The sequence below is a fragment of the Burkholderia sp. BCC0397 genome (assembly GCF_902832865.1).
Lineage (GTDB): Bacteria > Pseudomonadota > Gammaproteobacteria > Burkholderiales > Burkholderiaceae > Burkholderia.
This window is the reverse complement of record NZ_CADFDL010000002.1, coordinates 1-115,343: the sequence shown is the minus strand read 5'-3', so window position 1 is coordinate 115,343 and position 115,343 is coordinate 1. Positions and strand designations below refer to the sequence as shown.

82 protein-coding genes and 2 pseudogenes (1 of these 84 running past the window's edge) are annotated in these 115,343 nt (G+C 67.1%); 44 read left to right on the top strand and 40 right to left on the bottom strand.

Going from position 1 to position 115,343, the window contains the following annotated elements; translation table 11 throughout:
- Positions 1-7,237, top strand: the 3' portion of a protein-coding gene (locus tag HWX03_RS05615) for an autotransporter-associated beta strand repeat-containing protein (RefSeq protein WP_175870607.1). 5,480 nt of this gene lie to the left of the window's left edge; the window shows 7,237 of its 12,717 coding nt (coding positions 5,481-12,717); its start codon lies beyond the left edge, outside the window; it ends in the stop codon at positions 7,235-7,237.
- Between the two features lie 82 nt (positions 7,238-7,319).
- On the opposite strand, the gene HWX03_RS05610 is transcribed toward HWX03_RS05615, so the two are convergent.
- Positions 7,320-8,333, bottom strand: coding sequence for a LacI family DNA-binding transcriptional regulator (locus tag HWX03_RS05610; RefSeq protein ID WP_175870606.1), 1,014 nt, complete (start codon positions 8,331-8,333; stop codon positions 7,320-7,322).
- Positions 8,334-8,568: 235 nt separating this feature from the next.
- Between HWX03_RS05610 and ugpC the strand changes: the two genes are divergently transcribed.
- From ugpC to HWX03_RS05580, 6 genes are all read left to right on the top strand, one after another.
- Positions 8,569-9,723 carry a sn-glycerol-3-phosphate ABC transporter ATP-binding protein UgpC gene (gene ugpC / locus HWX03_RS05605; protein WP_175870605.1) on the top strand — a complete coding sequence of 385 codons (1,155 nt, stop codon included), beginning with the start codon at positions 8,569-8,571 and terminating at the stop codon, positions 9,721-9,723.
- Positions 9,724-9,786: 63 nt separating this feature from the next.
- Complete coding sequence (locus tag HWX03_RS05600) at positions 9,787-11,025, top strand: extracellular solute-binding protein (RefSeq protein WP_175870604.1); 1,239 nt, start codon at positions 9,787-9,789, stop codon at positions 11,023-11,025.
- Positions 11,026-11,104: 79 nt separating this feature from the next.
- Positions 11,105-12,022 carry a sugar ABC transporter permease gene (locus HWX03_RS05595; protein WP_175870603.1) on the top strand — a complete coding sequence of 306 codons (918 nt, stop codon included), beginning with the start codon at positions 11,105-11,107 and terminating at the stop codon, positions 12,020-12,022.
- A gap of 11 nt (positions 12,023-12,033) precedes the next feature.
- Entirely contained in the window at positions 12,034-12,885 is an 852-nt protein-coding gene (locus tag HWX03_RS05590) for a carbohydrate ABC transporter permease (RefSeq protein WP_175870602.1), read from the top strand.
- A 36-nt stretch (positions 12,886-12,921) separates the two neighbouring features.
- Entirely contained in the window at positions 12,922-14,892 is a 1,971-nt protein-coding gene (locus HWX03_RS05585; RefSeq protein ID WP_175870601.1) for a beta-galactosidase, read from the top strand.
- Positions 14,893-14,896: 4 nt separating this feature from the next.
- Entirely contained in the window at positions 14,897-16,195 is a 1,299-nt protein-coding gene (locus tag HWX03_RS05580) for a sugar efflux transporter (protein WP_175870600.1), read from the top strand.
- A 43-nt stretch (positions 16,196-16,238) separates the two neighbouring features.
- Here HWX03_RS05580 and HWX03_RS05575 read toward each other — a convergent pair whose 3' ends face one another.
- The 3 genes from HWX03_RS05575 to HWX03_RS05565 all read right to left on the bottom strand — a co-directional run bounded on the left by HWX03_RS05575 (position 16,239) and on the right by HWX03_RS05565 (position 18,926).
- On the bottom strand, positions 16,239-17,399 hold the full coding sequence (locus HWX03_RS05575; RefSeq protein ID WP_175870599.1) for an arabinogalactan endo-1,4-beta-galactosidase: 1,161 nt from the start codon (positions 17,397-17,399) through the stop codon (positions 16,239-16,241).
- 275 nt (positions 17,400-17,674) lie between these two features.
- Positions 17,675-18,040 carry a hypothetical protein gene (locus HWX03_RS05570; RefSeq protein ID WP_175870532.1) on the bottom strand — a complete coding sequence of 122 codons (366 nt, stop codon included), beginning with the start codon at positions 18,038-18,040 and terminating at the stop codon, positions 17,675-17,677.
- Complete coding sequence (locus HWX03_RS05565; RefSeq protein WP_175821048.1) at positions 18,015-18,926, bottom strand: DUF72 domain-containing protein; 912 nt, start codon at positions 18,924-18,926, stop codon at positions 18,015-18,017. Before HWX03_RS05565 ends, HWX03_RS05570 begins: the two co-directional genes overlap by 26 nt.
- 287 nt (positions 18,927-19,213) lie before the next feature.
- Between HWX03_RS05565 and HWX03_RS05560 the strand changes: the two genes are divergently transcribed.
- A complete protein-coding gene (locus HWX03_RS05560) occupies positions 19,214-21,388 on the top strand; it encodes a TonB-dependent siderophore receptor (protein WP_175870598.1) in 2,175 nt (724 codons plus the stop codon).
- Between the two features lie 7 nt (positions 21,389-21,395).
- Here the strand turns inward: HWX03_RS05560 and HWX03_RS05555 are convergent, their stop codons facing one another.
- Positions 21,396-22,211: a response regulator gene (locus HWX03_RS05555; protein ID WP_175870597.1), complete on the bottom strand. Its 816-nt coding sequence runs from the start codon at positions 22,209-22,211 to the stop codon at positions 21,396-21,398.
- Between the two features lie 1,131 nt (positions 22,212-23,342).
- Between HWX03_RS05555 and HWX03_RS05550 the strand changes: the two genes are divergently transcribed.
- Positions 23,343-26,936, top strand: coding sequence for a YadA-like family protein (locus HWX03_RS05550; protein ID WP_175870596.1), 3,594 nt, complete (start codon positions 23,343-23,345; stop codon positions 26,934-26,936).
- 402 nt (positions 26,937-27,338) lie between these two features.
- The gene (locus tag HWX03_RS05545) at positions 27,339-27,746 is read left to right on the top strand and encodes a VOC family protein (protein ID WP_174429041.1); all 408 of its coding nucleotides are present in this window, start codon (positions 27,339-27,341) and stop codon (positions 27,744-27,746) included.
- Positions 27,747-27,777: 31 nt separating this feature from the next.
- On the opposite strand, the gene HWX03_RS05540 is transcribed toward HWX03_RS05545, so the two are convergent.
- The 3 genes from HWX03_RS05540 to HWX03_RS05530 all read right to left on the bottom strand — a co-directional run bounded on the left by HWX03_RS05540 (position 27,778) and on the right by HWX03_RS05530 (position 30,490).
- Positions 27,778-28,317, bottom strand: a complete 540-nt coding sequence (locus HWX03_RS05540) for a toxin (RefSeq protein WP_175870595.1) — start codon at positions 28,315-28,317, stop codon at positions 27,778-27,780.
- Positions 28,318-28,467: 150 nt separating this feature from the next.
- A complete protein-coding gene (locus HWX03_RS05535; protein WP_175870594.1) occupies positions 28,468-29,559 on the bottom strand; it encodes a hypothetical protein in 1,092 nt (363 codons plus the stop codon).
- Positions 29,560-30,103: 544 nt separating this feature from the next.
- Positions 30,104-30,490: a MerR family transcriptional regulator gene (locus HWX03_RS05530; protein WP_175821052.1), complete on the bottom strand. Its 387-nt coding sequence runs from the start codon at positions 30,488-30,490 to the stop codon at positions 30,104-30,106.
- An 86-nt stretch (positions 30,491-30,576) separates the two neighbouring features.
- On the opposite strand from HWX03_RS05530, the gene HWX03_RS05525 reads away from it, so the two are divergent.
- Complete coding sequence (locus HWX03_RS05525; RefSeq protein ID WP_175870593.1) at positions 30,577-31,485, top strand: alpha/beta hydrolase; 909 nt, start codon at positions 30,577-30,579, stop codon at positions 31,483-31,485.
- Positions 31,486-31,512: 27 nt separating this feature from the next.
- On the opposite strand, the gene HWX03_RS05520 is transcribed toward HWX03_RS05525, so the two are convergent.
- Genes HWX03_RS05520 through HWX03_RS05510 form a run of 3 tightly spaced genes read right to left on the bottom strand, consistent with a single transcriptional unit; the run spans position 31,513 to position 34,180 of the window.
- Positions 31,513-32,322 (bottom strand): ABC transporter ATP-binding protein, encoded by an 810-nt coding sequence (locus HWX03_RS05520; protein WP_175870592.1) that lies wholly within the window; start codon positions 32,320-32,322, stop codon positions 31,513-31,515.
- A complete protein-coding gene (locus tag HWX03_RS05515) occupies positions 32,319-33,176 on the bottom strand; it encodes an ABC transporter permease (protein WP_175870591.1) in 858 nt (285 codons plus the stop codon). Before HWX03_RS05515 ends, HWX03_RS05520 begins: the two co-directional genes overlap by 4 nt.
- 11 nt (positions 33,177-33,187) lie before the next feature.
- Positions 33,188-34,180, bottom strand: a complete 993-nt coding sequence (locus HWX03_RS05510) for an aliphatic sulfonate ABC transporter substrate-binding protein (protein WP_175870590.1) — start codon at positions 34,178-34,180, stop codon at positions 33,188-33,190.
- Positions 34,181-34,513: 333 nt separating this feature from the next.
- Here HWX03_RS05510 and HWX03_RS05505 point away from each other — a divergent pair, with 333 nt between their 5' ends.
- Positions 34,514-35,941 carry an MFS transporter gene (locus HWX03_RS05505; RefSeq protein WP_175870589.1) on the top strand — a complete coding sequence of 476 codons (1,428 nt, stop codon included), beginning with the start codon at positions 34,514-34,516 and terminating at the stop codon, positions 35,939-35,941.
- Between the two features lie 129 nt (positions 35,942-36,070).
- Here HWX03_RS05505 and HWX03_RS05500 read toward each other — a convergent pair whose 3' ends face one another.
- Together HWX03_RS05500 and HWX03_RS05495 are read right to left on the bottom strand one after the other, a co-directional pair.
- Positions 36,071-37,471, bottom strand: a complete 1,401-nt coding sequence (locus HWX03_RS05500; RefSeq protein WP_175870588.1) for an LLM class flavin-dependent oxidoreductase — start codon at positions 37,469-37,471, stop codon at positions 36,071-36,073.
- On the bottom strand, positions 37,468-38,727 hold the full coding sequence (locus HWX03_RS05495; RefSeq protein ID WP_175870587.1) for an acyl-CoA dehydrogenase family protein: 1,260 nt from the start codon (positions 38,725-38,727) through the stop codon (positions 37,468-37,470). The genes HWX03_RS05500 and HWX03_RS05495 overlap by 4 nt, the downstream gene beginning before the upstream one ends.
- A gap of 303 nt (positions 38,728-39,030) precedes the next feature.
- On the opposite strand from HWX03_RS05495, the gene HWX03_RS05490 reads away from it, so the two are divergent.
- Positions 39,031-40,269, top strand: a complete 1,239-nt coding sequence (locus HWX03_RS05490; RefSeq protein WP_175870586.1) for an SfnB family sulfur acquisition oxidoreductase — start codon at positions 39,031-39,033, stop codon at positions 40,267-40,269.
- Between the two features lie 116 nt (positions 40,270-40,385).
- On the opposite strand, the gene HWX03_RS05485 is transcribed toward HWX03_RS05490, so the two are convergent.
- Together HWX03_RS05485 and HWX03_RS05480 are read right to left on the bottom strand one after the other, a co-directional pair.
- A complete protein-coding gene (locus HWX03_RS05485) occupies positions 40,386-41,018 on the bottom strand; it encodes an NADPH-dependent F420 reductase (RefSeq protein WP_279612212.1) in 633 nt (210 codons plus the stop codon).
- Between the two features lie 63 nt (positions 41,019-41,081).
- Positions 41,082-41,831 (bottom strand): SDR family oxidoreductase, encoded by a 750-nt coding sequence (locus tag HWX03_RS05480; protein WP_175871126.1) that lies wholly within the window; start codon positions 41,829-41,831, stop codon positions 41,082-41,084.
- Positions 41,832-41,994: 163 nt separating this feature from the next.
- Between HWX03_RS05480 and HWX03_RS05475 the strand changes: the two genes are divergently transcribed.
- Positions 41,995-42,888: a LysR family transcriptional regulator gene (locus HWX03_RS05475; RefSeq protein ID WP_175870584.1), complete on the top strand. Its 894-nt coding sequence runs from the start codon at positions 41,995-41,997 to the stop codon at positions 42,886-42,888.
- 218 nt (positions 42,889-43,106) lie between these two features.
- Here HWX03_RS05475 and HWX03_RS05470 read toward each other — a convergent pair whose 3' ends face one another.
- Both HWX03_RS05470 and HWX03_RS05465 read right to left on the bottom strand, forming a co-directional pair.
- Positions 43,107-44,195 (bottom strand): aldose epimerase family protein, encoded by a 1,089-nt coding sequence (locus HWX03_RS05470; protein ID WP_175870583.1) that lies wholly within the window; start codon positions 44,193-44,195, stop codon positions 43,107-43,109.
- 27 nt (positions 44,196-44,222) lie between these two features.
- Entirely contained in the window at positions 44,223-45,416 is a 1,194-nt protein-coding gene (locus tag HWX03_RS05465) for a DNA-binding transcriptional regulator (protein ID WP_175870582.1), read from the bottom strand.
- A 261-nt stretch (positions 45,417-45,677) separates the two neighbouring features.
- Here HWX03_RS05465 and xylA point away from each other — a divergent pair, with 261 nt between their 5' ends.
- The 12 genes from xylA (at position 45,678) to HWX03_RS05405 (ending at position 62,544) form a co-directional block, all read left to right on the top strand.
- The gene (gene xylA, locus HWX03_RS05460) at positions 45,678-47,000 is read left to right on the top strand and encodes a xylose isomerase (RefSeq protein ID WP_175870581.1); all 1,323 of its coding nucleotides are present in this window, start codon (positions 45,678-45,680) and stop codon (positions 46,998-47,000) included.
- Between the two features lie 4 nt (positions 47,001-47,004).
- A complete protein-coding gene (xylB, locus tag HWX03_RS05455) occupies positions 47,005-48,483 on the top strand; it encodes a xylulokinase (protein ID WP_175870580.1) in 1,479 nt (492 codons plus the stop codon).
- Between the two features lie 88 nt (positions 48,484-48,571).
- Complete coding sequence (xylF, locus tag HWX03_RS05450; RefSeq protein WP_175870579.1) at positions 48,572-49,600, top strand: D-xylose ABC transporter substrate-binding protein; 1,029 nt, start codon at positions 48,572-48,574, stop codon at positions 49,598-49,600.
- A gap of 65 nt (positions 49,601-49,665) precedes the next feature.
- On the top strand, positions 49,666-51,225 hold the full coding sequence (gene xylG, locus HWX03_RS05445; RefSeq protein WP_175870578.1) for a D-xylose ABC transporter ATP-binding protein: 1,560 nt from the start codon (positions 49,666-49,668) through the stop codon (positions 51,223-51,225).
- Positions 51,222-52,433, top strand: coding sequence for a sugar ABC transporter permease (locus HWX03_RS05440; protein ID WP_175870577.1), 1,212 nt, complete (start codon positions 51,222-51,224; stop codon positions 52,431-52,433). Before xylG ends, HWX03_RS05440 begins: the two co-directional genes overlap by 4 nt.
- 625 nt (positions 52,434-53,058) lie before the next feature.
- Positions 53,059-55,197 (top strand): LamG-like jellyroll fold domain-containing protein, encoded by a 2,139-nt coding sequence (locus HWX03_RS05435; RefSeq protein WP_175871125.1) that lies wholly within the window; start codon positions 53,059-53,061, stop codon positions 55,195-55,197.
- A gap of 387 nt (positions 55,198-55,584) precedes the next feature.
- A complete protein-coding gene (locus HWX03_RS05430) occupies positions 55,585-57,075 on the top strand; it encodes a HAMP domain-containing sensor histidine kinase (RefSeq protein WP_175870576.1) in 1,491 nt (496 codons plus the stop codon).
- Positions 57,057-58,430, top strand: coding sequence for a sigma-54 dependent transcriptional regulator (locus HWX03_RS05425; RefSeq protein ID WP_175870575.1), 1,374 nt, complete (start codon positions 57,057-57,059; stop codon positions 58,428-58,430). The genes HWX03_RS05430 and HWX03_RS05425 overlap by 19 nt, the downstream gene beginning before the upstream one ends.
- 372 nt (positions 58,431-58,802) lie before the next feature.
- The gene (locus HWX03_RS05420) at positions 58,803-59,375 is read left to right on the top strand and encodes a hypothetical protein (RefSeq protein ID WP_244132582.1); all 573 of its coding nucleotides are present in this window, start codon (positions 58,803-58,805) and stop codon (positions 59,373-59,375) included.
- Between the two features lie 42 nt (positions 59,376-59,417).
- Positions 59,418-59,966 carry a hypothetical protein gene (locus HWX03_RS05415; protein ID WP_175870573.1) on the top strand — a complete coding sequence of 183 codons (549 nt, stop codon included), beginning with the start codon at positions 59,418-59,420 and terminating at the stop codon, positions 59,964-59,966.
- Positions 59,967-59,987: 21 nt separating this feature from the next.
- On the top strand, positions 59,988-61,253 hold the full coding sequence (locus HWX03_RS05410; protein ID WP_175870572.1) for an MFS transporter: 1,266 nt from the start codon (positions 59,988-59,990) through the stop codon (positions 61,251-61,253).
- Between the two features lie 37 nt (positions 61,254-61,290).
- Positions 61,291-62,544 carry an arsenic transporter gene (locus HWX03_RS05405; protein ID WP_175870571.1) on the top strand — a complete coding sequence of 418 codons (1,254 nt, stop codon included), beginning with the start codon at positions 61,291-61,293 and terminating at the stop codon, positions 62,542-62,544.
- Positions 62,545-62,575: 31 nt separating this feature from the next.
- Here HWX03_RS05405 and HWX03_RS05400 read toward each other — a convergent pair whose 3' ends face one another.
- The 3 genes from HWX03_RS05400 to HWX03_RS05390 all read right to left on the bottom strand — a co-directional run bounded on the left by HWX03_RS05400 (position 62,576) and on the right by HWX03_RS05390 (position 68,941).
- Entirely contained in the window at positions 62,576-64,681 is a 2,106-nt protein-coding gene (locus HWX03_RS05400; RefSeq protein WP_175870570.1) for a TonB-dependent receptor, read from the bottom strand.
- Between the two features lie 525 nt (positions 64,682-65,206).
- The gene (locus HWX03_RS05395) at positions 65,207-67,165 is read right to left on the bottom strand and encodes a phosphatase PAP2 family protein (RefSeq protein WP_175870569.1); all 1,959 of its coding nucleotides are present in this window, start codon (positions 67,163-67,165) and stop codon (positions 65,207-65,209) included.
- A 189-nt stretch (positions 67,166-67,354) separates the two neighbouring features.
- Positions 67,355-68,941, bottom strand: a complete 1,587-nt coding sequence (locus HWX03_RS05390) for a methyl-accepting chemotaxis protein (protein WP_175870568.1) — start codon at positions 68,939-68,941, stop codon at positions 67,355-67,357.
- Positions 68,942-69,286: 345 nt separating this feature from the next.
- On the opposite strand from HWX03_RS05390, the gene HWX03_RS05385 reads away from it, so the two are divergent.
- Positions 69,287-71,104 carry a methyl-accepting chemotaxis protein gene (locus HWX03_RS05385; protein ID WP_175870567.1) on the top strand — a complete coding sequence of 606 codons (1,818 nt, stop codon included), beginning with the start codon at positions 69,287-69,289 and terminating at the stop codon, positions 71,102-71,104.
- A 197-nt stretch (positions 71,105-71,301) separates the two neighbouring features.
- Here HWX03_RS05385 and HWX03_RS05380 read toward each other — a convergent pair whose 3' ends face one another.
- From HWX03_RS05380 to HWX03_RS05370, 3 genes are all read right to left on the bottom strand, one after another.
- A complete protein-coding gene (locus tag HWX03_RS05380) occupies positions 71,302-72,480 on the bottom strand; it encodes a fumarylacetoacetate hydrolase family protein (protein WP_175870566.1) in 1,179 nt (392 codons plus the stop codon).
- Between the two features lie 32 nt (positions 72,481-72,512).
- A complete protein-coding gene (locus tag HWX03_RS05375) occupies positions 72,513-74,294 on the bottom strand; it encodes an IlvD/Edd family dehydratase (protein WP_175870565.1) in 1,782 nt (593 codons plus the stop codon).
- Between the two features lie 187 nt (positions 74,295-74,481).
- Complete coding sequence (locus tag HWX03_RS05370) at positions 74,482-75,519, bottom strand: LacI family DNA-binding transcriptional regulator (protein ID WP_175870564.1); 1,038 nt, start codon at positions 75,517-75,519, stop codon at positions 74,482-74,484.
- 297 nt (positions 75,520-75,816) lie between these two features.
- On the opposite strand from HWX03_RS05370, the gene HWX03_RS05365 reads away from it, so the two are divergent.
- From HWX03_RS05365 to HWX03_RS05355, 3 genes are all read left to right on the top strand, one after another.
- Entirely contained in the window at positions 75,817-77,163 is a 1,347-nt protein-coding gene (locus tag HWX03_RS05365; protein WP_175870563.1) for an MFS transporter, read from the top strand.
- Positions 77,164-77,669: 506 nt separating this feature from the next.
- Entirely contained in the window at positions 77,670-78,281 is a 612-nt protein-coding gene (locus tag HWX03_RS05360; RefSeq protein ID WP_175870562.1) for an ATP phosphoribosyltransferase regulatory subunit, read from the top strand.
- A gap of 238 nt (positions 78,282-78,519) precedes the next feature.
- On the top strand, positions 78,520-78,948 hold the full coding sequence (locus HWX03_RS05355; protein WP_175870561.1) for a hypothetical protein: 429 nt from the start codon (positions 78,520-78,522) through the stop codon (positions 78,946-78,948).
- Between the two features lie 181 nt (positions 78,949-79,129).
- Here the strand turns inward: HWX03_RS05355 and HWX03_RS05350 are convergent, their stop codons facing one another.
- On the bottom strand, positions 79,130-79,705 hold the full coding sequence (locus tag HWX03_RS05350; protein WP_175870560.1) for a DUF308 domain-containing protein: 576 nt from the start codon (positions 79,703-79,705) through the stop codon (positions 79,130-79,132).
- Positions 79,706-79,990: 285 nt separating this feature from the next.
- On the opposite strand from HWX03_RS05350, the gene HWX03_RS05345 reads away from it, so the two are divergent.
- Positions 79,991-81,466 (top strand): HD domain-containing phosphohydrolase, encoded by a 1,476-nt coding sequence (locus HWX03_RS05345; RefSeq protein ID WP_175870559.1) that lies wholly within the window; start codon positions 79,991-79,993, stop codon positions 81,464-81,466.
- Between the two features lie 196 nt (positions 81,467-81,662).
- Here the strand turns inward: HWX03_RS05345 and HWX03_RS05340 are convergent, their stop codons facing one another.
- From HWX03_RS05340 to HWX03_RS05305, 8 genes are all read right to left on the bottom strand, one after another.
- Positions 81,663-81,971 carry an EthD family reductase gene (locus HWX03_RS05340; RefSeq protein WP_175870558.1) on the bottom strand — a complete coding sequence of 103 codons (309 nt, stop codon included), beginning with the start codon at positions 81,969-81,971 and terminating at the stop codon, positions 81,663-81,665.
- A gap of 61 nt (positions 81,972-82,032) precedes the next feature.
- Complete coding sequence (locus HWX03_RS05335; RefSeq protein ID WP_175870557.1) at positions 82,033-83,514, bottom strand: MFS transporter; 1,482 nt, start codon at positions 83,512-83,514, stop codon at positions 82,033-82,035.
- A gap of 50 nt (positions 83,515-83,564) precedes the next feature.
- On the bottom strand, positions 83,565-84,161 hold the full coding sequence (locus HWX03_RS05330; protein ID WP_175821135.1) for a TetR family transcriptional regulator: 597 nt from the start codon (positions 84,159-84,161) through the stop codon (positions 83,565-83,567).
- Between the two features lie 132 nt (positions 84,162-84,293).
- Entirely contained in the window at positions 84,294-85,766 is a 1,473-nt protein-coding gene (locus HWX03_RS05325) for an NAD-dependent succinate-semialdehyde dehydrogenase (protein ID WP_175870556.1), read from the bottom strand.
- 106 nt (positions 85,767-85,872) lie between these two features.
- A complete protein-coding gene (locus HWX03_RS05320; RefSeq protein ID WP_006749694.1) occupies positions 85,873-86,364 on the bottom strand; it encodes a winged helix-turn-helix transcriptional regulator in 492 nt (163 codons plus the stop codon).
- Positions 86,365-86,448: 84 nt separating this feature from the next.
- Complete coding sequence (locus tag HWX03_RS05315) at positions 86,449-87,849, bottom strand: aspartate aminotransferase family protein (RefSeq protein WP_175870555.1); 1,401 nt, start codon at positions 87,847-87,849, stop codon at positions 86,449-86,451.
- Between the two features lie 163 nt (positions 87,850-88,012).
- Positions 88,013-88,939: a glyoxylate/hydroxypyruvate reductase A gene (locus HWX03_RS05310; RefSeq protein WP_175870554.1), complete on the bottom strand. Its 927-nt coding sequence runs from the start codon at positions 88,937-88,939 to the stop codon at positions 88,013-88,015.
- Between the two features lie 13 nt (positions 88,940-88,952).
- Positions 88,953-89,813 (bottom strand): GNAT family N-acetyltransferase, encoded by an 861-nt coding sequence (locus HWX03_RS05305; RefSeq protein ID WP_175870553.1) that lies wholly within the window; start codon positions 89,811-89,813, stop codon positions 88,953-88,955.
- 473 nt (positions 89,814-90,286) lie between these two features.
- Here HWX03_RS05305 and HWX03_RS05300 point away from each other — a divergent pair, with 473 nt between their 5' ends.
- Positions 90,287-90,955 carry a haloacid dehalogenase type II gene (locus HWX03_RS05300; protein WP_175870552.1) on the top strand — a complete coding sequence of 223 codons (669 nt, stop codon included), beginning with the start codon at positions 90,287-90,289 and terminating at the stop codon, positions 90,953-90,955.
- 184 nt (positions 90,956-91,139) lie between these two features.
- Positions 91,140-92,678, top strand: coding sequence for a methyl-accepting chemotaxis protein (locus tag HWX03_RS05295; protein ID WP_175870551.1), 1,539 nt, complete (start codon positions 91,140-91,142; stop codon positions 92,676-92,678).
- 56 nt (positions 92,679-92,734) lie between these two features.
- On the opposite strand, the pseudogene HWX03_RS05290 reads toward HWX03_RS05295, so the two are convergent.
- Positions 92,735-92,869, bottom strand: a pseudogene (locus tag HWX03_RS05290) (AraC family transcriptional regulator); the annotation flags it as partial.
- 607 nt (positions 92,870-93,476) lie between these two features.
- Here HWX03_RS05290 and HWX03_RS05285 point away from each other — a divergent pair.
- From HWX03_RS05285 to HWX03_RS05235, 11 genes are all read left to right on the top strand, one after another.
- A complete protein-coding gene (locus tag HWX03_RS05285) occupies positions 93,477-95,060 on the top strand; it encodes an ABC transporter substrate-binding protein (protein WP_175870550.1) in 1,584 nt (527 codons plus the stop codon).
- A 79-nt stretch (positions 95,061-95,139) separates the two neighbouring features.
- Positions 95,140-96,093: an ABC transporter permease gene (locus HWX03_RS05280; RefSeq protein ID WP_175870549.1), complete on the top strand. Its 954-nt coding sequence runs from the start codon at positions 95,140-95,142 to the stop codon at positions 96,091-96,093.
- Positions 96,094-96,123: 30 nt separating this feature from the next.
- Positions 96,124-97,080 (top strand): ABC transporter permease, encoded by a 957-nt coding sequence (locus tag HWX03_RS05275; RefSeq protein ID WP_175821152.1) that lies wholly within the window; start codon positions 96,124-96,126, stop codon positions 97,078-97,080.
- Positions 97,080-98,948 carry an ABC transporter ATP-binding protein gene (locus HWX03_RS05270; protein WP_175870548.1) on the top strand — a complete coding sequence of 623 codons (1,869 nt, stop codon included), beginning with the start codon at positions 97,080-97,082 and terminating at the stop codon, positions 98,946-98,948. Before HWX03_RS05275 ends, HWX03_RS05270 begins: the two co-directional genes overlap by 1 nt.
- A gap of 139 nt (positions 98,949-99,087) precedes the next feature.
- Complete coding sequence (locus HWX03_RS05265; protein ID WP_175870547.1) at positions 99,088-100,422, top strand: FAD-binding oxidoreductase; 1,335 nt, start codon at positions 99,088-99,090, stop codon at positions 100,420-100,422.
- Positions 100,423-100,445: 23 nt separating this feature from the next.
- Entirely contained in the window at positions 100,446-100,877 is a 432-nt protein-coding gene (locus HWX03_RS05260; RefSeq protein ID WP_069250084.1) for an AraC family transcriptional regulator, read from the top strand.
- Positions 100,878-100,996: 119 nt separating this feature from the next.
- Positions 100,997-101,731, top strand: a complete 735-nt coding sequence (locus HWX03_RS05255; protein ID WP_175870546.1) for a cupin domain-containing protein — start codon at positions 100,997-100,999, stop codon at positions 101,729-101,731.
- Positions 101,732-101,733: 2 nt separating this feature from the next.
- The gene (locus HWX03_RS05250; RefSeq protein WP_175870545.1) at positions 101,734-103,059 is read left to right on the top strand and encodes an FAD-binding oxidoreductase; all 1,326 of its coding nucleotides are present in this window, start codon (positions 101,734-101,736) and stop codon (positions 103,057-103,059) included.
- 81 nt (positions 103,060-103,140) lie between these two features.
- Positions 103,141-104,610, top strand: coding sequence for an aldehyde dehydrogenase family protein (locus HWX03_RS05245; protein WP_175870544.1), 1,470 nt, complete (start codon positions 103,141-103,143; stop codon positions 104,608-104,610).
- A gap of 68 nt (positions 104,611-104,678) precedes the next feature.
- Positions 104,679-105,866 carry a M20 aminoacylase family protein gene (locus HWX03_RS05240; RefSeq protein WP_175870543.1) on the top strand — a complete coding sequence of 396 codons (1,188 nt, stop codon included), beginning with the start codon at positions 104,679-104,681 and terminating at the stop codon, positions 105,864-105,866.
- A gap of 195 nt (positions 105,867-106,061) precedes the next feature.
- Positions 106,062-106,964 (top strand): GNAT family N-acetyltransferase, encoded by a 903-nt coding sequence (locus HWX03_RS05235; protein WP_175870542.1) that lies wholly within the window; start codon positions 106,062-106,064, stop codon positions 106,962-106,964.
- Between the two features lie 28 nt (positions 106,965-106,992).
- On the opposite strand, the pseudogene HWX03_RS05230 reads toward HWX03_RS05235, so the two are convergent.
- The 7 genes and pseudogenes from HWX03_RS05230 to HWX03_RS05200 all read right to left on the bottom strand — a co-directional run.
- Positions 106,993-107,292, bottom strand: a pseudogene (locus HWX03_RS05230) (cupin domain-containing protein); the annotation flags it as partial.
- Positions 107,291-108,655 (bottom strand): CocE/NonD family hydrolase, encoded by a 1,365-nt coding sequence (locus HWX03_RS05225; protein WP_279612220.1) that lies wholly within the window; start codon positions 108,653-108,655, stop codon positions 107,291-107,293. The pseudogene HWX03_RS05230 and the gene HWX03_RS05225, both read right to left, overlap by 2 nt.
- A 53-nt stretch (positions 108,656-108,708) precedes the next feature.
- Entirely contained in the window at positions 108,709-110,160 is a 1,452-nt protein-coding gene (locus tag HWX03_RS05220; protein WP_175870540.1) for a TolC family protein, read from the bottom strand.
- On the bottom strand, positions 110,150-111,568 hold the full coding sequence (locus HWX03_RS05215) for an HlyD family type I secretion periplasmic adaptor subunit (RefSeq protein WP_175870539.1): 1,419 nt from the start codon (positions 111,566-111,568) through the stop codon (positions 110,150-110,152). The genes HWX03_RS05220 and HWX03_RS05215 overlap by 11 nt, the downstream gene beginning before the upstream one ends.
- A gap of 5 nt (positions 111,569-111,573) precedes the next feature.
- On the bottom strand, positions 111,574-113,712 hold the full coding sequence (locus tag HWX03_RS05210; protein WP_175870538.1) for a type I secretion system permease/ATPase: 2,139 nt from the start codon (positions 113,710-113,712) through the stop codon (positions 111,574-111,576).
- Positions 113,713-114,163: 451 nt separating this feature from the next.
- Positions 114,164-114,979 (bottom strand): sulfotransferase, encoded by an 816-nt coding sequence (locus HWX03_RS05205; RefSeq protein WP_175870537.1) that lies wholly within the window; start codon positions 114,977-114,979, stop codon positions 114,164-114,166.
- An 88-nt stretch (positions 114,980-115,067) separates the two neighbouring features.
- Positions 115,068-115,343 (bottom strand): matrixin family metalloprotease (locus HWX03_RS05200; RefSeq protein ID WP_175870536.1); only part of this gene is annotated, 276 nt, incomplete at its 5' end.

Genomic DNA, 115,343 nt, shown 5'->3' with positions numbered 1-115,343 from the left:
GAACGGCGCGAACGATCTCGGCCTGAGCGGCACGATTTCCGGCAGCGGCGGGCTTGCGCAGACCGGCGCGGGCACCACGACGCTCACCGGCACGAACACCTATGGCGGCGGCACCACGTTGAGCGGCGGCGGGCTCGTCGCCGGCAACGGCAGCGCACTGGGTTCCGGCGCGCTGAACGTGACGGGCGCGGGCGGCTCGCTCGGCACGAGCGTCGGCGGCACGACGCTCGGCAATGCGGTGAATCTCGGCGCCGGGGCAACGCTGACGGTTGGGGGTGCGAACGATCTCGGGCTGGGCGGCGGGATCTCGGGCAGCGGCGGCCTGTCGGTCAGCGGCCCGTCGACGACGACGCTCACCGGGACGAACACCTACACCGGCAATACGACGATCGGCGGCGGCAGCACGCTGGCGGTCGGTGCCGGCGGCAGCCTGTCGGCGGGCAGCGCGCTCGATCTGGCCGGCGCGGGCGCGACGCTCGACATCGGCGGCGCGACGACGCCGCAGACGAGCGGGATGCTGTCCGGCGTAGCCGGCACGAACGTGAACCTCGGAGGCAACACGCTGACGCTGGCCGGCGCCGGCAACGGCAGCTATGCGGGCACGATCGGCGGCACCGGCGGGTTGACGATGGCCGGCACGGGGACGGAAACGCTGACCGGCACCAATACGTACACGGGGGCGACGACGATCAACAGCGGCACGCTGGCGATCGGCGCGGGCGGCAGCCTCGCCGCGAGCAGCCCGGTGAATCTCGCCGGCGCGGGCGCGACCTTCGACGTCAGCGGCGCGACCACGCCGCAGACGACGGGCACGCTGTCGGGCGTGGCCGGTTCGACGGTGAACCTGGGCGGCAACAACCTGACGCTCGGCGGCTCGGGCAGCGGCACGTATGACGGCACGATCGCCGGCGCGGGCGGCAGCCTCACGCTGTCGGGCACCGGTACCGAAACGCTGACCGGCAGCAACACCTACACGGGCGGCACGAGCCTCACCGGCGGTGGCACGTTGATCGCTGGCAGCGGCTCGGCGCTCGGCACGGGCGCGCTGAACACGAGCGGCGCAGGCGGCACGCTCGGCACGAGCGTGGCCGGCACGACGCTGACCAACGCGATCAACCTGGGTTCGGGCTCGACGCTGACGGTTGGCGGTGCGAACAACCTGGGCCTCGGCGGCGCGATCTCGGGCAGCGGCAACCTCGCGGTGAATGGCCCGTCGACGACGACGCTCACCGGCGCCGGCACGTACACCGGCAACACGACGATCGGCAACGGCAGCACGCTGGCGGTCGGCGCGGGCGGCAGCCTGTCGTCGGGCAGCGCGGTCGATCTGGCCGGCGCGGGCTCGACGCTGGACGTGAGCGCGGCCACGACGCCGCAGACGACCGGCACGCTGTCGGGCGCAGCGGGTTCGGCGGTGAACCTCGGCGGCAATACGCTGACGCTCGGCGGGTCGGGCAGCGGCACGTTCGGTGGTACGGTCGGTGGCACGGGCGGGTTGACGCTGTCGGGCACCGGCACGGAAACGTTGACCGGGACCAACACGTACACCGGCGCGACGACGATCAACAGCGGCACGCTGGCGATCGGCGCGGGCGGGAGCCTCGCCGCGAGCAGCCCGGTGAATCTCGCCGGTGCCGGCGCAACCTTCGACGTCAGCGGCGCGACCACGCCGCAGACGACGGGCACGCTGTCGGGCGTCGCTGGTTCGACGGTGAACCTCGGCGGCAACAACCTGACGCTCGGCGGCACGGGCAACGGCACGTACGGCGGCACGATCGCGGGCGCGGGCGGCAGCCTCACGTTGTCGGGCACCGGCACCGAAACGCTGACCGGCAGCAACACGTACTCGGGCGGCACGACGCTGAGCGGCGGCGGCACGCTGATCGCGGGCAGCGGTTCGGCGCTCGGCACGGGTGCGCTGAACACGAGCGGTGCGGGCGGCACGCTGGCCGCGGGCACGCCCGGCACGACGCTCACCAACGCGGTGAACCTCGGCAGCGGTTCGACGCTGACGGTCGGGGGCACGAACGATCTCGGCCTCGGCGGCGCGATCAGCGGCAGCGGCAACCTCGCGGTGAATGGTCCGTCGACGACGACGCTGTCGGGCGCGAACACCTACACCGGCGGCACGACGATCGGCGGCGGCAGCACGCTGGCGGTCGGCGCGGGCGGCAGCCTGTCGTTGGGCAGTGCGATCGACCTGTCCGGCACCGGCGCCACGCTCGACCTGAGCGCGGCCACTTCCGCGCAGACGACCGGCGCGCTGTCCGGCGGCACGGGCACGAACGTCAACCTGGGCGGCAATACGCTCACGCTCGGCGGCGCAGGCAGCGGCACGTACGGCGGCGTGATCGGCGGCACGGGCGGGTTGACGCTGTCGGGCACCGGCACCGAAACGCTGACGGGCACCAACACGTACACCGGCGCGACGACGATCAACAGCGGCACGCTCGCGATCGGCGGCAACGGCAGCCTGTCGTCGAGCAGCCCGGTCAGCCTGACGGCGTCCGGCGCGACGCTCGACCTGAGCGGCGCCGCCTCGCCGCAATCGACGGGCGCGATTTCTGGCGTGGCCGGCTCGACGGTGAACCTGGGCAACAACAACCTGACGCTTGGCGGGTCGGCCAGCGGCACCTACGCGGGCAATATCGCCGGCACCGGTGGCGTGACGATGTCGGGCACCGGCACGGAAACGCTGACGGGCGCGAACACGTACACCGGTGCGACGACGATCAACAGCGGCACGCTGGCGATCGGCGCGGGCGGCAGCCTGTCGGGGACGACGCCGGTGAGCCTGACGGGTGCGGGCGCAACCTTCGACTTGAGCGGCGCGACCACGCCGCAGACTACGGGCACGCTGTCGGGTGTCGCCGGTTCGACGGTGACTCTCGGCGGCAACAGCCTGACGCTGGGTGGTTCGGGCAGTGGCACGTATGACGGCACGATCGCGGGCGCGGGCGGCAGCCTCACGCTGGCCGGGACGGGCACCGAAACGCTGACCGGGACCAACACGTACACGGGCGGCACGAGCCTGACCGGTGGCGGCACGCTGATCGCGGGCAACGGTTCGGCACTGGGCACGGGTACGCTGAACACGAGCGGCGCGGGCGGCACGCTCGGCACCAGCGTGGCCGGCACGACGCTCGGCAACGCGGTGAACCTCGGTGCGGGTTCGACGCTGACGGTTGGCGGTGCGAACAATCTGGGCCTCGGCGGTCCGATCTCGGGCGGCGGCAATCTGGCCGTGAGTGGTCCGTCGACGACGACGCTCACCGGCGCGAGCTCGTACACCGGCAACACGACGATCGGCAACGGCAGCACGCTGGCGGTCGGCGCGGGCGGCAGCCTGTCGGGCGGCAGCGCGATGGATCTGGCCGGCGCGGGAGCCACGCTCGATCTGAGCGCGGCCACGACGCCGCAGTCGACGGGAGCATTGGCGGGCGTAACGGGTTCGACGGTGAACCTCGGCGGCAATGCGCTGACGCTCGGCGGCTCGGGCAGCGGCACGTTCGGCGGCACGATCGCCGGCACGGGCGGCAGCCTGACGCTGGCCGGCACGGGCACCGAAACGCTGACCGGCACGAACACGTACACGGGCGGCACGACGTTGAGCGGTGGCGGCACGCTGCTCGCCGGCAACGGTTCGGCGCTCGGCACGGGCGCGTTGAACACCAGCGGCGCGGGCGGTTCGCTCGGCACCAGCACGGCCGGCACGACGCTGACCAACGCGATCAACCTGGGTTCGGGCTCGACGCTGACGGTTGGCGGCGCGAACAACCTGGGCCTCGGCGGCGCGATCTCGGGCAGCGGCAATCTGGCGGTGAACGGCCCGTCGACGACGACCCTCAGCGGCACCAGCTCGTACACCGGCAACACGACGATCGGCAACGGCAGCACGCTGGCGGTCGGCGCGGGCGGCAACCAGTCGTCGGGCAGCGCGGTCGATCTGGCGGGCAGCGGTGCGACGCTCGACCTGAGTGCTGCGACGACACCGCAGACGACGGGCGCACTGTCCGGCGTATCGGGTTCGGCGGTGAACCTCGGCGGCAACACGCTGACGCTCGGCGGCTCGGGCAACGGCACGTTCGGCGGTACGGTCGGCGGCACGGGCGGGTTGACGCTGTCGGGCACCGGCACGGAAACGTTGACCGGGACCAACACGTACACCGGCGCGACGACGATCAACAGCGGCACGCTGGCGATCGGCGCGGGCGGCAGCCTGTCCGGCAGCAGCCCGCTCAGCCTGACGGGTGCGGGCGCAACGTTCGACGTCAGCGGTGCGACGACGCCGCAAACGACGACCGCGCTGTCGGGCGTCGCGGGTTCGACGGTGAACCTCGGCGGCAATGCACTGACGCTCGGCGGCGCGGGCAGCGGCACGTTCGGCGGCACGATCGCCGGTACGGGCGGCAGCCTCACGCTGGCCGGCACGGGCACCGAAACGCTGACCGGCGCGAACACCTACACGGGCGGCACGAACCTGACGGGCGGCGGCACGCTGGTCGCGGGCAGCAACACGGCGCTCGGCACCGGCGCGCTGAACACCGGCGGCGCAGGCGGCACGCTGGCCGCAGGCACGCCGGGTACGACGCTGACCAACGCGGTGAACCTCGGCAGCGGTTCGACGCTGACGGTGGGCGGCGCCAACAGCCTCGGCCTGAGCGGCCCGATCTCGGGTAGCGGCACGCTCGCGCTCAGCGGCCCCGCGACGACGACGCTTGCCGGCGCCAACATGTACACCGGCGGCACCAGCGTCACGGGCGGCGGCACGCTGGTCGCCGGCACGCCGACCGCACTCGGCAGCGGCACGCTGAGCGTCGGCGGCAACGGCGGCACGCTCGGAACCAGCGTTCCCGGCACGACGCTCGGCAACGCCGTGAATCTCGGCACGGGTTCGACGCTGACGGTGGGCGGCGCCAACAACCTCGGCCTGAGCGGCCCGATTTCGGGCGGCGGCAACCTGGCGGTGAGCGGCCCGTCGACGACGACCCTCAGCGGCGCGAACGCGTACACGGGCAGCACGACGATCGGCAACGGCAGCACGCTGGCGGTCGGCGGCACCGGGAGCCTGTCGGCGGGCAGCGCACTGACGCTGGCCGGCAACGGCGCGACGCTCGACGTCAGCGGCACGACGACGCCGCAGACGGCCAGCGCGCTGTCGGGCGCGGCGGGTTCGACCGTGAATCTCGGCGGCAACACGCTGACCGTGGCCGGCCCGACGGGCGGTTCGTTCGGCGGCACGATCGCGGGCACCGGCGGCTTCGCGGTGCAGGGTGGCGGCACGCAGACGCTGACCGGCGCGAACACGTACACCGGCGGCACGACGGTCGGCAGCGGCAGCACGCTCGCGCTCTCCGGCGCGGGCAGCCTCGCGCCGACGAGCCCGATGATCCTCGCGGGCAGCGGCGCGACGCTGAACCTGGCGGCTGCGGCCGCGCCGCAGTCGATCGGCACGCTGTCGGGCACGACGGGCTCGAACGTGAATCTCGGCAACACGCCGCTGACGGTCAACACCGCCGGCACCAGCACCTTCGCCGGCACGCTGTCCGGCACCGGTCCGCTGACGCTCGCGGGCACCGGCGCGCAGGTGCTGAGCGGCACGAACACACTGTCCGGGCCGACGACCGTGACCGGCGGCACGCTCGCCGTGACCGGTTCGCTGGCCAGCTCGCCGGTGACCGTCGGCAGCGGCGCGACCGTCACCGGGACGGGCACGATCGGCGGCCTGGTCGTGTCGGGCGGCGGCACCGCATCGGTCCTCCAGCTCGGGCAGCCGCTGAAGGTCGCGGGCAACGCGACCTTCCAGCCGGGCTCGACGCTGCAGGTCGGCGCGACGCCGCAACAGAGCGGCGGCCTCGACGTGACCGGCTCCGCCACGCTCAACGGTGGGTCGGTACAGGTCGTCGCGGCGACCGGGCAATACCAGCCGGGCAAGCTCTACACCATCGTGAATGCCGGCGCGGGTGTGCAAGGGCAGTTCAGCGCGGTGAACTCGACGTATGCGTTCCTCACGCCGACGCTCACGTACGACCCGGCACGGGTGCTGATGTCGCTGGCGCCGAACGGCACGCCGTTCTCGTCGGTCGCGACGACGCCCGACGGGCAAGCGGTGGCGGGCGCGGTCGGCACGCTCGGCGCCGGCAATCCGCTGTTCGATACGGTGCTGACGTCGGATGCGCCGACCGCGAACCGTGCGTTCACGCAACTGGCCGGCGACCTGTATCCGAGCACGCGCAGCGTGCTGCTGTCGGATAGCCGCTACGTGCGCGACGCGGTGCTCGATCGCGCGCGGCTCGGTTCGCAGCCGGGCGGGGCGCTGTGCGGCTGCGAGGCGCCGGTGTCGGCGGACGACCACGCGGCGGCGCTCGACCGGCGCATGGCCGCGGAGAACGGCTGCACGCCGGCCAAATCGTTCAAGCCCGCGGTGTGGGGCCGGCTGTACGGTTCGCATAGCCGGTTCGACGGCGACGGTGTCGCGTCGATCGATCGCAACCTGTACGGCTTCATCGTCGGTACGGATGCGGAAGTCAGCAGCCACTGGCGCGTCGGTATCGCGGGCGGTGCGTCGCGCAGCCAGCTCAATACCGACCAGAACGAGTCGGCGAGGGTCAACGGCGAGACGATCGCGCTGTACGCCAGCGGCCGATACGACGCGTGGAACGTGCGCGGTGGCGTGTCGCAGTCGTGGTACCGCGTGCATAGCGAGCGCAATCCGTCGTTCGGTGGCTTCGCCGATCACGACACCGCGAGCTACGACGCGAACGCGACGCAGGTGTTCACTGAAATCGGCTATTCGATGGCCGTCCGCAACATCGCGCTCGAGCCGTTCGTCGGGCTCGCGTACGCGAGCCTGCATACCGACGGCTTCAAGGAGAACGGCGGCGCCGCTGCCCTGCAGGGCGATTCCGACACGACGGGCCTCGGCTTCTCCACGCTCGGCGTGCGGGCCTCGACCGACGTCGCGGTCACGACGAAGGGCAAGGTCACGGCGTTCGGCACGGTCGGCTGGCGGCATGCGTTCGGCAATACGCAGCCGGCGTCGAGGCTGTCGTTCGCGAGCGGCGGTTCGCCGTTCAGCGTGGTCGGTGTGCCGGTCGCGCGTGACGCCGCGGTGCTCGAGGTCGGTGTCGATGCGGCCGTGACGAAGAACCTGTCGCTCGGGTTGTCGTATAGCGGCCAGCTCGGCGGCCACATCAGCGATCACGCGCTGTACGGCAATCTGTTGTGGAAGTTCTGAGCAGGCAGCGGCCGTTCGCGATGCAACGCGGATTCGTGAACGGCCGGCCGGTGCCTGCAGTTGAAACGGCGCGCGGCGCGCGTCAGTCGCGCGCCGTCCCGGTCGACTCACGCACGACGAGTTCCGGCGCTCCGATCGTATGCACGGCCGCGGCCGGCTCGATCCCGTCGATCATGTCGAGCGTCAGCGCGATCGCCCGCGCGGCGATCTGCGCGGTCGGGAACCGCACCGTGGTCAGCGCGGGACGGAACTGGTGGGCGAGCTGGATATCGGTCATGCCGACCACCGACAGATCGGCCGGCACGCGCAGGCCGAGATCGGCGGCGGCCTGCATCGCGCCGATCGCCATCAGGTCGTTGGTCGCGAACAGTGCGGTGAGGCCCGGCTGCTCCCGCAGCAGCGCGGCGGCCGCTTCGTAGCCGCCTTCGATCGAGTCGTGCGCCGACACGGTCGTCAGCGCGTCCGCCGGATGGCCGCGCGCCGCGAGTTCGTCGGCGAAACCGCGCAGCCGCACCGACTGCGGGCCGCCCGAACCCTTGCCGACCAGCGCGCCGAACGCGCGATGCCGCAGCCCGGACAGATGCGCGGCCGCCAGCGCGCCCGCCGCCGCGAAATCGACGGTCACGCACGGCAGCGTGCGCGACGCATGCACGTGCTCCCACATGCACAGCACGATCGATGCGCCGTGGCGCGCGATGTCGGCGAGTTCCGCTTCGGCGAGATCGGTGTTCATCACGATCGCACCGGCCGCGAGCGTGCCCGCGATCCGCTCGAGGTAGTTGCGCGTGATCGCCGGATCGTCGTCGGTATTGGACACGAGCAGGTAATGGCCGCGCTTGCGCGCCTCGCGTTCGGCGGCCAGCACGAACTCCGGATAGAACGGGTTCGTGATGTTCGACAGCATCAGCGCGAGCGTCGACGTGCGGCCTTCGGCCAGCGCGCGCGCAGTGAGGTTCGGCCGATAGCCGAGTTCGCGGATCGCGGCCATCACACGCTCGACGGTCGCTGGCTTCACCTTCTGCGGATTGCGCAGCACGTTCGAGACGGTCGCCGCCGTGACGTTCGCGCGCTGCGCGACTTGCGCGAGTGTCACCATCCGCGGGCTCCGGCCGGCCGGGCAGCGTGGTGCAGGGAAAGTGAAGCGGGGGAGTGTCTGCTCATATTCTGGGAGAGCGTCCCACAAGTTGCACAGGGACAGCCGATACGCTAATTTCTCGACACATCAGAGGAAGGAGACGACATGGTACGGCGAACCGGGCGAATCGCGCCACCGAAATTTAAGCGTTTAAATTTTCCGATCCGATGCGTGTGACCGGCGAGAGGAGAGCGCGATGACCGCCATTTCATTGAAGGATGTCTCGAAGCGCTACGGCGACCATGCGCCGGTGCTGCGCGACGTGAATCTCGAGATCGCGTCGCACGAATTCTGCGTGTTTCTCGGTCCGTCGGGCTGCGGCAAATCCACGCTGTTGCGGATGATCGCGGGGCTCGAGGACGTGACCGAAGGCGAGTTGCGGATCGACGGCGCGCGGATGAACGACACGCCGCCCGCTGAGCGCGGCGTCGCGATGGTGTTCCAGAGCTATGCGCTGTTTCCGCACATGACCGTGTTCGACAACATCGGTTTCGGGCTGCGGATCGCCGGCACGCCGAAGGACGAGATCCGCCGCCGCGTGACCGAGGCCGCGCGCGTGCTGCAGCTCGAAGCGCTGCTCGATCGCAAGCCGAAGGCGTTGTCGGGCGGGCAGCGGCAGCGCGTCGCGATCGGCCGCGCGATCGTGCGCGAGCCGCGCGTGTTTCTGTTCGACGAGCCGCTGTCGAATCTCGACGCGACGCTGCGCGGCCAGACGCGCGTCGAAATCGCGCGGCTGCACGCGCGTTTCACGCAATCGAGTTCGGTCTACGTCACGCATGACCAGATCGAGGCGATGACGCTGGCCGACCGGATCGTGCTGCTGCACGCGGGCGACGACGTCGCGCGCTTCGGCAGCATCGCGCAGACCGGTGCGCCGCTCGAGCTGTATCACCGGCCGGCCAACCGCTTCGTCGCGGGCTTCATCGGCTCGCCGCGGATGAACTTCCTGCCGGCCGTCGTCGACGCGGGCGATGCGCACGGCTGCCGGCTGACGCTGGAAGGCACGGGCGAAACGCTGACGCTGCGCGATCGCCCGTTGCCGCGCCACGTCGGCCGCGGCGCGCGCGTGACGCTCGGGATTCGTCCCGAGCACCTGACGGTCGCGGCGTCCGGCGATGCCGGGTTGCCCGTGATCGTGCGCGACGTCGCGCTCGTCGAGCAGCTCGGCGAAGCCGCGTACGTGCATCTCGACCAGCCCGGCGGCGTGCCGCTGCTCGCGAAACTGCCGGGGCAGGCCGCGTTGCGGCGCGGCGAGCGTCACACGTTCCGCGTGCCGCCGTCGAGTTGCCACCTGTTCGACGAAGCCGGCATTGCGTTGCCGGCCATCCACGCCGAAGCGGCGTTCGCGTAACGGCGCAATGCCGACCCGCCGCATGCGACGCGGCACTCAACACACCAATACCAGGAGACAACGATGAGATTTCGTGCGAGCCGACTGCTGCTTGCCCTGACGACTGCCGCGGCGTGCGCCGCGGGCACGGCCGACGCGGGCACGCTGAAAGTGAACGTCGCCGCGCGCGGCAATCAGCGCGCGACGTGGCAGGCAGCGTTCGACCAGTTCCACAAGGCGAATCCGGATATCGACCTGAAGGTCAGCTACGTCGGCGAGGAGGCGTACAAGGTTCAGATGTCCGGCTGGCTCGCGACCGATCCGCCCGACGTACTGAGCTGGAACAACGGCGAACGGCTCGCGTATTTCGCGAAGCGCGGGCTGATCGAGGACCTGACCGCGGACTGGCAGAAGAACGGCTGGAACGACACGTATGCGTCCGTCAAGCAGTCGTCGACCTACGGCGGCAAGCTCTACAGTTTGCCGCTCGGCTATGACGCGTACGGGCTGTTCTACCGCAAGGATCTGTTCGAGAAGGCCGGCATTCACGGCGAGCCGGCCGACTGGCAGCAGTTTCTCGACGCGTGCCGCAAGCTGAAGGCGGCCGGCATCGCGCCGATCGCGGTGGCCGCGCGCGATGCGTGGACGCTCGCGGCGTGGTTCGACTACCTCGACCTGCGAATCAACGGATACGCGTTTCACCAGAAGCTGATGGCCGGCGACGTCGCCTATACCGATCCGCGCGTGCGTGCGGTGTATGCGGCATGGAAAAAACTGATCGACGACAAGTATTTCATCGACAACGCGCTGTCCTACGACGTCGATTCGCTGAGCCCGCTGATCGTCAACGGCCAGGCCGCGATGACGCTGATGGGCACCTGGTATTCAGCAGGACTGCTGAGCGCGACGCGCAACCCGATCAGCTTCTTCCGCTTCCCGGTGATCGACGCGTCGGTGCCGCTGGCCGAGGACGGCCCGGTCAACGTGCTGATCGTCCCCGCGAAGGCGCACAACAAGGCCGATGCGCGACGCTTCCTCGCGTTCATGGGGCAACCGGCGGTCAGCGGCGAGTTCGCGAAGGGGATGGGGCAACTGCCGTCGAACAACAAGGCGCCGGAGCCGCAGGACCCGATCTCGAAGATCGGCTTCCGTACGCTCGCGACGACGCCGGGCGGGATCGCGCAGTTCTACGACCGCGACATGACGAAGGAAATGGCCGACGAGGGGATGAAGGCGATGCAGCAGTTCCTGTCCGATCCGACGCAGCTCGATGCGATCCTGCAACGCCTCGAGCAGACGCGCAAGCGCATCTACCGGAAGTAGCGCGCCGTGCGGCCGGGTCGTCTCTGCCGGTCCGGTGCTTCGTCGTCACCGTCACGTTCGCTTCATCGAAGGTCATCTCATGTCAACCAGCCTGTCCGAAAGCGCCATGCGCCGCGATGCCGGCCCGCAGCGGCATGCGCGCGCGTCGCTCGCGCGGCGGCGCAACCGCGCGGCCCTGTGGTTCGTGCTGCCGGGTTTCGCGCTCTTCGCCGTGTTCGTGCTGTACCCGATCGTCAGCAGCATCTGGCTGAGCTTTCATCACTGGGACGGCATGACGCCGATGACGTTCGCCGGGCTCGACAACTATCGCGAGCTGCTGCAGTCCGACACGTTCTACGTCGCGCTGAAGAACAACGTGCTGTGGCTCGTGCTGTTCCTCGCCGCGCCGCCGCTCGGCCTCGCGCTCGCGCTGTACCTGAACCAGAACGTGTTCGGGATCCGGCTCGTGAAGTCGCTGTTCTTCGCGCCGTTCGTGCTGCCGGGCGTCGTGGTCGGTCTCGTGTTCTCGTGGTTCTACGACCCGACGTTCGGGCTGCTGAAGCTGATCGTCGGGCACGGGATTCCGGTGCTCGGCGATCCGCGCTATGCGACCTACGGCGTGATCGCCGCCGCGCTGTGGCCGCAGATTCCGTTCTGCATGATCCTGTACCTGACCGGGCTCACCGGCATCAACGGCGAGATCGTCGAAGCGGCGCGGATGGAAGGCGCGCGTGGCTTCACGCTGCTGTGGCACGTGATCCTGCCGCAACTGCGGCCCGCGACGTTCATGGCGGTCGTGCTGACCGTGATCGGCGCGCTGCGCAGCTTCGACCTGATCTCGGTGATGACGGGCGGCGGCCCGTTCGACAGCTCGACCGTGCTCGCGTATTTCATGGTTGACCAGGCGATCAAGTATTACCGAGAAGGCTATTCGGCCGCGATCGCGGTCGTGCTGTTCGCGATCATGCTCGTCTATATCGTGTGGCAACTGCGCAAGCTGGTGCGCGTCGAATCGTAAGGATCGCCAACATGTATCCGATGCCCGTGTCCCGCTGGGGACGTCCCGCCCGTCTGCTGTACCGGTTGTCGCTGCCGTGCGCGCTTGCGCTGTGGCTCGTGCCGCTGCTCGCGGTACTCGTCACGTCGATCCGCTCGACCGACGAGATCATGGCCGGTCGTTACTGGGACTGGCCGAAGCAGTTCGCGCTGCTCGACAACTACGGCGCGGCGCTCACGCAGACGCCGATGCTCCATTACTTCGCGAACAGCCTCCTGATCACGGTGCCGTCGGTAGCCGCGTCGATCCTGCTCGCATCGCTCGCCGGGCACGCGCTCGCCAACTACCGGTTTCGCGGCAATCTCGTGCTGCTCGGGCTGTTCGTCGCCGGCAACTTCGTGCCGATCCAGATCCTGATGATCCCGGTGCGGCAGATCATGCTCGGCGTCGGCCTGTACAACACCGTGTGGGCGCTCGTGCTGTTCCACACCGCGTTCCAGACCGGCTTCTGCACGCTGTTCCTGCGCAACTTCATCCGCGAGCTGCCGTTCGAGCTGATCGAGGCCGCGCGCGTCGAAGGCGCGTCCGAGTGGGCGATCTACTGGCGCGTCGTGCTGCCGCTCGTGCGGCCCGCGCTCGCGGCGCTCGCGATCCTCGTGTTCACGTTCGTGTGGAACGACTACTTCTGGGCACTGTGCCTCACGCAAGGCGACGACGCGGCGCCGATCACCGTCGGCGTCGCCGCGCTGAAAGGGCAGTGGACGACCGCCTGGAACATCGTGTCGGCCGGCTCGGTACTGGCCGCACTGCCGTCGGTGCTGATGTTCTTCGCGATGCAGAAGCACTTCGTCGCTGGGCTCACGTTCGGCGCGACCAAGGGCTGATCCGTCTCATCCTCTTTCTTCTGCAAGGAATCCACGATGCACCTCGGCGTTTGCTATTACCCCGAACACTGGCCGCGCGAACAATGGGATCGCGATGCACGGCGCATGGCCGAACTGGGCCTGACCCGCGTGCGGATCGCCGAATTCGCGTGGAGCCGGATGGAGCCGGAACCCGGCCGCTACGACTGGGCGTGGCTCGACGAAGCGATCGATACGCTCACGCGCCGGCAGTTGAAGATCGTGCTTGGCACGCCGACCGCCGCGCCGCCGAAGTGGCTCGTCGATCGTCATCCGGAGATCCTGCCGGTGGGCGCGGACGGCGCGGTGTGGCAGTTCGGCTCGCGTCGCCATTACGACATCGCGAGCCCCGTGTATCGCGAGCACTGCGTCCGCATCGCCGACGCGATGGCGCGGCGCTACGGCGCGCATCCGGCGGTGATCGCGTGGCAGACCGACAACGAACTCGGCTGCCACAACACGCTGCCGAGCTATACGCGTGCGGCGCTAGAAGGTTTCCGCACGTGGCTCGCCGCGCGTTATGGCGACGTCGGCGCGCTGAACCGCGCGTGGGGCAACGTGTTCTGGAGCATGGAGTATCGCGGCTTCGACGAGATCGAACTGCCGCGCCATACGCCGACAGACGCGAATCCCGCGCACCTGCTCGACTTCCGGCGCTATCAGTCGGACGAGGTCGCGCGGTTCCATGCCGCGCAGGTCGACGCGATCCGTCCGCACGCGCCGGGCCGCGACGTGCTGCACAACTTCATGGGGTTTTTCGCCGAGTTCGATCACTATGCGTTCGCACGCGGCGGCCTCGATGTCGCCGCGTGGGACAGCTATCCGGTGCCGCGTACCGAAGTGCTGCCGCTCGATGAAGCGGACAAGCGGCGCTGGGCCCGCACCGGGCATCCGGACGTGTCGGCGTTCTCGCACGACCTGTATCGCGGCGTCGGCAACGGCCGGATGTGGGTGATGGAGCAACAGGCGGGGCCCGTCAACTGGGGGCCGTACAACCCGGTGCCGCACGCGGGCGCGGTGCGGCTGTGGACGTGGGAAGCGTTCGCGCACGGCGCGGAGCTCGTGTCGTATTTCCGCTGGCGGCAGTATCCGCATGCGCAGGAGCAACTGCATTCGGGGCTCAACGCACCGGACGACCGGCTGTCGCCCGGCGGTCATGAAGTGGCGCGCGTCGCACGCGAGATCGCCGCGCTGGATCCGGCGCTCGCCGTCGGCGAGCGTGAGACGGCCCGCGTCGCGCTGCTGTTCGACTACGCGGCGGACTGGATGATCCGGATCCAGCCGCACGGCGCCGATTTCGACTATCAGCAGCACGCGTTCGACTGGTATCGCGCGCTGCGTGAGCTGGGCCTCGACGTCGATATCGTCGCGGCCGATGCCGACGTGTCGCGTTATGCGTTCGTCGTCGCGCCGACGCTGCCGGTCGTGCCGGATCGCGTCGTCGAGCAGGCCGCGAGCGGCAACGCACACTGGCTGTTCGGGCCGCGCACGGGTTCGCGCACCGCGGAATTCGCGATCGCGCCGGGCCTCGCACCGGGCAAGCTGCGCGACGTGCTGCCGATGCGGATCGGCCAGGTCGAATCGCTGCGGCCGTCGCTCGCGCCGTGCGTCGCGTTCGACGGTGTCGACGGCCATGCGCTGAAATGGCGCGATCACGTCGATATGGACGCGGCACCGGGCGTCGACGTGCTCGCCGCGTGCGACGACGGCGTGCCCGCACTCGTGCGGCGCGGTCGCGTGACGATGGCGACGGCCTGTTTCGATCGGACGCTGTTGCGCGCGATCATTGCCCGTTGCGCACGCGATGCCGGCCTTCCGGTGCGCGAACTGCCGGACGGTGTGCGGTTGCGTCGACGCGGACGCGTAACGTTCGCGCTCAACTACAGTGACACGCCGTGCATGCTGCCCGCGCCGGGTGGTGCGCGCTTCGTGCTCGGCAGCCGCGACCTCGGCGCGGTCGACGTTGCCGCCTGGGTCGAGCCGGACTGACGCGATGCAGTCGTTGCGGTCGCTGCAATTGCATTTCGCGCGCCTTGCGGGGATCGCGTACTTCGTGCCGCTGTCCGCGGCGGCGCTGCTGCTCGGCGTCGCGATGTCGTTTACCGCGCCGTACCTGTCGCTGTTCGGCGTGGAGGCGGCGGGGATGTCGCCGCTGCTCGCCGGCGTGTTCATGACGCTGATCGCGGCGAGCGGGGTCGTCGCGAGCACGTGGGCCGGACGCTGGTCCGATCGACGCGACCGGCACCGGCCGCTGCTCGTCGTGTCGCTCGCGGCGGCCGCACTGGGCTTCGCGCTGCTATGCGTGTTGCGGTCGCACGGGCCGGTGATCGCCGCCGGCACGATCCTGCTCGGCGCAGGCGCCGTGTCGCTGTCGCAGATCTTCTCGTTCGCGCGCGCGGTGCTGCCCGTCGCCGACGATGCGCAGCGCGAACTCGCGTCGGCGGCACTGCGCACGATGCTGTCGATCGCGTGGGTGTTCGGTCCCGCGCTCGGGGCGCTGATTCTCGCGCAGACGGGGTTTACCGGGCTCTTTCTTGCGGCGTCGGTGGGCTTCGTCGCGTGTGCGGCGATTATCGCGCGGATTCCGGAGCCGGTGCGGCAGCCCGCGGCGGCGCATGTGCGCGCAGTCGAGCGCGCCGCGGCGGCGCCGGACGATGCGACGGCTGCCGTCGTCGCGTCGCGCGCGAGCGTGCTGCGGACCCTCGTCGCGCTCACACTGATGGGGCTCGCGGCGAATGCGACGATGATCGTGCTGCCGCTCTACATCGTGCGCGGACTCGGCGGCACGCCGGCGAACGTATCGGCAGCGCTCGGCCTGGCCGCATTGCTCGAGATCCCGATGATGCTGTGGCTCGGCATCCGGTCGACGCGGCTGGACAAGGCGTGCTGGCTGACCGCGTGCGCGGCCGTGCATGCCGCGTATTTCATCGGGCTCGCGGCGGTGTCACGGGTCGATGCGATCCTGCCGCTGCAGTTGTTGAGCGCATGCGTGGTCGCGATCACGTCGTGCCTCGGGATGACGCGCGTGTGCGATTTGATGCCCTCGCGCCCCGGCACCGCGACCGCGATGTTCTTCAGCACTGCGCGCGTCGGCTCGATCGCGTCGGGCGTGCTGTCGGGCGCGTGCGTCGACCTGTTCGGCTATCGCGCGACGTTCGCGGGCTGCTGCGGGCTCGTGCTTGTCGCGTTCGCGCTGCTCGCCCGGGATGCGCGCGGCGAACGGGGCGGAGCCGGTGGTACGAGCAGCACGGCGGCGGCGCCTGCACGCCGCCGCTTCGACGCACCGCACTGACGCGCGATGCGCCGGTGCGGTGATGCCGTCACGCCGTGCCGCGTCAGCGCTGGCGGTATGCGTCGAGCGACGACAGCGCGTGGCCGTGGAAGTCGAACAGCGTGTTGTTGTCCCACTGATCGCCCGCGCCGACCTTCCAGCCGACGCCCGGCGTCGGAATCCACTCCGGCTCCCACCAGAACACGCCCTTGCCGCGATTACCCGGCACACCCTTCACGATATCGACGACCGCCGTGAGGAATTGCGCCTGCCCGGCCGGCGACGGCGGGAACGCGGTCGAGCCCGTGTTCGTCATCGCGTTCGGCTCCGAGTCGCCGTCGCTGGTGGTCCACGGATACGCGGTTTCGACGACGATCAGTTCCTTGTCGTAGCGCACCGCGAGGTCGTTCGCGTTGTTGCGCAGGTCGTCGAGCGCGCCTTGCCACTGCGGGTAGTACGACAGGCCGATCACGTCGAACGCGACACCGCGTTGCGTCGCGCTGTCGAACCACCAGCGGCTTTTCGCGTTATCGCCGCCGCTGTCGATGTGCAGCATCACCTTGATGCGCGGGTCGACGGCCTTCACCGCATCGTGGCCCGCCTTCAGCAACTGCGCGAGGTTGTCCCACTGATCGTAGCGGCCGAGCGGCCACAGCATGCCGCCCGTGATCTCGTTGCCGATCTGCACCCACTCGGGCCGCACGCCGGCGCGCTGCAGCTGGCGCAGCACGTCGGTCGTATAGGCCGACAGCAGCGCGCACGTCTCGGCGAGATTCTTGCCGGCCCACGCGTGCGGCGGGTATTGCTTGCCGGGGTCGGCCCACCAGTCGCTGTAGTGGAAATCGATCAGGATGCGCATCCCGAGGGCCGCGGCGCGCCTGGCGAGCGCGACGACATGGGCCGCGTCGTTGTAGCCGGCCGCGGCGCTCTGGTTCGCGGGGAAGAAATCCGGATTGCCCGGATCGTTCCAGACCTTGATGCGGATCGAGTCGACGCCGTGCGCGTGCAGGATCTTCAGGCAGTCGCGCGGGTGCCCGCGGTCGAAGTACTGCGCGCCGTGCGCCTCGAGCTCCGGTAGCGTCGACACGTCGGCGCCCATCGCGAGCGGGGCGCTGCCCGCGGCGCGCGTGACGGCTTGCGCGAAGGCCGGCAGCGGGCCGGCCAGGTCGACGCATGCAAGCGCCGCGGTTGAAACGCTCCAGCGCAACATCGATCGTCTGTTCATCGTCATCCTCCAGGTGAGGGATCCCGTCGGGCGCGGGATCGCCGGCTTCAAAAGTTTAAGCGCTTAAATTTCAGGCCCCGATATGAGGCCGAATCGAGCGTAGCGCAACCGTTGCCGCCTACGCAAAGGACGCATGCGTTGCCTACTATCTGGTAAGGCGTGGCGCCCGCATTCCAGGCGCCACGCCGTGCGCGCGAAACGGCGATTTGACGTACGTCAGGAATCCGGACGATGCCGCCCGACCGTGCAGGGCAGGCGCCCGCGCGGGCGTCGCGCTACGACCGGTCGCGATTCCGGGCGCGCGTCGCGCCGGTGATGACCGCGATGCCGAACAGGATGACGGCCACGATCTCGATGATGTGCTGCGAGACGTGCAGCGTCATCAAACCCCAGGCGACGCCGCCGATGAAAATGATCCATCCGACCAGGTAGATAAGCAGGGTCATCGCTTTTCTCCTTGCAGTGTTGGCCCATGGCGCCGTTGCCGGTCGTGAAAAATTTACCGGGCACGCGGTGCGCGCGATGGGGCGGCACGATCCGGCAGCACCGGAGCATATTGTGCGCCTGGCCTCGCGGTTTCCGGCGGCATTTTCGGCATGCAGCTTGCTTGCCGCTTCATTCGGATGCCGTGTCGTGCGCATGCAGCCCGAGCCGCGCCATCAGCCGCCCGGCGTCGAACGGCGCTTGCGTTTTGGTGTCGTTGTCGAAATAGCAGTACACGTCGCGCGTCGCCGCGCGCGGCGGTTGCAGCGCCGGTGCGGCGAGATGCGCATCGTCGGGCTGCGCACCCCGGCTCCACGCTTCGATCCTGTGCGCCCATCGATCGAGCGCCGCATCGGCGTATTCGCCCGAATACTTCGTTTCGGTGCCGTGCAGCCGCATGTAGACGAACCGCGCGCTCAGATCCTCGAACTGCGGCCACGCCTCGGTCGAATCCGACACGACGAGCGCGACCTTGTGGCGGCGCAGCAGCTTCACGAACGCCGGATCCACGAAGCTGTCGTGCCGCACTTCCACCGCATGACGCAAGGGCCGCTTGCGGTCGATCTCCAGATACGGCGTCGGGACCCGCGCATCGTGCCGGTGGGCGAGTGCGAGCGCCGCTTCCGTATCGTGCGGCAGCAGGCTCAGGAAGTGTTCCATGTGTGCCGGGTCGAAACGCAGCGACGGCGGGAATTGCCACAGCAGCGGCCCGAGCTTGTCCTTCAGCGCGAACAGCCCCTGGGCGAAAAAATTCGCGCACGCGATCGTGGCCGTATCGCCGCGAAAACGCAGTATGTGCGTCAGGTAGCGTGAACCTTTCACGCTGAACACGAACCCGGGCGGTGTTTCGGCATACCAGCGCCGCCAGCTGTCCGGCGCTTGCAGGCTGTAGTGCGTGCCGTTGATTTCGATCGTCTGCATGTGGCCCGATGCATACCGCAGCTCGCTGGCCTGCTTCAGGTCGGCCGGGTAGAAGGTCCCCCGCCAGCCCGGGTAGCGCCAGCCTGAAATGCCGATGTGAATCCTGCCGGATGTGCGTGTCACGTCGATGCCCGGCTGCGCCGGGTTCCTGATGCGGTTCGGGCGACGCGCAATATGCGTGCCGCCGCCGTTGCCGCCGTCGCCGAATTGATTTTTTAAAGACCGCGCCACGTTCGGCCGGTATGATCGCTGCGCTCGCGAATGGCGCAACCGGTCGGTGCGTACCGACGATTCCCGCGTCACCGCCTTCGCCGGCATGGCAATCACGACACCACCGGACGGACCCCGGCGACACGCGGTCCGTCGATCCGGCCGAACGGGCCAACCCAGCACGACGGAGTATCGAGACGATGTGGACGGAGACAGGAACGGGGCGGCGCGCGACGGCGATCGCGGCCGGCGGCGCGTTGTGCGTGGCCGCCGCGGGCGGTGCGCACGCGCAGGCATCGGCGCCGGGTGCGGCGGCGGCCGTGCTGCCGGCCATCGACGTGCGAGGGCCGGCCGATGCTTCGGCCGCCGGGCTCGTCGGGCGGCGCACCGCCACCGGCACCAAGACCGACACGCCGATCGACGAGATTCCGCAAACGATCAACCTCGTGACCGCGCAACAGATCGAGATGACCGGCGCGGCCGACCTGAACCAGGCGTTGCGCTACGTGCCGGGTTTCGCGACGTTCGGCGCCGACAGCCGCACCGACTGGTATGCGGCGCTGCGCGGCTTCACGCCGACGCTATACGTCGACGGCCTGCCGGCGCCGGACACGGCCGTGATCGCGAACTGGCGCGTCGATCCGTACACGATCGACTCGATCGCGGTGCTGCGCGGGCCGACGTCGGTGCTGTACGGCGCGGGCGAGCCGGGCGCGATCGTCGATGCGCACACGAAGCTGGCCGACGGCGAGCGCGTGCGCGAAGCCGGCGTGCAGATCGGCAACGATGCGCGCAAGCAAGCGATGCTCGACGTCGGCGACAGGCTCGATCCGGATGGCAAGACTGCGTACCGCTTCGTCGGCGTCGCGCGCGACGGCAATGCGGTGACCGGCCCGAACGGCAACCGACGCGTCGCGCTCGCGCCGTCGTTCCGGTGGCGGCCGAACGCCGACACGTCGCTGACGTTTTCCGCGACGTTCCTGCAGGACAGCGGCGACATCTCGTCGAACTTCCTGCCCGCGTTGGGCACGGTGCTGCCGAACCCGAACGGCCGCCTGTCGCAGGACCTCTACATGGGCGACCCGTCGTTCAACGACTACCGCAAGAAGCAATGGTCGCTCGGCTACGCGCTGGAGCATCACGTGAACGCGATCTGGGCACTGCATCAGGACGTGCGCTGGTCGCACCTGTCGCTCGACGACGCGACGGTGTTCGGCAACGGCCTCGCGCCCCGCAGCACGACGAACATGATGCGTTTCGCGGGGCTGTTCCAGCTCAACTACAGCCGGCTCGACATCGACAATCGCGCGCAGGCGCGCTTCGGCACGGGGCCGCTCGAACACACGCTGCTGGTCGGCCTGCAGTTCGACCGGCAGACGACGACCAACAGCGTACGGCTCGCGCTCGCCCCGTCGCTCGACCTGTACCACCCCGTCTATCGGCCCGTGACGGCCGCGATCTTCTCCGGCCCGACGTCGCTCGGCCACGTCGACCAGTACACCGCGATGAACGGGGTCGGCGTGTATGCGCAGGACCAGATCCGCTGGCAGCGCTGGACACTGACGCTCGGCGGCCGCGAGGATGTCGTGAATGCGCGGTTCGACGACCGGGCGGCCGGCACGCACGCGCAGCAGGACGTCAGCGCGTTCTCCGGGCGCGTCGGGCTCACTTATCGCGGCGACGCCGGGTTGTCGCCGTACGTCAGCTATTCGACGTCGTTCGATCCGGTCATCGGCGTGCGGATGTTCGGCGGCGGCTTGCCGAAACCGACCCGCGGCGCGCAGACGGAGGCCGGGCTGCGCTGGGAGCCGCCCGGCCGAAACCTGATGCTGAACGCGGCCGTGTACCAGATCGACCAGACCAACGTCGTGACGCCGACGCCGGTGAATCTCGATCCGACCGGCACGACGTCGGTGCAGACCGGCAAGGTGCGCTCGCGCGGCATCGAGCTGAGCGCGGTCGGCAAGGTGACGCGCGAGCTGTCGATCGTCGCGTCGTATGCGTATCAGGACGTCAAGAACGTGCAGGCGAACGATGCTTCGCTGAACCACTGGCCGGTGTCCGTGCCGCTGCCGCGACAGATGGCGTCGCTGTGGGCCGACTGGACCTGGCATACGGGCACGCTGGCGGGCCTTGGCGTCGGCGGCGGCGTGCGCTACCAGAGCGCATCGGCCGGCGCGCCGGACAATTCGCTGACGGTGCCGAGCGCGACGCTTTACGACCTCGCGCTCCATTACGACCTGCCGCGCTGGCGTTTCGCGGTGAACGTCGCGAACCTGTTCGACCGGCGCTACGTGAGCGGCTGCCAGTCGTACGCCGTGTGCGTGTTCGGCAACGAGCGGACCGTGCTGGCCAGCGCGAAATACAACTGGTAGGCGCGACCTACGCGCGGCGTTGCGGCTCCCGGGTGGCGGCACGCGCGCCCGCATGGCCCTGGCGTCGCCATTCGGTCGGCGTGATGCCGAAACGCTCGCGGAAGGCGGTCGCGAAATTGGCCGGCGTGGAAAAGCCGATTTCCTTCGCGATGCTGGCGATGCTGAGCGACGTGGAATCCAGCAGATCCTGCGCGATCCGCAGCCGCTCGTAGCGCAGATACTCGAACACCGTCTGGCCGAGATTGTCGCGAAACGCGCGCGACAGGCGCTTTTCGTGCGTGCCGACCGCACGCGCCAGTTCCTCCACCGTCGGCGGATCGTTCAGCGTGCGCGACAGGTGGCGGATGGCCGCGCGCACGATGATGTCGTCGTCGTTGCCGCCCGCGAACGGGTTTTCCGCCGGTTCCGTCCCGGCCGCCCGTTCGCGTTTCGCTCGCGAGAGCTGCACGCGAATCCGTGCAATCACCTCTGCCGGCTCGAACGGCTTCACCACATAGTCGACGCCGCCGATCTCGAGCCCCTCGAGCCGTTCGTGCAATGCGCCGGCCACGGTCAGGAAGATGATCGGGATCGCGCACGTCAGCGGATCGGCGGCCAGCAGGCGGCACGCGGTGAAGCCGTCCATGCGCGGCATGCGCACGTCCATCAGGATCAGGTCGGGCATCAGCGCCTGCGCGCGCTGGCACGCTTGCGCGCCGTCGCATGCGATGCTGATCCGGCATCCCGTGCTGCGCAGGATGTCGATCAGCAATCGGAGCTGGTCGGGTTGATCGTCGACGATCAGGATATGCGCGTCGCTCAATGCGGAGATCGATGAAGACATCGTGCACCTGTTGTGAAAAGGCGGTTGGCTGCGTTTCCGCGGGTGGCCTGCCCGGTGCATTGGAAACGTCGGAAGCCGCTCTGTGGCGATGCCTCCATCGCATCGCACGCCCGCATCGATTCCGGGCAGGGCAGAACCGCGCGGCCGGTAACCGCTCCGCGTATCGCACGGCGTGCGTCGTTTTGATCGCCGAGCCGGTAAAGACGCGAGGGATTGCCGTGCTCGCGCGGGGAATGATCGCGACTGCCGGAATCGATGCGAGCGGAATTGTAGGAGCATATTGGGAATCCGGCCAGCCATGACGGCTCCATTTGCGCCATTCCATCTTCGTGATTATCGTAAATGGCGGTTTGCGACAGGAACGTGAGACGTTGAGGTGCGTCAATAATCATGGTTTACGCGTATATCCGGTGAGAAACCGCGCAGCCGGCTCGCTTCCGGATTGTCTTTTTAAGAAAAAATATTATTTGAATCCGCTTTGGCAAAGTATTTATCCGCTCGGTAAAAGATCTTGAATAATGGCGCTGGCGCGAAATCGTTTGCGGAGTGAATGTATTTTGTGTAAGTCATTGAATATTTGGAATTTTACAATCTATAAAGAATGCCGGCTTTAATAATTCAGGCTCGTGTCTCATAATTCGTCCGAACTTTGAGTAACGGGTGGAGCAGGGCAGCAGAAGTACCGCCAGCGGTGACGGACGTTGCCTGACCCGGGGCCGGCGCATCAATTGATGACCGTCCAGGCACGTGCTCGCTGCACGGAGTGAAACCCCGCTTGCCGGGGATGAAATAAAAGAAGCGGGATGGGTCGCGGTCGGCGCGGCGACAAATCGGGGATGGTCATGACGACGGGTTGAATCCTCGGATTCAGTCGGGGAAAAGCTCGTCCATAAGAATCAATACGTATTCCTAATGCAGTTGTCGAATTAGCGGAGCAGGACGTCAGGTCGACGGCACGCCCCGGGCTTTCGATCGCCCGGTCGAAACGGATACGCGATGCGTGTCGTCTCGACATGGCCGGCCCGGCAGCGGAATCCGCTTCCAAAACGAAGTCGCAATCGAAGTCGAAGCTGTCAATAAAAGTAAGTAGTCCGTATTCAAACCAGACGCTACACAACGGAGCAGAAGACCATGAAGAGGAAGCAGATTTCGGCGCTCGCCGCCGCGATGTTCACGGGTGCGGGTGTGTTGATCGCCGGCGCCGCGCACGCGGATAATTTCGTCGACCGCGGCAACCCGGACAACGCGCTGAACGGCCAGTGCATCGACGGCACCAACCCGCTGTGCGTGGCCACGAAGAGCGGCAGCTTCGTCGCCGTCAGTACCACGAACGTGACGCAGGGCACCAATGCGAAGGCCGGCGCGAGCGGCATCGCGATCGGCGACCAGTCGAATGCGAGCAGCAAGGGCGGCAGCAGCAGCGGCGGCGCGATCGCGATCGGCGTCGGCTCGCAGGCGCTGGCGAACTCGTCCACCGCGATCGGCACGGTGGCGGTCGCGCAGGGCAATACGGCGCTGGCGATCGGCCGCCAGTCGGCGGCGGTCGGCGATTTCTCGATGGCGCTCGGCAACGTCGCGGATGCGCACGGCACCAGCTCGATCGCGCTCGGCCACTCGGCGCTCGCCAGCGGCGACCGCTCGGTCGCGATCGGCGGCGCGAACCCGACGTCGAGCGACGGCGTATCGGCCGGCGCGTCGTACGACGCGGCCACGCAGACGCGTGCGGCCGGCACGCAGTCGGTGGCGATCGGCGCGGGCGCGCAGACGAGCGACAACAACCAGGTGGCGATCGGCTCGGGCAGCGTCGGCGCGAACAACGGCGGCACGCCGGTGTTCGGCGGCACGGCCGCGCCGGTCGGCGGCGCGGTGTCGTTCGGCGCGCTCGGCAGCGAACGCCAGCTCAAGAATGTCGCGGCCGGCGCGGCCGATACCGACGCCGTCAACGTCCAGCAGTTGAAGAACGTGAACAGTACGCTGAGCACGGGCATCGGCAATGTGGACGCACGCGTGACGTCGGTCGGCAATGCGCTGTCGACCTCGATCTCGAACGTCGACCAGCGCGTGACCAGCGTCGGCAACAGCCTCAGCACGAGCATCGTCACGGCGACGCAGAATGTCGTCAAATACACCGACGATTCGCATGCGGCGATCGCGCTCGACGGCGCCACCGGCACGACGATCGGCGGCGTGGCTGCCGGCGTCGCCGATACCGATGCGGTCAACGTCGGCCAGTTGAAGGGCAGCATCGCGCCGCTGCAGACGTCCGTTTCGACGGCGGCTTCGAACATCACGAACCTGCAGAACAGCGTGACCGGCATCAGCGGCTCGCTGAGCACCGCGGCATCGAACATCGTCAACCTGCAGGCGGCCGATACGCGCAACGTGAAGTACGACGGCGCGAGCGGCTTCGACTCGGTGACGTTTGCCGGCCCCAGCGGCACGACGCTGCACAACGTCGCGGACGGCAAGGACCTGCACGATGCGGTGAACGTCGGCCAATTGAACGGCGGCCTCGCGTCGCTCAGCACGAGCGTGACGAACAACCTCAGCACGACGCTCGGCAACCTGAGCACGTCGATCACCAGCCAGATCGGCAATGCGACGAAGAACGCGGTGCAGTACGACGACGATGCGCACGGCGGCGTCACGCTCGGCGGCACGGGGGCAACGACGCCGGTCGGCCTGCACAACGTCGCGGACGGCGTGGCGGCAGGCGACGCCGTCAACGTCGGCCAGCTCGGCAAGGCGACCGACTCGCTGAACCAGTCGATCACGACCGTCGGCAATCAGGTGACGGCGAATACCGGCAACATCGCGGCGCTCCAGCAGGACGCGCTGCAATGGAACCCGGGCCTCGGCGCCTACGATGCGAGCCACGGCGGCCACGGGCCGCAGCTCATCAGCAACGTCGCGGCCGGCAAGAGCGGCACGGACGCGGTCAACGTCGATCAACTGAACGCGGCGATTCACGACGGGACGAGCCAGCTCGATGCGCTCGCCGTCAAATACGACGATGCGAGCAAGCGGCAAGTGTCGCTCGGCGCGGGCAACGGCGGCAGCCCGGTGCGCGTGACCAACGTCGCGGAAGGCAACGTGGCGGCCGGCAGCACCGATGCGGTGAACGGCGCGCAACTGCGTCGCGCGACCGACGGCGCCGCGGCCGCGCTCGGCGGCGGCGCGACCGCGAACCCGGACGGCTCGATCGGCGCTCCGAACTACAAGATCGGCGGTAGCGCGTTCAACAACGTCGGCGACGCATTGACGAACCTCGACGGCCGCGTCGGCAGCAACACGACGACGCTCGAGAATCACGAAACGCGCATCGGCAATGCCGAAACGAATATCGCGGGCAACACGGCGGCGATTGCCGGGCTGCAACAGGATGCGCTGCAATTCGACCCGACGCTCGGCGCGTTCAACGCCGCGCGCGGCGGTGCGCCGACGAAGCTGACGAACGTGGCCGACGGCACCCTCGCCGCGGGCAGCACGGACGCGGTGAACGGCGGCCAGTTGTCGGGCGTGAAGACCGCGCTCGAACAGCAGATCACGAACGTGTCGAACCAGGCCGGCGAAGCCGTGAAGAACGTCGTCAAGTACGACGTCGACCCGAGCGGCAACCGGCTGAATTCGGTGTCGCTCGTCGGCGGCGATGCCACGTCGGCGGTCGTGCTGAAGAACGTCGCGGCGGGCACCCGCGATACCGACGCGGTGAACGTGAAGCAGTTGAAGGACGTGCAGTCGAACCTGAACCAGCTCGGCGCGCTCGCGGTGCAGTACGACGATAGTTCCAAGAGCACGATCACGCTCGGCGGCGCGGGCGGCACGCGCATCACCAACGTGCAGGCGGGCACGCTCGGCGCGACCAGCACCGACGCGGTGAACGGCTCGCAGCTCTACGCGACCAACCAGCAGGTATCGAAGAACACCACCGACATCTCGAACCTGCAAGGGAGCGTGACCAACATCGCGAACGGCAAGGCCGGCCTCGTTCAGCAGCAGGACCCGAACGGCGCGATCACGGTCGGCAAGGACTCGGGCGGCGCGAGTGTGAACTTCTCGGGCACGGCGGGCGACCGCGTGCTGACCGGCGTCGCGGCGGGCGTGAGCGACAACGATGCGGTCAACGTGGGCCAGTTCAATACCGCGCTGAAGAACGTGGCGGCCAACGACAAGATTCGTGCGGTCGCGACCGATGCGAACACCACGTGGATCGCGCGTGCCGATGCGGGTGCGATCGGCTCGACGGCGACGGCAACCGGCAAGAATGCGGTGGCGGTCGGCCAGGGCTCCGTCGCCGATCGCGACAACTCGTTCTCGGTCGGTGCGAAGGGCAGCGAGCGGCAGATCACGAACGTCGCGGCCGGCACGGCGCCGACCGACGCGGTGAACGTGCAGCAGCTGAACGACAACCTCGCGACGGCGTCGACGCAGGCGAAGGGTTATACCGACCAGCGCATCGGGCAGGTGTACAACTCGTTCAACGACCTGAAGAAGGACATGTACGGCGGCGTCGCGTCGGCGATGGCGGTGGCCGGCTTGCCTCAGCCGACCGGCGCGGGGCGCTCGATGGTGTCGGCGGCGACGTCGAACTATCACGGCCAGCAGGGCTTCGCGGCAGGCTACTCGTACGTGACGGAGAGCAACCGCTGGGTCGTCAAGGCATCGGTGACGGGCAACACGCGGTCGGACTTCGGCGCGGTGGTCGGCGCGGGTTATCAGTTCTGATGCAGGTCGCGTAGCGTCGAGCGATGCGGGGTGCCGGGCAAGGGAGGCAAAGCCCGGCATTCGCTGTAGATCGGTGGCCCGGGGTTCGTTTGCGAATCCTGGGCCGTCGTCGTTTGACGCACACCGATCGGATCGGCTTGCCGCTTCGGCTCGCCGCTTCGGCTTGCCGCTTCGGCTCGCCGCTTCGGTCGCGCCGCATCGGCCGCACGGCTCCAAATGCGAACAGCGCGATCCGCGACGATCGTCGTGCGTCGCTCGAACGACCGCCTCACGCGGGCCTGGCGAGTCGCCGGCCAGTGCGTCCAATGCGAATTGTGGAATGCGAGCCCCCGCTCGTATTCTGAAGTCCTCGGGCGGCACGGCATGGGGCCTCCGCCCATCACCGCATGTGAGAGCGCGACAATGACCGAAACGACACCCACGATGAAGCTCAACCACCTGAGCTTTCCCTCCGCCGACACACTGGCGACCGCCCGATTCTTCGAGCGATACCTCGGCTTCACGATCGCGGGAAGCTGGGACAAATCCTGGATCCTCAAACGCCCGGGCTTCGACGTCGTGATCGAGCACGTCGGCGACGGCGTGCCCGCGTGGCCGGCCAATTTCCACGTCGGCTTCGAACTGCCGAGCCTCGATGCCGTGCACGCGCTGTTCGCGCGCTTCAAGGAAGAGGGCGTTGCGATGGAGACGGACGTCTTCAACAACGGGCGCGGCTCGCGCTTTTTTTGCCGCGCGCCGGGCGGCGTGATGTTCGAACTGAACACGCGCGCGGACGCCGCGCCGGAATATCAGGGCACCTTCGACGATTGACGCGATTGACGCGAGCTGACCCGTATCGCGCTCAGTCGCAACGGCCGGCGCGGGCGAGCGTCTCGATGACCGCGCGGGTACGCGACGGCTCGGTGATCTCCATCCATTGCAGATGCGCGTATTTCGGGTCGTTGCGCAGGCCGGCGAACTTGACGCGGTTTCTCGTGAACGTCGTGTACGACCACAGCAGCACCGAGTCTCGCGAGCAGAACGCCATCCGCAGCGACTCCCGGTTGCCGTGAAAGAGCTCGGTGCGCATGAGCCCGCGGCCGATCGTGCGCCGGAGCACGCGGGAAAACACCGTCCATCGCCCGAAGTTGAGCCGGACGACGTGCGTGGCTCTCGACCACAGCACGTCGCGCACCGCGCTGTAGTTCCCGTCGGCGACCCATCGGTCGCCGGCCGTCGCGGCCAGTACCGCACGCTCGAACTGCGCGGGCGGCACGGCGGTCCAGCCCGGGCCCCAGTAGAGCCGATCGAGTTCGATATACGGGCAGGCCGCGGCGGCGGCCAGTGCGCTGGAGAAGGTGGATTTCCCCGATCCGCTGGTTCCGACGACGATGACGCGCATGGGTGTGACCACGGGTAAAGGTGAAGGCGCGTATTGTGCCCGATGCGCGTGGATGGGGCTGCATCGCCGACCGATTCCTCCCGGTCGGCAAACCGGCCCGGGCCGGCCGTCGAAGATTCAACGAGCCAGCCCAAGACCGGATACCGTTGCTTAGCGGAGCGACACCACCATGCTCTGCGTGTTGCCGACGCGAACGTAATCGAAGCGGAGGTGTTTGTCGTTCGATTGCGGTACGCCGTCGATGGCAACGACCTGCTTGTTCAGCATTGCGGATTTCTCGAATGCACTGCCGGCGCCGTAGAGCGTGAACTTGCCCGTGCTCTTGGACTGAGGGCCCGACTGAAAATTGAACAGGCCCTCCGGGTACTTCCTGTCGCTCAGGAAATCGAAAGGTTTTCCGCCGGAATACGTATCGAATTCCACACTGGCATGGTCGGCGATAGAGAAAATGGCGGTCGATGCGCTGTCGTAGAACTCGACGGAGTCGGCGGCGAACGTCGCATGGGCGTTGTCCTGGGCCGCGGCCCGCACGCTCTTGCGCAACGTGATCTGCTTGCTCTTCATCACGCTTTTCGCGCTGTTTCCGAACGCGAAACGCGATTCGACGATCGCCATCTTGCCGCCCGTCGCTTCCATGTTCAGAGAATGGTTGTCGTCCGGGGTCTCGGGCAGGCCCGTCGGCAAAACGGAATATTCGCTGAACGTTAGCACGACCTCGTCGGCCCTGATCTTCACCGACGATCTCCCCTGGACGCGCAGCCTCTTGGTGCTGGTATACAGCGCGCAGTCGATCTGATAGCGGCCGGTGCCGGCCAGCTTCAGATCGAGAAGGAGATCGATGTACATGCCGAGCAACGGCGGAACCAGACCGCCGGCATTCACCGTATCGAAATGGCTGGCTTCGAACGACGCGTCGGCGATCGTGAAGTTGACGAACGGGTGACTGATGAACTTGTGCGGATACGGTCCCATCGTGAGATCGACACCTTTCGGATTGCCGGACGCGCCGCGCATGACGAGTGCGCCGCTGCGGAGATCGATTTCGACCGGCTCGATCGCATTGTCGAAAGTTCCGCCCCACACCGATGATTGCTTCGAAAGCAGCGTCAACCTGCCCGCGGGACGGACCATCGAGAAGGATTTGCCGGCTTGCTTGTCGAAGGAGGGGGCGCTTATTTCATTCGGCCCGGAAATATCGTAGATCTGATTTTCATCGGGTTTCCAGGTGAAGATTTCCGGCATGATTATCTCCTGATTGATTCGAGTGGAAGGCGTTGGCGCGTCGAATTTGCCACGGGGGAAATCCAAACCAGGATCCGCGGCTGAAGATCGATCGACTCTATTCGATACACCTGAAATCAGCGTGCATATGAATGAGCGAAATCAATATAGAAGAGATGATTTGAGACGGCGATTACACTCGATTACACGGATTGTCGCGGTAGTGTGCGGATCGGCTGTTCGCCCGCGCCACGAACGGCGAGATCGACCTGCTCGCGTGGTTCAGCGCGAACGGCAATCCGCAGAACGCGACCATCCAGTTCTCCAAACTCGCAGGCGCCGACGCTGGCGCGCTATGGAGAATTGCGGAACAGCGGCGCGCAGCCCACTTACGTCAATCTCCCGGGAACCACCAAATCCAGTTCCACCCCGCCGAATATCACGGTGGTCACCGCGCTGATCGGTAACGCGGTTGCCTCGCCTGTCGTGCATCCGTGAGCAGTTTCGACGGGGAGGCGGCACCCACAGCGAGAAGAGGAGATGCCTTGCCGGCGAACGCCCTCCCTCAATCGAGCGGCGGCACCGCGCCATCCCGCAACATCTTGACGAGCCGCGCGCGCCGTTTTTCGAGATCGGCGATCTGACGGTCGATCGCTTCGAGGCGTTCGCGCTGGACGTCGGTGATCTGATCGCACGAACGCGCGCCCTCGATCAGCAGCATGCAGTCCGGAAAGCCGCGAATGTCGTCGAGAGTGAAACCGGTCGCGATCATGCGCTGAATCTGTTTGACCTGCGTCACCGCGTTGTCGGGGAACAGGCGATAGCCGTTGGCCGCGCGCACCGATGCGAGCAGGCCGTGCTCGTCGTAGTGCCGGATCGAGCGCACGCTCGCGCCGGTGAGCTGCGCGAGTTTGCCGATGGTCAGCAGTGGCTGTGGAGGCGGGTTTTTCACGAAAGGCAGGTTAGCACGATTCGCTTGACCCTCGCATCAGTGTGAGGGTTGAGACTGTGCGTCCGGTCATTTTTACAGGAAAAGTCATGATTACCCGAGTACTGATCCGCTGGCTGATTGCCGTGATCTGGTGGGCGACGCCGTTCGCATTGGTGCACCACGCGGCGGCCGCGCCGCTGAGCTATACCGTGACGTCGACGGACGGCGTGAAGCTGGCCGTTCAGGAAAGCGGCGACCCCGACGGCGCTCCGGTCATCCTGATTCACGGCCTGCTCGGCAGCCGCCTGAACTGGGACGCGCAGGTCCGGAGCCCCGAACTGCGCGGATTCCGGCTCATCACGTACGACCTGCGCGGCCACGGGCTGTCGGACAAGCCGCTCGGCGCGCAGTCGTATCGCGACGGAACCCGCTGGGGCGACGATCTCGCCGCCGTCATCGAAGGCGCGCATGCGCGCCAACCCGTCGTGGTCGGCTGGTCGCTCGGCGGCGTGGTGATCTCGAACTACCTCGCCAAATACGGCGATCGCGCGATCGCGGGCGCGGTGTACGTCGACGGCGTGGTCGAGCTCGCGCCGGGGCAGATCGTCGATCATCCCGACGTGTACCGGGACATGAATGCGGCGGATCTGAAAACGCATCTCGACGGCGAGCGCACGTTCGTCGGTCTGTGTTTCAACCGTCGGCCGGATGCCGTCACGTTCGAGCGCTTGCTCGCGAACGCCGCGATGGCGTCGTGGGACATGCAGAAGGCCATCCAGACGATGTCGGTATTCGCCGCCGCGGGCCTCGGCCACGCGCGCGTGCCGCTGCTCTTCGTCTACGGCGGCCGCGACGCGCTGGTCGATACGCACGCGACGCTGGCCCGCGCGGCCGAGCTGAATCCCCGCATTGCCAGCAAGGTGTACGCGGAGTCCGGGCACGCGCCGTTCATCGAGGAAGCCGAGCGGTTCAATCGCGATCTGGCCGCGTTCGTCCGGTCGGCGTCCTCGCAATGAAGCCGTGTGCCGTGCAGGCCGGCGATGTCAGGCTGGCGTGACCGGGATGCCGGCCGTGTCGGACGCCGCGTGATCGTGAAAGCGCTGGAACGCATCGAGCAGCCGCGCGCGCTGCGCGGCCAGCGACGGATCGCGCCGATCGCGCGGCCGTGCGACGTCGACCTGGATTTCGTCGTCGACGCGGCCCGGGTTCGGCGCGAGCATCAGCACGCGATCGCCGAGATACAGCGCCTCGTCGAGATCGTGCGTGACGACGATCGCGGCCATCCGGTGCCGGTGGACGACATCGAGCAGCAGCGTCTGCAAGCGCATCCGGGTGATCGCGTCGACCGCGCTGAACGGCTCGTCGAGCAGCAGCAGATCCGGCTCGCCGAACAGCCCGCGCGCGATCGCGGCGCGCTGCGCCATCCCGCCCGACAACGTGGCCGGCAGTTGCCGCGCGACGCCGGCCAGGCCGACTTCGTCGAGCAAGCGCGCGACACTCGGGTCGCGTCCGCCCCGCGCGCCGGATGCGAAGCCGACGTTGTCCGCGATCGACAGCCACGGCAGCAGCCGCGGCTCCTGGAAGATCATGCCGACGCGCGCGGACGGCCCGGCCAGCGCGCTGCCGTCGAGCGTCACGCTGCCGCGGAAGTCCGGGTCGAGGCCGGCGACGATCCGCAGCAGCGTGCTCTTGCCGCATCCGCTCGGGCCGACCACGCAGACGATCTCGCCGCGCGCGACCTGCAACGCGATGTCGGCCAGGATCGTGCGATCGCCATACAGCTTGCGGGCGATCCGCAGGTCGAGCAGCGGCGTGGCGATGCCGGCCGGGCGGACGGAAGGCGCGGCGCTCATTGCCCGCCCTCGCGCGACGCGCCGTCGAACGCATCGCGCCAGCCGAGCCAGCGCGACTCGATGCGGCGCATCGCGCCGTCGGTCAGCTTGCCGAGCAACGCGAGCAGCAGGATCGCGCCGAACACGAGATCGGGGCGCCCGGTTTCGCGGCCGTCGCTCAACAGGAAGCCGAGGCCGCGCGTGGCCGCGATCAGCTCCGCGGCGACCATGAACATCCACGCGAGACTGAGGCCGGTCCGCAGGCCGGTGACGATCTGCGGCAGCGCGGCCGGCAGCAGGATCCGGCGGAACAGTGCGAGCGGGCCGAGCCGGTACACCGCGCCGAGCTCGACGAGCTTGCGGTCGACGTCGCGAATGCCGGCGACCACCGCGAGGTGAACCGGAAAGAACGCGCCGATCGCGATCAGCGTGATCTTCGGCGCTTCGTCGATGCCGAGCCACAGCAGCAGCACCGGCACCCACGCGAGCGACGGAATCGCACGCAACGCCTGGAACGTCGGTTCGAACAGCGCGTCGATCCGGCGGCTCAGGCCCATCGCCGCGCCGACGACGAGCGCGAGCCCGGCACCCGCCGCGAACCCGGCCGTGACGCGCAGCGCGCTCGCGCCGACATGACGGGCGACTCGCGTGACGCCCATCCGCGCCAGCGTATCGAGAATCTCGCTCGGCGCCGGCACGAGATGATCCGGCAGCCAGCCGCGCCGCACTACGACCTCCAGCAGCACGAGCGCGGCGAACGGCAGCGCGAGGCCCGCGATACGCCACGCGCGCAGCGGGTCGCGTCGGGCCGCACGGGGCGGCGAAGCGGGTTGGTGCGACGCGAGCGCGTCGCCGCGCGCGGTGGTGTCCGTCATCGGCGGCACGCTCAGTGCGATGCGGCGACGATCGGGCGCGCGAACGACGGATCGATCAGCGTATCGACGATCTTCGCGGGATCGACACCCGGCCTGGTCAACTGCTCGGCCGTCAGCACCGGCGCCGCGGCCTTCAGCGCCGTGCGCTGCGTGTCGCCCGGAACCGGGGCGCTGAAGTCGTTGCGCTGAAGCTGCAGCTTCGCGACCGGCAGCGACACCTTCGATTCGTCGGCGACGATCTGCGCGGTCTCTGCCGGATGCGCGACGATCCACTGACGCGCACGGTCGTAGACCATCAGCACGCGCGTCACCGCCTGCGGATACTGGCTCGCGAACGCGTCGCGAACATTCAGGAACCCGTACGTATTGAACGTGACATTACGGTACAGCAGGCGCGCGCCATCGTCGAGCTGGGCGGCGGCCATGTGCGGATCGAGCCCGGCCCATGCATCGACCTGACCGTTCGCGAGCGCGGTGCGGCCGTCCGGATGCTGGAGGTTGACGATCTCGACGTCGTCGCGCGTCAGGCCGACCGTATGCAGCGCGCGCAGCGTGAACAGGAACGGGTCGGTGCCGCGCGTCGCGGCGATCTTCTTGCCTTTGAGGTCGGCGAGCGAACGGATCGGCGAATCCTTGCGTACCACGAGCGCCGTCCATTCGGGGCGCGAGAAAACGTACACCGTGTGGATCGGGTTGCCGTTCGCGCGTGCGAGCACCGACGCGAGCCCCGCGGCCGAGCCGAAATCGACCGCGCCGCTGTTCAGGTATTCGAGCGCGCGATTGCTGCCGAGGCTCAGCACCCAGCGAATCGTCGTACCGTCGGCCTTGAATTCGTCGTCGAGCCAGCCGAAGTGGCGGATCACGAGACTCTCGGGCGAGTAGTACGCATAGTCGACGCGGATTTCGGCGGGCGTCGCCGCGTGGGCCTGTATCGACACGAGGCCGGCAAGCGCGGCAACGACGAGGGCCGCGGATTGCCACACGCGGGACCAGAACGGCTTCATTGGGGATTCTCCGGAAGAGCGGCAACGCGCCGCGAACAGGCAGGTGACCGGCTAATGTAACGAAGCGCAGGCGATCCGTTAACGAAGAAATCCGCGATTGAACATGCGTGTTGCTGCTAAGCGCGGCCCGCGCAACTTTATGACGCACGCCGATTAATTTATCGCTTTATATCGCTTGGGATTGCCGGATCGAGGGAACAGAATTTCCGCTGCCGGAACTCGGCGACAGCGGCGCCGCGTTCGCTCGACGCCGCGATGGTCGCGCAGGCACCTGCCCGGTTCCCGGCTTCACGACGACCTTGCCGTGCATTCGGCATCACACTAAGGAATCCGATGAGTTCGATCGATCTGAGCCCCGTCACGCCGGTATCTTCCCCCATCCGCTCGGCCAGCGACGTCGCGCGCCTGATCAACACGGTGGACAGTTCGGTCAGCCATGCACGGATGATCGTGCTGCTGGCGCTCGGCGGCGTGTTTCTCGACGCGTACGACCTGACGACGCTGTCGTACGGCATCGACGACGTGGCGCGCGAATTCGGGCTCACGCCCGCGCTGACCGGGCTGGTGGGGTCGGCGATCATGATCGGTACGATCTTCGGCAGCCTGATCGGCGGCTGGCTGACCGACCGGATCGGCCGCTACCAGGTGTTCATGGCCGACATGCTGTTCTTCGTGGTCGCGGCGATCGCGGCCGGGCTCGCGCCGAACGTCTGGGTGCTGATCGCCGCACGCTTCGTGATGGGGCTCGGCGTCGGCATAGACCTGCCCGTCGCGATGGCGTTCCTCGCCGAATTCTCGAAGTTCAACGGCCGCGGCAACAAGGCGTCGCGGCTCGCCGCGTGGTGCCCGATGTGGTACGTCGCGTCGTCGGTATGCTTCCTGCTGATCTTCGGCCTGTATTTCCTGCTGCCGGCCGAGCATGCGGGATGGCTGTGGCGCGCATCGCTGATCTTCGGCGCGGTGCCGGCGCTCGTCATCATCCTGTTCCGGAACCGCTTCATGAACGAATCGCCGCTGTGGGCCGCGAATCAGGGCGATCTGGCCAATGCCGCGCGCATCCTGCGCGAGTCGTACGGCATTCACGCGCACGAAGCAGCGGACGCGCGACGCGAGCCGAGCCCGCCGCCCGTGCGGATTCGCGTGCTGTTCCAGCGTCCGTATCTGGGGCGCACGATCGTCGCCAGCGTGATGAACCTGTGCATCCCGTTCGAATACACGGCGATTGCGTTCTTCCTGCCGTCGATCCTGTCGCAATTCCTCGGCGCGGGCGTGTTCGAGACGATCGCCGCGTCGCTTGCATTGAACGTGCTGTTCGCGTTCACCGGCGGCTTGTTGGGCATGCGCCTCGCGTATCGCTATCCGTCGCGTCATGTCGCGATCGCGGGGTTCGCGCTGCAAACGGTCGCGCTCGTCGCGCTGGCGCTGGCGGGCCATCCGCACGGCGCACTGGCGGTGGGTGTCGTGCTGCTGATGCTCGGTACGTGGCTGTTCGCCGAAGGTTTCGGGCCGGGTGCGCAGATGATGATCTATCCGACGCTGTCGTATCCGGCCGCGATCCGCGGCACCGGCGTCGGCTTTGGGCGGTCGCTGTGCGGCATCGGCCAGGCGCTTGCGCTGTTCGTGCTGCCGATCCTGCAAGCCCGCCTCGGCACCGACATGTTCTGGGTCGTCGCGATCAGTGCGGTCACGCCGATCGTGTTTCTGCTGATCGTGCGGTACGAACCGACGGCGCACGACATCGACGACGAAAGCGTGGCGTAAGCGATGACGGGGACGCTCGCCTTCCTCGGAAAACACGAACGGCTTCGTCGAACCGCACGAAGCCGGTTGTGCTGAAGCCGGCCGGCCGCGTATGCGGGCAGGCCGGCTTCGACGTTTCCCGCGTTTCCGTTACGCGCTGACCGCTTCCCGCTCGGCATCGCGCTTGACCTGTTCGATATCGCGAAACTGCGCGGCCGGATGCTCGTCCGGCAATCGCGCCGAACCGCCGAACAGCTTTTCGCGCAGCGTGCCCGGCGCATACGCGGTCGGATACACGCCGCGCCGCTGCAATTCGGGCACCAGATGGCGCACGATGTCCTCGAAGGTTTCATGCGCGACCGCATACGCGAGATTGAAGCCGTCCACGTCGGTCGCGGCCACCCATTCCTGCAGGAGGTCCGCGACGGTCGCCGCCGACCCGACGAACACTGGGCCCATCCCGCCGATGCCGCCCCAGGCCGCCAGCGCCTCGATCGTCCACGCGGTGTCGCCGCCCGACAGGTGCTCGACCGCCGACACGATCGCATTCGTTTCGACGCGCCTGACGGGATCGGTCGGCGCGTACTGGCCGAAGTCGATGCCGGTCCAGCCCGACATGAACACCAGCGAGCCGTCGTACGACACGTAGCGCCGATACTCGTCGAACTTGGCCTGCGCCTGCTCGTCGGTCTCGTCGACGATCACCGTGACGAGGTTGTAGATCAGCACCTTCGCCGGATCGCGCCCGGCGGCCGCGGCCTGCGCACGCACGTCGGCCACGTAGCGCGCGAGCTGGTCGCGGGTCGGCGCGGCGACGAACACGCATTCGGCGTGCTGTGCGGCGAACGCCTTGCCGGGGCCCGACGCGCCGGCCTGGAACAGCACCGGCGTGCGCTGCGGCGACGGTTCGCACAGGTGATAGCCGGGCACGTCGAAGAAGCGGCCCTTGTGGCCGATCTCGTGCACTTTCTCCGGATGCGTGAACACGCGGCCGTCGCGATCGCGCACCACCGCGCCATCCTCCCAACTGCCCTCGAACAGCTTGTACAGCACCTCGACGTACTCGGCCGCGACCGCATAGCGGTCGTCGTGCGTGCGCAGCCCGTGATCGCCGATGTTCTTCGCGCCACTCTCCAGGTACGACGTGACGATGTTCCACGCGAGCCGGCCTTTCGTGTGATGGTCGGCGGTCGACAGCCGGCGTGCGAACGTGTACGGGTGCTCGAACGTCGTCGACGCGGTGATGCCGATGCCGAGATGCTCGGTCGCCATCGCGATCGGCGCGGCCAGTTGCAGCGGATCGTTGACCGGGATCTGCGCGGCCTGGTGCAGCGCGTGGTAGTTGCTGCCCTTGTACACGTCGTAGTAGCCGATCACGTCCGCGATGAAGATCGCATCGAAGATCCCGCGTTCGAGCACGCGGGCGAGGTCGGTCCAGTAATCGAGATCCTTGTACTGCCACGAGCGGTCGCGCGGATGCGCCCACAGACCGGGCGACTGGTGGCCCACGCAGTTCATCTCGAACGCGTTGAAGCGGATGGTCTTGCTCATTGCGCGGCCCCCGTTTCCGCGCCGGCGCCCGCACCGTTGCCCACGCGCCAGACGAACGGCGGCGTGCGGCCGTTGATGACCCAGTCGCCGACGATGCGCGCCTTGTAGACGAGCGGATTGTGCGACGACACCGTGCGCGCGTTGCGCCAGTGGCGATCGAGCGCGGTCGTGTTGCGGATCGCGGACGCGCCGAGCGCATCGAACAGGCGCGTCGCCGCGCGCAGCACGAGTTCGGACACGACGAGCTGGCTCTGCGCGGATTCGATTTCGGCCGCGACGTTCGCGGCCTGCTCGGCCGCTTCGTCGCCGCCGAAGCGTGCTTCGTACGCCTGCTGAAGCGGTTGCGCGGCGCGCAGCGCGAGCGCGTCGGCCGCGTACGCCCAGGATGCGATTTCGCCGATCACCTGTTGAAGCTGCGCATCGTCGCCCGCACGCTGCGCATTGCCGTGGCTGTACACGCGCGTGCGGTTGCGCACGAGCTCGCCCGCGTCGCGCACGATCGCGTGGCCGATGCCGGCCAGCGTCGCGACGTGGAACAACTGATAGAACGCGGTCTGGTACTTGAAGCGGCGCGCGAAATCGATCACGTTGTCCGCGTCGACCGCCGCATCCTCGAAACGCGTCGTGCCGCTGCCGGTGGTGGTCTGGCCGAAGCCGTCCCAGTCGTCCTCGCGGATCACGCCGGGCTGCGCGGTCGCGACCGCGACGATCACGTCGCTGCCATCGTGCGCGCGCTGCGCGAACACGTCGATCCAGTCGGCGAACAGGCTGCCGGTACTGTAGAACTTCCGGCCGTTCAGCACGAGCCGGCCGTGCTGCTCCGACACCTTCGTGACGGTCTGGCCGAGCGGCACGTCGCCGGCTTCCGACCACGCATTGCCGACGAGCTGGCCGTTCACGAAGCGGTCGAACCAGGTCGTGCGCTGCGGCCCATCCGGCGCGTTCAGCCAGTCCTCGACGAACGCGAAATGCCCGCGCAACGCCTGCGGCAAATTGGAATCGGCGGCGGCCAGCTCGGTCAGCAGCCGGAACAATTGCGGCAGCGATGCACCGGCGCCGCCGGCGCTGGCCGGCAGTCGGATCGCGCCGAAGCCTGCCGACTTCAGCCAGCCGATCGCCTCATGCGGCAGTTCGCGGCGGCGTTCACGCTCGGCGGCACCGGCGGCGATGCGCTCGAAGATCGGTCGGAACCGGCTTGCGAGCGCATCGTAGTCGGTACCGGTGGAAAGGTCGGAGGCTGCGTGCGACGAAGTCATGCGGTATTCCTCGAAAGACGGGCCGTGTGCGCCGGGAGGCCAGTATAGGAAGCGCGACGCGGGCGTTCCAATAACGGATTCTCGGATCGTTATCGTCGCTGCGTATTACCGAGACTGCGACCGAGATCGTGCGGGGATGCATCGACGTTTTTGCATCCGTTCCGGCGTCAAAGCACCGGTTCACCTGCGTCAGCCCCGACGTCGTTTGTTCTCCCAAGGAATATCGTTTCGAGAATCGCTCGGTTTTCCGGCCCGCGCAGCGCTGCTAGATTGAATGCTTTCGCCATTCGACAGGAGAACCCGATGTCAGACACGAGCGCGACGATTCAGGAACGGCCGGCCGACGTACCACCGCAGGCGGCGCATGTAATCGCCGACGATGCGGAAGCGATCGCGGTCGCGCATGCGCTGGCGCAACGCCTGGCGGAAGGGGCCGCCGAGCGCGATCGCGAACGCCGCCTGCCGCGCGAAGAAATCGAATGGTTTTCGCAGTCGGGGCTGTGGGCGATCACGGTGCCGAAGGCGTATGGCGGCGCAGGCGTATCGCATGTGACGCTCACCGAGGTGATCAAGATCGTCGCCACGGCCGATGCGTCGCTCGGGCAGCTTCCGCAGAATCATTTCGGGCTGGTCGACGTGATCGCGCTCGTCGGCACCGACGCGCAGAAGCGTCATTTCTTCGCCGAAGTGCTGAGCGGCAAGCGGTTCGGCAACGGGTTCTCGGAGAAGGGCACGAAGCACGTGCTCGACCTGAAGACGCGCGTGCGTCGCGACGGCGACGACTATGTCGTCGACGGCACGAAGTTCTACTCGACCGGTGCGCTGTTCGCGCATTACGTGCCGGTGCTCGGGCTCGACGACGCGCAGCAAGCCTGGCTCGCGTACGTGCCGCAACCGACGCCCGGCCTGACCGTGATCGACGACTGGTCGGGATTCGGGCAGCGCACGACCGCGAGCGGCACGGTCGTGCTCGACGCGGCGCGCATCCCGGCGTCGCACGTGCTGCCCGCACAGCGCGTGTCGGACGTGCCGACGCTTAACGGTCCGCTGTCGCAGATCATCCAGGCGGCGATCGACGCGGGCATCGCGAAGGCGGCCATCGACGATACGCTCGCGTTCGTGCGGACCCGCACGCGGCCGTGGGTCGACAGCGGCGTCGAACGGGCAGCGGACGATCCGCTGACGATTCGCGAAATCGGCCGCCTGCATATCCAGCTGCATGCGGCCGACGCGTTGCTCGAACGTGCGGCGCGCACGCTCGACGAAATCGCGGCGAAGGGCGGCGTGACCGAAGACGATGTCGCGCGGGCATCCGTCGCGGTCGGCGAAGCGAAGGTGCTGACGACCGAGGTCGCGCTGCTCGCGGGCGAGAAGCTGTTCGAGCTGGCCGGCACGCAGTCGACGCTCGCCGAGCACAACCTCGACCGGCATTGGCGCAATGCGCGCACGCATACGCTGCACGATCCGGTGCGCTGGAAATATCACCTCGTCGGCAACTACTACCTGAACGGCGCGCGCCCGGCGCGGCATGCGTGGAATTGAACGCCGGCAGCGCGCGGGTCAACCGCCGCGCGCTGCCGCGCCGAGCGAACGTAGCTGCTTGCGGCAGAACCTCCTGATTTCGTAGCAAGTTATGCTGCGCCGCCCGGACACGGCGGTCAGCGTTCGAATCTGGCCAGGTCCTGGAAGATCAGATGGCCCCACGTGCGACCGCGCGCCTGGACCAGCAGGCCGCCTTCATCAAGCTTGCCGAGCCCGATGGCCGCGAAGCCGAGCCTGTCGACGAGCGCCGAGACTTCGGCACTCGCTGCGTCGTCGTCGCTCGACACGAACACGACGCGGCGGCCGCCTTGCGGCATCGTTGGCCCCTGTGCGAGGACGCCGGCCGGCAGATGGTTGAACGCCTTGACGACGCTTGCACCAGGAAACGCCTTCGCAAGTGCCGCCGTTGAAGGCACATTCCCCAGTTCCTGCGGATCGACGCCGAACGCATTGGTCGCGTCGATCACTATTTTCCCGGCCCAGCTTTTCGCAAGCCGCCCAACGTCCCGATGCGCGTCGAACGGCACGGCGAGGATGACGACATCCGCCTTGATCGCGTCCTCGATGTGCTGCGGCACCAGTGACGCGCCGATCTGCGTTGCGAGGCGGTCGATCGGCCGTCGGCTCGCGACGGCCACCTCGATGTCTGCGCGGCTGAAGGCACGGGCGATGGCCGTGCCGATCTTGCCGAGTCCGATAATCGCGTAATTCATGAGCCTCTCCTGCTGTTCGTCGCCGGCATGGCACACGCGGCCGAAAACCGGGCCGGCCTCGACCCATTCCGCCGACTCGATATCATTGAACGCCGACCCTCAAACCTGACCGACGCCGCCGTCGACCATCAGGTCCGCCCCCGTCATGTACACGCTTTGACCGGATGCAAGGAACACGGCCGCGTTCGCCATCTCCTCGGGCTGCGCGACCCGGCCGATGGGGATCATGTTCAGGTACATGTCGACCAGGGCCTGACGCTCCTGCGCATTCGTCACCTGCGAGTCGAGCATCGGCGTGTCGGTGACGCCGGGGCTCAGCGTGTTGACCCGAATGCCGCGATTCTTGAACTCGGCGGCCCAGGTGCGCGCATACGAACGCAAGGCCGCTTTCGTCGCCGCGTAGGCCGTGTGGCCCGGAATACCCATCACGTGCATGGCCGACGAAACCAGAATGATCGATCCGCCGTTCGTCATGAGCGGCAGCAGCTTCTGCACCAGAAAGACTGGGCCGCGGGCGTTGAGGTTGAACGTCTTGTCGAAATGTTCCGGGGTCAGGGTATCGATCGACGCCTGCTCGACCAGCGCCGCATTCGACACGACGATGTCGACCCTGCCCTTGTCGGCCCTGACCACCGACGCGACGCGTTCGAGATCGTCGAGATTCGTCGCATCGGCCTGGATGGCCGTGACATTGCGTCCGATCCGCTCGGCGGCCGCGTCGAGTTGAGCCTGCCGGCGCCCGAAGATGAATACGTGCGCCCCTTCGGCGACATAGCGCTGCGCGATCGCGAGACCGATACCGGTTGTGCCGCCGCTGATGACGGCGACCTTGCCTGCGAGAGAAGTCATGAGAATCTTCCGTGTATTCGTGGTTGACGGAAGAAAGCGTAACTGCCTGCGCCGCGAATGATAATCGGGCGAATCTTCATAAGCGCTATTCCCTGCTAGAATCGCTCGCACTTCAATGTGAGCGATCCGATCGCGGAAACGAGCGGTTTCGCCAGGGACTGCAATGGATCGGTTGGACGAACTCGGCGCCTTCATCGCCGTTGTCGACGCAGGCGGGTTCTCGGCTGCGGCGCGTAGAATCGGCAACTCGCAGTCAGCCATCAGCAAGGCGGTCGGCTCGCTCGAGAAACGTCTCGGCGTGATGCTGCTGAACCGCAGCACACGCAGTGTCACGCTGACGGATCAGGGGCAGCGCTATTACGATCGCATGAAGCCGCTCGTCGACGAGTTCGACGAAGCCGACGGCGAGATGACGAGCAGCACGCTCGACGTCACGGGCCTAGTCAGGATCGCGACGCCTTCGACCTTTGGCCGCCTGCACGTTCTTCCGCTTATCCCGGACTTGCTGTCATCGAACCCCGGGCTTCAGGTCGATCTCGTTCTGTCGGACTTCGTGCGGGACATGGTGGAAGACCGCATCGATCTCGCCATTCGAGTCGGTCGAGTCGACGAGGCCGACGCCGTCGTCAAACGCGTGGCGAGCACTCGCCTGGTTTGCGTCGGCTCGCGGGACTATTTCGAGCGCCATGGCATCCCGAAGACGCCTGACGAACTCGTCGATCACAATTGCCTTCTGTATGGGGGCCTTTCGGAATCGGCCGCCAACTGGCCGTTCGTCGGCCCCGCCGGCGGCTTCAGCGTGACCGTTCGCGGCAACTTGTCGTCGAACAGCGTCGAAACGATTCGGGCGGGCGTGCTGGCGGGTGTCGGAATTGGCCTCTTCACTCAGGCTTCACTGACCGACGAACTCGGGCATCCCGGCATCATCACTGTTCTCGACGAATTTTTGAAAGAAGTCAGAGACGTCAGCCTCGTCTGGCCGAAACGCCGGTATGTGCCGGCACGCGTGCGCATGGTGACCGACTTCTTGTCCGCCGCCCTGGCTCAGCGCGTTTAGGCAACCACGGGGCCGTCACCGTGTCGGCATCGAGAGGCGAATCGGAAGGGCGACAACCGGGACTGCGCATCGCTGACGCCAATCCGCCGCGGCAACCGGTCGTTCGCTGTGCGTAACGACGACCGGCCGCCACGGCGGCCCGGATGCCGGGGCGGAGCGACAGTCGCCCGGGGCTGGCGTCGATGTTGCATTAAGAATGACGATGCAACTCGTGCACCCTATGCCTGAACCCCCACCCGATACCGCGTGATCTGCCGATAGACGTCGCCCGGACGAACGATCACGTCGTCGCGCAGGCCGTCCATGTTGACCTGATCCGGAAAGCCGCCCGCTTCGACGCACAGCGCCGCGTGTTGCACGCAGCGCGTGCCGCCGCTCACGCTCAGGCCGTCGAGATAATTGCCCGTATAGAGCTGCAGGCCGCGCTGATCGGTCGATACGATCAACTCGCGGCCGCTTTCCGGATCGTAGACCCGTGCGACGGGCCGGACCTCGCGCGCGCCATTGCCGACGACGTAACAGTGATCGAAGCCGCGCGCCCGCGCCAGTTGCGCATGCGGCCAGTCGAGGCGCGCGCCGAGCGGCGCGCTGTGCCGGAAATCGAAGGCCGTGCCCGTCACATCGGCCGTGCCGGTCGGGATCAGCGCGTCGTCCACTTCGAGGAACGCATCGGCGTCGATGTGCAGCAGATGGCCGCGCACGTCGCTGCCCGCGCGCCCGTTCAGGTTGAAGTAGCTGTGGTTCGTCAGGTTCAGCGGCGTCGGCGCATCGGTCCGCGCCGTATAGTCGATCATCAGCGTGCCGTCGTCGTCGAGCGTGTAGCGCACCTGCACGCTCACGTTGCCGGGGAATCCCGCGTCGCCTTCCGGCGAATCGAGCCGCAGCGTCAGGCCGCCGCTATCGTCGAGCACGTCCCACCGCGCGCGATGAAAACCGTTCGCGCCGCCGTGCAGCAGGTTGCCGTTCTCGTTGCGGTCGAGCAGGTAGTCGACGCCGTCGAGCGTGAAGCGCGCGCCGGCGATCCGGTTTGCCCATCGGCCGACCGTCGCGCCGAGATAGGCGCCGGATTCGAGGTACTCGGCCGGCGTGTCGTGCGCGAGCACGATATCGGCGAAGCGTCCCGTGCGATCGGGTGCGAGCCACGACACGACGGTCGCGCCGAGGTCGCTGACGACGACACGCATTCCGTGCGCGTTGCGCAGCGTATAGCGCCGCACGGGCTCGCCGTCGGGCAACGTGCCCCACGGCTCGGCCTGCACGCGCGCCACGCCGGGCGTCAGATATGAGGAATCGGTATCGATATGCATGAGTGGATGTCGGATGGGCAGGGGGCGTCAGTGCGCAGCGGCCGCGCGTTCCTGATATTCGCGCGGCGTGCAGCCGAGTTCGCGCCTGAACACCGCGTACATGTACTGAAGCGACGTGAACCCGCAACGGATCGCGACTTCGGCGCTGCTCGCCTGCCGGCCGGCGAGCAACGCCTGCGCGGCTTCGAGCTTGTGACGCAGGATCTCCTGGTGCACGGTGCGTTGCAGTTCGCGCCGGAAGTGCTCCTCGAGCAGCGAGCGCGACACGCCGACATAGTCGGCGACCTGTTCGGTCTTGATTCCCTGGCACGCGTACTGGCGGATGAAATGCCGGGCACGCATTACGTGCGGACTCGCCAGCGGCTGGTGGCGCGTCGATTCGAGCACGTTGATGCCGACCGGCGGCACGAGAATGCGTTGCCCGGGAAAGCGCGCGCCGCGCAGCATCCGGTGCAGCAGGTGCGCGGCGGTGCGGCCCATTTCCTCGGTGCCCTGGATCACCGACGACAGCGGAATGCGCGTCAGCGTGCGCGTGAGCGGATCGTTGTCGATGCCGATGATCGCGACCTGTTCCGGCACCGCGATGCCGGCGATCAGGCAGGCCTGCAGCAGATGCCGCGCACGCGCATCGGTCACCGCGATCACGCCGACCGGCTTCGGCAGCGCATGCAGCCAGCCGATCAGTTGCTCGATCGCGTGATTCCAGCCCGACGCGCTCGTCGACAGCCCGCGGTAGATCGGCGCGTCGAGCCCGTCCGCGCGCGCGAGCCGGTCGAACGCCAGCTCGCGCTGCTGCGCCCAGCGGTTCTCCTGCGCGACCGGCAGGCTGTACATCGCGAAATGCGCGAGTCCCGCCCCGATCAGGTGCGTATACGCGAGCGACACGAGCTTCGGGTTGTCCGTCGCAATATATGGGACGCCGTCAGGGTATTGCGCCGGATCCTCGTACGACGATCCGATCGCGACGATTGGCAGCGGCGAACCGGCGAGCGCGTCGGCGACGGCCGGGTCGTCGAAGTCCGCGATGATGCCGTCGCCGTCGAAACGCTCGATCCCGGTGAGCCGGCAGCGGAAGTCGTCTTCGAGGAACAGGTCCCACACGACGCGCGTCGTGTGCAGGTACTGGCCGATGCCGCTGATGATCTCGCGGTCGTAGACCTTGTTCGCGTTGAACAGCAGCGCGATGCGGTGCGGTGTCTGGGCGGATGGGGCGCGTGTCATCTCGATGTCGGGTGAGCGCGTCGGGGCGCCGTGCCGTTGTCTCCGGGGCGCGCTTACGAAGGCGGCGCGGTTGTCTGGTGTACGGCGATTGTAGGACGGAACGCGCGCCGCACGTAGCGGCTGGCAAGAAACATCAAGCGCGCTGCGCAATTTCGCAATTGCCGGCCGGCAGGCGGGCGGGCACGATCCAGCCAACGAATTCGGCCGCGTGCGTCGTCGTGACGCGCGTTGCGCTGCAACAAGAACCTGCACGGAGACGCCATGTCGTATTTCGAACACATTCCCGCAATTCGCTACGAAGGCCCGCAGTCGGACAACCCGCTCGCCTATCACCATTACGACCCCGAGAAGCGCGTGCTCGGCAAGACGCTCGCCGAGCATCTGCGGATCGCGGTCTGCTACTGGCACACGTTCGTGTGGCCCGGTCACGACATCTTCGGGCAGGCCGCGTTTCAGCGGCCGTGGCAGCAGCCGGGCGACGCGCTCGAACGCGCGCGGATGAAGGCCGATGCCGCATTCGAGTTCTTCACGAAGCTCGGCACGCCGTTCTATACGTTCCACGACACCGACGTCGCGCCGGAAGGCGACAGCCTGCGCGAATACGCGGCCAATTTCGCGCGGATGGTCGACTATCTCGGCGAGCGTCAACAGGCGAGCGGCGTGCGGCTGTTGTGGGGCACCGCGAACCTGTTCTCGCACCCGCGCTTCGCGGCCGGCGCCGCGACGAACCCGAACCCCGACGTGTTCGCATGGGCCGCGACCCAGGTGTGCCATGCGCTCGACGCGACCCACCGCCTCGGCGGCGAGAACTACGTGCTGTGGGGCGGCCGCGAAGGCTACGAGACGCTGCTCAATACCGACCTGAAGCGCGAGCGCGACCAGTTCGCCCGCTTCCTGTCGATGGTCGTCGAGCACAAGCACCGCATCGGCTTCAACGGCGCGCTGCTGATCGAGCCGAAGCCGCAGGAGCCGACCAAGCATCAGTACGACTACGACGTCGCGACCGTGCACGGCTTCCTCGTGCAGTACGGGCTGCAGAACGAGATCCGCGTGAACATCGAGGCGAATCACGCGACGCTCGCCGGCCATTCGTTCCATCACGAGATCGCGAACGCCTTCGCGCTCGGCGTGTTCGGCAGCGTCGACGCGAACCGCGGCGATCAGCAGAACGGCTGGGACACCGACCAGTTCCCGAACAGCGTCGAGGAGCTGACGCTCGCGTTCTACGAGATCCTGCGCCACGGCGGCTTCACGACCGGCGGGATGAACTTCGACGCGAAGGTGCGCCGCCAGAGCATCGATCCGGAAGACCTGTTCTACGGCCACGTCGGCGCGATCGACGTGCTCGCGCTCGCGCTCGAACGCGCGGCGGTGCTGGTCGAGAACGACCGGCTCGACGCGCTGCGCCGGCAGCGTTATGCGCAGTGGGACGACGCATTCGGCCGCAAGATCCTGTCGGGCGGCTATACGCTGGAGTCGCTCGCGGCCGATGCGCTCGCGCGGGGCGTGGACCCGCGGCATGCGAGCGGGGCGCAGGAGCGGCTCGAGAACATCGTGAACCAGGCGATCTACGGGCTGCGCTGACGCCATGTACATCGGACTCGATCTTGGCACGTCGGGCGTGAAGGCGGTGCTGCTCGACCGCGACGGCGTGGTGCGCGCGAGCGCGAGCCAGGCGCTGACGGTGAGCCGGCCGCGGCCGCGCTGGTCCGAGCAGGCGCCGCGCGACTGGTGGGATGCCGCATGCGGCGCGCTCGCCGCACTCGTGGCGGACGCGCGCACGGCCGGCATCGATCCGCGCGACATCGACGCGCTCGGCCTGACCGGGCAGATGCACGGCGCGACGCTGCTCGATGCGCATGGCGACGTGCTGCGCCCCGCGATTCTGTGGAACGACGGCCGCGCGGACGCCGAGTGCGAGGAACTCGAACGGCTCGCACCCACGCTGCGCACGGTGGCCGGCAACGTCGCGATGCCGGGCTTCACGGCGCCCAAGCTGCTGTGGGTGCGGCGTCACGAGCCAGACGTGTTCGCGCGCATCGCCTACGTGCTGCTGCCGAAGGATTATCTGCGCTACCGGCTGACCGGCGCGTTCGCGACCGATCCGTCGGATGCCGCCGGCACGCTGTGGCTCGACGTCGCGAAGCGCGATTACGACGACACGCTGCTCGCCGCCTGCGGGCTGTCGCGCACGCAGATGCCGACCGTGTTCGAGGGCAACCGCATCACCGGCACGCTGCTGCCGGCCGTCGCACGGGCGCTCGGCCTGCGCGAGATCCCGGTGGTGGCCGGCGGCGGCGACAACGCGGCCGGCGCGGTGGGCGTCGGGATCGTGCGGCCCGGCGACGCGCTGCTGTCGCTCGGCACGTCGGGCGTGTATTTCGCGGTGTCGGACGGGTTCCGCGCGAATCCCGAATCGGCGGTGCACAGCTTCTGTCATGCGCTGCCGGAGACGTGGCACCTGATGTCCGTGATGCTGAACGCGGCCGGCTGCGTCGACTTCACCGCGCAACTGGCCGGTTACGACGGCGTCGCGGCGCTGCTCGACGATGCCGAGACGAACGCACGCGCGAGCCGCCCGTGGTTCCTGCCGTACCTGAGCGGCGAGCGCACGCCGCACAACGACGTGAACGCGAAGGGCGTGTTCTATGGGCTCACGCCCGACACGCGGCGCGCGGATCTCGCGAACGCGACGCTCGAAGGCGTCGGCTTCGCGCTGCTCGACGGCATCGACGCGCTGCATGCGGCCGGGCTCGCACCCGACAGCATCACGGTGATCGGCGGCGGCTCGCGCAGCGCGTACTGGACGCAGATGCTCGCCGACCTGAGCGGCCGTGCGCTGACGCTGCGCGCGGGCGGCGAGGTGGGGCCGGCGCTGGGCGCCGCGCGTCTTGCGCATCTCGCGGTCGAACCGGATGCGGCGCTCGCCGACGTGTGTCCGCAGCCGCCCGTCGTCGCGGTGCGCGAGCCCGATCCCGAGCGGCACGCATGGTATCGCGACATGCGGCGGCCGACGTTTCGCGCGCTGTACCGTGCGCTCGAACCGGTGTTTGCGACGGGCGCGTGACGCACGTTGCAGTGACTCGATGCGGGCGGTGCATTCCGGCGGCCGCCCGCGGTTCGTGAGGTGGTTCCATAACAAGGAGTTTGGAGACATGAAAACCGTGACGCGTCGTACCGTATTGAGTTCGCTTGCCGGCGCCGCCGCGCTGGCGATCCTCGCGCTGGGCACGCCGCTCGCCCATGCGAGCAAGGACAAGCCCGAGATCGGCTTCTGCATCGACGACCTGCGCGTCGAGCGCTGGTCGCGCGATCGCGACTATTTCGTCGCGGCCGCGACGAAGCTCGGCGCGAAGGTGTCGGTGCAGTCGGCCGATGCGAGCGAGGCGCGGCAGATTTCCCAGATCGAGAACCTGATCTCGCGCGGCGTCGACGTGATCGTGATCGTGCCGTTCAATTCGAAGACGCTCGGCAACGTCGTCGCCGAAGCGAGGAAGGCCGGCATCAAGGTCGTGTCGTACGACCGCCTGATCCTCGACGCGGACGTCGACGCGTATATCTCGTTCGACAACGAGAAGGTCGGCGAGCTGCAGGCGCAGGGCGTGTTCGACGCGAAGCCGAAGGGCAATTATTTCCTGCTGGGCGGCGCGCCGACCGACAACAACGCGAAGATGCTGCGCGAAGGACAACTGAAGGTGCTCAAGCCCGCGATCGACCGCGGCGACATCAAGGTCGTCGGCCAGCAGTGGGTGCCCGAATGGAGCGCATCGACCGCGCTGCGGGTCGTCGAGGATGCGCTGACCGCGAACAACAACAAGATCGACGCGATCGTCGCGTCGAACGACGGCACGGCCGGCGGCGCGATCCAGGCGCTCGCCGCGCAGCATCTGGCCGGCAAGGTGCCGGTGTCCGGGCAGGATGCGGATCTGGCCGCGGTCAAGCGCGTGATCGCCGGCACGCAGACGATGACCGTCTACAAGCCGCTGAAGCTGATCGCGAGCGAGGCCGCGACGCTCGCGGTCGATCTCGCGAAGGGCACGAAGCCCGCGTTCAACGCGCAATACGACAACGGCAAGAAGAAGGTCGACACGGTGCTGCTGCAGCCGACGCTGCTGACCAAGCGCAACGTCGACGTCGTCGTGAAGGACGGCTTCTATACCCAGGCCCAACTGGCGAGCCAGTAAGCGTACGACGGACGCGACGCGCGGCCGCCGCGACGGCGGCCGCGCCTACTGCGAGGCATGAACGAATGACGGAACCCTTGTTGACGATGCGCGGCATCGTCAAGGCATTCGATGGTGTGAAGGCGCTCGACGGCATCGACCTGACCGTGCGCCCCGGCGAATGCGTCGGCCTGTGCGGCGAGAACGGCGCCGGCAAGTCGACGCTGATGAAGGTGCTGTCGGGCGTGTACCCGCACGGCACGTGGGACGGCGAGATCCGCTGGGAAGGCGCGCCGCTCGTGGCATCCGGCGTGCGCGACACCGAGCGCGCGGGCATCGCGATCATCCATCAGGAACTGATGCTCGTGCCCGAACTGTCGGTGGCCGAGAACATCTTCCTCGGCAACGAGATCACGCTGCCGGGCGGGCGCATGCACTTCGCGGCGATGGTCCGGCGCGCCGAGGAACTGCTGCGCGAATTGCGGATCGACACGATCAACGTCGCGCAGCCGATGATGAACTACGGCGGCGGCCACCAGCAGTTGATCGAGATCGCGAAGGCGCTGAACAAGCAAGCGAAGCTGCTGATCCTCGACGAACCGTCGTCGTCGCTGAGCGCGTCGGAGACGCGCATCCTGCTCGACATCGTGCGCGACCTGAAGCGCCGTGGCGTGGCGTGCGTTTACATTTCGCACAAGCTCGACGAGGTGGCGGCCGTGTGCGACACGGTCACCGTGATTCGCGACGGACGCCATGTCGCGACCGAGCCGATGGCCGCGCTGACCACCGACCGGATCATCGCGATGATGGTCGGCCGCGAGATCCGCGACCTGTACCCGCGCGAGCCGCACGAGATCGGCGACGTCGTGCTCGACGTGCGCCACGTGACGTGCCGCGACGTGACGAACGCGCGCCGCAAGCGCGTCGACGACGTGTCGTTCAGCGTGCGGCGCGGCGAGATTCTCGGCGTGGCCGGGCTCGTCGGCGCGGGCCGTACCGAGTTGATGCAGGCGATCTTCGGCGCGTATCCGGGCGCGTGCACGGCGAGCGTGACGATGAACGGCCGGCCGCTGTCGATCCGCTCGCCGGCCGACGCGATCCGCGCCGGCATCGCGATGGTGCCGGAGGACCGCAAGCGCCACGGCATCGTGCCGCAGCTCGGCGTGGGCCACAACATCACGCTGGCGGTGCTGCGGCGCTTCGCGGCGCGCGGGCGGATCGATGCGGCCGCCGAGCTCGATACGATCCGCACCGAGATGCAGCGGCTGTCGGTGCGCGCCGCGCATCCGTTCCTGTCGATCGCGAGCCTGTCGGGCGGCAACCAGCAGAAGGCGGTGCTCGCCAGGATGCTGCTGACCGAGCCGCAGGTGCTGATCCTCGACGAACCGACGCGCGGCGTCGACGTGGGCGCGAAGGCAGAGATCTACCGGCTGATCTTCGCGCTGGCCAAGCGCGGCGTCGCGCTGATCGTCGTGTCGTCGGAACTGCCGGAGGTGCTCGGTCTCGCCGATCGCGTGCTGGTGATCGGCGAAGGCGAGCTGCGCGGCGATTTCATCAACCAGGGCCTCACGCAGGAACAGATTCTCGGCGCCGCGCTGAAGCCCGCGCGGCTGCCCACCGAACCCACCGCAGCGAGCGCGACATGAATTCCGAACTTTCTTCCTCGACCCCGGCGACGCCGGATGCAGACGCACGTCGTCCGGACGGCCGCGCGCCGCGGCTGGCGTTGCGCTACGTCTTCACGCGCTACAAGGTGCTCGCGCTGCTGTTCGCGGTCGTCGCGATCTGGGCGTTCTTCTCGGTGCTGACGGACGGCGCGTTCGTCACGCCGCGCAACGTATCGAACCTGCTGCGGCAGATGTCGATCACCGGCATGCTCGCGTGCGGCATGGTGTTCGTCATCATCGCGGGCGAGATCGACCTGTCGGTCGGCTCGCTGCTCGGGCTGCTCGGCGGCGTCGCCGCGATCCTCGACGTCAACCGCCACTGGCCGGTCGCGGCGACGGTCCCGGCCGTGCTCGCGCTCGGCGTGCTGATCGGGCTCTTCAACGGCTGGTGGTCGACCTATCGGCGCGTGCCGTCGTTCATCGTCGGGCTCGGCGGGATGCTCGCGTTTCGCGGCATCCTGCTCGGCGTGACGGGCGGCTCGACGATCGCGCCCGTGTCGGACGGCTTCGTGTTCATCGGGCAGGGCTATCTGCCGCGCCTGGCCGGGGATGGCCTCGCGGTGCTGCTGTTCGTGGTCGCGACGCTGCTGGTGGTGCGGCAGCGCGGCACGCGGCGGCGCTACCGGCTCGCGGTCGCCCCGTTGTGGCAGGACGTCGCGAAGATCGTCGGCGCCGGCGCGGTGCTGTTCGCGTTCGTCGCGACGCTCGACCGTTACGGCGGCATTCCGGTGCCTGTGCTGCTGCTGCTCGTGCTGCTCGGCGTGTTCTCGTGGATCGCGACGCAGACCGTGTTCGGCCGGCGTATCTATGCGGTGGGTTCGAACCTGGAGGCGACGCGGCTGTCGGGCGTCGACACCGATCGCGTGAAGCTCGTGATCTTCGCGCTGATGGGGCTGATGTGCGCGTTTGCCGGCCTCGTCAACACGGCGCGGCTCGCGGCCGGGTCGCCGTCCGCCGGCTCGATGGGCGAGCTCGACGCGATTGCCGCGTGCTTCATCGGCGGCACGTCGATGCGCGGCGGGTCGGGCACGGTCTACGGCGCGCTGATCGGCGCGCTCGTGATGGCGAGCCTCGACAACGGGATGTCGATGCTGGACGTCGACGCGTACTGGCAGATGATCGTCAAGGGCGCGGTGCTGGTGCTGGCGGTGTGGATCGACGTGGTGTCGCGGTCGAACCGGCGGTGACGAGCCGGCCGGCCCCGGCCCGATGCGGCCGATTTCGCGCTGACCGACATCATTCGCCTGGCGCGCATCGTCGAGCGGATCGAGCGGGACGGCGCGGCGAAGCGCGCTGCCATACCCGCGGACGCACGCTGAAAGGCGATGCGGCCGGCGTGCGGGCCGCAGGCCGAAAGCGCCGCGCATGCCATACGGTCGACGTTCAACGCGGCGGATCGGATCGCACGCCGATCGGGCGACGACGCTTCTCCGCGTCGCGCGCTGACGGGACCGTTGCTTACAACGCGTAATTGACCTGCCCGATCCCGACGCGCACCATGCGCGGTTGCTGCCGTTTCCCGCCACTGTCATCGTTTACGTTTAGCATCGCATGACATGTTGTCGTGGTGGCCGGACGCGGCGCAGGCGAAGCGGGGACGATTGGGCACATGCCTGATCGACGGCCCTCCGGATCGCCGTCCCGGGATTTCCGGCGCACGGCACGCTTTCGATGAAGTTCGAACCCAGGGCCGCGCGCGAGCGTGGCCGCAACGACGAAGGGAGACGCATGAGCGGCACGGAATGGACGAAGGACAAGGCGATGCGCGAAGCGGTGACGCATCGCACAGGCGACGCTTCGCAAGCAGGAGGGATGTCGGACGACGCGCTGTCGCGGCGCACGTTTCTCCACAGTCTGGGCGCGCTGGCGGTGCTCGCTTGCGGCGAGACGTTCGGCGGCGCAAGCGCCGCATTCGCCGCCGTACCGAAGGGCTCGACGGCGGCCTTCGTCCATCCGGGGCTGCTGCATACGCAGGCCGATTTCGACCGCGTCGCGCAGAAAGTGATGACGCACGCGCAGCCGTGGTTCGACGGCTGGTCGGTGCTGATCGCCAACGGTCATGCGAACTCCTCATGGAAGCCGCGCCCGCAGGTCGAGATCGATCGCGGCGGCAACGGGCCGCAAAACTACGGAATCCTGTACAACGACGTCGCCGCCGCCTATGCGTGCGCGCTGCGCTGGAAAGTGACCGGCGACAGGCTGTATGCGGACGCGGCGGTGCGGATCATGAACGAATGGGCGTCGACGCTGCAGCGCCTGGGCGGCGATTCGAACGTCGACCTCGCGGCCGGCCTGTACGGCTACGAGTTCGCGAATGCCGGGGAAATCATGCGCGGTTACCCGAACTGGGCGGCGGCGGATTTCGCCGCGTTCCAGAAGATGATGCGCACCGTGTTCTACCCGATCAACACCGATTTCCTGCATCGCCACAACAACACCGACATCACGCACTACTGGGCGAACTGGGATCTGTGCAATATCGCGTCGATCTTCGCGATCGGCGTGTTGTGCGACGACCGCGCGCTGTTCGACGAGGCGATCGACTATTTCCGCTCGGGGCCGGGCAACGGCGCGATACCGCAGGCGGTGTATTACCTCCATCCGGGCCATCTCGGCCAATGGCAGGAGAGCGGCCGCGACCAGGGGCACAACACGCTCGGCATCGCGCTGGCGGGCGCGATCTGCGAGATGGCGTGGAACCAGGGCGTCGACCTGTACGGGTACGACAACAACCGCTTTCTCGCCGGCGCGGAATACGTCGCGAAAGCCAACCTGCGCCAATCGCCCGACGGCCCGTTCTTCGACGTGCCCTACGTCACCTACGCGAACGCGAACGTCACGCAAACGCAGTTCGCGACCGGCAGCCAGGGCGGGGTCCGGCCGTGCTGGGCGCTCGTGTACAACCACTACGTGAACCGCAAGGGGCTGGCGGCGCCGTGGTCGAAACGCTTCGCGCTCGCCGCGCAGCCCGAGGGCGGCGGCGGCAACTACGGGCCCAACAGCGGCGGCTACGATCAGTTGGGCTACGGCACGCTGATGCACACGCGCGATCCGGCCGGCCCCGCGCCGGCGCCGAGCGGCCTGACCGCTCATGCGAGCGCCGGGCACGCGGTGCTGTCGTGGTGGGGCGTCGCGAACGGCACGCACTACACGGTGAAGCGCGGCGCGGCGTCGGGCGGCCCGTACGCCATCGTGGCGACCGGCATCGTCGATCCGCTGACGTGGACGGACAGCCCGGCCGCGGGCACCTGGTATTACGTCGTGAGCGCGACCACGCCGACGGGCGAGACCGCGAATTCCGCGGAAGCGCGCGTGGTGACCGGCCAGCAGTTGCAGATCTGGCTGCCGCTCGACGAGTCGCGCGGTACCACCGCCGCCGATCGCAGCGGCAACGGGCATGCCGGCACGCTGGTCGGTGCGGCAGCGTTCGCGCCGGGGCGCAACGGCAATGCGCTGTCGCTCGATGGCGCGGGCAGCTATATCGCGCTTCCGGCGGACGTGCTCGCCGACGTCTCGGATTTCACGGTCGCGGCGTGGGTGTGCGCGCGTACCGTGCGGAAGTGGTCGCGGGTGTTCGACTTCGGCGCCGGCACCGGGCGCTACATGATGCTCACGCCGTTGGCCGACACCGGTGCGCTGCGCTTCGCGATCACGGTCAACGGGTCGCACGGCGAGCGGCGCATCGATGCGAAGGCGCCGCTGCGGGCCGCGCAGTGGACGCACGTTGCCGTTACGCTCGCGGGTACGACGGCCACGCTCTACGTCGACGGTGCGGCCGTCGGCAGCGCGACCGACGCGTTTCTCGCGCCGTGGCGGCTCGGTCCGACCGCGAACAACTGGATCGGGCGCTCGCAGTTCGCGGCCGACCCGGCGTTCGACGGCCTCGTGAGCGATTTCCGCGTGTATCAGGGGGCGCTGACGGCGACGCAAGTCGCCGCGCTTGCGCGGTAGGCCGCAGTCCGGCGCCGGCGTCGAGCCGGCGCCCGATCGTGAGCGATCGCTCGCGCATCCTGCGCCGGCCACGTACCGGCAGGTCACGCTCGCCGCCGACTACGCGCTCGGCAAGCGCACCGGTTTCTACGGGAGGCCGTGTCGACGAGTGCACCGACGGCGAACAAGGTTCGAACGGAAACGCTGCGCATGAGGGCTCGACGGGGACGTTTCGGGCGGGACGCTGGACCGAAGGCAGTCTAGCGCCCGAGGCTTTCGCCCGGCTTTCCGGGTCGAGCCGTTGGCGTTCCGATCCGGCAGGCCGCCCGCGCGACGCATGGCGGTCGTGGCGACTTCACGTGACATGCAATACGCTATTCTGTCGTCCTCAACCGCCAGTCCGATCCGATGAAGCGTCCGTCGTTTTCCAGCCAACTCGTCATGCTCTGGGCGCTCGTCGCGGCGCTGTGCGCGACGCTGGTCGCGGTCGTCTGGGTCACGGCGAGTTCCGCCGAGAGCCAGCAGGTGGCCAGCGCGAAGGCCGCTGGCGCGTCGGCATGCGAAGCGGTCGCGTCGCGTTACAGCGCTTCTTCCGTGTCGGCGGGGGCCGGCCCCGCCCCGGAGCTGATGCACGCGATCCTCGACATCGTGCTCTCCCGTGCGCCGGACATGGAGGGCGGGTTCTGGATGCCCGGCACCGCACCTGCGGCGAGCGGCTTTCTCGCGTATTCCTTTCCTACTTACCAGGGCAGCGGCGTCAAACGCGACGTTCCGGAAGCGGAAACGCTGCTGATCCTCCGCACGCTGCGTGCCGCGGCCGCGACGCATGCCGCAACGGCGAACGTCGTCGAAGGCGCGCAGGATGCCGTGATTGCGGCGGCCTGTCCGGTACGCGGCGGATCGGAGCTGTACGTCTGGATGCTGACCCGTGCGCGTCCGCCGCTCGGCCGGCACGGGGAGTTGCTGGCCACGGGCCTTGCCGCCGTGCTCGCCGTGATTCTTGCGATCGCCGCGGCGCTGGCCGTGGCGCTGCGCCGATGGAAGCGCAATCTCGCACGGATCGAGAACGGGCTGGGGCCCGGCGGTCGCGAGCATCACCTGCCGTACGTCGGCGAACCCGATCTCGACCGCGTCGTCGATGCGTTCAACGAGCGGGCGCAGCGCACCGACCGGCTGCAACAGCAGGCCGACGAACTCCGTACGCGCCTGGCGCAGGCCGAGCGCTTCGGCATGCTGGGCAAACTGGCCGCGCAGGTCGCGCACGAGATTCGCAATCCGATGGGCGCGATGCGGCTGAAGGCGGAAAACGCGCTCGCCGGCGATGGCCGGCGGCAGCAGGACGCGCTGCGCGTGATCCTGGCGCAGATCGAGCGCATCGATGCGCAGTTGTCGAGCCTGCTCGCGCTGACGCAGCCGGTGCGCCCGCATGCGACACGCGTCGACGTCGACGCGTGGCTCGCGCAGGTCGTCGAAGCGCACCGCGAGCTGGCGCAGCGGCAGGCGATCGACTTGACGTTGTCGCTCGCGGGGCAGGGCGAACGGCTCGCGTGGTCGTCGGATTGTCCCGCCTTCGATCCCGACCAGATGCGGCGGGCGCTCGACAATCTGCTGCTCAACGCGCTGCACCACGCGGGCGACGGCGGAGCGGTCACGCTCGCCGCCGAGCGGCACGTGTTCGCCGGGCGCGACTGGCTGCGCATCACCGTGTCGGACAGCGGCCCCGGTGTGCCGGCCGCGCAGCGCGAGCGGATTTTCGAGCCGTTCGTGACGGGTCGCGCGGACGGAACGGGCCTCGGTCTTGCCGTCGTCCGCGAAGTGGCGGCGGCGCACGGCGGGCAGGCGCGCCTCGACGAAGGTGCCGCATTCGTGATTGAAATTCCATGGCAAACATCCTCATAGTCGACGACGACGCGGCGTTTCGCGACGGCCTTGCCGAAACGCTGGCAGATCTCGGTCATCGGGCCGTCGAGGCTGCATCCGGCTGGGCCGCGCTCAGCGCGTTGCGCGGCGGCGGCGTCGAATGCGTGTTTCTGGATTTCCGCCTGCCGGATCTGGACGGGCTGGCCGTGCTGGCGCAACTGCGCGATGATTCCGCGCTGGCCGCGATTCCGGTCGTCATGCTGACGGCCCATGCGACCAGCGACAACACGATCGAAGCGATGCGGCTCGGCGCATTCGATCACCTGACGAAGCCGATCGGGCGTCGGGACATCGCGCAACTGCTCGAGCGCATCGTGTCGGCGAATCAGCCGCCCGCGCTTGCGCCGCCCGACGGCGGTTTCGCGGGCGAACCTTCAGTGGACCGACCCCGACTGCTGGGCGTGAGCACCGCGATGCGCGACGTGCAAAAGCAGGTCGGCCGGGCCGCGATGAGCGACGCGACCGTGCTCGTGACCGGCGAGACGGGCACGGGCAAGGAGGTGGCGGCCCGCGTGCTGCATGCCGCATCGGCCCGGCATGCGGGGCCGTTCGTCGCCGTCAACTGCGCGGCCATTCCGGCCGATCTGCTCGAAAGCGAGTTGTTCGGGCATCGTCGCGGCGCGTTCACCGGGGCGCATGCCGATCGCGCGGGGCGGCTCGTCGAGGCCGACGGCGGGACGCTCTTTCTCGACGAGATCGGCGACATGCCCGCCGCGATGCAGGCCAAGCTGCTGCGCGCGCTGCAGGAGCGCCAGGTGACGCCGCTCGGCGCGGATCGCCCGACCGCGATAGACATTCGCGTCGTGGCCGCGACGCACCGCGACCTCGCCGCGGCCGTCGCGAACGGTACGTTCCGCGAAGATCTCTTCTATCGGCTGAACGTCATTCCGCTGCACCTGCCGCCGCTCGCGGATCGTGTGGCCGACATCCTTCCGCTGGCCGCGCATTTCCTGGGCAGCGCGGCAGGCATGCGGCCGCTGCATCTGACGAACGACGCCCAGCGAGCGTTGCTCGATCACCGCTGGCCGGGCAACGTGCGGGAACTGCGCAACGTGATGGAGCGGGCGGCCGCGCTCGCCCCCGGGCCGGCCGTCAGCGCGGCCGATCTCGGCGTGGCCGTCGTGCCGGCGCGCCAGTCGGGCGCCGATGCGGTGCCGGCGCACCTGCTCGACATGCCGCTGTCCGAGGCGCTGGCGATGGTCGAGCGCGCGGCGATCCTGCATGCGCTCGAGCGCGCGAACGGCAATCGCGCGGAAGCCGCGAGGCAGCTCGGTATCGGCCGCCAGTCGCTCTATGCGCGCATGGCCAATCTCGGGATCGAGCGCGACGACTAGTCGCGCCGTTTCGACTGTCGGGATCGACGACATCCGGTGAAGCAACGTGTCGGGAAATCCGACACGTTGGGCGTGCCTCGTCGTTCGGCGCACGGCCGCGCGGTGCGTCGCGGGTTGGCACGGGTATTGCGGATATCGATGCATCGCAACCCGTCGCCGGAGCCCGTCATGAAGTCGTGCCTGCCTGTCGTTCGATCGCGGCCGCGATGCCGTGCCGCCGTTCGCCGGTCGTATCGCCTGCTCTGCGCTGCCGCGCTCGTTGCCGTCGCAACGGTCAGCATGGCGCAGGAGGCGCCGGCGCCGCGCGCGGAAGACCCGGACGGCGCCATGCCGCCACCGCCGCCTCCTCGGCCTCGCGCGCTTTTGCCTGCCATGCCCGGGAACGACTCCGCATCGGATGCGCTGGTTTCCGGCACGCTGTCGCGCCTGACGATCAATCCGGAAGGGACCGTCGACGGCTTCGTGCTGACCGACGGCACGCTCGTTCGTCTGCCGCCGCATCTCGGTTCGCGACTGACGGCGCTCGTGCGATCGGGCGAGCGTGTCACGGTAGCCGGAGAACGACGCGTCGACGATGAAATCCGGGCACGCGTGGTCCGCAACGACGGCTCCGGGGCGTCGCTGTCCGATCAGTCGCCCACGCCCGTCGCGCCCGTGCCTCCGACGCTGCGCGGCGTCAATCTCACCCGCCTGAGCGTGTCCGGCGTCGTGCGCCGCGTGACGCGCGCGCCGCGCGGCGAGCCGGACGGCGTGATGCTCGACAGCGGTGCGATCGTCAAGCTGACCGTTCCGGCCGCCCGGCAATTCGGCGGGCTGCTCGTACCCGGCGAGCGCGTGGCCGCGGTCGGTTACGGCACGCGCAATGCCTACGGCGAAGCGCTTCAGGCGACGGCATTCGGCGCGCCGGGCCATGTCGTGAACCTCTATGACGATGTCGCACGCTGATCGCGCGACGCTATTCCGAAATCCATCGAAAGGAGTCCTGTCATGTACTGGATCGATCCCGCCTGCCTGCCCGAAACGCGCGGCCGCATCACGCAGTTCCTGCTCAATCCGCACGGAGAAATCGACGGCCTGATCCTGAACGGCGATCTGCAGGTTCACATACCGCCGCATCTGGGCCGCGAACTGGTGCGCCGTGTCGCGGCCGGCGATCGCATCCGCGTGCGTGGCGTCAAGCCGCGTCGCGCGGCGATGATCGCGGCCGTGCAACTGACCGGGCGCGACGGCGTCGACATCGTCGACGACGGGCCCGCGCCCGCTGCGCCGCCGAAGCCGCCGCACGCCGCTCGAAAGCCGATGGAATTGAGCGGCGAAGTCGCGTTTGGGTTGCACGGCCCGAAAGGCGAGTTGAACGGCGCGTTGCTGACGAGCGGCGTCGCGTTGCGGATACCGCCGCATGCGGCTGAAGCACTGCACGATTATTTGCGTCCTGGTGTCCATGTGCAGGCTTGGGGGCACGGCGTCGTTACGCCGCACGGCACGACGCTCGACGTGAGTGACATTGCCGAGCTCGTCGATGCGGATGTCGAATGATCGTGCGACGGTGAGACGACCATGAGGCCGGCACGCGCGCTCGAGGCGCTCAACTTCTTCCTGGCCGACGTGCAGGCCGGCATCGGCCCGTTCATCGGCGTCATCCTGCTGTCGCGCGGCTGGGGCGCCGATGCGATCGGCTCGGTCATGACGCTGGCCGGGCTCGCCGCGATGGCCGCGACGCCGCTGGCGGGCGTGCTCGTCGATGCGGTGCGCGCGAAGCGGGCGCTGATCGTCGTGGCGACCGCGGCGACGGCGCTTGCCGCGCTGGCGATGATGTTCGTCCGCAGCTATCCGGCCGTGGCGGCGTCGCAGATCCTGGCGGCGGTCAGCGGCGCGGTGCTGGCGCCGGCCGTCGCGGGTGTGACGCTCGGCATCGTGCGTCGGCAGGGCTTCGACCGGCAGTTCGGGCGCAACCAGGTGGCGAACCACGCCGGCAACGTCGCCGGTGCGGCGCTCGCGGGGTGGCTCGGCTGGCAGGTCGGATTCGACGCCGTGTTCGCGCTCGTCGGCGTGTTTACGGTCTTCGCCATCGCGAGCACGCTGGCGATTCCCCGGCAGGCGATCGATCATGCGAGCGCGCGAGGTCTCGATCCAGCCGGCGCCGCACCGGGAACGCATGCCGCGCATCCCGATGCGTTCGACGCGGCGTCGACGTCGCGCGCCGGCGGCCTGCGCACGCTGGCCGGGAATCGGCCGCTGGTTCTGCTCGGCGCGTCGCTCGCGCTGTTTCATCTCGGCAACGCCGCGATGCTGCCGCTCTACGGGATGGGCGTCGTCGTCACGCATCGCAGCAATCCGAGCGCGTTCACCGCACAGACCATCGTCATCGCGCAGTTCGTGATGATCGCGGCGGCCTGGCTCGCTCCCCGGCTGATTCGCTCGCACGGTTACTGGCGGGTGCTGCTGTTCTCGTACCTCGTGCTGCCGATGCGCGGGGTGGTCGCCGCGGCGTGGATGAGCGAAGCGGGCGTGTGGCCGGTGCAGATGCTCGACGGCATCGGCGCCGGCCTGCAGAGCGTGGTCGTGCCCGCGCTCGTGGTTCGCCTGCTGCATGGCTCCGGCCGCGTGAATGCCGGGCAGGGCGCCGTCGCGACCGCGCAAGGTATCGGCGCGGCGCTCAGTCCCGCGCTGGGCGGCATGCTCGCGCAGCACTTCGGCTATCCGGCCGCGTTCGTCGTACTGGGCGCCGTGTCGACGGGCTCGCTCGCGCTGTGGCTCGGTCATGCACGCGCGCTGAGCAGCGTGTGCGGCAAGCCGGCCGACCTGCCGGCGACGTCGTCGTGACAGCCGTTTCGATTCTCATGCCTCTGTCGACTTGCCGATGAATCCTGTTTCGCTTGCCTGGCTGATTTCCGCGCTCGCCACCGCGGGCGTCATCACGCGCCCTTTCGGTTGGCCCGAGGCCACGTGGGCCGTGAGCGGCGCGCTGCTGCTGGTCGTGTTGAACCTGTTGCCGGTCGCGCAGGCGCTGGACGCCGTCGCGAAAGGCGGCGACGTATACCTGTTCCTGACGGGCATGATGCTGCTGTCCGAGGCGGCCCGTCGCGAGGGGCTGTTCGACTGGGTCGCGACGCACGTCGTCAATCTTGCGCACGGTTCGCCGCGGCGGTTGTTCGCGCTGATCTACCTGGTCGGTGTCGTCACCACGGTGTTCCTGTCGAACGATGCGACTGCCGTCGTGTTGACACCGGCCGTGTTCGCGGCCGCGCGCCGCGCGAAGGCCGATCCGATGCCGCTGCTGTACAGCTGCGCGTTCGTCGCCAATGCCGCGAGCTTCGTGCTGCCGATTTCGAATCCGGCGAATCTGGTGCTGTATGGCGCGTGCATGCCGTCGCTCGGCGTATGGCTCGCGCACTTCGCGGTGCCGTCCGTCGCGTCGATCGCGTGCACGTTCGTCATGCTGCGGATCGTGCAGCGACATGCGCTTTCCGGCCGTTGCGAGTCCGGGTTGCCGGTGCAGCCGCTGACGAGCGGCGGGCGCATCGCACTGGCGGGCATCGCGGCAACGGCCGCCGCGCTGATGGCGGTGTCGGTCTTCGATCGCCCGCTCGGGTTGCCGACCGCACTGGCGGGTGTCGTCACTCTCGCGTGCGTGCTGCTGCGGGATCGCGCGGCGTGCGTGCCGATCGTTCGCGCGATTTCATGGAGCGTGCTGCCGCTCGTCGCGGGGTTGTTCGTCGTCGTCGAGACGCTCGACCGGACCGGCGCGGTGCGCGTACTGGCGGGGCTGCTGCACGAACTCACGCAACGCGGCGAGCAAACCGCCGCAGCCGCGGCGGGTGTCGCGGTCGCGCTGGCGTCGAACCTGATCAACAACCTGCCCGCCGGGCTGATCGCGAGCTCGACGATCCACGCCGCGCGCAGTTCGCCGACGGTGATCGATGCGATTCTGATCGGCGTCGATCTCGGCCCGAACCTGTCGGTCACCGGTTCGCTCGCGACGATCCTATGGCTCGCGGCGATCCGGCGTGAAGGGCTGCGGGTCGGTTTCGGTGAATTCCTCGCGGTCGGCGCGTGCGTGATGCTGCCGGCGCTGTTGCTCGCGCTGGCCGCGCGGTTCGCGTTCGGCGGCTGACGCGCGATGCGCGTCGGCCGTCCCGGCCGCCCTAGAACGAGTACGCGAGCGACGCGAACAGGCTGCGCGGCGCGCCCGGCGTGACCCACAGGCTGTTGTACGAGCTGACGTAGGTGGTGCGATTGAACAGGTTGTTCAGCACGACCGACGCACGCAGGTGCTTGTTGACCTGAAGGTAGCCGTTGAGCTGCACGGTCGCGTAGGCCGGCAGCTCGAAGCCATCCTGCGTGTTGGCCGTGTTGCCAGCCCGGCGCCCGACATAGATCACGCCGGCGCCGGCGCCGGCCTTGTCCGCGAACGGCAGGGTCGTCTCGTACATGAGCAGCGCGCTGCCGCTCAGCCGCGGTACGTCGACGAGGCGTGAACCGGGCGCCAGCACGGAATCGCGCGTGACCTCGGCGTCGACGTACGCGAAGTTGGCGATGCCGCGCAAGCCGTGACCGAGATCGCCGCTCCATTCGAATTCGACGCCGCGGCTGCGCACTTCGCCGGCCGCGCGCGAGAAGCCGGCATTTGCCGGATCGGCGGTGAGCACGTTGCGCTTGGTGACGTAGAACGCCGAGACGGTCGTGAGCCAGCGCGCGCCTGCCCATTTCGCGCCGGCTTCGTAGCCGTGGCCTTTTTCGGGATCGAACGCGTGGCCGTCGATGTCCGCGCCGTTGTTCGGCCGGAACGAATACGCGGTGTTCGCATACAGCGACAACGCGGGGCTCATTTCATACACGACGCCGATACGCGGGCTCAGCGCGGTCTGCAACTGGGTCGTCGTCACGCCCTTCAGGCGGTTGTCGATCGACTGGTGGAAGCGATCCCAGCGCAGCCCGGCCAGGATTTTCCAGTGCGGCCCGAACGCGAGCGTGTCCTGCGCGTAGACGCCTTGGCCGTCGTCGCGTTCGAGCAGGTTGGTCGCGGTGCGCGGCGTCGGCGCGGGCTGGCCGTAGACCGGATCGAAGATGTCGATCGCATACGGCGCCGCGGCGGTCGGCGTGGAGCGCGTGACGAACTGGTCGTAGTTGAAGCGATACGCATCGACGCCCATCACGAGCGTGTGGCCGATGCCGCCGGTGCGAAACGTGCCGGTCGTCTCGACGCGGCCTTGCAGGTCGTTCGAGTGAAACGCGACTTGCCGGTAGCGGCGCCACAACGTGCGGCCGTCCGGCTGCAACGCGAATGCCTCGGACGAGCGCCCCGACAGGTCGGTGTTGCGTTGCGCGACGCCGGCGTTGATCGACCAGGCTGAATCGATGCGATGCTCGAGCGTGAACTGGTGGCCCGTGTTGCGCACGTCGTAGTCGCCGTCGCGCGGTTCGCCGAGGAAGCGCGACGCGGGGATCACGCCAAGCTGCCCGTTGACCGCCAGCACGCCGCGATCGAGCGGCGCGCGCTGACGTGCACTCTCGAACTCGTAATGGAGCGTCGTGTCCGCGCCGATGTCCCAGGTGAACGACGGCGAGAACAGGTAGCGTTTGCTCGATACCGTGTCGCGAAAGCTGCCGTTGTTCTCGTTCATCGCGACGAAGCGGTACGCGAGCGATTTCGTGACGGGGCCGGTCGAATCGAGCGTCTGCCGCAATGCGCCGTAGCTGCCGGCCGACACGCCGATGGTGTTCGCGCGGGCAAACTGCGGCTGCTTCGTCGTATAGCTGATGATCCCGCCCGGATCGCCGCGGCCATACAGCGCGGACGCCGGCCCCTTGAGCACTTCCATACGCTCGAGGTTGACGGTGTCGCGCGGCACGCTCATGCCGCGATTCCACGAAAAACCGTTGACCAGGTAGTCGGTGCCGGACGTGCCGCCGTCGCCGGCGAAGCCGCGCACCGCGTAGTTGTCCCACAGGCCGCCGAAGTTGTTCTGGCGCGAGACGCCCGCGACCCAGTCGTAAAGATCGTCGCCGCGCGTGGCGGCCACGGTCTGGATCAGCTTCGTATCGACGCTGCTGACCGCGAACGGAATCTCCATCACGTCCGCCTCGCTGCGCGTCGCGCTCGTCGATTCGCGCGTGCGAAACGGCGTCGTCGCGCGTTGCGCGGACACCTCGATGGTGGGCAGCGACGTTTCCTGCGCGTCGGCGGCGCTCATGCCGGTTGTGCCGACGACGATGGCCATCGGTGCGGCCGCCCAGTTCCTCCTGCTCATACATCTCCTTTTTGTGTGGTTCGTGTTCAGGCACGGCGGGCGGCCTCGCGCCGACATCTGTGTTCCAAACAGTACATTTGCGCGGCAATTTAATGCAAATGAGAGGCATTTGCAATCGTAATTTTGAGAATTGATGCGGGAAGTGAAACGGTGGGGCGCGTGGATGCGATCGAGGGGAAGGGCGGGTTTCTTGAAATGCCGAATGGCGGGAAACAGGTCGTGTCGGGGTGATGACCGGATAGACCCTTCGCCACGCTCACGCGAGAATCATTCGAGAAATTGCGAGTGTGCGGTGCCGCGCGATGCATGGCGCCGCGTTCGCCAATGCGTACCGGCGCCTGCGCGCGGTCTATCCGGGTCGGCTTTCAGCCCGCCGTCGATCCGGCGCGCTTCGGACGCGCGAGGGCTGGAACGCTGTGTCGAGGTCAGCCTGTGTTTCAACCTGCCGACGATCATCGAGCCGCAACGGCTTCGACCCCCGGTCCCGCCCGTGGGCGCCGTTGCAGGATCGATCTTCGCTGCCGGCTACGCCCCCGACAGCGTGATCGACACGCCCGTCGCGGTGTAGACCGGCGTGGCCTTGAACCCGTCGACCGTCACCGTCGCGAACTTCGCGGCAGCCGCCGCGCCGTCGATCAGCGCGATGGTGTCGCCGGCCTTCGGCGCGTAGCCGTTCACGAATTTCACGTGCAGCGTGCCGCCCGCGACGGTGAGCGGCCCGCCCACGCGCAGCCGTCCGCCGCCGTTGCCGTCGATGTCGAGTTCGAGCGTCGTGTTGTCGAGCTGCGTGTAGCGGGTGGCGATCGTCACCGGCGCGGCGGCCGCGATCCGCACGCTGCCGCCCGGGCCGACGTACACGTCCCCTTTGCCGAACGCCGTCGTCGACGCGGCCGCCAGCGTGCCGCCGCTCACCTGCGTGCCGCCCGTGTAGCCGTTGTTGCCCGCCAGCGTCAGCGTGCCGCTGCCCTGCAGCGTCAGCTTGCCGGCGCCCGCGACGTCGTTGCGCCACAGGTCGGCGGCATTGAGCCCGCCCTGCGACGCATCCATCGACACGATCACGTTGCCGTTGAACGCGCCGTAGCCGTCGGCCGCCGTGAACAGGTTCAGGCGCCCCCAGCCTTCCGCATCGTCCATCACCGGATAGCCGGACGGCAGTTCGGTCGTCTTCAGCACGACGCGCCGCTGGTCGGCGCTCAGGTACGGGAAGCGCGTCTGCAGCAGGATCTCCGCGCCCTTCGGCACGACCGGCGGTGCGTTCGTCGATTCGATCGCGCCGAAGCCAAACGTCATGCGGCGCAGGAACGCGGTCTTGTTCGTCGCATAGTCGGCGAACCGGTCGGTGGCCGGCGTGCCGGCGTGCGCGAATGCGGAGAAGGTCGCGGCGCTCGTTCCCGTCAGTTGTTGCAGTGTCTGATGGGCTTGCGTGTAGGCGGCCTGCGCGTCGCCGGCGTACGCGGTCAGGTTCGCCGCGCTGACGGCCAGCGCGAGCATGCGGCCGCCGATCACGTCGAGCGGCGAGTGCATGCCGGCGAGGATCCGGTTCTCGCCGAGCTCGAGGCCGCGGCTGACCATCTCCTGGAAGCGCTCCGGCACGAGCCACGCCATCGTCGTCGCATCGCGCACCGCTTCGGCCGTGTGGCCGCTGATGAAGCCGCCATCGGTCGCGGGCGTTGCGCTTTCGGCCGGCACGAGCGTCGGCGCGACGATCACGCCGCTGCTCCAGCGGTACGGACGCGCGTATTTGAAGAAGCGCTTCGACGGTTCGGTCGACGCGTTGTTGCCCATTTCGTTGAGCAGGTCGACGACCTTCCCGAAACTGGCGTTGCCGCTGCTGCCGACGCCGACGTTGTTGCCGGAATCGTTGTACAGCACGGTCGTGGCATCGGCGGGCACGCTGGTGATGCTGGTCGTCTGCTGGGCCGCGGTGCGCCACGCGGCGGTGAGCGGGCCCATGCCGTCGGTCACGCTGTATCCCTTGCCGCGGCGGTCGTCGTAGTACGCGGCATCGGCCTGTTGCGGCGTCCGGGCGGTCGTCGCGTTGATCACGTACTGCACGTTGGCCGACAGCACCGCATCATTCAGGATCGTGCCGCACGAGACGCCGCTGTTCGGCAGTCCGGAGCAGGTCGACGGCGAGATGGCCGGGAACGCGCCGTTTGCCGGCGCGGTGACGCCCGCGTCGACCAGCATCGTCGACGGTTGCCAGAGATCGAGGAAACGGCTCAACACGCGCACCGCGGCGTTGGTCGACAGCGTCGCATAGCGCGCATCGCCGCGCTGGTTGGTCGCGACGTTGTCGACGAAGGCGGGCGCGCTCGGGATCGGCGCGCTGTCGACGAAGCCGGGGTCGGCGGGCGGCGCCGGAACGGCCGCGGCGATCGTGCCGGTCGACGTGACGTCGTCGCCGCCGCCGCACGCAGCCAGTACGATCGCACTCGACAATGCCGCGACGTGCAGCGGGAAACGGCTTCGTGACGCAAACATGCAAGACTCCATCCTGATGGTAGAAGATGGAGGATTGTCGTGAGCGATCGTTACGCGGTCGTTACGGAATTGTTTCGCGTCGTACGCGGCAGGCGCGAATTACCACTATTTGGTTAATTTCCGGTGCTTAACATGACGGACGCCGGAATCCATGCGCCCGTCACCGATAAATGGCGGCGGCCGCCGGGCCTACGCGCTCGCCGTGCTCGTGTCCAGCCGGAACAGCGAGACGGCCTCGGCAAGCCGGTTTCCCTGTTCCTCGAGCGACTTCGATGCGGCGGCGGCCTGCTCGACGAGCGCGGCATTCTGCTGGGTGACTTCGTCCATTTGCGTGATGGCCAGATTGACCTGCTCGATGCCGCGGCTCTGCTCGTTCGACGCGGCGGCGATCTCGCCCATGATGTCGGTCACGCGCGAGATCGCGTGCGTGACCTGGCTCATCGTCTCGCCCGCATTGTTCGCGATATGCGAGCCGTCCTGGATCTTCCGGACCGATTGCGAGATCAGCTCGCGAATTTCCTTCGCGGCGCTCGACGAGCGCTGCGCAAGGCTTCTGACTTCGCTGGCCACCACCGCGAAGCCGCGGCCCTGTTCGCCCGCGCGGGCGGCCTCCACGGCCGCGTTGAGCGCGAGAATGTTGGTCTGGAACGCGATCCCTTCGATGATCCCGGTGATCTCGGCGATCTTGGAGGAGCTCGCGCTGATGTCCGTCATCGTGTCGACCATCAGGCCGACCGCCGAGCTGCCGCGCTGGGCGACCTCCGATGCGTTGTCGGCCAGGCCGCTCGCCTGCTGCGCATTGTCGGCGTTCAGGCGCACGGTGGACGTCAGTTGCTCCATGCTCGAGGCGGTCTCCTGCAGCGAGGCGGCCTGCTGTTCCGTGCGGGAGGACAGGTCCTGGTTGCCGGACGCGATTTCGCCGGCGCCCGTCGCGACGTTGCCCGATGCGGTACGGACTTCCGAGATCAGGCGGATCAGGTTCGCCTGCATGTCGCGCATCGAAGCCAGTACGCTGCCGGCCGGCGCGGCGCCGGTCGTGGATTCGGCGCCGAGATCGCCGGCGGCGATATGGCGCGCGATATCGCTGAGCGCGGCAGGCTCCGTGCCGAGCGAGCGCAGCAGGCCGCGGGTGATGAAGAGGCCCGAGATCGCGGCTGCCGCCGCGGCGGCGATGCAGATCGCGATCAGCATCAGTCGTCGCGACGTATAACGGTCGTCCGATTCCTTCACCAGTTGGGCGGCCATCGTGCGCGAGTACGTCGCATACGCGTCGGTGGCCGTGACGAGCCGGGCCAGCAGCGGTCGGCACTGTTCGTTGATCATCGTGATCGCCTGATCGCGCCGGTTGTTCGCCGCCGCATCGACGATGGCGCGCGCCACGGGGCCGTACTGCGCCTCGACCGCCCCGATTTCGCGAACCAGTTCGCGAGCTTTGTCGGTCGCGCCGCCCCCTTCGCGGACCGCATTCGTCAGTTCGCCCAGCAGCGCGCCGACTTCGCGGTCGGCCTGCAATGCCGCTTCCTTCTCGATGTCCGCATCGCGCGGCCCGGTCGCCAGGACCTGATTGCGGGCGGCGATCGCGCGCCGGTCGACCGCGACGCGGACCCTGTCCACCAGGGTCGCGCGGGCGTTGGTGCCGTTGACGTAGTTCTCGAATGCCGCGTTCGCGTTGCCGAGCGATACGATGCCGACGAGGGACACGAGCACGACCATGCACGTAAGAAGTCCGAAAGCCATGATCAGCTTCGTGCGAACCGTTAATCGTCGATCGTTCATGGGGAAAGTCCAGTCGTGAATATCAAATAGCCTTCCTTATTATCGGAATGGTGAATGAACTATTTAGGACCGTTTCCCGGGGCAATCGTTTGCGTGTTGCCTGTCGTCAAAAAAAATCCGACCGCGATCCGCGCTCGTCTCGCCAAGCGGGCGAACGGCGCCGTTTCCGCACGACACATCCGGTTTCTGCCATCGCGCTTTGCGCGATAGGTCACCGTGTCTTCCTCTGCGTGCCCGCGCCGGTCGACATCGCTCAACTTCGCGCCCCCGGTGCCGTTAAACGGATCAGGGTCGCCCTGTTCAGCGATCCATTTCAATCACGCGGTAACGGAGACCGAAGTCATCATGCTGTCATCAATTCGCGCGCGGATCCTGGCGACGTGTGTCGCCATCGTAGTGACGGCGCTGGCTGTAACCGGGGGGCTGGTCTATTACGTCGTCAAGAGCCACAACGACGAGGCCATCGACCAGAGTCAACAGTCGATCCTCGCCGGGCATGCGCTGGCGATCGACGAATGGGTGGCCAGCCGGTCGCGCGAAACCCAGGCGCTCGCGGACACGATCGCGATCGGCGAGGGCGACCCGGTGCCGGCGTTGAAGCTGCTCGGCAAGTCGGGCGGCTTCGAGGTGCTGACGCTCGGCCTGCCGGACAAGACGGCGTTCTCGAACGTTCCGCTCGCGCCCGGCTACGATCCGACCGCGCGGCCCTGGTACAAGCAGGCCGTCGGCGCGGGCCATCTGGTCGTGACGGCGCTCTACCGCGATGCGACGAGCGGCAAGCCGGCTGTCGCGTTCGCGGTGCCCGTGGTGCGCGACGGCGCGGTGAAGGGCGTGCTGGCCGCCAGCCTGTTCATGGAGAACGTGAGCTCGATCGTGACCTCCGTCCACCCGACACCGGCGAGCTTCGCGTTTTTGGTGGACAAGGGCGCGCGCGTGATCGCGTCGGCCAAGACCGACCTGATCATGAAGCCGGCCACCGGTCTGTCGCCGGAACTCGATGCTGATCACCTCGGCGCGCTGCAGACGGCGTCTGCGCCCGTCGCGGTCGACATCGACGGTGCTTCCAAATTGATGCGCGCACAACCGATCGCCGGTACCGACTGGTCGCTGGTGCTCGCGCTCGACAAAGGCGACGTGACGGCCGGCATGCGAGCGGTCGCGACGACGACGCTGTTGGCGATCGTGATCGTCGCCGTCATCGCGGCGGCGCTCGTCGGCGCGATGACGAACGCGGCCTTCAAGCGCATCCTGATGGTGCGCGACGCGCTAACGGACGTATCGAGCGGCAGCGGCGACCTGACGAAGCGCCTGCCCGCCGACGGCGCGGACGAAGCCGCGCAGATCGCGCACGCGTTCAACGCGTTCGCCGAGAAGATCAGTGCGATCCTGCTGCAGATCCGCGAATTCAGCGCGTCCGTCAACCTCGCGAGCGCCGAGATCGCGCAGGGCAACCAGGATCTGTCGGCCCGCACCGAACACGCGGCGTCGAGCCTGCAGGAAACGGCCGCGGCGCTCGAGGAGATCGCCGGCACGGCCCGCAACTCGGCCGATGCGGCGAGCCAGGTGAACCGTCTGGCGGAGTCGGCGTCGGATGTCGCGCTGCGGGGTGGCACGGTCGTGCGCGAAGTGGTCTCGACGATGCACGACATCACGCAGGCGTCGGGCGAGATCGCCAACATCGTCGGCGTGATCGACGGCATCGCGTTCCAGACCAACATTCTCGCGTTGAACGCCGCCGTCGAGGCGGCACGCGCGAACGAGCATGGCCGCGGCTTCGCGGTCGTCGCCGGGGAGGTGCGTGCGCTCGCGCAGCGCAGCGCGCAGGCCGCGCGGGAAATCAAGCAGCTGATCCACTCGTCGGTCGAGAAGATCGAGGGCGGCTCCGGGCTCGTCCAGACAGCCGGCGCGACGATGGACGAAATCGTCGACGGCGTGCGCAACATCACGAGCGTGATTGCCGAAATCAACGTCGCCGCCAAGGAGCAGAGCACGGGGCTCGAGCAGGTGAATCAGGCGGTGTCGCAGCTCGACGATACGACGCAGCAGAACGCGGCGCTCGTCGAGCAATCGGCGGCAGCCGCGACGTCGCTGCGCGAGCAGGCGGCCCGGCTCGCGCAGACGGTCGGCGAGTTCAAGCTGGCGGAGCGGCCCGTGGCGGCGTGACGGTGCGCTTGACGGGGCCGGCGGGGGCCGGTTTCATGCGATGAACTGCCGGAAGAGCAGTGCGGCTTCGCGAAGCCGTTCCGCCCGGCGACGAGCCGGATCGCGCCCGTATCCCGCGCCGACCCGCGGGTGCGTCGCCCCCGCCTTCTGACTGCGATCGATCGCGGGCGGGCAGGCCGGTATCGCTGTCGTTCCGTTCAGGCAAGCAGCCCGCGCGCAGCCAGATTCGCATACAGCGCGCGCACGCCGAAGGTCCACGGCGCGATCTCCGTGCAAAGCCGCACGGTGTTGACGAGTGCCCCGAGCGCGGGCGTGGAAATCGTGACGCGGTCGCCGAGGTGATGCGTGAATCCGCCGCCGGACGCGTCGCGATCCTGGATCGGCGAGAACATCGTGCCGAGGAACAGCATGAAGCCGTCCGGATACTGGTGATGTGCGCCGCAGGTCTGCGCGACGAGCTCGGCCGGGTCGCGGCTGATCTCGCGCATGTGGCTGATGCCGTCGAGGACGAAGCCGTCGTCCGCGCCTTCGACGCGCAGCGACACGCTGCATTCCCGCACGCTGTCCAGCGTGAAGCTGTCGTCGAACAGCCGCACGAACGGGCCGATCGCGCACGAACCGTTGTTGTCCTTGCATTTGCCGAGCAGCAGCGCCGAGCGGCCTTCGATGTCGCGCAGGTTCACGTCGTTGCCGAGCGTCGCGCCCACCGGCCTGCCGTCGCTGGCGACCGCCAGCACGATCTCCGGCTCCGGGTTGTTCCACACCGACACGGGCAGCAGCCCCACGTCCGCGCCGAAGCCGACCGCGGACATCGGCTGCGCCTTGGAGAACACCTCGGCGTCCGGGCCGATGCCCACTTCCATGTATTGCGACCACGCGCCGCGGCGTTCGAGTTCCGCCTTCAGGCGCAGCGCGGCGTCCGAGCCGGGCACGATCTTCGACAGGTCGGTGCCGATGGTCGCGGCGATGGTGTCGCGTACTTCTCTCGCTTTGGCCGGATCGCCGCCGGCCTGTTCCTCGATCACGCGTTCGATCAGGCTGACCGCAAAGGTGACGCCGCACGCCTTGATGGCCTGCACGTCGCACGGCGCGAGCAGGTGCGTGGCGCCGGGCGTGCCGTCCAGTGCCGCCTGCAGCAGCGGCTCGACGCGGCCAAGCGATTCGCCGGGAGCGGTGCGCGCGAGCGTGACTGCATCGGGGCGGTCGAACAGGTCCGCGGTGGTCGGCACGGTGCGCGTGATGTCGAACACTTCGCCGCCGCGCACGGCGACGACGCTCGGGCCCGCGTGGGCGCCGTCGTGCCGCCAGACGCGGCCGATCAGCAGCGCGTGGGCGAGGTCGTGCGGCAGGCAGTCGGAAACGGAAGGAGTACGCATGATCAGCTCGGCAAGAGTCGGGGGCGGTGGGGTCAGTGCGAATGGCGCGGGTTGCCGCGCTGCTCGATCACCTTCAGGTACAGCGTGGCCGGTTCGAGGCAGCCGCCGGTGGACAACTGGCCGACGAAGCGGCGATAGAGTTCCTGCCAGGGCGTTTGCGCTTCCGGCACGGTGAAACTTGCGGTCTCGCGGCGGCGCGCGAGTTCGTCCTCGTCGACGAGCACGTCGACGCTGCGGCGATTCAGGTCCACGCGCACGGGGTCGTTCGTGCGCAGCAGCGCGAGGCCGCCTCCCACCGCGGCTTCCGGCGACATGTTCAGGATCGACGGGCTGGCCGACGTGCCGCTCTGGCGGCCATCGCCCATGCACGGCAGCGACGTCACGCCGCGCTTCACCAGCTCGGCGGGCGGCGCCATGTTCACGACTTCGGAACTGCCCGGGTAGCCGACCGTGCCGCAGCCGCGGATCACGAGGATGCAGCGCTCGTCGATGTTCAGCGCGGGATCGTTGATGCGCGCGTGGTAGTCCTCGGGGCCGTCGAACACGATCGCGCGCGCCTCGAACGTATTCTCCGCGCCCGGCTCGGCCAGGTAGGTCTGGCGGAACGCGTCGCCCACCACCGACATCTTCATGATCGCGCTGTCGAAGAAGTTACCCGACAGCACCATGAAGCCGGCGCCATGCTTGAGCGGCGCGTCGGGCGTGCGAATCACGTCGCGGTCGGCGTCCTGCGCGGTGTCGGCGATCTCGCCGATCGCGAGGCCGGATACGGTCAGGCAGTCGCGCCGCAGCAGGCCGGCCGCATCGAGCTGGCGCAGCACGGCGGGCACGCCGCCGGCGCGGTGGAAGCTCTCCCCGAGGTATTCGCCGGCCGGCATGCAGTTGACGAGCAGCGGCACGGCTTCACCGAAGCGCTGCCAGTCGTCCAGGCTCAGCTCGACGCCCATGTGGCGTGCGATGGCGATCAGGTGCGGCGGGCAGTTGGTCGAGGCGCCCAGCGCCGAGGCGACGACGATCGCGTTCTCGAACGCCGCGCGCGTCATGATTTTCGACGGGCGAAGGTCTTCGCGAACGAGCTCGACCGCGCGCTTGCCTGTCGCGTAAGCCATCTGGCCGCGCTCGCGATAGGCGGCGGGAATACTCGCGCATCCGGGCAGCGACATGCCCAGCGCTTCGGCGAGGCTGTTCATCGACAGCGCGGTGCCCATGGTGTTGCAATGGCCGATCGACGGCGACGAAGCCGTGGTCAACTGCATGAAGCCTTCGTAGTCGATCTCGCCGGCGGCGAGCAGGTTGCGCGCATGCCAGATCACCGTGCCGGAGCCGACCCGCTTGCCCTCATGCCAGCCGTCGAGCATCGGACCGCCCGACAGCACGATGGCCGGCATGTCGACGGTCGCGGCCGCCATCAGGCCGGCCGGCGTGGTCTTGTCGCAGCCGGTCGTCAGCACCACACCGTCCAGCGGAAAGCCGTGCAGCACTTCCACCAGCCCGAGGTAGGCGAGATTGCGGTCGAGCGCGGCGGTGGGCCGGCGGCTCTGCTCGGCCAGCGGATGCACGGGGAACTCCATCGGAATGCCGCCCGCGTCGCGAATGCCGGCCTTGGTGCGCTCGGCCAGCTCGATGTGGTGGCGGTTGCACGGCGCCAGGTCGCTGCCCGTCTGCGCGATGCCGATAACAGGGCGGCCCGACTGCAGCTCCTCGCGCGTCAACCCGTAGTTCATGAAGCGCTCGACATAGAGCGCGGTCATGTCTGCGTGCGCGGGATCGTCGAACCATTCCTGGCTGCGTAGACGGCGAGGGGTTTGTGACATGGCAGGCTGTCTCCGAAGGGCCTTCTTGATTTTGCGTGCCGGATGGTACCGGTAACATTGCTTGGATGTTAGCACGGGTTTTTTGCGTAGCGGAAGGGATTTCGTGCGCGCGTGGCGGAGGCGAGGGCAGCGGGCCGGTACGAAGCCGCGCGCGTCGCGCGTTGGGACGTGCCCGGCCGCCGGCTTGTCAGGCGCTTTCCCGCGCGATGATCGTGTAGTCGATACGGATGCTTTTCGACTCGGTCGGCTCGCCGCTGTCACGCGCTTGCAGCGCCGCCAGCAACGCTTCGCCCGTGCGTTGTCCGATACCGTACGCGTCGACCGACACGGTCGTGATGGTCGGGTGGCAGCACGCGGCCACTTCGAAGTTGCCGAAGCCGGCCACGGCCATATCGGCGGGCACGGCGAGCCCGCGCCGGTGACACTCCATGATCGCGCCGAACGCCGACATGTCGCTCACGCACATCACCGCGTCGGTGTCCGGCCATTGCTCCAGCAGCGCTGCCATCGCGGGCCCGCCGTGGCTCATCGTGATCGGCGATTCGCCCAGCCGCACGACGCGCGGCTCGCCCAGCCCCAGCGCCTTGATCTCCGCCTGGTAGCCCTTGAGCCGGTCGAGGCCGCGGCGATCCAGTTCGCTCGCGCCGACCAGAAAGCCGATGCGCCGGTAACCGCGTTCGGCCAGGTGGCGCACCATCGCACGGGCGGCGCGCACGTTCGAGAAGCCGACGGCGGTGTCGATCGGGCGCGTGGGCAGGTCCCACATCTCGACCACGGGAATCGCCGAGCGCTCCAATACCTTGCGCGTCGCATCGGTGTGCTGTGCACCCGTCAGCGCGATGCAGCGCGGCTGGTGTCGCAGCATCGAGCGCACCAGCCGTTCTTCGCGTTCGAGGTCGTAGTCGGTGTCGCCGAGCAGCAGCTGGAGGCCATGCGGTTCGAGCGCATCGGTCAGGCCGCGCACGGTGTCCGAGAAGTTGGAACTCGACAGCGACGGCACCAGCACCGCGACGAATTCCGAGCGCCCCGACGACAGCGCACCGGCGGCCGCGTCGGCCACGTAGCCGAGCTGGTCGATGGCCTCGCAGACCCGTGCGCGCGTCTCGGCGGCCACGCTGTGGCCCGCGAGCACGCGCGACACCGTCATCTTCGATACGCCAGCGAGGCGCGCTACGTCGGACATGCGGGGCGGCCCGACGGGCCGGACGGCGGTGGGACTGGGCATCGGAATCGCGATCGGGAGAAGGCTGGAAAGGCTACATCATACCGGTGCGGCTCACCGTGCAGGCCGGCTGACGCGCGCCCGTCGCAGCGATGGCCGCACTAGGGAAACCATGCGTTCGGCGGGACTTGTACACGGCTGTCGCCGCATGCTACCTTCGAATGTGTTACCGGTATCAGTTCGCTGTTCGCTCCCGTCGCCTCGTCGGCTTTTTTTTGCCACCGGATGTTATCGGTAACATCGATGCGTCAAGCGCACTCGCCGGTACGAAGAAGACCTACACAATCAGGAGACAGACCGATGCCATCCCTTACGCAGGCCGCTGCCGCACCGGCCGCGGCCGACTCGTCCGAAGACGCCCTCTATCGCAAGGTCATGCGGCGCATCCTGCCGTTGCTGCTGCTCTGCTACGTCGTGGCCTACCTGGACCGCGTCAACGTGGGCTTCGCGAAGCTGCAGATGCTCGACGACCTGAGCCTGAGCGACAGCGTCTATGCGCTCGGCGCCAGCATCTTCTTCTGGGGCTATTTCCTGTTCGAGATGCCCAGCAACCTGCTGCTGCACCGCTACGGCGCACGCTTCTGGATCGCACGGATCATGATCACGTGGGGCATCGTGTCGTCGTCGATGGCGTTCATCGTGCCGCTCGCGCAGTTCTTCCACGTGCAGACGACCACGATGTTCTACACGCTGCGCTTCCTGCTGGGGCTGTGCGAAGCGGGGTTCTTCCCGGGCGTCATCCTGTACATGAACTACTGGTTCCCGGCGCGCCGCCAGAGCGTGGCGATGTCGGGTTTCCTGGTGGCGATCCCGCTGAGCCTGACGCTGGGCAGCGTGCTGTCCGGCTGGCTGATGGAGCAGACGCACGGCCTGTCGGGCATGAGCGGCTGGCAATGGATGCTGCTGCTCGAAGGGCTGCCGTCGATCGTCGTGGCGTTCATCGTGCTGGCCTGCCTCGGCGACGGCCCGCAGTCGGCGAAGTGGCTGTCCGCCGACGAAAAGGCGGTGCTGTCGCGCAACCTCGAATCCGAGGCCGCGCACAAGTCGCACAGCATCGGCGCCGCGCTGCGCAGCCCGCGCGTCTGGTTGCTCACCTTCATCCTGCTGACCTTCAATACCGGCTTCTACGGGCTGGCCTTCTGGCTGCCGTCGATCATCCGCGCGGCGGGCGTGCACAGCCCGCTGCACATCGGTGTGCTGACGGCCATTCCGTACCTGACGGCTATCTTCGCGATGGTGTGGAACGCGTCGCACTCGCGCAGGACCGGCGAACGCCGCCTGCACGCGGCGATTCCGGCGTTGATCGGCGGCGTCTGCCTGATCCTGAGCGCGGCGTTTGCCCACAACGTGGCGCTGTCGATCGTATTCCTGACGATTGCCACGTGCGGCATCCTCGCGTTGATGCCGATCTACTGGACCTTCCCGGGGCAGATCCTGTCCGGCACGGCTGCGGCCGCCGGGATTGCGCTGATCAACTCGGTGGGCAACCTGTCCGGCTTCACGGGCTCGATGATCACCGGCGTCGCCAAGCAGATGACCGGTGATATCAACAACGGGACCTATGCACTCGGCGCGTGCCTGCTGGTCAGCTGCGTGCTGATCGCGTTGATTCCGCGCGATATCCTGCAGCCGCCGGCGGGGCGGTAGGGCGTTCGCGCGACGTTACGTTCGACCGGGGCTGGGACATCGCGCCGCCCCGGTGCCGGATGCATCACGTCACGTGGATTGTCACGAGCGGTACTTTCGCAAAAAACAGGGCCTCGTGTGAGTTCGCTCGACCGTCACACACGGAATTCCGGATACCTTCAGAAGCGGTCAGTCGGCAACAGAGGATAAATCGTCGACGATCTTTAGCTATGCGACTCGTTTAGGTTCTTAAGATCACGTCGTAGCCCCCGAGACATGCGGATCGGTTCACAAATCAAAATTAATGTGCCAATATGACTGGCATGGAACTCCGTAACGTCCCGAACCAGTCTCGTCATCATCACGGTCGCCACCCGATGCGCCGTGGTTCGTTACGTCCATAGCAGGACATCCGGGATTGCAGTTCCCCCTTCCTGTACAAACGACCAAGGCGCCTACGGCGCCTTTTTTATTTTTTACCCCGAGGAGGACTCTCATGACCATGATTCGCGGAACACGCTTCATCGTTGGCAAGGAAGCCGCGCAAATTCGCGCTCTGGAAACCCAATTCCGGAGCTATCTTCATTAACGTCGGAGCAGAGGAGGCGATTGTCCCGGCGTTGTGGTCGCAAGATACATTTATTCAAAAAGCCGGGGGCAGCGAGATCATCGGCCAGATGTGGGCCTTTCCCGATAAGAAGGGACGCGCTTGCTGCCTGATTCCTGAGGCAACGGCACTGTTCCAGGAGCGATGCAGCGAGCTGCTGGGTCGACAACGGGAGCGGATGTTGTTTTATATCGCTCGATGCTACCGCTATGAACGACCTCAAGCCGGTCGCTACCGCGAATTCTCCCAACTAGGATTTGAGTATCTATGCCCCAACCCGGAATCCGCGGTCAAACGCAGCCAGGAGGTAGCGATCGGCTTTTTCGATTCACTCGGCCTTCGCTATGAAATCGACGATTCGGCCCGCAGAGGCCTCAGCTACTATCTGAACGGTCGGGGCTTCGAAATGCGCTGTACCGAACTTGGAGCACAACAGCAAGTGGTTGGTGGCGGTGCATATCAGGAGGGAGCCGGTTTCGGCATCGGCGCTGAACGACTATTGTTAGCGATGACCGCTCAAGGGCTTGTGTAGCGAACTCCAATGCTGACGCGGCTTGCGGCTCGGGACAGTCGCAAGCTCCATATCACTGGCTACACGTAGCCAAGCGATGGCACGAACGTCCGCTTTCCACAATCTCAACTGCTCCTTGTGAGTCGGCCGTAGCCGAACGCGTTGGGCTGCAGCCGGCCAGAAACAGCCGATCGACATTCGCCCCTATCTTGTGGACAATTCCAAGCGTATCCCTTCGAGCACCCGCCTTTGATTAAATATGAGTGAACTCCAGCAAGAAGTGCAACGCCTCGCAGCACAAGCTCTGGCCGATTTCAACGACCGCGCGGAGGGGAAGCTAGATTTTTCAGAAGGAAGCCTGCAGATTGTCGAAGAGATGCTTGCAGAGGCTTCGATGTACCGAAACGACCTTTCATCTGAAACGGTTGAGGGAATCGTGACACGATTCGGTTGTTACATTCTGGAGGTCGGTCGCCAGCAGTTCGGAGGCACGTATTCCTGGCTCGAAGAACGAAATCAGCCCGTGCTTGTTGTTGGAAATCCGCAAACCCACACTGCTCTTGGAGCTTGGGATAAGGTGCGTGGCCGCTTATCCGGGGACACCGGCGACAACATTCCTTTTTTCTTTGAAGGCTTTGCAGAGCGAGTGCGAACGTCGTCCGGTGGAGGCCGGGCTCTTTACATTTGAAGCCACCGTGGGAACGTCCTCTTCGGCGTGAAGCCAGGGACCGCTCAGGGTCGTTCAGAACCGTTCGCGTCGCCCCGGAACTGCCGTTCGCGATCGTCCGCACGAGCTCACAAAGCGTGACCTTGACCGCAAGCACGGCGACGGCGACTTGTAGCGTGACATCTTCATTTTGACCGACGGCTCACGACACGCTGCGCCGCATCCCCCGCACCTGCAGCCAAATGGCGGATATCAGGAAATAAAGCGCACCCACTCCCGCATAGCCGGCGATCTTCACGATCGCGGGCGGCATCGGCGCGTGGCTTTGGACAATGAAGAGCAACCCGGCCAGCGCCGATTGCGCACCACTCAGGATCATCACCCACTGTGCGCCGGCATGCTTCCAGCGCCGCACGGCGGTGCCGAGCTGCAGCGCGCCGGAGAGAATCGCCCAGACGCCGAACACCGCGAGTACCGCGGGCAGGCCCGCATTCAACGCCGGAAATACCGCCAGTGTCGTGACGGCGCCGATCGCGACGTTGGCCGCTTGCGTGCGGTTTGCCGCCATCCCGCCGCTGCGGGACAGGTCGACGAAATTGGCGAGCGCATCCCAGGCTGGATAGACGACCAGCAGGATCGCCGCGCCGGCCGCGCTCTGCCGGCCGACGGAAAACGCCAGCGCGACCCAGATCAGCGAGAATATCGCCCGGGAAAAGTAGTACCGTTTCAGCCATTGTTCGTCGGTAGGGGCGTGGAATTCGGGGTAGCGATCAGTCATTTGTACTCCTATTTACATTGAATCGTCGTTCCGGTCCGCATGCACGGTTCCCACCACGCGAATGCGGCGCCGACCGGATCTCCAGTGCGCCGAGTATCGCAATCGTCCGCGCCTGCCGCTATCGGTCAGATGTCCGATGGCGAAGTCCGCCGGCTGCCCGCACCGATGCGGGCGGACATCGCGCCGGCGCGGTCGCGGCGCGCCGCCGACGCGCATGCTCATGCACGCCGCGACGCCGTCGCGTATGATCGTTTTCCCGTCCTCGCGAATGTCTCCGCCCACCCGATGCCCGACGCCGAAGCCCGTCACGCCCCGCTGCGCATAGTCGACGCCGTACGCGCGCTGGCCTTCATCGGCGACCTCAGCATGGGCCAGCCGACCGACCATTCGCCGCGCACCGGCTGGCTGGCGGCAGAGCTCGCGCACGCGGCACGATTCGATGCATCGGTTTGCGACACGGCTCGCGAGGTGGCGCTATTGCGCTGGTCAGGCTGCACGGCGAACGCGGCGGGTTTCGCTCAGGTATTCGGCGACGACGTCGCGATCCGCGCCGCGATGCTCGAGAGCCGGCCCGGCATGGCTGAAGCGATCGGCGGCGCGGGTGTCGCGCTGATCCCGCTCGCGCAGATTCATTGCGAAGTCTCGGGCGAGGTTGCGCGAATACTCGGTCTGTCCAGCGCGACGGAAACCGCGCTGCGGCACATTTTCGAAACCTGGGACGGCAACGGGCTGCCTGCGCGGCTCGTGCGCGAACAGGTGCCGCCCGCCGTGTCGATCGTCGCGCTTGCGGGCGACCTCGACGTGTTCAGCCGCACGTACGGCATCGAACGGGCCCTCGAATTGATCGGCCAACGCGCGGGGTCACGCTATCCGGCCGTGCTCGTCGAGACGGCTGCGCGCGACGCACCGCGCTGGCTGGCGGCGCTCGAGCACATGGCGCCCGCCGACCTCGACGCCGCATTGGCCACGCCGGACATGCAGGGCGCGACGTCCGCCGAATTGATTGCGGACGTCATCGATCTGAAACTGCCGTGGATGACGGGTTTTTCGCGTTCGGTCGCCGCGACGGCGGCCGCGTGTTACGGCCGGCTCTCGTCGGACGAGGCGGCGCGCGAACGCGTGTACCGCGCCGGACTGATTCATGGCATAGGCAGGGCCGCGGTACCGAACGACGTGTGGAATCTGCCGACGCGGCTGCCCGCGAGCGCGTGGGAAAAGGTGCGACTCGTGCCGTACTGGACCGAGCGCGCCGGCAGGCAGACCGGCGCGCTCGGCGAAGCCGCGGTGCTTGCGTCGTATGCGTACGAGCGGCAGGACGGCTCGGGCTATTTTCGCGGCGCGCGCGATGCGGCGCTGACGCTGGAAGCGCGCGTGCTGGCGGCGTCGCTGGCGTGGGTCGCGTTGCGCTCGGCGCGTCCATGGCGCGCGGCGCTGAGCGATGCGGCCGCCGCCGGCCAGTTGCAGGAAGAAGCTGCGTGTGGCCGGCTATGCGGCGAAGTGGTGGCCGCGCTCGTGACGGGCGGACCGCCCGTACCCCGGCGCATCGCCACGGGCGCGTCGGCCACTGGCCCGCGCCTGTCCGCGCGGGAAATCGACGTCCTGCGGGCGATCTCCCGCGGCGCGAGCAACAAGCAGGTCGCGCAGGCGCTCGCGATGAGTCCGAGCACGGTGCGCACCCATGTCGAGAAGGCGTTCCGCAAGCTCGAATGTTCGACACGCGCCGCGGCGACCCTCAAGGCGTCGGCGCTGGGGTTGCTCTGACGCGATCCGCGACGCGGATTCGTTTTCGTGTGTGAGCGGACGGACGGCCCGGCCGGCGCGGGCTTTGAAGCCCCGCCCCTCCGGTGGTGTGTCTCGCGTACGGGTGCCTATCCCGATACCCGATCGTTCGCGGTGCGATCGGACAAGTTATCAATGGCACCAGCCGGAACCGATGCATGGCGGCGCGCGATCGCCGTTACGGCACGCGCGAGAACACATCCGTGATGTGCCGATCGGGTTCGATATCGGTGAACGCATCGATATCGGCCATGACATCTGCCGTCTCCGCGGACGCGAATGCGGCGTCCAGCGCCGCGCTGTTCTTGAAACGACACATCGCCACGACGATCAGTTCGCTATCCTCACGTGCCGGAAAGAAAGCGTCGATATAGTCGAGCCCGTACGGTTTCCAGGATTTTTCCACCAGCGGAATGTGTTGCTCGACGTAGTAACGGGAATCGAATCGCGTGCCTGCGGCTCGGCGATAAGAAACGACGACATACATGAAGAACCTCCAGATCGGACTGCTACGGCGATGAATGTCGATACGGGCAAATACGGGCGATTTACGGCCGTTTGCCTTCGGGGCCGAAGCCCGGACGGGCAGTAGCCCGCATCGAGGTATGCGCGGCGGTCGCGCGGGCGAACGAGATGCCCAGCGCGGCGCCGACAGCGAGGAACACCGAGATCGACAGGAGTGCGACGATGAACGCGTGTGCGATGGCCGCCGGATCCTGGCGCGTGCCGAGCGTCGTATAGAAAATGCCGCCGATGATCGCCACGCTGAGCGACGTGCTGACCTGCAGCGTCGAGCTGGCGATGCCGGCGATCATGCCGGAAAGCGCCGGTGCGACGCGCCCCGTCACCATGCGCATCAGCGTCGGCAGTGCGAGGCCTTGTCCGAAACCGATGACGAAGAGAACGACGGCGAGCGGCACGGCAGCGAGCGGCATCCCGATCGGCGTGGCATCGATCAACCACGCGAGGCCGACGAGCCCGACGATTTCCAGGCTCATGCCGAATGGATTGACGTAAGCGCCGATGACGCGTGAGCAGAAGGGCGTCGACAACGGGCCGAGCAGGAACCCCACGCCGAACGGCAAGAACACGAGGCCGGCACTCAGCGCGTCGACGTGCAACGCGTTCTGCAGATACACCGAGAACAGCAGGAAGAACGCGCCGATCGAGTACAGCAGCAGCGCGATCAGCAACGCGCGGCCCAGCCCCGGTGCGCGCAGTGCGGCCGGATCGAGCAGCGGTGCGCCGCCGCGGCGGCCCAGCCGGCGCTCGTAGCGCCAGAAGAACCAGGCAAGGGCCGGCACCGCGATCAGCGACACCCATGCCCATACGGGCCAGCCTGCCTCGCGCCCCTCGATCAGCGGCACGATCAGCGCGCCCAGCGTGAGCATCGACAGTGCAGTGCCGCCGAGGTCGAGCTTGCGCGCATGCTGCGCACGCGTTTCCTTCAACAGCGGAATCCCGAACAGGACGACCAGAATCGCCAGCGGCAGGTTGACGAGGAAGATCGTGCGCCAACCCAGATTCAACAGATTCAGCGAGATCAGGATTCCGCCTAGTGCCTGCCCGACCACGGCGGCGAGACCGAACACCGCGCCGTACAAGCTGAGCGCGAGCGGCTTTTCCGATTCGGGGAAGATCGCCTGGATCGAAGCGAGCGCCTGCGGCGCCATGATCGCGGCCGTCACGCCCTGCAACGCGCGGCCGACGATGAGCGCCCACGGCGAACTCGCGAGACCGCACAGCGTCGAGGCGATCGCAAAGCCGATCAACCCGAGGAAAAACACGCGCCCGCGGCCGAACAGGTCGCCCAATCGTCCGCCGGTGATCAGCGTCACCGCGTACAGGCCCGCATACGATGAAATGACGAGTTGCTCGGCCGACGACGACGCGCCCAGTTCCGCGCGGATCGACGGCAGCGCGACATTGACGATGAAGAAGTCCAGCGGCGGCAGGAACGCGCCGACGAGCAGGACCGAAAACATGGCCCAGCGACGCGGGTCGGGCGATACGGGATCATTCCGTGACATGGATGGCTCTCCATACGGAACCGTTCGGTTCCAAATTGGGTAAAAAAATATCAGTCGAGGATGCGCATCGTGCGGTCGACCAGCGCGAGCATGTCGTCCTCGGGCACCCCGGTTTTTCCCAGCACGCGCATGCCTTCGATCTGGCAGACGAGCAAACGCGCCAGCACCTGTTCGTCCTGCTCGGCGATCTCGCCGCTCGCCTGGCCACGAACGATCGCACCGGCATAAAGCTGTTGCAGCCGCCGGAACATGCGCCCGGTGCGTTCCGCGACATCCGCGTCGCGCGCGGCCAGTTCCGTGGTCATCGCGACCGCGAGACATCCCCGTCGGCCCGCCTCGCCGACCGACAGGCGGGCATAGCGCAGCAGCGAGTCGCGAATGGCGTCCTTCACGGCGCCGGGTTGCGACAGGATGTCCGCGGTCGCCTTGAGCCCGTCGGCCATATACAGATCGAGCGCCGCCAGCAGCAGCGCCTTCTTGTCGCCGAACGCCTTGTACAGACTGCCCCGCGACAAGCCGGTGCCGGCCATCAGGTCGGGCAGGGACGCACCTTCATATCCGCGGTCCCAGAAAACGTCCATCGCGTCGCGCGCGGCATCACCAAGTTCGAATTCGCGGGGGCGGCCCACGCCAGCCGGATTTGCCATTGATCGGTTTCGCAAACGATGCGGTGCCTGAAGTTGGATTCATTATATGGACCGATCGGTTCCGATGTCAACGCGTGTATGTCGACCGGGTGCGGCGATGGCCGTCCTCGCGGACGGCCCGGACTCACCCGATCACTCGAGCCCGCCCTGGCACAGGTACTTGATCGACAGGTAGTCGTCGAGGCCATAGCGCGAGCCTTCGCGGCCATAGCCCGATTCCTTCACGCCGCCGAACGGCGCGGCCTCGCTCGCGAGCGCGCCTTCGTTGATGCCGACGATGCCCGTTTCGAGCCGCGCCGACACGCGCGCGATGCGCCGCACGTCCTGCGTGTAGAAATACGCGGCGAGCCCGAACGGCGTGTCGTTCGCGGCGTCGACGGCGTCGTCCTCGGTCTCGAAGCGAAACAGCGCGGCGACCGGGCCGAAGGTTTCCTCGCAGGTGAGCTGCATGTCGGCGCTGGCGTCGGCAAGCACCGTCGGCGCGTAATAGTTCGCGCCAAGCTCGGTCAGGCGCTTGCCGCCCGTCAGCACGCGTGCGCCGCGTTCGACGGCATCGCCGACGTGGCGCGCGATCTTGTCGACCGCACGCGCGTTGATCATCGGGCCGATCTGCGCGGCCGGGTCGGTCGCCGGCGCGACCTTCAGCGCGGCGACGCGCGCCGCGAGCTTCGCGGCGAACGCGTCGTAGACGCCGGCCTGTACGTACACGCGATTCGGCGACACGCAGGTCTGCCCGCCGTTGCGGAACTTGGCGGCCATCAGCCCGTCGACCGCGGCATCGAGTTCGGCGTCGTCGAACACGATGAACGGCGCATTGCCGCCGAGCTCCAGCGACAGCTTCTTCAACGTCGCCGCCGATTCGCGTGCGAGCAGCTTGCCGACGGGCGTCGAGCCGGTGAACGTGATCTTGCGTACGCGGCCGTCGGCGAGCCAGTCGGCCGCGGCGTCGATGCCGCGTTCGCGCGATGCGGTGATCAGGTTCAGCACGCCGGCCGGTACGCCGGCTTCCTGCGCGAGAAACGCGAGCGCGAGCGCGGTCAGCGGCGTGTCCTCCGCCGGCTTCGCAACGACCGTGCAGCCGGCCGCGAGCGCGGGCGCGATCTTGCGCGCGATCATCGCGAGCGGGAAATTCCACGGCGTGATCGCGGCGACGACGCCGATCGGCTCCTTCACCGCACTGAGCCGCTTGCCGCGCTGCTGCTGCGGGATCAGGTCGCCGTACGTGCGGGTCGCTTCCTCGGCGAACCACAGCACGTACGACGCGCCGTAGGCGACTTCGCCGCGCGCTTCGGCAAGCGGCTTACCCTGTTCGCGCGACATCAACTTCGCCAGATCGTCGGTGTGCGCGACGATCGCCGCATGCCATGCACGCAGGATCGCCGCGCGTTCGCGCGCGGGCGTCGCGCGCCACGCGGGCAGCGCGCGGGCTGCCGCGTCGGTGGCGGCGCGTGCGTCGGCGGCGCCGCTGTCGGGTGCGTGGGCAACGGTCTCGAGCGTGGCGGGATCGGTGACGGCAAAGCGGCGGCCGTCGAGCGCATCGCGCCACGCGCCGTCGATCAGGTTGGCGGTGCGAACGAGTTCGGTTCGGGACAGCGTAAGCGGCATGACAGGTCCTTGAATGAAGCGGTTCGACGACAACGACGGCGGAGCGGGCGTGCGACGACCCCACGCGGACAGCGGGCTGCTGCGTTACGGGATGCCGCGCCGGGTGTCAGTGACGTTCGCCGAACAGCGATTCGAGCGGGTAGTGCCGTTTGACGAACGGCGACTTGATGATCACGTAACTGAAATACTTCTCGATGCCGATGTTCTGCTCGAGCAGCCCTTCGACGATCGTCTGGTAATGGCTCACGCTGCGCGTGATGAACTTCAGCAGGTAGTCGTAGCCGCCGCTCGCGAGGTGGCATTCGACGATCTCGTCGACGTTGCGGATCGCCGCGACGAAGCGGTCGAAATCCTCGCGCCGGTGGTCGGCCAGCGTGACCTCGGTAAACACGACCTGCACGTCGCCGAGTTTCTCGAGCTGGATGTGCGCGCCGTAGCCGCCGATGTAGCCGGCCTTCTCGAGCCGCTTCACGCGGATCAGGCATGGACTGGGCGACAGCCCGACCGCATCGGCCAGCTCGACGTTGGTCATGCGGCCGCGCTTCTGCAACTGGGAGAGGATGCGCAGGTCGATGCGATCCAGCTTGCTGTCCGTCATGTTCACGTGAGAGGGAAAAATGGAATGTCCGGTTACTTTAGAGTCGAACGATGGCGGCCACAAGCCCGGCTTTCCCTTGGCCTGTCAGGCCGGCTGCGCGTGCGCGGCGTCGAGCGCGCGCTGCACGCCCGCGTCGGCCAGCACGTCGTCGAGCGTCTTGCGCACGCGTTCGAACAGCAGGTCGAACTCGCCCGCGGTGAAACTCAGCGCCGGCGCGAAGCCGAGCACGCCGTCGCCGAACGCGCGGAACACCACGCCGTTCGCGTACGCGGCGGCCGCGATCTTGTCCGGCACGTTCAGCGCCGCGTCGAAGCGCGTCTTGTGCGCCTTGTCGGTCACCAGTTCGAGCGCGCCGAGCAGGCCGACCGAGCGTGCGTCGCCGACGAGCGGGTGCGCGCGTAGCGCGTCGAGCCCCGCGGCGAAGCGCGGCGCCAGCGCCTGGCCGTTCGCGAGCAGCCCACCTTCGTGATAGAGCTTCAGCACCTCGAGGCCGATCGCCGCGCTCACTGGATGCGCGGAATACGTATGGCCGTGGCCGACCACCGGCGAATCGGCGCGGTCGCCCGCGATCCCTTCGTAGATTTCGTCGGACATCAGCACCGCGCCCATCGGCGCATAGCCGGCGGTCAGTCCCTTCGCGACGGTCATCAGATCCGGATCGACCTGCTCGGCCTCGCACGCGAACAGCGGGCCGGTGCGGCCGAAGCCGGTGATCACCTCGTCCGCGACGAACAGGATGCCGAGGCGCCGGCACGCGTCGCGCATCGCCTTCAGCCAGCCGGCCGGCGGCACGATCACGCCGCCGGAACCTTGCACCGGCTCGCAGAAGAATGCGGCGACGTTGTCCGCGCCGAGTTCGGCGACCTTCGCTTCGAGCGCGGCGACCGACGCGGCGATCAGCGCCTGCGGATCGTCGCCGAGCGGATGGCGGTACGGGTAGGGCGACGGAATATGGTGCTGGTCCGCACGCGGCAGGTCGAAATGACGGTGGAACGCGGGCAGCGCGGTGAGCCCGGCGCCGACCGACGACGAACCGTGATAGCCGCGCTCCAGCGCGATCATCTGCTTCTTCGACGGGCGGCCGGTCGCGTTGAAATAATGCGTGATGAAACGGATCGCGGAATCGACCGCGTCCGAGCCGCCGAGCGTGAAGTACACGCGGTTCAGCGACGGCGGCGCGAGCGCGGCGAGCCGTTCGGCGAGTTCGATCGCCGGCTGCGAGCCGAAATGGAAATAACCGGTCGCGTAGGGCAGCTTCGCCATCTGGTCCGCGGCGGCTTTCACGATGCTGTCGCGGCCGTAGCCGACATTCACGCACCACAGGCCCGAGAACGCGTCGAGCAGCGTGTGGCCCGCGGCGTCGCGCAGGAACACGCCGTCCGCGGATTCCAGCACGGTGACGCCGCGCGCCTCGTGCGCACGGTAGTTGACGACGGGGTGGATCAGGTGTTGACGATCGGCTTCGATCAGCGCGGCTTGGTTCATGGGAAGGCGGGACTCTCGTCAGGTGTCAGCGGTGAGTTCATGCTACCGGGCGAGAAATCCGCATGCGCCTTCAATTTGCGGCCCGAAACGTATGCGCGCGGTGTTTGTACGGGGCGCTTCGGCATTTTCTGCTGCGCGCCCGGCAGGCGTGGCCGGGCGTATATCAGTAGCCGCGTGCGCGATCGACGACGCCGATCATCGGCTGGCCCGCGCGATGGCGCGCGAGGTTCGCGAGCACCGCGTCGACCGCGGTGTCGGGCCGCGTCGCGCTGGCGATGTGCGGCGTGATGCGAATGCGCGGATGCGTCCAGAACGGATGGCCGGCCGGCAGCGGTTCGGGATCCGTCACGTCGAGGATCGCGCTGTCGACGCGGCCGCTCGCGAGCGCCGCGAGCAGCGCCGCCGCATCGAGCTGCGGGCCGCGCCCGACCTGCACGAGCGACGCGCCGGCCGGCAGCGCGTCGAACACGCGCGCGCCGAGCAGGCCGCGCGTGCTGTCGGTCAGCGGCAGCAGGCAGATCAGGATGTCGGTGCGGGCGAGGAACGCGTCGAGCGCCGCATCGCCTGCATAGCAGTCGACGCCGTCGAGCGTGCGCGGCGTGCGGCTCCAGCCGGCGCACGGGAAACCGAAGCGCCGCAGCGTGTCGAGCACGGCCTGGCCGAGCGTGCCGAGCCCGAGCACGCCGACGCGCCGCGACGCGGCCGCGCGCACGGGATGCTCGCGCCACACCTGGTCGCGCTGCTGCACCGCATAGTCGAACAGGTCGCGATGGATCGTCAGCACGGCCTGCGTCACGTATTCGATCATCCCTTCGACGATGCCCGGCTCGATCATCCGCACGACGGGAATGTGCGACGGCACGCGCGACAGGTCGAACTGGTCGATGCCGGCGCCGACCGAGAACACGACTTCGAGATTCGGCAGCAGCGCGACCGGGTCATCCGGTGGCTGCCATGCGGCGAGATAGCGGACGGCCTCGGCGTCGCCGAGGTCCGGCCAGATCCGGAACGGCAGATCGGGCGCCTGTTGCGCGAAGCGCACCGCCCACTGCGCGCCGCGCACCGGGTCGGCCTTGTAGAGAAAGCTCATCGTGTGCCCCCGCTCAACCGAGCGCCTGGTTCACGATCGCGAACGCGCGCAGCGCCGGGTCGGGTTCGGGCGTTGCGCCACGAGCCATCGCGACGACGGTGTCGACGCGCGGCAGCCCGAGCCCCTGCAGCCAGTCGGACAGCCCGCTGTCGCCCGGCACGTCGAGCCGCACGAACATGCCCTCGTTCAGCGCGAGCCAGTGGCTGATCAGCGCTTGCGCGCGCAATGCATCGGGTGCGACCACCGGGCCGATTACGTGGCCGCGGCCGAACCGGCGGAACAGCGCGAAGCCGAGCAGCTCGCCGTCACGGTCGAGCGCGATCCCGTTCGCGACGTCGAGCAGCGCCTCGATCACCGCGCCGCGTTCGTAGCCGGTCGCGCGCGACGCGAGCGCGGCGAGGCGCGGCCCGTCGTTGGTGCCGAGCGGGCGCAGGCGCTCGCCGGGCGGCAGCGAGATCAGCGGCGGCTGGAACGCCGCGCCCTGGTGCTGGTCGATCGTGCCGATTGCGTCGAAGCCGAACTTCGCGTACAGCGGTTCGCCGGACGGCGTCGCATGCAGGAACACGGTCCGCGTGCCGAGGCTGTCGACCACGCGGGTCATCAGTTCGCGACCGATGCCGCAGCCCTGGCGCTCGGGCGACACGATGACCATGCCGAGGGATGCATGCGCGTCGTCGAAGCGCCAGCCGAGCGCGGTGCCGACGACGCCGGATTCATCCTCGGCGACGAAGCCGCCGCCGAGCTGGAACGCGAAGCGCCAGTCGTCGAGCCGGTGCGGCCATTTGACGGCTTCCGACAGACGATGCGCGGCGGGCAGGTCGGTTTCGGCGAACGGGCGATAGATAAGCGTGCGGGAAGGGTTGAGGTCGGACACGCCGGACTCCGGATGGGTGGAAATGACTCGTTCACTCTGCCAGCGCGGTCGCGGCACGGATAGGACGATTCGCCTGTTTTCGGGCCACGGCGGCCGGCCGCGCGAGATCGATGCAAACCCGCTCGACCGGCGCGCACGAACGCGCGGATCGTGCCGGCGCGGCCGGTCAATCCGACCACTCCTGCTGTGGGAACGGCACTACGATGCATGCACGGCGGCGCTGCCGCCTGCCGAAGGGCCGCACCGGCAGGCGAGCCCGCCGCGGTGGCGCGGCGCCCACCGGCCGGCGCCGCTGCGCCGCGCCGCGCCCGATCGCGCCGCAGATCGTGCTGCATGTGCCGGGCAACACGCGGCGATTCTGCGTTTTGAGCGGCGCCGAATGATGCGCGAACGGCTTTTTGCCCTGATTCAATTTCGTTAAACCCAGCCCATCCCCCGGCCCTGCCGGGGCTTCACACCGACAGGACCTGACCATGATCCAGTTTGAACCGAAGTACATCACCTTCGACTGTTACGGCACGCTGACCCATTTCCGGATGGCCGAGACGGCGCGCGAAATCTATGCGGATCGGTTGTCGCCGGCCACGATGGAGGCCTTTGTGCGCGCGTTCGCCGCCTATCGGCTCGACGAGGTGCTCGGCGCGTGGAAGCCGTACCGCGATGTCGTCGTCAACTCGGTCCGCCGCACCTGCGCGCGGCTCGGCGTGAAGTTCGACGAAGCCGAGGCCGAGCTTTTCTATCACGCGGTGCCGACCTGGGGCCCGCACCCGGACGTGCCGGCCGGGCTGTCGCGGCTGGCGTCGAAGTACAAGCTGGTGATCCTGTCGAACGCGATGGACGAGCAGATCATGAGCAACGTCGACAAGCTCGGCGCGCCGTTCCATGCGGTATTCACCGCGCAGCAGGCGCAATCGTACAAGCCGCGGATGCAGGGCTTCGAATACATGTTCGACCAGCTCGGCTGCAAGCCCGAGGACGTGCTGCACGTGTCGTCGAGCCTGCGCTACGACCTGATGACGGCCGAGGATCTCGGGATCAAGCACAAGGCCTTCGTGAACCGCGGCCACGAGCCGGGCACGCCGTTCTACAACTATTACGAAGTGTCGGACATCGGCCATCTCGCGACGCAGCTCGGTCTGTAAGCCGACTGCGCCGGCGGATTCACCGAACGTCGCGACGGGGCGTGGCCGCGATGCCGTCGCGGCCCGTCGCGTCGCGCGTTCGATCAGCGCACGAAACGAGGGTAATTACCGATATCGAGTCGTTCAAGGTGGGGCCGCCCGGGCCGATATATGTACCGAACGGTTAATATTTCGAGGCCCCCGCATGAAGTTGTCCACCAAACTGCTGATGCTCGTCGCCGCGGCGCTGCTCGGTGTCGTCCTGCTCGCCGCGTTGTCGCTGCACACGCTGCGCGACGCGCTGATCGACAGCCGCCGCGAAGAGATCGTCATTCTGCTGACCAAGGCCGAGCATCTGGTCGATTCGTATCGCGCGCTGCAGACGAACGGCACGCTCACGCAGGAGCAGGCGCAGCAGCAGGCCAAGGCCGCGCTGTCGGCGCTCAACGCGAATTCGAAGAGCTACTTCTGGGTCACGACGGCCGACGGCGTCAACCTCGTGCACCCGAACGCGAAGTTCATCGGCACGCGCGCGAAGGGCAACCGCACGACCAGCGGCCTGACCGACAGCGAGGCGTACCGCTCCGGAATGGCGCAGTCGCATTTCGCGCTCGTCGACGTGCTGATCAAGCGCAGCCCCGACGCGGACCTGGAGCCGAAGCTCCAGGGCGTGGTCGCGATTCCGGACTGGGACTGGTGGATCGGCACCGGATTCTTCTACGACGACATCAATGCGGCGTTCGCCCGGCTCGCGATGGTGCTGGGCGCCGTCGCGCTCGTCATCGCCGCGGCGCTCGCGGCCATCGCATGGGGTGTGCTGCGCAGCGTCAGGCGTACGCTCGGCGGGGAGCCCGCGCATGCGGCGCGGATTGCGGCCCGCATCGCCGCCGGTGAACTCGATGTGCAGTTCGATACGGCGCACGCCGCGCCCGGCAGCCTGCTCGTCGCGCTCGGCGACATGAAGGCGCGGCTGACCGAAACCATCGCCGAAATCCAGACCACGACCCACTCGATCGCCACCGGCACCGGCGAGATCGCGCAAGGCAACCTGGACCTGTCGCAGCGCACGGAGCAGCAGGCCGCGTCGCTGCAGGAAACGGCCGCGAGCATGGAGCAGATCACGTCGACGGTCAAACAGAACGCCGACAACGCACGCCAGGCGAATGCGCTCGTGACCCAGGCGAAGGATGCGACCGAACTCGGCGGCGCCGCCGTGCAGGCCGTCGTCGAAACGATGCGGCAGATTTCGGATGGATCGGTGCGGATCGCGGACATCACCGTCGTGATCGAAAGCATCGCATTCCAGACCAACATTCTCGCGCTCAACGCCGCGGTGGAAGCCGCGCGGGCCGGCGAGGAGGGGCGCGGGTTCGCCGTCGTCGCGTCGGAAGTCCGCTCGCTCGCGCAACGCAGCGCCGCGGCCGCGAAGGACATCAAGGGCTTGATCGACGCGTCGGTCGAGCGGGCCGGCAGCGGCAGCCGGCTGGTCGAGACGGCCGGCGCGCGCATGACGGAGATCGTCCGGTCGATCGACCGGGTGGCCGACATCATGGGCGAGATTTCGGCGGCCTCGGCCGAGCAAAGCACCGGCATCGAACAGATCGGGCTGGCGGTCGCGCAAATGGACGAAGTCACCCAGCAGAACGCCGCGCTCGTCGAGCAGGCTGCCGCCGCCGCGTCCTCGCTGGACGAGCAGGCGGCGCGCCTGCGGGCCGCCGTATCGGTATTCCGGCTCGCTGCGTGACGGCTTCGTGCCGCTCACTGCCAGCCAGCGCATCACCCCGCCTTCTTCGCGCCGCGCCGGCACACTTTCGCCAACTGCGCATCGGCCGGCAGCGGCGCATGCAGCGACAGGCGCGGCATCGTCGCGATTTCGGCGACCAGCAGATCCATCAGCTTGCCCGCGCGGCCGTCGACGTCGTACATCGCCGGCATGCCGGTAACGGACGCGTCGCCGCATGGCGCCGCGGTTCCTGACGGCTGCACGGGCCCGGTTTCCGGGCAATCCCGTCATCTTCCCGCCTTCTCGCCAAGCCGCTCCGATGGAGCGGCATTCCTCTGAACTTTCAGACGCGGCGTGCCGTCGTGACCGCCACCGCTGACGCCCGTGCATGCGGCGATCTGCCGCATCGTACCGCTCGCTTCAGCCGTCGTCGGCATGCGGACACGCATTCGACACAAACGTGCGGTTTGCACGAGCCAAACGCGCGCCGGATGCCGAACGGGCAATTTTGTCGGCGCAATCTGCGGCGGCTGCGGCCTTACGATTTCCTGCATCGACACGGGTTCGGCAGCCGCCGCGACACGCCGCCGGGCACACGGCGACACGGGCGCGCACGCAGCAATTCATGCTGCGCGGGCGGCTCAAAACGGTCGATTCGTATCGTGCGGGCGGCCCGAATCGCGACAAACCGCATTTTGGCGATGCTTAAATGAATTCCATGTGCACGACGTCGCGCCCGCCACCAGCAAGCGGGCGCGGCGCGATTGAACAACCACGCTGGACCCTTGGACCCACTTCCCACAGTCAGGAGCAGTTCGGATGAGCGACGATATCGACAACGGCGGCAAGGGCGGCTTCACGCGCCGCGACATGATGAAGGTCATGGCGGCGAGCGGCATGATGGCCGCCGGCGCCGGCGGACTGCTGATGACCCCCGGCTCTGCATTCGCCGCGCCCGCGCCGAAGCGCGGCGGCAAGATCCGGGTCGCGAACGAAGCCGGCTCGACGGCCGATACGCTCGACCCGGCCAAGGGCTCGACGGGCGCGGACTACACGCGCTTCTTCATGTTCTACAGCGGCCTCACGCAGCTCGATGCGAGCCTCACGCCGCAGATGAACCTCGCCGAGTCGCTGCAGACGACCGATGCGAAGACGTGGATCATCAAGCTGCGCAAGGGCGTCACGTTCCACGACGGCAAGCCCGTCGGCCCGGCCGACGTGGTGTATTCGCTGATGCGCCACAAGAACCCGGCCACCGCGTCGAAGGTGAAGCCGCTCGCCGAACAGTTCGCCGACGCGAAGGCAACCGGCCCCGACGAAGTCACGCTCACGCTCGCCAGCGCGAACGCGGACCTGCCGGTGATCCTCGCGACGCCGCAGCTCGTGATCGTCAAGGACGGCACGACCGATTTCTCGACCGGTATCGGCTGCGGCCCGTACAAGCTGAAGTCGTTCAAGCCGGGCGTGTCGACCGTCGGCGTGCGCAACGACAGCTACTTCAAGCCGGGCAAGCCGTATCTCGACGAGATCGAGCTGATCGGCATCAGCGACAGCGCCGCGCGCCTGAACGCGCTGCTGTCGGGCGACGTGCACCTGATCAACGCGATCGATCCGCGCTCGACGCAGCGGGTCTCGTCGACGCCGGGCTACGCGCTGAAGGAAACCAAGTCGGGCCTCTATACCGACCTGATCATGCGCAGCGACAACCCGATCGTCTCGAGTCCCGATTTCGTCGAAGGGATGAAGTACCTGTTCGATCGCGAGCAGCTCCGCACGGCGGTGTTCCGCGGCTACTCGGTGATCGGCAACGACCAGCCGATTCCGCCGGGGCATCGCTACTTCAACGCGTCGCTGCCGCAGCGGGCGCACGATCCGGACAAGGCGAAGTTCCTGTTCCAGAAGGCGGGCGCGCTGGGCGCCACGTTGCCGCCGATCTATGCGACGTCCGACGCGAACGGGTCGATCGAAATGGCCGTGCTGCTGCAGCAGGCCGGCCAGAAGATCGGGTTGAACCTGCAGGTCAACCGCGCGTCGCCCGACGGCTACTGGTCGAACCACTGGATGAAGCACCCGCTCACGTTCGGCAACATCAACCCGCGTTCGAGCGCCGACGTGCTGTTCACGCAGTTCTTCAAGTCGGATGCGACATGGAACGAGTCGGGCTGGAAGAACGCGAAGTTCGACCAGCTGCTGCTCGCCGCGCGTTCGGAAACCGACGATGCGAAGCGCAAGCAGATGTACGGCGACATGCAGGTGATCGTCGCGCAGCAGGGCCGGGTCGGCATTCCGGCGTTCATCAGCTTCCTCGACGGATACGACAAGCGGCTCGCGGGCCTCGGTTCGATCCCGACCGGCGGGATGATGGGCTTCATGTTCGCCGAGAACGTGTGGTGGAACGCATGACGTTGTGGCTGGCCGCCGTCGCGCGGCCGGTGCGGACCACCGCGCCGGCCACGCGCGGTTTTTTCGGGAGTACTGCTCCATGAACCGAATTCTCATCGGCCTGATCGGCCGGCGCATCGCGGTCACCGCGCTGACGCTGCTGATCGTGTCCGCGATCATCTTCACGATCACGAACCTGCTGCCGGGCGACGCCGCGCAGGCCGCGCTCGGCCAGTCGGCGACGCCGGAGACGGTCGCCGCGCTGCGCCAGCAGTTCGGTCTCGACATGCCGGCGCACGTGCGCTACGTGCACTGGCTCGGCGGGCTGCTGCACGGCGATTTCGGCCGGTCGTTTTCCGGCGACATGCCGGTGTCGGAACTGATCGGCGGACGCCTGCCGAAGTCGCTCGCGCTCGCGGCGATCACGACCGCCGTGTCGGTGCCGATCGCGCTGCTGCTCGGGATCCTCGCGGCGGTCAAGCGCGAGTCGGTGATCGACCGCGCGATCAGCCTCGGCACGCTGTCGCTCGTCGCGACGCCGGAATTCCTGATCGCGACGGTCGCCGTGCTCGTGTTCGCGGTGAAGCTGCGCTGGCTGTCCGCGCTGTCGTACAGCGGCCCGATCGACAGCCTGCACGATTTCCTGCGTGCGTATGCGATGCCGGTGCTGACGCTGTGCGCGGTCGTGATCGCGCAGATGGCGCGGATGACGCGCGCCGCGGTGATCGAGCAGTTGAGCGCGTCGTATGTCGAGATGGCCGTGCTGAAGGGCGCAAGCCCCGCGCGCGTCGTGCTGCGCCATGCGCTGCCGAACGCGATCGGCCCGATCGCCAATGCGATCGCGTTGAGCCTGTCGTATCTGCTCGGCGGCGTGATCGTCGTCGAGACGATCTTCAACTATCCGGGCCTCGCGAGCCTGATGGTCGACGCCGTCAGCAACCGCGATTTCCCGTTGGTCCAGGCGTGCACGCTGATCTTCTGCGTCGCTTACCTGACGCTCGTGCTGTTCGCCGACCTGTGCTCGATCGTGTCGAATCCGCGACTGCGCACCTGAGTGTTTCGTCTTTCTTCCGAGATGCCGCCCATGCAACCGATCGATCCCGTACAACGCAGCAGCGCGCTGCCGCCATCCGGCGACCCGCCCCTCGGGCGGGGCAGCGTGCCGCCTGCCGCACCTGCTCCCGACCAGCCGCGCAAGCGCCGGGGCGTGCGCATCGCATTGACCGCCGGCGGCCGCGTCGGCCTGTCGATGGTCGGCCTGATGCTGTTCGTCGCGGTGTTCGCGCCGCTGCTCGCGCCGCATGACGTCGGCGCGATCATCACGCCGGACGTGTTCTCGCCGTTCAGCGCGAAGCTGCCGTTCGGCTCCGACTTCCTCGGCCGCGACATGCTGAGCCGGATCCTGTACGGCACGCGGCTGACCGTGCTGCTCGCGCTGGCCGCGGTGCTGCTCGCCGCGGTGACCGGCACGACGCTCGGGCTGCTCGCGACCGTGTCGGGCCGCGCAGTCGACGAGACGATGAGCCGGCTGCTCGACGCGCTCACGTCGATTCCGTCGAAGATGTTCGCGCTGATGTTCGTCGCCGCGTTCGGCTCGTCGCTGCCGCTGCTGGTCCTCACCGCCGCGGTCAGCTACATGCCCGGCTCCTACCGGATCGCGCGCGCGCTGGCGGTCAACATCAGCACGCTCGAATTCGTGCAGGTGGCGAAGGCGCGCGGCGAGAGCGCGCTGTACATCGCGTGCGTCGAGATGCTGCCGAACATGATCCACCCGATGCTGGCGGACACCGGGCTGCGCTTCACGTTCGTCGTGCTGCTGCTGAGCGGCCTGAGCTTTCTCGGGCTCGGCGTGCAGCCGCCGTATGCGGACCTCGGCTCGCTCGTGCGCGAGAACATCGCGAGCCTCGGCGACGGCTCGGCCGTCGCGATCATGCCCGCGGTCGCGATCGCGATCCTGACGGTGGGCGTCAACCTGATGATCGACGGTCTGCCGCATCGCGGCCGCCGCAAGGGCGCGGCCGGCGCCGCCGGAGGACACTGATGCGACACGAATCGAACCCGCTCGTCGAGGTGCGCGGGCTGCGCGTGGTCGGCGGCCGGCCGGGCGGCGAGGAAACGACGATCGTCCACGGCGTCGACTTCGACATCGGGCGCGGCGAGGTGCTCGCGCTGATCGGCGAATCGGGCTCCGGCAAGACGACGATTGCGTTGTCGCTGATGGGCCATGCGCGCACCGGATGCCGGATCGCCGGCGGCTCGGTGAAGCTCGACGGCACCGACGTGTGCACGCTGTCCGCAGCGGCGCTGACCGCGCTGCGCGGCCGCAAGGTCGCGTATATCGCGCAGAGCGCCGCCGCCGCGTTCAACCCGTCGCGCACGATTCTCGACCAGGTGATCGAGAGCGCGCTGATCCACAAGACGATGACGAAGCGCGACGCGCAGGCGAAGGCGATCGAGCTGTTTCGCGCGCTCGCGCTGCCGGAGCCGGAGACGATCGGCAAGCGCTATCCGCACCAGGTATCGGGCGGGCAGTTGCAGCGGCTGATGGCCGCGATGGCGCTGATCACCGATCCGGAGCTGGTGATCCTCGACGAGCCGACCACCGCGCTCGACGTGACCACGCAGATCGACGTGCTGCAGGCGTTCAAGAGCGTGATCCGGCGCTACGGGATGAGTGCGGTGTACGTGTCGCACGACCTGGCCGTGGTCGCGCAGATGGCCGACCGGATCGTCGTGCTGAGCGACGGCGTGATCCGCGAGGCGGGCGCGACCGAACAGATCCTGCATGCGCCGACGCACCCGTACACGCAGAGCCTGATCGCGGCGGTCACGCCGAACGATGCCGAACGCGACGCGCAAGCGGAACAACCGGCCGCGCCGGCGCCGCTGCTCGACGTGCGCGGCGCGATCGCGGGCTACGGCGGCCGCACCGCGAACGGCTGGCCCGCGAAGGTGATCCTGCACGAAGTCGACCTGCGCATCGGGCGCGGGCAGACGGTCGGCGTGATCGGCGAATCGGGCTCCGGCAAGACGACGCTCGCGAAGGTGATCGCGGGCCTCGTGCCGGCGACCGGCGGCGCGATCCTGCTCGACGGCGAGCCGCTCGCGCGCGATATCGGCAAACGGACGAAGGAGCAGCATCGCCGCGTGCAGATCGTGTTCCAGAATGCCGATACCGCGCTCAACCCGGTGCATACCGTCGAGCGCACGCTCGCGCGGCCGCTCGCGTTCTACCACGGGATCAAGGGCGCGCGCGCACGCCAGCGCGTCGCGGAACTGCTCGAGCTCGTGCGGCTGCCGCCGGCGGTGGCCGCGCGGCGTACCGGCGAGCTGTCGGGTGGGCAGAAGCAGCGCGTGAACCTCGCGCGCGCGCTCGCGGCCGAGCCCGACCTGATCCTGTGCGACGAGGTCACGTCGGCGCTCGACACCGTCGTCGGCGCCGCGATCATCGAATTACTGCGCGACCTGCAGGCGAAGCTCGGCGTGTCGTACGTGTTCATCACGCACGACATCGCGAAGGTGCGCGCGATCAGCGACGACATCGTCGTGCTGTATGCGGGCCGCCGCGTGGAGACGGGCAGCCGCGACGCGCTGTGCGCGCCGCCTTATCACCCGTATTCGCACTTGCTGGTGTCGTCCGCGCCGGAACTGCGTGCGGGCTGGCTCGACGATGCGGCCGAGCGTTGCCACCGGCCGCTGGTGCCGATCGGCGAGCGCGAGAACGAGGCCGAGCTGTGTCCGTTCCTGTCGCGCTGCGCGATGCGCGTGGACGGCGTGTGCAACCGGACGGCCCCGTCGCTGCGCACGCTCGGGAACGGCGCGAAGGTGCTGTGCCATCGCAGCGAGGAGGATCTCGCGCGCTTCCAGGCGGAGCCGGCGTCGGCGGGTGTCACGCCGGTGCAGTTGTAGTGTATGGCGCGCGAGCCGTTCATCGCGCGGCGCGGTGGCCGGCCCGCCGCATAGTCTGCTGCTGCGGTCGCGCAAAACGGCAATTTGTACGCGTGCCGCGCGCGAATACGCGGCAACTGCGGTTTTTGACGGTGATTAAATGATTCTCATTGAACGGTCGCCGATCGTCGTTGCCGGCATGCAAAAGAAGGATCCGATGAAACTGGAATCGTACTGGCTGGATACCCGCCCCGCGTTTCGCGCCGGTAGCGAAGGCCCTGTCGAAGGGCGGGCCGACGTGGTCGTGATCGGCGGCGGTTTCACCGGCTTGTCGGCGGCGCTCGCGCTCGCGCAGCGCGGCGTTTCGGTGGTCGTGCTCGAAGCCGCGCAGGTCGCCGGCGAAGCGTCGGGCCGCAACGGCGGCCAGTGCAATACGGGCGTCGCGCAGGACTACGCGTCGCTGGCCGCGCGCATCGGCGCCGAGCCCGCGAAGCAGTTCTATCGCGCATACGAAAGCGCCGTGAAGAGCGTCGAGACGATCGTGACCGAACACGCGATCGACTGCGACTTCCTGCGGGCGGGCAAGCTGAAGCTCGCCGCGAAGCCGCAGCACTTCGCGGGGCTCGCGAAGACGTTCGATGCGTTGCGGCGCGACGTCGATCCGGACATCGAACTGATCGAGCCGTCGCGAATCCGCGACGAAGTCGGCTCCGATGGTTTCTACGGCGGGCTCCTGCAGCACAACGGCGCGCAGATGCACATGGGCAAGTTCGGCGTCGGGCTCGCGCAAGCGGCCGTGCGCGCGGGCGCACGCGTGTACGAGCACGCGGCCGTCACACAGCTCGAGCGGCTCGACGGCGAGCGCCACCGGATCACGTGTACGCGCGGCACGATCGTCGCCGACCGCGTGCTGGTCGCGACCGGCGCATCGCAGCAGGGGCCGTTCGCGTGGTTCCGGCGACGTATCGCGCCCGTCGGCAGCTTCATCGTCGTGACCGAGCCGCTGCCCGACGCGCAGTTGAACCGGCTGTTGCCGCATCGCCGCGCGTACGTGACGTCGCGCCAGATCGGCAACTACTTCCGCGTGACGCCCGACAACCGGCTGCTGTTCGGCGGCCGCGCGCGCTTCGCGATGTCGAGCCCGCGCTCCGACGCGAAGAGCGGCGACATCCTGCGCGCCGGCATGGCCGACTACTTCCCGGAACTGGCCAGCGTGCGGCTCGACTACTGCTGGGGCGGGCTGGTCGACATCACCGCTGACCGGCTGCCGCGCGCGGGCCAGCACGACGGCCTCTATTACTCGATGGGCTACAGCGGCCACGGCGTGCAGATGTCGGTGCACATGGGCCGCGTGATGGCCGACGTGCTGTATGGCGCGGCCGCGTCGAACCCGTGGCGCGAGCTCGACTGGCCGGCGATACCGGGCCATTTCGGGCACGCGTGGTTCTTGCCGCTCGTCGGCGCGTATTACCGGATGCAGGATTTCCTGCATTGATGCGAGCGCCGGGAGAATTCGACATGACAGTGCAATTCGTTGGCTCGCCGCGTGTCGCGCGGCCCGTCTCGCCGGCGATCGGCGACGTGCTGCGCACGATCGACGCGTCGTTCGCGCAGCCGCTGAACCTGGACACGCTCGCGGCGGTGGCCGGGTTGAGCGTGTCGCGTTTCACCGCGCGTTTTCGCAGCGAAACCGGGCTGTCGCCGCATCGGTATCTGTGTCTCGTGCGGATACGGCGGGCGCAGGACCTGTTGCGCGCCGGTCTCGCGCCGTCGGTCGTCGCGACCGACGTCGGCTTCTTCGATCAGAGCCATCTGTGCCGGCATTTCCGGCGCGTGCTCGGCATCACGCCGCGCGATTACGTGGTCGCCCGAACGGGCGGCGCGCCGGTGCGAACGCCATCGACGCGCCTGCGCGCCGAACGCCGCGAAGCGTCGTGTCACGCGGCGTAAGCGCACGCATGGACGACATGCCCCGCTGAGGATTTCCGGCAGGAGCGCCGGCGAACGACGATTTCCGATATCGCGCGACGGCTTTGAACCAGGCCGCCACGCACCGCACAGGAGCAGAAATGACCGCAGTTTTCGTGTTGCACCGGGCCGACGGCGCACCGTCTTCAACCGCATTCCGCCAGCAGGCGTTCGGCGCGAGCGATCCGTTCGCGTCGCATCGCGAGATTGCGTGGGAAGGCCCCGATGCAACGGCCGCCGGGCGTATCGGCTTCGTCGGCGAGCTGGACGTGCCGAGCTTTCCGCACATCGAAACCCTCGTCGTCGTCACAGGCGAGCTGACGCTCGAAGCGGTCGGGGCCGCCCCGCTGGTGCTCGGCGCGGGGCAGGGCGCCGTTATCGGCAGCGGCACCGCACTGCGCGTCGCCGCGCAATCACCCGTGCTGCTGATGTTCTGTGCGGCAGCGTGCGAGACACCGACGAAGCAAGGCGTCTTTGCGCTGCGCGCCGACGCGGACTTCAAACCGTCCGCCACGCTGCCGGCCGAGGTGCTGCTGGGCCCCGCGCCGGAATGCCGCAGCGACAACGTGTTCACCGACGACGGCGCCGAATACTGCGCGGGTACGTGGGATTCGACACCGTATCACCGGATCGTCCGGCCGCATCGCGCCAACGAGTTCATGTTCCTGCTGGACGGCGGCGTACGGTTCGCGGCGCCCGACGGCAGCGTGCTGTCGCTCGGCGCCGGCGATGCGCTGTTCGTGCCGCGCGGCGCGACGATCGGGTGGGAAAGCAGCGAACGCGTGGCGAAGTTCTACGTGATGCAGAACGTCAAACCCTCCACCGAACGAGACTGAGCATGTCCCCTCCGCTGCGCCATATCGAAACCTTGTCCACGCCGCCGGCCGCGGCCGATGTCGTCGTGATCGGCGGCGGCATCATCGGCGTCTTCACCGCCTACTATCTGGCCCGCCGCGGCGTATCGGTCGCGCTCGTCGAGAAGGGGCGCATCGGCGCCGAACAGTCGAGCCGCAACTGGGGCTGGTGCCGACAGCAGAACCGCGACGAGCGCGAGTTGCCGATGGCAAGCAAGAGCATCGATCTGTGGGAACGATTCGCCGCCGAATCCGGAGAAGACACGGGCTTTCATCGCTGCGGGCTGCTGTATCTCAGCAACGACGAGGCCGAGCTGTCCCGCTGGGCCAGTTGGGGCGAATTCGCGAAGACCGCGGGTGTGGCCACGTACATGCTCGACAGCAAGCAGGCCGCTGAGCGCGGACGGGCGACCGGGCGGCAGTGGAAGGGCGGCGTCTTCTCGCCGACCGATGGCACGGCCGACCCAGGGAAGGCCGCGCCGGCCGTGGCCGCCGCGCTGATGAAGCTGGGCGGCAGTGTCCACCAGCACTGCGCGGCGCGCGGCATCGAGCTCGAGGGCGGCCGCGTCGCCGGCGTCGTCACGGAGGCGGGCGTCATCAAGACACGGACGGTCGTGATGGCCGGCGGCGCCTGGGCGTCGTCGTTCTGCCGCCAGCTCGGCATCCGGTTTCCGCAGGCGTCGATCCGTCAGTCGATCCTGAGCGTGTCGCCCGTCGAAACGCCGCTGCCGGATGCGATGTATACGTCCGGCGTGTCGATGACGCGCCGCAGCGACGGACGCTACGCGTTGGCGATCAGCGGCCGCGCGCGCGTGGACCTGACGCCGCAGTTCCTGCGCTTCGCGCCGCAATTCGTACCGATGTTCGCGAAGCGCTGGCGCAACCTGCTGCCGGGCGGCCTGGAAGGCGTGCGCGGCGGCCATGAAACGTTGAAGCGCTGGCGCCTCGATGCGCCGACGCCGATGGAAGCGGTGCGCATTCTCGATCCGAAGCCCGACATGCCGACGATCGCCGAAACGTACCGCCGCGCGGCCGAACTGTTGCCCGAACTGCGCGAAGCGAAGATCACGCACGCGTGGGCCGGGTACGTCGACAGCACGCCGGACGGCGTGCCGGGCATCGGCGAAGTGCCGGGCGTGCCGGGGCTGATCCTCGCGGCGGGGTTTTCGGGGCACGGCTTCGGGATCGGGCCGGGCGCCGGGCACCTGATCGCCGATCTCGCGACCGGTGCGCAACCGTTCGTGGACCCGGCGCCGTACCGGCCCGGCCGGTTCAGCGAGTCCGCATGGGGCAAGGTCGCGGATTTTTAGTGGGTGGCTGCGACGCGCTCCGGCCCATCGTGGCTTTCGCCGTGCGTCGGCGCACGGTATCGACTCAAGGATATTCCTGCCATGCATTCCCCCGTTAATTCACCGGTTCGTCACCTGATGCAAGCCGGCCGGCTGGATCGCTTCTTCATCGACGGCGACTGGGTCATGCCCGACGGCGGCGACCGGTTCGCGGTCGTCAGCCCGTCCACCGAAGACACGCTGTGCGAGATCCCGCTCGGCAGCGCACGCGACGCCGACCACGCGGTGCAGGCCGCGCGCCGCGCGTTCGAACGCTGGTCCGCGACGTCACCGCATGAACGCGCGGCGCTGCTCGACCGCGTGCATGCGCTGATGCTGGAGCGCGCCGAGCTGTTCGCCACGGCGCTCGCGCTGGAGATGGGTGCGCCGATCGGCTACGCACGCGGCGCGCACGTGCCGCTCGCGGCCGAACATATCCGCGTCGCGCGCGACAACCTCGCGCGCTACCCGTTCGTCGAGCGGCGCGGGACGACCGCGGTCGTGCGCGAGCCGATCGGCGTGTGCGCGCTGATCACGCCGTGGAACTGGCCGATCTATCAGATCACCGCGAAGGTCGGGCCGGCGCTCGCGGCAGGCTGTACGGTCGTGCTGAAGCCGAGCGAGCTGTCGCCGCTCAGCGCGCTGCTGTTCGCGGAAGTGATTGCCGATGCGGGCGTGCCCGCCGGCGTATTCAACCTCGTGAGCGGCAGCGGCGAAACGGTGGGCGCCGCGCTTTCGTCGCATCCGGAGGTCGACATGGTGTCGATCACCGGCTCGACGCGGGCCGGCGTGCTCGTCGCGCAGGCCGCGGCGACGACCGTCAAGCGCGTCGCACAGGAGCTGGGCGGCAAGTCGCCGAACCTCGTGTTGCCCGACGCAGACCTGCAGCGTGCGATCCCGCCGGGCGTAGCCGCCGCGTTCCGCAACATGGGGCAATCGTGCAGCGCGCCGACCCGCATGATCGTGCCGCGCGACGCGCTCGGCGCGGTCGAGGCACTGGCCGTCGCGACCGCGCAAACGCTCGTGGTCGGCGATCCGTTCGCCGAGGCAACGACGCACGGGCCGCTGGCCAATCGCGCGCAGTTCGGCCGGGTCGCGCAGATGATCGACGTGGGCATCGACGAACGCGCGAAGCTGATCGCAGGCGGCCCCGGCCGGCCCGCGGGTCTCGACCGCGGCTTTTATGCGCGGCCGACGATTTTTTCCGATGTGCGCACCGACATGGCGATCGCGCAGCAGGAGATCTTCGGTCCGGTCCTCGCAATCCTGCCTTACGATACCGTCGACGAAGCGGTCGCCATCGCGAACGATACGGTCTACGGGCTCGGCGCGCACGTGCAGGGCACCGACATGGAGCGCGTACGTGCGGTGGCCGCCCGCATCCGGGCAGGGCAGGTGCATCTGAACTACCCGGCATGGGACCCTCAGGCGCCGTTCGGCGGGTACAAGCAGTCGGGCAACGGCCGCGAATACGGGGTCGAAGGGATGGCGGAGTACATGGAGGTCAAGTCTGTCCTGGGCTTTTATGATTGATGCGGCCGCTGCGCGCGATGCGCGCCGGCAGTACAGCTGAAGCCCGCTACTTTCCGAAGGTGCCGAAATTGGAAAACGCCATCATCCCCGACACGTCGCTGGACGCGCATCGCGCGCACTGGGCGAAACTGCGCCGCGACCTGCACGCGCATCCCGAGTTGCGATTCGAAGAACACCGGACGGCCGACGTCGTGGCCCGCGAGCTCGAAGCGCTCGGCTATGTGGTGTCGCGCGGGCTGGGCGGCACGGGCGTGGTCGCGAGCCTGCCCGGCGCGGATCCGCACCGCGGCATCGTGCTGCGCGCCGATCTGGACGCATTGCCGATTCACGAAGCGAACGACTTCGCACATGCATCGTGCACGCACGGGATCATGCATGCGTGCGGCCATGACGGCCATACCGTGATGTTGCTCGGCGCCGCACGCGTGCTGAAGGAGCTGCCGCAGTTGCCGGGCACCGTCCATTTCGTGTTTCAGCCGGGCGAAGAGGGCGGCGCGGGCGCGCGCAGGATGATCGACGACGGGCTGTTCGAGCAATACCTGACGGAAGCGGTATTCGGCATGCACAACTGGCCCGGTCTGCCTGCGGGGCATTTCGGGTTACGCACGGGCCCGATCATGGCCGCGGGCTCGCGCTTCAGGATCACGGTAACGGGCAAGGGCGCGCATGCGGCGCAGCCGCATCTGGGCATCGATCCGGTGCCGCTCGCGTGCTCGATGGTGCTGCAGTGTCAGACCATCGCCGCGCGGCACAAGGACCCCGTCGACCCCGCGGTCATTTCCGTCTGCATGTTCCATGCGGGCACGACGGACAACGTGATTCCGGACACCGCCGAGCTGCGCGGCACGATCCGCACGCTGTCGTCGGCATTGCAGCAGAAGCTGCAGCGCGACGTCCGGCTCGCGTGCGAAGGGCTCGCGGGGGCCTATGGCGCGCAGGTCGACGTGGAGTTTTTCCAGTACTACCCGGCGACGGTCAACACGCCGGCCGAGACGGCGCTGTGCGAAACGGTGATTCGCGCGACGTTCGGCGACGAACGCGTCGACCGCGACGTGCCGCCGAACATGACGTCCGAGGACTTCGGCTTCATGCTGGAGGAGCGGCCGGGCGCTTACGTGCTGATCGGCAATGCGCAGGACGGCGCGAGCGCGCCGGCGCTGCATCACCCGAAATACGACTTCAACGACGACATCATTCCGGCCGGCGTCCGGTATTGGGTCGCGCTGGCGCAGCATTACTTCACGCGATCGGCGTGATGCGTCGGGGCGGCGTGGAAACCGGTTGACGTCGGGTTGATCGGGCGTCCGGTGCGGGAAAGGCGTGCTTGCTGATCGTCGGGCACTCATGCCAGCCGGGGAGCGCCGTGCAATTTTTAGCCGCTTCGATGTGATCACCGCGCATTTTTCTGACGTGCCGTGTCGCACGACAACACCATTTAGAAGGACTGCTTGATGAATCAGGAACCTGAAGTGAAGGAGCAAGGCGCGACGTCGGCGCTTCACTACCGCAGATTCACCGCGGCGGACGTCCCCGCCGCGCATGCCCTTTCCACGGCGCTTCGCTGGCCGTTCCGGGCGGAAGACTGGCAGTTTTCCGCGGAAACGTCGGTCGCGTTCGCGGCCGAGGAAGACGGCGTCGTCATCGGCACCGCGATGTGCTGGAAGTACGGTGCGGATCGCGCGGCGATCGGGCATGTGATCGTCTCCGACGCGCATCAGGGCCGGGGAATCGGCCGCAAACTGATGGAAATGCTCCTCGACGAATTGGGGCCGCGCATCACGTTTCTGCACGCGACGCCGGCCGGTCGGCCGCTCTACGAGAAACTGGGATTCAACGTGTGCGGATCTCTGAGCCAATATCAGGGGAACGTGGAGCGGCCCGCCGCGGTGGCCGTGCCCGACGGCGAGCGGCTGCGTGCCGGATCACTGGCCGACTGGCCGCGCCTGGTCGAACTCGACACGCGTGCTTCCAGCCTCGAGCGCGAAGCGCTGTTGTCCGCGTTGCTGAGGCGGGGAGAAAGCGTCGTGCTCGAACGCGACGGCGAGATCGTCGGGTTTTCGGTGCTGCGGCGCTTCGGTCGCGGTTATGTTGTCGGTCCGGTGGTCGCGCCGCGTTCGAGCGACGATGCGCGTGCGAAGGCGCTGATCGGCTATTGGCTGACGAAACGCGACGGCGAATTCGTTCGTATCGATGTGCCTGACGGGAGCAGTTTGCCGGACTGGTTGAGCGAACAGGGACTGAAACGGGTGGATACCTGTTCGAAGATGGTTCGCAACGCGCCGGCCGCCGAACACGACGGTGCGGCCGACCCGACATTCGGACTGTACGGGCTGGTCAGTCAGGCGATGTTGTAGCCATCGGCCGCCGCCGCGCCCGACGAACTCAGCGCGCCCGACCCAGTTGCTCGTCGATCGTGCGGGTTAGCGGCGATTGGACGTCGCCGGTGTGCCGGGTCTGCATGGGCTCGATCAGCACGATCCAGCATTCGTCGTCCGCGACCGGATTGTGCTGCGTGCCGCGCGGCACGACGTGCATCGAGCCGGCAGGCACGTCGACGACGCGGCCGCCTTCGTACTCGATCCTGAGGTGGCCGCGCACGACGAAGAACAGCTCGTCCTCGTGCGCATGGTCGTGCCACACGAGCTGGCCGCGTACTTTCGCGACTTTCACGTACTGATCGTTAGCCGCCGCCCTGGGGCCACACGACCGAACTGTCAACCGCGTAAACTTTGCACCCCTGATGCTTCTGATTGCACTGATCCAGTGAGTACTTGACTGGATCAGGGCCAAGCGCCGAAGCACTCCAGCCGCCATCAGGAGCAATGGTGAACGCGCGAGGGCGAGGAAGCTGCAGGAACTTTTGATATCCGGTCCTTCCGCTGTCGTTCAAATATGGAACTGCTGACGAATCGTTTAGCTTAGCGAAGTTGCTGGGTGGCAGAACAGGCATTGGACGAGTCCAGACAACCGAATTGTCTACGGCATAGAGGCGGCAGTCGGGGCCGCGGTCTCTGCACAGCTTCATCGCTCGTGAAATCGGATCGAAGCCGCCATTCGTCGATGCTGCACCATGCGGTCCAATCGCAAATGCACGAGGTAACGGCTTTTCCAGGAACTTCTTGTAATACGCTTCCCCTTTCAGACCGAGATACGGCACAGCCTGCGCATCATCGACGGCCGCATAGCCACTCGCAGGTGGGATCGGCGTTGGCATGTATTCGGGATTGACCTCTGTATGAGGCATACCTACTCGCGCAAGAAACGCATCCAGCCTCGGAACCCATAGTGGAAGTGCCTCAGCTGATCCGAGCATATTGTGGGAGTCCGCGCCAAATGGGCCGTATGCGACCAGTTCGGCACTGCCTCCCGCTGAAACATAGCGTTCATAAGCCGCGTGCCATGTGCTTTTCGGGAACACCTTGTCGTTGTCGCCAAAGAACCAGATCGAGGGGAGCTTACTATGGGCTCCCAGTTCCCCGGCCGCGTTAATAAGTGCCCGGCTGGAGAAGAAGCAGTCCGATTCGTTCATTCCGCCCGCGAAGCTAACGAGACCATGTACGCCTGATACATCCATTGTCCCAAGTGCAAGGGTATTCCATCCCCCGAAGCTTTGTCCGGCAACGACAATCCGTGAGGCATCTATTTTCGGCTGCGCCCTCATGTACTCGATGACCTCTTTGATATCTCGTGCATCTTCGATGCCAGTTGCGGCATAGTCACATCCGTGATGCGCAAGATGTCCCTGCGAACCGGCGTAGCTGCGCATCATTGGCAAAATGACGGCATATCCTCTCGACAAAAAATAATATGCCGAAAACGTGAGGTGATAGCGAGGCTGATCAGGGGGCGGCACGCTTCCATTCGCACCGTGATTCATCACGGCCAGTGGAAATGGACCGGGGCCGTCGGGCATGTCTAGCGTCGCTTGCAGCATGACCGAATTTCCGTCAGCACTGGGAATCGAGATGATTTGCTCGCGACGCAAAGCGGCTTCGGGCGCTTTCAGGCTGTCTGCGTCTTGTGCATACGCAAGAGGTATGTACATATATAGACAAGAGACTGCTATGAGCGAACACAATTTCCAAATCTTGAGCATTTTCACTGGGTGATAAGGGGAGGGATAGACGGCAGATCTAAACGTCCGAGCTTGGAGGCAAGCTCGATTCTTGCATTGTCCCAGTCAGTCAACGCCTGAATTCGACGCTCCTTCGCATTAGCGAGTGTCGTCTGTGTATTGAGCAATTCGAGGATGTTGCCAACACCGACGTTGTATCGGTGTTCGGCCGCGGTATATGCCTGCTGAGCGATTGTCAGCAACGATGCGCTATGAGCCGCACTCTCGCATGCAGCTTCCAGCGCGTAGTAGCTGTTCCAAACATCCAGTCCAACCTTGAGCCGTGCTTCCTCAAGGGTATCGTGTTGCCTTTCAGCTACCGCTTGAGCCTGATCGATCTGATAGTTTCTCCCGAACCCTTCAAATATAGGAATTGAAATCTGAATGCCGACATAAGCGTCGTGCCCTGTTGACGGATAGGTAGGCAACCCCAGTCCCAAGCTTTGTGGCTGATTGTCTCGACTGTATTTACCGACCAGGCTGATGCTCGGCAGCCCCTGTGCTCGGGTTTGAGTAACTTTTGCCACGGCGGCGTCATACTGCGCCTGCGCAGCCACGACACTGGGATGAGTACGCTTTACTTCGTCAATAATTCTCGCGAGTGATTCGGTAAATACCTTTCCCGGGACGGTATCGGTGACAGCAGGCACGTCTGCCACAGCGGAGGGATCGTAGCCCATATCGGAAGCTAGTGTACCGATCGTCGATCGAGCATCACTGCGAGCCTTGGCCAAGTTAAGGAGTGCCTGCTCGTGCTGGGTCTGCGCTTGCAATGCGTCAGTAATCGGCACCGCTCCCTTATCCACTTTGGCTTGTGCAGCCGTTGCACTTTGCCTCGTCATTGCCTCGATGTCATGGGCGGCATCGAGCGCCGCACGACTGGCCTGCGCCGCGTAATAGTCTTTGGCAATGTTGGCAAAGGTTGTTTGCAAGGCGGCATTCTGCGTTGCTTGAGCCGCTTGAAGAAGTGATGACGCGTTTCTGATCGCAGCTTCTCGTCCCCCAAAGTCATATAGGAGCCAATTCAGTGAGACGCCTTCCGACCGGACTGTCGCCGCGTAGCTCGAACTGAGCGTCGGATGATCCGTGACGTCCGTAACGGAATTATCCCGGACGCCTTGCCAATTTCCGGTGATGGTCGGGAGATATGCCGCGCGAGCGACCCCGACAGCGGCGGCTTGAGTTTTGACGTCTGCCCATGCCTCCCGTGTCTTTGGATTGCGGCACAGAGCGCGTTCGACCGCATCCTCCAGCGTCAGGGGCTGACTCAATGGGCCGAATTCGCAGGCGCTATTGGACGGAACCATCTCGCCCGCCGCGTTGACCGGAATGGATTGTTCGGCACGTAATGGATCGAAGGCACGGACGGTAGGCGAGATGACCGACATTGCGCTGGTTGCGGCTATGAGCAACCATTTCGAGTGTTTAACGCTCATGCATGCTCTCCTGAGCGCCTTCGACAAGTGGGCCAAGCAGGTATTGGGCGACGGTTTGCTTGCCCGTCTTGATTTCCGCCTTGACGGACATGCCGGGCGTCAACGCGATCCAGCGATCGTCGATTCTCATTCGATTCGATTTCAATCGAATGCGAACCGTAAAGGCGAGACCCAGCTTCTTGTCCTGCACTGCGTCGTTGGAAAGATCGACGACCGTACCTTCAAGCATTCCATATCGAGTGTAGGGAAATGCATCGACCTTGACTGCCGTGCGCTGTCCGATCTTCAGGAATCCAACATCCTTGTTTTCAACGGTAGCGTCAACTTCAACCGCGTCGTCCGGGACAATTTCCATCAGTGCCTGGGCGGTTGTGACAACGCCGCCGAGGGTGTGGGTAGCGAGTTGCTGAACCGTGCCGCTAACCGGAGAAGTCAAACTGAGCAGAGCCCGGCGAGTGTGGGCCTTGGTTTCGTCATTGGTGCTCTGTCTCAGTTGTTCTGTGGCTTTCTCCAAATCATCGAGTTGTTCCCGGCGAAATTGTGAGGCCGTTTGAGCTATGTCCGCCCGCTGCTCCGCTATGCCAGCCGCCAGTTCATGGGCATGGCTGCGTTGTGCCGCCAATTCGTGCTCCTGGTTTAATGCAGTCTGTTCTTTATCCAGGTAGTCGTTCCTCGCGACATACTTGTCGGCGGACAACGCTTTGTAATCGTTTGCTTGAGCACGTGCTAGCGGCGCGGTGGCCCCCAGCTTAGCGATCTCCTGATTGGTGCTGTCGAGTTCAGCCTCCCGCTTTGCAAGTTCGTTTCGAGCGGCGCTCAGCTTGTCTAGGTATTCGCGATACGTACCGGCAACTAGGTTCTGTGCTTCTTCCAGACGCTCCGGTGTCGCTCCTTCGATTCTGGAAATTTCCGGTTCACGTCCTGATTGCACGGCATTCAGCAATGCCTCGGCTCGAGCGGCTGCGAACGCCGAGTCCAACTTGGACGACTTGGCCTTGTCCTCATCCGCGGCCGCTTGAGTCGTGTCGAGTCTCACGAGGAGGTCGCCTGCTTTTACTCGCTGGCCATCATGAACGGCAATCTCCCTGACGACCCCCGTGATCGCGGGCTGAATAACTTTCACTTTGGCGTCGGGAACGAGCTTTCCTTTTGCTGTCGCAACGATATCTAGTTTGGCAAAGCACGCAATCAAAATTGCTGAAAAGGTTAGCGACACCAGTAATCTGGCGGTCCAGCGAGGCGCAGGATGTACAGGCGTTTCGACCAGCTCAAGATGTGCCGGTTGGAAGGCAAGCTCATACTCAAGCTTTGCTGGGCCGTCGAGTTGATGACGGATCTTCCATGCTGCCGTCCAGACCGATCGATATCGGCGCAAGAGATCAAGCAATAGGTGAAGACGAACGGGCATCGAGATCACCCCGCCTGAAGAGAAAGCAGGTGAGCATAGTACCCACCAGCCGACTGTAAGCTCTCGTGCGAGCCTTGCTCGATGATGTGTCCTTTATCCATCGCAATAATCTGGTCCGCATGACGAACTGTATTGAGACGGTGAGCGATGATGATCACCGTGCGACCTGCACAGATTGCTCGCATATTGTTTTGAATCACTCGTTCGGTCTCGAAATCGAGCGCGCTCGTCGCTTCATCGAAGATGAGAATACGGGGATTGGTCAACAGCGCACGGGCAATGGCGATACGCTGACGTTGCCCACCGGACAGATTGCTTCCGTGTTCTTCCACGAGCGTGTCGTAGGCTTGCGGAAGCTCGCAAATGAAGTCGTGCGCACCGGCCAATTTGGCAGCATGCATGATGGCCGACATCGGGGCGCCGGGGTCCGCTAAGGCGATATTTTCTCGGAGCGATCGGTTGAACAGGTAGTTTTCCTGGAGCACGACACCGATGTGCCGCCGAAGCCATGCAGGATCAGCAAGTGCCAAGTCGACGCCGTCTATACGCACTGTTCCATGCTCGGGCACATAGAGACGCTGCAGAAGCTTGGTCAGTGTGCTTTTTCCGGATCCCGATCTGCCGACAATGCCTATGACTTGACCAGCTCGTATGTCCAGCGACACGTCATCCAGGACTGGCTGGCCATCGGGGCGGTATCGGAAGCGCACGTGCTCAAATCGGATATCGCCCTTAAGAGTTGGCATTGATTGGCTGCTTTGGCGCAGTTCGATTCGAGTATTGAGGATGTCCCCCAAGCGGCTCATCGAAATACCGACTTGCTGGAAATCCTGCCAGAGCTGAGCAAGTCGCAGCACCGGTGCAGCAACGCGCTGTGACATCATGTTGAAGGCAATCAGCTCCCCGATCGTTAGCTTGCCATCGATCACGAACTTGGCGCCCAGCAGGAGCGTCCCCAGAGAGACCAGTTTTCCGATGTACTGAATCAGTTGCTGACCGATGTTGCCGAGTTGTGTTACGCGAAATCCGGATGCGACATACGCGGCCAGTTGCATTTCCCACTTCTTGGTGAACTGAGGTTCAACGGACATCGACTTGACTGTTTCGACGCCCGATACGGTCTCGACGAGGAACGATTGATTGTCAGCACCTCGCACGAACTTCTCGTTGAGTCGACGACGCAAGACTGGAACGATGGAAGCGGACACGCCGGCGTAGATCGGCAAGGAAAGTACGACCACAATCGTTAGCCAGGCGCTGTAAAAGCACATGACACCAATGAACACGATCGAGAAGAACAGATCGATGACGGCTGTCAGTGCCTGCCCCGTCAGGAAGTTGCGAATACTCTCGAGCTCACGAACACGGGCGATCGTATCGCCAACCCGGCGCACGCCGAAGTACGACAGGGGTAGGGTGATCAGATGCTTGAACAGACGTGCGCCGAGCTCAACATCGATTCGGTTCGTGGTGTGCGAGAAGATGTAGTTTCTCAAGCCCGTCAACGCCACCTCAAACGTTGAACTGAGAAACAGCGTGATGCCGACCACTGCCAGCGTGTTGTAGGTGTGATTGACGAGCACCTTGTCCATGACTACCTGGAACATCAGCGGTGTAACAAGGCCGAATATCTGCAAGACAAATGAGATTGCGAGCACCTCCAGCAGCAGTTTGCGGTACTTGACGACCGCAGGGACGAACCACGAAAAGTCAAATCTCGCTAGCTCGCCAGTGAGGGATGCTCGAGACGTAAAAAGGAGCATGTTTCCCGTCGAGCGATAGGCTATCTCGTCCAACGACTGGAGCGTAGGCTGCGATGAGTTTGCTTCGAACACGAGAACCGATGATCCGTCACGGCGTGCAACGATGAAATGCCGGCCGTCCTTGTCGAGGCAGAGCGCCGGCAGAGGTGATCGATCGAGTCGATCAATTCGCAGTGGTACAACGCGAGCCTTCAAACCTATTGAGCGAGCGCACAAGATCAATGCGTCAGCATCGAATGGCTGATCACCTTGCGCAGCAGCATGGCGTAATTGAGCGGCATCGGTGGCGATGCCGTGGAATCGTGCGATGGTCACTAGGCAACTCAGTGCCGAGTCCACTGGAGCTTGTGAGAGTTCTTCGTTTTTTTCGGGGGCGTTCACTTACCTTGCCTCTATCAATTGCTGCGCTGTCGCGTATACGACGCCCTGATCTGGACGAGAATCAGTTTCGGACTCTGTCCGACGTACCGAGCGATGTTCGAAATGATCCAACAAGGTGCCTACGCTCTCGGAAATCGTGTGTACGTCGGTAGAAAGGTGTAACGCTGGCGAGATCCACCTCTCATACGGTGCAGTCACACCTGTGAAGTCGGGGGAGCGGGCCGGTTCTAGCTGAGAGATCGTGGTTCAAGCCGGCTCGCAGTTCGTCGCCCTCTCGCACGATTGCTGAAATATGCCTTGATCGAAGGGGAGAGAGTTCTCGAGAAAAAGTGATCTTTCCCGCTCTCGGTAGTTCGGTAAGCGAGTAGCAAACGGAGTTGGAAGCACGGTTATCTACATTCGATTGGGGGAGTCGATGGTACTTCTCGATGCCGGTCAATTCGATGCTCGCTCATAACAATGTGACCTGTCGCGTATTGAGTTCCGGCTTTTCCCAGAAGCTGGCTCCGGCGTATTTTGCGAAGAGGTCCGGCGGAATGCATGGCTTCCGGGATTGGTACTCGACCTTGGCTCTCACTTTGTGCAAACCTGGCATGCCAAGATGAGCATCGTAGTCGGGCTCGTCATAGGCCACGTTCTCGAAGTCGTGCTCGAACCATGGCTCATCGATTTCACGATAAAGCGATCTCAGCATCGCCTTGGGTTCCCGAACCAATCGATCATAAGAAACCAGAATGAGGCGTTTGGCTTCTACACCAAACCACGCTTCTCGAAGCGTACTCCAGGGGTGTCCGATCAGGCCGCGCTCCGTCTCCATCAAAGACTCCGCGCGGGCATACACGGAACTACCTGGCTGAAAATTGAACATCCTCGATAGCTGAAGTGGATTTTTCGCCAGCATTGTTTCTACGCTATCTATAATCCATCCGATTTCCCGGACGCAGCAGATAATGCGTGCCTGAGGATATAAGGCGGCTAGTAATGATGCTCGGCCGGTCCACGTTCGATTGGTATCAAAGACAACTTGATCGACGGTGATGCCGGGATAGTAAGAATCGAATATTCCTCGCAAAATATTTGATCTTTTGTCGTCGTCAAAGAATGTGCTGAATTCTCCGCCGCACATCTTTCCGTGGACGGCCCCACATAGCATGGCGACAGGACTCGTCATCGCAGCGGAGAAGCGGGGGTTCTGACGAAGCAATGCGCAGAGCAACGTCGATCCCGAACGTGGTAGCCCCGAAATCAAATGCAACTTTGTGATCATTGGAGTTCTTGTATTTTTGGTTCTAGATATTAGGTCCGGCAGGCGACAGAACATCGTCGCCTGCAGACGTGAGGTAGCGGTACCTTGGCTAATGCGTTCCGGCGATCAACTGAACATGCTGCGATGCCTGTTCTGCCGAAGCGATCGAAGTGGTGGTCGCCAACGCTGCAGGAGCATGACCTGCCATCGCTTGAATCAAGGCTGCAGTTTGCGCCGAGGAACCGTACAGGGCCTGGACGGCGTTGATATCGGTCTGGTCTAGCGACCGGTTGGGCGAGGTCAGATCGTAGTTCATGATCGAACTCGAATCTGCATTGTCTGCCAACCCCAGCGCGTGGCCGATTTCGTGCAACGCGGTCTGATA

Excerpts from the sequence above, each read along its gene's own strand:
- HWX03_RS05610 (WP_175870606.1), bottom strand. The coding sequence starts at position 8,333 with ATGGTGACACTCGCGCAAGTCGCGCAGCGCGCGAACGTCACGGCGGCG.
- ugpC (WP_175870605.1), top strand. The coding sequence starts at position 8,569 with ATGACCGCCATTTCATTGAAGGATGTCTCGAAGCGCTACGGCGACCAT.
- HWX03_RS05600 (WP_175870604.1), top strand. The coding sequence starts at position 9,787 with ATGAGATTTCGTGCGAGCCGACTGCTGCTTGCCCTGACGACTGCCGCG.
- HWX03_RS05595 (WP_175870603.1), top strand. The coding sequence starts at position 11,105 with ATGTCAACCAGCCTGTCCGAAAGCGCCATGCGCCGCGATGCCGGCCCG.
- HWX03_RS05590 (WP_175870602.1), top strand. The coding sequence starts at position 12,034 with ATGTATCCGATGCCCGTGTCCCGCTGGGGACGTCCCGCCCGTCTGCTG.
- HWX03_RS05585 (WP_175870601.1), top strand. The coding sequence starts at position 12,922 with ATGCACCTCGGCGTTTGCTATTACCCCGAACACTGGCCGCGCGAACAA.
- HWX03_RS05580 (WP_175870600.1), top strand. The coding sequence starts at position 14,897 with ATGCAGTCGTTGCGGTCGCTGCAATTGCATTTCGCGCGCCTTGCGGGG.
- HWX03_RS05575 (WP_175870599.1), bottom strand. The coding sequence starts at position 17,399 with ATGAACAGACGATCGATGTTGCGCTGGAGCGTTTCAACCGCGGCGCTT.
- HWX03_RS05570 (WP_175870532.1), bottom strand. The coding sequence starts at position 18,040 with ATGCGCACGACACGGCATCCGAATGAAGCGGCAAGCAAGCTGCATGCC.
- HWX03_RS05560 (WP_175870598.1), top strand. The coding sequence starts at position 19,214 with ATGTGGACGGAGACAGGAACGGGGCGGCGCGCGACGGCGATCGCGGCC.
- HWX03_RS05555 (WP_175870597.1), bottom strand. The coding sequence starts at position 22,211 with ATGTCTTCATCGATCTCCGCATTGAGCGACGCGCATATCCTGATCGTC.
- HWX03_RS05550 (WP_175870596.1), top strand. The coding sequence starts at position 23,343 with ATGAAGAGGAAGCAGATTTCGGCGCTCGCCGCCGCGATGTTCACGGGT.
- HWX03_RS05545 (WP_174429041.1), top strand. The coding sequence starts at position 27,339 with ATGACCGAAACGACACCCACGATGAAGCTCAACCACCTGAGCTTTCCC.
- HWX03_RS05540 (WP_175870595.1), bottom strand. The coding sequence starts at position 28,317 with ATGCGCGTCATCGTCGTCGGAACCAGCGGATCGGGGAAATCCACCTTC.
- HWX03_RS05535 (WP_175870594.1), bottom strand. The coding sequence starts at position 29,559 with ATGCCGGAAATCTTCACCTGGAAACCCGATGAAAATCAGATCTACGAT.
- HWX03_RS05525 (WP_175870593.1), top strand. The coding sequence starts at position 30,577 with ATGATTACCCGAGTACTGATCCGCTGGCTGATTGCCGTGATCTGGTGG.
- HWX03_RS05520 (WP_175870592.1), bottom strand. The coding sequence starts at position 32,322 with ATGAGCGCCGCGCCTTCCGTCCGCCCGGCCGGCATCGCCACGCCGCTG.
- HWX03_RS05515 (WP_175870591.1), bottom strand. The coding sequence starts at position 33,176 with ATGACGGACACCACCGCGCGCGGCGACGCGCTCGCGTCGCACCAACCC.
- HWX03_RS05510 (WP_175870590.1), bottom strand. The coding sequence starts at position 34,180 with ATGAAGCCGTTCTGGTCCCGCGTGTGGCAATCCGCGGCCCTCGTCGTT.
- HWX03_RS05505 (WP_175870589.1), top strand. The coding sequence starts at position 34,514 with ATGAGTTCGATCGATCTGAGCCCCGTCACGCCGGTATCTTCCCCCATC.
- HWX03_RS05500 (WP_175870588.1), bottom strand. The coding sequence starts at position 37,471 with ATGAGCAAGACCATCCGCTTCAACGCGTTCGAGATGAACTGCGTGGGC.
- HWX03_RS05495 (WP_175870587.1), bottom strand. The coding sequence starts at position 38,727 with ATGACTTCGTCGCACGCAGCCTCCGACCTTTCCACCGGTACCGACTAC.
- HWX03_RS05490 (WP_175870586.1), top strand. The coding sequence starts at position 39,031 with ATGTCAGACACGAGCGCGACGATTCAGGAACGGCCGGCCGACGTACCA.
- HWX03_RS05480 (WP_175871126.1), bottom strand. The coding sequence starts at position 41,831 with ATGACTTCTCTCGCAGGCAAGGTCGCCGTCATCAGCGGCGGCACAACC.
- HWX03_RS05475 (WP_175870584.1), top strand. The coding sequence starts at position 41,995 with ATGGATCGGTTGGACGAACTCGGCGCCTTCATCGCCGTTGTCGACGCA.
- HWX03_RS05470 (WP_175870583.1), bottom strand. The coding sequence starts at position 44,195 with ATGCATATCGATACCGATTCCTCATATCTGACGCCCGGCGTGGCGCGC.
- HWX03_RS05465 (WP_175870582.1), bottom strand. The coding sequence starts at position 45,416 with ATGACACGCGCCCCATCCGCCCAGACACCGCACCGCATCGCGCTGCTG.
- xylA (WP_175870581.1), top strand. The coding sequence starts at position 45,678 with ATGTCGTATTTCGAACACATTCCCGCAATTCGCTACGAAGGCCCGCAG.
- xylB (WP_175870580.1), top strand. The coding sequence starts at position 47,005 with ATGTACATCGGACTCGATCTTGGCACGTCGGGCGTGAAGGCGGTGCTG.
- xylF (WP_175870579.1), top strand. The coding sequence starts at position 48,572 with ATGAAAACCGTGACGCGTCGTACCGTATTGAGTTCGCTTGCCGGCGCC.
- xylG (WP_175870578.1), top strand. The coding sequence starts at position 49,666 with ATGACGGAACCCTTGTTGACGATGCGCGGCATCGTCAAGGCATTCGAT.
- HWX03_RS05440 (WP_175870577.1), top strand. The coding sequence starts at position 51,222 with ATGAATTCCGAACTTTCTTCCTCGACCCCGGCGACGCCGGATGCAGAC.
- HWX03_RS05435 (WP_175871125.1), top strand. The coding sequence starts at position 53,059 with ATGTCGGACGACGCGCTGTCGCGGCGCACGTTTCTCCACAGTCTGGGC.
- HWX03_RS05430 (WP_175870576.1), top strand. The coding sequence starts at position 55,585 with ATGAAGCGTCCGTCGTTTTCCAGCCAACTCGTCATGCTCTGGGCGCTC.
- HWX03_RS05425 (WP_175870575.1), top strand. The coding sequence starts at position 57,057 with ATGGCAAACATCCTCATAGTCGACGACGACGCGGCGTTTCGCGACGGC.
- HWX03_RS05420 (WP_244132582.1), top strand. The coding sequence starts at position 58,803 with ATGCCCGGGAACGACTCCGCATCGGATGCGCTGGTTTCCGGCACGCTG.
- HWX03_RS05415 (WP_175870573.1), top strand. The coding sequence starts at position 59,418 with ATGTACTGGATCGATCCCGCCTGCCTGCCCGAAACGCGCGGCCGCATC.
- HWX03_RS05410 (WP_175870572.1), top strand. The coding sequence starts at position 59,988 with ATGAGGCCGGCACGCGCGCTCGAGGCGCTCAACTTCTTCCTGGCCGAC.
- HWX03_RS05405 (WP_175870571.1), top strand. The coding sequence starts at position 61,291 with ATGAATCCTGTTTCGCTTGCCTGGCTGATTTCCGCGCTCGCCACCGCG.
- HWX03_RS05400 (WP_175870570.1), bottom strand. The coding sequence starts at position 64,681 with ATGAGCAGGAGGAACTGGGCGGCCGCACCGATGGCCATCGTCGTCGGC.
- HWX03_RS05395 (WP_175870569.1), bottom strand. The coding sequence starts at position 67,165 with ATGTTTGCGTCACGAAGCCGTTTCCCGCTGCACGTCGCGGCATTGTCG.
- HWX03_RS05390 (WP_175870568.1), bottom strand. The coding sequence starts at position 68,941 with ATGAACGATCGACGATTAACGGTTCGCACGAAGCTGATCATGGCTTTC.
- HWX03_RS05385 (WP_175870567.1), top strand. The coding sequence starts at position 69,287 with ATGCTGTCATCAATTCGCGCGCGGATCCTGGCGACGTGTGTCGCCATC.
- HWX03_RS05380 (WP_175870566.1), bottom strand. The coding sequence starts at position 72,480 with ATGCGTACTCCTTCCGTTTCCGACTGCCTGCCGCACGACCTCGCCCAC.
- HWX03_RS05375 (WP_175870565.1), bottom strand. The coding sequence starts at position 74,294 with ATGTCACAAACCCCTCGCCGTCTACGCAGCCAGGAATGGTTCGACGAT.
- HWX03_RS05370 (WP_175870564.1), bottom strand. The coding sequence starts at position 75,519 with ATGCCCAGTCCCACCGCCGTCCGGCCCGTCGGGCCGCCCCGCATGTCC.
- HWX03_RS05365 (WP_175870563.1), top strand. The coding sequence starts at position 75,817 with ATGCCATCCCTTACGCAGGCCGCTGCCGCACCGGCCGCGGCCGACTCG.
- HWX03_RS05355 (WP_175870561.1), top strand. The coding sequence starts at position 78,520 with ATGAGTGAACTCCAGCAAGAAGTGCAACGCCTCGCAGCACAAGCTCTG.
- HWX03_RS05350 (WP_175870560.1), bottom strand. The coding sequence starts at position 79,705 with ATGACTGATCGCTACCCCGAATTCCACGCCCCTACCGACGAACAATGG.
- HWX03_RS05345 (WP_175870559.1), top strand. The coding sequence starts at position 79,991 with ATGCCCGACGCCGAAGCCCGTCACGCCCCGCTGCGCATAGTCGACGCC.
- HWX03_RS05340 (WP_175870558.1), bottom strand. The coding sequence starts at position 81,971 with ATGTATGTCGTCGTTTCTTATCGCCGAGCCGCAGGCACGCGATTCGAT.
- HWX03_RS05335 (WP_175870557.1), bottom strand. The coding sequence starts at position 83,514 with ATGTCACGGAATGATCCCGTATCGCCCGACCCGCGTCGCTGGGCCATG.
- HWX03_RS05330 (WP_175821135.1), bottom strand. The coding sequence starts at position 84,161 with ATGGCAAATCCGGCTGGCGTGGGCCGCCCCCGCGAATTCGAACTTGGT.
- HWX03_RS05325 (WP_175870556.1), bottom strand. The coding sequence starts at position 85,766 with ATGCCGCTTACGCTGTCCCGAACCGAACTCGTTCGCACCGCCAACCTG.
- HWX03_RS05320 (WP_006749694.1), bottom strand. The coding sequence starts at position 86,364 with ATGACGGACAGCAAGCTGGATCGCATCGACCTGCGCATCCTCTCCCAG.
- HWX03_RS05315 (WP_175870555.1), bottom strand. The coding sequence starts at position 87,849 with ATGAACCAAGCCGCGCTGATCGAAGCCGATCGTCAACACCTGATCCAC.
- HWX03_RS05310 (WP_175870554.1), bottom strand. The coding sequence starts at position 88,939 with ATGAGCTTTCTCTACAAGGCCGACCCGGTGCGCGGCGCGCAGTGGGCG.
- HWX03_RS05300 (WP_175870552.1), top strand. The coding sequence starts at position 90,287 with ATGATCCAGTTTGAACCGAAGTACATCACCTTCGACTGTTACGGCACG.
- HWX03_RS05295 (WP_175870551.1), top strand. The coding sequence starts at position 91,140 with ATGAAGTTGTCCACCAAACTGCTGATGCTCGTCGCCGCGGCGCTGCTC.
- HWX03_RS05285 (WP_175870550.1), top strand. The coding sequence starts at position 93,477 with ATGAGCGACGATATCGACAACGGCGGCAAGGGCGGCTTCACGCGCCGC.
- HWX03_RS05280 (WP_175870549.1), top strand. The coding sequence starts at position 95,140 with ATGAACCGAATTCTCATCGGCCTGATCGGCCGGCGCATCGCGGTCACC.
- HWX03_RS05275 (WP_175821152.1), top strand. The coding sequence starts at position 96,124 with ATGCAACCGATCGATCCCGTACAACGCAGCAGCGCGCTGCCGCCATCC.
- HWX03_RS05270 (WP_175870548.1), top strand. The coding sequence starts at position 97,080 with ATGCGACACGAATCGAACCCGCTCGTCGAGGTGCGCGGGCTGCGCGTG.
- HWX03_RS05265 (WP_175870547.1), top strand. The coding sequence starts at position 99,088 with ATGATTCTCATTGAACGGTCGCCGATCGTCGTTGCCGGCATGCAAAAG.
- HWX03_RS05260 (WP_069250084.1), top strand. The coding sequence starts at position 100,446 with ATGACAGTGCAATTCGTTGGCTCGCCGCGTGTCGCGCGGCCCGTCTCG.
- HWX03_RS05255 (WP_175870546.1), top strand. The coding sequence starts at position 100,997 with ATGACCGCAGTTTTCGTGTTGCACCGGGCCGACGGCGCACCGTCTTCA.
- HWX03_RS05250 (WP_175870545.1), top strand. The coding sequence starts at position 101,734 with ATGTCCCCTCCGCTGCGCCATATCGAAACCTTGTCCACGCCGCCGGCC.
- HWX03_RS05245 (WP_175870544.1), top strand. The coding sequence starts at position 103,141 with ATGCATTCCCCCGTTAATTCACCGGTTCGTCACCTGATGCAAGCCGGC.
- HWX03_RS05235 (WP_175870542.1), top strand. The coding sequence starts at position 106,062 with ATGAATCAGGAACCTGAAGTGAAGGAGCAAGGCGCGACGTCGGCGCTT.
- HWX03_RS05225 (WP_279612220.1), bottom strand. The coding sequence starts at position 108,655 with ATGTACATACCTCTTGCGTATGCACAAGACGCAGACAGCCTGAAAGCG.
- HWX03_RS05220 (WP_175870540.1), bottom strand. The coding sequence starts at position 110,160 with ATGAGCGTTAAACACTCGAAATGGTTGCTCATAGCCGCAACCAGCGCA.
- HWX03_RS05215 (WP_175870539.1), bottom strand. The coding sequence starts at position 111,568 with ATGCCCGTTCGTCTTCACCTATTGCTTGATCTCTTGCGCCGATATCGA.
- HWX03_RS05205 (WP_175870537.1), bottom strand. The coding sequence starts at position 114,979 with ATGATCACAAAGTTGCATTTGATTTCGGGGCTACCACGTTCGGGATCG.